Annotated in this window: 96 protein-coding genes, 3 tRNA genes, 1 other RNA gene and 3 pseudogenes (2 of these 103 cut by a window edge); 37 read left to right on the top strand and 66 right to left on the bottom strand. The window is 34.0% G+C overall.

The genetic code is table 11. The features are described from left to right. The 7 genes and pseudogenes from DKK70_RS15845 to DKK70_RS15815 form a co-directional block, all read right to left on the bottom strand. A protein-coding gene (locus DKK70_RS15845; protein ID WP_086326590.1) for a GntR family transcriptional regulator crosses the window boundary here: on the bottom strand, window positions 1-377 show its 5' portion. The gene continues 265 nt to the left of window position 1, outside the view; 377 of the gene's 642 nt are visible here — the first part of the coding sequence; the start codon lies at window positions 375-377; its stop codon lies off the left edge, out of view. Between the two features lie 5 nt (window positions 378-382). Then, the gene (locus DKK70_RS15840) at window positions 383-979 is read right to left on the bottom strand and encodes a GntR family transcriptional regulator (protein WP_110434845.1); all 597 of its coding nucleotides are present in this window, start codon (window positions 977-979) and stop codon (window positions 383-385) included. A 732-nt stretch (window positions 980-1,711) separates the two neighbouring features. Then, on the bottom strand, window positions 1,712-2,440 hold the full coding sequence (locus DKK70_RS15835; RefSeq protein WP_110434844.1) for a hypothetical protein: 729 nt from the start codon (window positions 2,438-2,440) through the stop codon (window positions 1,712-1,714). Window positions 2,441-2,801: 361 nt separating this feature from the next. Then, window positions 2,802-3,155, bottom strand: a pseudogene (locus DKK70_RS17740) (phosphorothioated DNA-binding restriction endonuclease); the annotation flags it as partial. Window positions 3,156-3,184: 29 nt separating this feature from the next. Next, window positions 3,185-3,610, bottom strand: a complete 426-nt coding sequence (locus tag DKK70_RS15825; RefSeq protein WP_110434842.1) for a (deoxy)nucleoside triphosphate pyrophosphohydrolase — start codon at window positions 3,608-3,610, stop codon at window positions 3,185-3,187. Further along, on the bottom strand, window positions 3,603-4,442 hold the full coding sequence (locus DKK70_RS15820) for an HNH endonuclease (protein ID WP_110434841.1): 840 nt from the start codon (window positions 4,440-4,442) through the stop codon (window positions 3,603-3,605). Before DKK70_RS15820 ends, DKK70_RS15825 begins: the two co-directional genes overlap by 8 nt. 14 nt (window positions 4,443-4,456) lie before the next feature. Then, window positions 4,457-5,329 carry a phosphorothioated DNA-binding restriction endonuclease gene (locus DKK70_RS15815; RefSeq protein WP_110434840.1) on the bottom strand — a complete coding sequence of 291 codons (873 nt, stop codon included), beginning with the start codon at window positions 5,327-5,329 and terminating at the stop codon, window positions 4,457-4,459. Window positions 5,330-5,597: 268 nt separating this feature from the next. Between DKK70_RS15815 and sat the strand changes: the two genes are divergently transcribed. The 5 genes from sat (at window position 5,598) to DKK70_RS15790 (ending at window position 12,514) form a co-directional block, all read left to right on the top strand. Next, window positions 5,598-6,758: a sulfate adenylyltransferase gene (sat, locus tag DKK70_RS15810; RefSeq protein ID WP_110434839.1), complete on the top strand. Its 1,161-nt coding sequence runs from the start codon at window positions 5,598-5,600 to the stop codon at window positions 6,756-6,758. Between the two features lie 49 nt (window positions 6,759-6,807). After that, complete coding sequence (locus tag DKK70_RS15805; RefSeq protein WP_025316705.1) at window positions 6,808-7,443, top strand: phosphoadenosine phosphosulfate reductase domain-containing protein; 636 nt, start codon at window positions 6,808-6,810, stop codon at window positions 7,441-7,443. Between the two features lie 139 nt (window positions 7,444-7,582). Continuing rightward, a complete protein-coding gene (locus DKK70_RS15800; protein WP_110434838.1) occupies window positions 7,583-9,382 on the top strand; it encodes an assimilatory sulfite reductase (NADPH) flavoprotein subunit in 1,800 nt (599 codons plus the stop codon). Window positions 9,383-9,429: 47 nt separating this feature from the next. Next, window positions 9,430-11,196, top strand: a complete 1,767-nt coding sequence (cysI, locus tag DKK70_RS15795; protein WP_110434837.1) for an assimilatory sulfite reductase (NADPH) hemoprotein subunit — start codon at window positions 9,430-9,432, stop codon at window positions 11,194-11,196. A 364-nt stretch (window positions 11,197-11,560) separates the two neighbouring features. Continuing rightward, on the top strand, window positions 11,561-12,514 hold the full coding sequence (locus DKK70_RS15790) for a LysR substrate-binding domain-containing protein (RefSeq protein ID WP_110434836.1): 954 nt from the start codon (window positions 11,561-11,563) through the stop codon (window positions 12,512-12,514). 24 nt (window positions 12,515-12,538) lie between these two features. On the opposite strand, the gene DKK70_RS15785 is transcribed toward DKK70_RS15790, so the two are convergent. The 16 genes from DKK70_RS15785 to DKK70_RS15710 form a co-directional block, all read right to left on the bottom strand. After that, window positions 12,539-13,618, bottom strand: coding sequence for a sulfate/molybdate ABC transporter ATP-binding protein (locus DKK70_RS15785; protein ID WP_110434835.1), 1,080 nt, complete (start codon window positions 13,616-13,618; stop codon window positions 12,539-12,541). 9 nt (window positions 13,619-13,627) lie between these two features. Next, the gene (gene cysW, locus DKK70_RS15780) at window positions 13,628-14,482 is read right to left on the bottom strand and encodes a sulfate ABC transporter permease subunit CysW (RefSeq protein ID WP_110434834.1); all 855 of its coding nucleotides are present in this window, start codon (window positions 14,480-14,482) and stop codon (window positions 13,628-13,630) included. Window positions 14,483-14,496: 14 nt separating this feature from the next. After that, window positions 14,497-15,330: a sulfate ABC transporter permease subunit CysT gene (gene cysT / locus DKK70_RS15775; RefSeq protein ID WP_110434833.1), complete on the bottom strand. Its 834-nt coding sequence runs from the start codon at window positions 15,328-15,330 to the stop codon at window positions 14,497-14,499. A 91-nt stretch (window positions 15,331-15,421) separates the two neighbouring features. Next, window positions 15,422-16,459: a sulfate ABC transporter substrate-binding protein gene (locus tag DKK70_RS15770; RefSeq protein ID WP_110434832.1), complete on the bottom strand. Its 1,038-nt coding sequence runs from the start codon at window positions 16,457-16,459 to the stop codon at window positions 15,422-15,424. 582 nt (window positions 16,460-17,041) lie between these two features. Further along, the gene (locus tag DKK70_RS15765) at window positions 17,042-17,296 is read right to left on the bottom strand and encodes a transposase domain-containing protein (protein ID WP_146210890.1); all 255 of its coding nucleotides are present in this window, start codon (window positions 17,294-17,296) and stop codon (window positions 17,042-17,044) included. Window positions 17,297-17,606: 310 nt separating this feature from the next. Then, window positions 17,607-18,662 carry a 2-hydroxyacid dehydrogenase gene (locus DKK70_RS15760; protein ID WP_110434830.1) on the bottom strand — a complete coding sequence of 352 codons (1,056 nt, stop codon included), beginning with the start codon at window positions 18,660-18,662 and terminating at the stop codon, window positions 17,607-17,609. 15 nt (window positions 18,663-18,677) lie between these two features. Further along, entirely contained in the window at window positions 18,678-20,081 is a 1,404-nt protein-coding gene (locus DKK70_RS15755; RefSeq protein WP_110434829.1) for a PTS galactitol transporter subunit IIC, read from the bottom strand. A 98-nt stretch (window positions 20,082-20,179) separates the two neighbouring features. Further along, window positions 20,180-20,479: a PTS sugar transporter subunit IIB gene (locus tag DKK70_RS15750; RefSeq protein ID WP_110434828.1), complete on the bottom strand. Its 300-nt coding sequence runs from the start codon at window positions 20,477-20,479 to the stop codon at window positions 20,180-20,182. A gap of 28 nt (window positions 20,480-20,507) precedes the next feature. Next, on the bottom strand, window positions 20,508-21,329 hold the full coding sequence (rhaD, locus tag DKK70_RS15745) for a rhamnulose-1-phosphate aldolase (RefSeq protein WP_110434827.1): 822 nt from the start codon (window positions 21,327-21,329) through the stop codon (window positions 20,508-20,510). A 14-nt stretch (window positions 21,330-21,343) separates the two neighbouring features. Further along, window positions 21,344-21,817: a PTS sugar transporter subunit IIA gene (locus tag DKK70_RS15740; RefSeq protein WP_110434826.1), complete on the bottom strand. Its 474-nt coding sequence runs from the start codon at window positions 21,815-21,817 to the stop codon at window positions 21,344-21,346. Between the two features lie 264 nt (window positions 21,818-22,081). Then, window positions 22,082-22,897: a helix-turn-helix domain-containing protein gene (locus DKK70_RS15735; RefSeq protein WP_110434825.1), complete on the bottom strand. Its 816-nt coding sequence runs from the start codon at window positions 22,895-22,897 to the stop codon at window positions 22,082-22,084. Window positions 22,898-23,805: 908 nt separating this feature from the next. Next, window positions 23,806-24,348: a D-lyxose/D-mannose family sugar isomerase gene (locus DKK70_RS15730; protein ID WP_181416035.1), complete on the bottom strand. Its 543-nt coding sequence runs from the start codon at window positions 24,346-24,348 to the stop codon at window positions 23,806-23,808. Window positions 24,349-24,439: 91 nt separating this feature from the next. Continuing rightward, a complete protein-coding gene (locus tag DKK70_RS15725) occupies window positions 24,440-25,534 on the bottom strand; it encodes a PTS fructose transporter subunit IIC (RefSeq protein WP_110434824.1) in 1,095 nt (364 codons plus the stop codon). 8 nt (window positions 25,535-25,542) lie between these two features. Further along, complete coding sequence (locus DKK70_RS15720; RefSeq protein WP_110434823.1) at window positions 25,543-25,866, bottom strand: PTS fructose transporter subunit IIB; 324 nt, start codon at window positions 25,864-25,866, stop codon at window positions 25,543-25,545. Between the two features lie 46 nt (window positions 25,867-25,912). Beyond that, the gene (locus DKK70_RS15715) at window positions 25,913-26,368 is read right to left on the bottom strand and encodes a PTS sugar transporter subunit IIA (RefSeq protein WP_034884675.1); all 456 of its coding nucleotides are present in this window, start codon (window positions 26,366-26,368) and stop codon (window positions 25,913-25,915) included. Window positions 26,369-26,494: 126 nt separating this feature from the next. Continuing rightward, window positions 26,495-27,367 carry a ketose-bisphosphate aldolase gene (locus tag DKK70_RS15710; RefSeq protein WP_110434822.1) on the bottom strand — a complete coding sequence of 291 codons (873 nt, stop codon included), beginning with the start codon at window positions 27,365-27,367 and terminating at the stop codon, window positions 26,495-26,497. A gap of 215 nt (window positions 27,368-27,582) precedes the next feature. On the opposite strand from DKK70_RS15710, the gene DKK70_RS15705 reads away from it, so the two are divergent. After that, the gene (locus DKK70_RS15705) at window positions 27,583-28,347 is read left to right on the top strand and encodes a DeoR/GlpR family DNA-binding transcription regulator (RefSeq protein WP_110434821.1); all 765 of its coding nucleotides are present in this window, start codon (window positions 27,583-27,585) and stop codon (window positions 28,345-28,347) included. Window positions 28,348-28,713: 366 nt separating this feature from the next. Beyond that, window positions 28,714-29,583 carry a fructokinase ScrK gene (scrK, locus tag DKK70_RS15700; protein WP_110434820.1) on the top strand — a complete coding sequence of 290 codons (870 nt, stop codon included), beginning with the start codon at window positions 28,714-28,716 and terminating at the stop codon, window positions 29,581-29,583. A gap of 288 nt (window positions 29,584-29,871) precedes the next feature. Here the strand turns inward: scrK (DKK70_RS15700) and DKK70_RS15695 are convergent, their stop codons facing one another. From DKK70_RS15695 to DKK70_RS15660, 8 genes are all read right to left on the bottom strand, one after another. Then, window positions 29,872-30,876 (bottom strand): LacI family DNA-binding transcriptional regulator, encoded by a 1,005-nt coding sequence (locus DKK70_RS15695; protein ID WP_110434819.1) that lies wholly within the window; start codon window positions 30,874-30,876, stop codon window positions 29,872-29,874. Window positions 30,877-31,302: 426 nt separating this feature from the next. Then, on the bottom strand, window positions 31,303-31,761 hold the full coding sequence (locus tag DKK70_RS15690) for a GlcG/HbpS family heme-binding protein (RefSeq protein WP_110434818.1): 459 nt from the start codon (window positions 31,759-31,761) through the stop codon (window positions 31,303-31,305). Further along, window positions 31,745-32,656, bottom strand: a complete 912-nt coding sequence (locus DKK70_RS15685; RefSeq protein ID WP_110434817.1) for a dihydrodipicolinate synthase family protein — start codon at window positions 32,654-32,656, stop codon at window positions 31,745-31,747. The genes DKK70_RS15690 and DKK70_RS15685 overlap by 17 nt, the downstream gene beginning before the upstream one ends. Beyond that, window positions 32,650-33,477 (bottom strand): SDR family oxidoreductase, encoded by an 828-nt coding sequence (locus DKK70_RS15680; RefSeq protein WP_034884420.1) that lies wholly within the window; start codon window positions 33,475-33,477, stop codon window positions 32,650-32,652. The genes DKK70_RS15685 and DKK70_RS15680 overlap by 7 nt, the downstream gene beginning before the upstream one ends. 16 nt (window positions 33,478-33,493) lie before the next feature. Then, window positions 33,494-34,597: a mandelate racemase/muconate lactonizing enzyme family protein gene (locus DKK70_RS15675; RefSeq protein ID WP_034884418.1), complete on the bottom strand. Its 1,104-nt coding sequence runs from the start codon at window positions 34,595-34,597 to the stop codon at window positions 33,494-33,496. Window positions 34,598-34,651: 54 nt separating this feature from the next. Then, window positions 34,652-36,034, bottom strand: coding sequence for an MFS transporter (locus DKK70_RS15670; RefSeq protein WP_110424550.1), 1,383 nt, complete (start codon window positions 36,032-36,034; stop codon window positions 34,652-34,654). 79 nt (window positions 36,035-36,113) lie between these two features. Beyond that, window positions 36,114-37,760, bottom strand: coding sequence for a signal transduction protein (locus tag DKK70_RS15665; protein WP_110434816.1), 1,647 nt, complete (start codon window positions 37,758-37,760; stop codon window positions 36,114-36,116). A gap of 16 nt (window positions 37,761-37,776) precedes the next feature. After that, entirely contained in the window at window positions 37,777-39,363 is a 1,587-nt protein-coding gene (locus tag DKK70_RS15660; RefSeq protein ID WP_110434815.1) for an FGGY-family carbohydrate kinase, read from the bottom strand. Window positions 39,364-40,158: 795 nt separating this feature from the next. On the opposite strand from DKK70_RS15660, the gene dndB reads away from it, so the two are divergent. Genes dndB through dndE form a run of 4 tightly spaced genes read left to right on the top strand, consistent with a single transcriptional unit; the run spans window position 40,159 to window position 45,209 of the window. Further along, window positions 40,159-41,241, top strand: coding sequence for a DNA sulfur modification protein DndB (gene dndB, locus DKK70_RS15655; RefSeq protein ID WP_039127239.1), 1,083 nt, complete (start codon window positions 40,159-40,161; stop codon window positions 41,239-41,241). 2 nt (window positions 41,242-41,243) lie between these two features. Further along, a complete protein-coding gene (gene dndC / locus DKK70_RS15650; RefSeq protein ID WP_110434814.1) occupies window positions 41,244-42,869 on the top strand; it encodes a DNA phosphorothioation system sulfurtransferase DndC in 1,626 nt (541 codons plus the stop codon). Window position 42,870: 1 nt separating this feature from the next. After that, window positions 42,871-44,862 (top strand): DNA sulfur modification protein DndD, encoded by a 1,992-nt coding sequence (dndD, locus tag DKK70_RS15645; protein WP_110434813.1) that lies wholly within the window; start codon window positions 42,871-42,873, stop codon window positions 44,860-44,862. Continuing rightward, window positions 44,862-45,209 (top strand): DNA sulfur modification protein DndE, encoded by a 348-nt coding sequence (dndE, locus tag DKK70_RS15640; RefSeq protein ID WP_039127248.1) that lies wholly within the window; start codon window positions 44,862-44,864, stop codon window positions 45,207-45,209. The genes dndD and dndE overlap by 1 nt, the downstream gene beginning before the upstream one ends. Before the next feature lie 560 nt (window positions 45,210-45,769). Here the strand turns inward: dndE and dptH are convergent. From dptH to DKK70_RS15595, 9 genes and pseudogenes are all read right to left on the bottom strand, one after another. After that, a complete protein-coding gene (gene dptH, locus DKK70_RS15635) occupies window positions 45,770-53,023 on the bottom strand; it encodes a DNA phosphorothioation-dependent restriction protein DptH (RefSeq protein ID WP_181416034.1) in 7,254 nt (2,417 codons plus the stop codon). Continuing rightward, window positions 53,004-54,317, bottom strand: a complete 1,314-nt coding sequence (dptG, locus tag DKK70_RS15630) for a DNA phosphorothioation-dependent restriction protein DptG (protein WP_110434811.1) — start codon at window positions 54,315-54,317, stop codon at window positions 53,004-53,006. The genes dptH and dptG overlap by 20 nt, the downstream gene beginning before the upstream one ends. Further along, window positions 54,314-55,921 (bottom strand): DNA phosphorothioation-dependent restriction protein DptF, encoded by a 1,608-nt coding sequence (gene dptF, locus DKK70_RS15625; RefSeq protein ID WP_110434810.1) that lies wholly within the window; start codon window positions 55,919-55,921, stop codon window positions 54,314-54,316. Before dptF ends, dptG begins: the two co-directional genes overlap by 4 nt. Before the next feature lie 1,035 nt (window positions 55,922-56,956). Then, a pseudogene (locus DKK70_RS17085) lies at window positions 56,957-57,111 on the bottom strand (carbohydrate porin); the annotation flags it as partial. A 222-nt stretch (window positions 57,112-57,333) separates the two neighbouring features. Next, window positions 57,334-58,194 carry a fructokinase ScrK gene (gene scrK / locus DKK70_RS15615; RefSeq protein ID WP_110434809.1) on the bottom strand — a complete coding sequence of 287 codons (861 nt, stop codon included), beginning with the start codon at window positions 58,192-58,194 and terminating at the stop codon, window positions 57,334-57,336. Between the two features lie 127 nt (window positions 58,195-58,321). After that, window positions 58,322-61,018 (bottom strand): mannosylglycerate hydrolase, encoded by a 2,697-nt coding sequence (mngB, locus tag DKK70_RS15610; RefSeq protein ID WP_110434808.1) that lies wholly within the window; start codon window positions 61,016-61,018, stop codon window positions 58,322-58,324. Between the two features lie 21 nt (window positions 61,019-61,039). Beyond that, window positions 61,040-62,137, bottom strand: coding sequence for a PTS fructose transporter subunit IIC (locus DKK70_RS15605; protein WP_110434807.1), 1,098 nt, complete (start codon window positions 62,135-62,137; stop codon window positions 61,040-61,042). Window positions 62,138-62,157: 20 nt separating this feature from the next. After that, window positions 62,158-62,475, bottom strand: a complete 318-nt coding sequence (locus DKK70_RS15600) for a PTS fructose transporter subunit IIB (RefSeq protein WP_110434806.1) — start codon at window positions 62,473-62,475, stop codon at window positions 62,158-62,160. Then, a complete protein-coding gene (locus tag DKK70_RS15595; protein ID WP_025316765.1) occupies window positions 62,472-62,933 on the bottom strand; it encodes a PTS sugar transporter subunit IIA in 462 nt (153 codons plus the stop codon). Before DKK70_RS15595 ends, DKK70_RS15600 begins: the two co-directional genes overlap by 4 nt. Window positions 62,934-63,103: 170 nt before the next feature. Between DKK70_RS15595 and DKK70_RS15590 the strand changes: the two genes are divergently transcribed. Both DKK70_RS15590 and DKK70_RS15585 read left to right on the top strand, forming a co-directional pair. Then, window positions 63,104-65,032: a BglG family transcription antiterminator gene (locus DKK70_RS15590; protein ID WP_181416033.1), complete on the top strand. Its 1,929-nt coding sequence runs from the start codon at window positions 63,104-63,106 to the stop codon at window positions 65,030-65,032. 56 nt (window positions 65,033-65,088) lie between these two features. Next, entirely contained in the window at window positions 65,089-65,271 is a 183-nt protein-coding gene (locus DKK70_RS15585) for a hypothetical protein (RefSeq protein ID WP_110434804.1), read from the top strand. Window positions 65,272-65,885: 614 nt separating this feature from the next. On the opposite strand, the pseudogene DKK70_RS15580 reads toward DKK70_RS15585, so the two are convergent. The 3 genes and pseudogenes from DKK70_RS15580 to DKK70_RS15570 all read right to left on the bottom strand — a co-directional run. Further along, window positions 65,886-66,239 (bottom strand): annotated as a pseudogene (locus tag DKK70_RS15580) (DUF4268 domain-containing protein); the annotation flags it as partial. A 175-nt stretch (window positions 66,240-66,414) separates the two neighbouring features. Then, the gene (locus DKK70_RS17735) at window positions 66,415-66,486 is read right to left on the bottom strand and encodes a JAB domain-containing protein (RefSeq protein ID WP_375335002.1); all 72 of its coding nucleotides are present in this window, start codon (window positions 66,484-66,486) and stop codon (window positions 66,415-66,417) included. Window positions 66,487-66,492: 6 nt separating this feature from the next. Then, entirely contained in the window at window positions 66,493-66,699 is a 207-nt protein-coding gene (locus DKK70_RS15570) for a hypothetical protein (RefSeq protein ID WP_110434802.1), read from the bottom strand. 414 nt (window positions 66,700-67,113) lie between these two features. Here DKK70_RS15570 and DKK70_RS15565 point away from each other — a divergent pair, with 414 nt between their 5' ends. The 3 genes from DKK70_RS15565 to DKK70_RS16885 all read left to right on the top strand — a co-directional run bounded on the left by DKK70_RS15565 (window position 67,114) and on the right by DKK70_RS16885 (window position 69,890). Then, window positions 67,114-67,764 carry a hypothetical protein gene (locus tag DKK70_RS15565; RefSeq protein ID WP_110434801.1) on the top strand — a complete coding sequence of 217 codons (651 nt, stop codon included), beginning with the start codon at window positions 67,114-67,116 and terminating at the stop codon, window positions 67,762-67,764. Between the two features lie 238 nt (window positions 67,765-68,002). Continuing rightward, the gene (locus DKK70_RS15560; protein WP_110434800.1) at window positions 68,003-69,100 is read left to right on the top strand and encodes a type VI immunity family protein; all 1,098 of its coding nucleotides are present in this window, start codon (window positions 68,003-68,005) and stop codon (window positions 69,098-69,100) included. Window positions 69,101-69,569: 469 nt separating this feature from the next. Continuing rightward, entirely contained in the window at window positions 69,570-69,890 is a 321-nt protein-coding gene (locus DKK70_RS16885; RefSeq protein ID WP_110434799.1) for a hypothetical protein, read from the top strand. A gap of 183 nt (window positions 69,891-70,073) precedes the next feature. Here the strand turns inward: DKK70_RS16885 and DKK70_RS15550 are convergent, their stop codons facing one another. The 9 genes from DKK70_RS15550 to DKK70_RS15510 all read right to left on the bottom strand — a co-directional run bounded on the left by DKK70_RS15550 (window position 70,074) and on the right by DKK70_RS15510 (window position 78,889). Continuing rightward, the gene (locus DKK70_RS15550; protein WP_110434935.1) at window positions 70,074-71,162 is read right to left on the bottom strand and encodes a fatty acid desaturase family protein; all 1,089 of its coding nucleotides are present in this window, start codon (window positions 71,160-71,162) and stop codon (window positions 70,074-70,076) included. Window positions 71,163-71,188: 26 nt separating this feature from the next. Then, on the bottom strand, window positions 71,189-72,301 hold the full coding sequence (locus DKK70_RS15545) for a fatty acid desaturase family protein (RefSeq protein WP_110434798.1): 1,113 nt from the start codon (window positions 72,299-72,301) through the stop codon (window positions 71,189-71,191). Next, window positions 72,291-73,397, bottom strand: coding sequence for a sterol desaturase family protein (locus DKK70_RS15540; RefSeq protein ID WP_110434797.1), 1,107 nt, complete (start codon window positions 73,395-73,397; stop codon window positions 72,291-72,293). Before DKK70_RS15540 ends, DKK70_RS15545 begins: the two co-directional genes overlap by 11 nt. A gap of 11 nt (window positions 73,398-73,408) precedes the next feature. Continuing rightward, window positions 73,409-74,017, bottom strand: a complete 609-nt coding sequence (locus tag DKK70_RS15535; RefSeq protein ID WP_110434796.1) for a phosphatase PAP2 family protein — start codon at window positions 74,015-74,017, stop codon at window positions 73,409-73,411. Beyond that, a complete protein-coding gene (locus tag DKK70_RS15530; RefSeq protein WP_110434795.1) occupies window positions 74,014-75,303 on the bottom strand; it encodes a F390 synthetase-related protein in 1,290 nt (429 codons plus the stop codon). The genes DKK70_RS15535 and DKK70_RS15530 overlap by 4 nt, the downstream gene beginning before the upstream one ends. Then, window positions 75,300-76,106: an MBL fold metallo-hydrolase gene (locus DKK70_RS15525; protein ID WP_110434794.1), complete on the bottom strand. Its 807-nt coding sequence runs from the start codon at window positions 76,104-76,106 to the stop codon at window positions 75,300-75,302. The genes DKK70_RS15530 and DKK70_RS15525 overlap by 4 nt, the downstream gene beginning before the upstream one ends. A 1-nt stretch (window position 76,107) precedes the next feature. Beyond that, window positions 76,108-77,115: an NAD-dependent epimerase/dehydratase family protein gene (locus DKK70_RS15520; protein WP_110434793.1), complete on the bottom strand. Its 1,008-nt coding sequence runs from the start codon at window positions 77,113-77,115 to the stop codon at window positions 76,108-76,110. Next, window positions 77,112-78,113, bottom strand: a complete 1,002-nt coding sequence (locus DKK70_RS15515; RefSeq protein WP_219999844.1) for a 3-oxoacyl-[acyl-carrier-protein] synthase III C-terminal domain-containing protein — start codon at window positions 78,111-78,113, stop codon at window positions 77,112-77,114. The genes DKK70_RS15520 and DKK70_RS15515 overlap by 4 nt, the downstream gene beginning before the upstream one ends. Window positions 78,114-78,813: 700 nt before the next feature. Continuing rightward, a tRNA-Phe gene (locus DKK70_RS15510) sits at window positions 78,814-78,889 on the bottom strand. Between the two features lie 158 nt (window positions 78,890-79,047). On the opposite strand from DKK70_RS15510, the gene DKK70_RS15505 reads away from it, so the two are divergent. The 3 genes from DKK70_RS15505 (at window position 79,048) to groL (ending at window position 81,618) form a co-directional block, all read left to right on the top strand. Further along, window positions 79,048-79,485: an FxsA family protein gene (locus DKK70_RS15505; RefSeq protein WP_110434791.1), complete on the top strand. Its 438-nt coding sequence runs from the start codon at window positions 79,048-79,050 to the stop codon at window positions 79,483-79,485. Window positions 79,486-79,630: 145 nt separating this feature from the next. After that, window positions 79,631-79,924 carry a co-chaperone GroES gene (locus DKK70_RS15500; RefSeq protein WP_034884480.1) on the top strand — a complete coding sequence of 98 codons (294 nt, stop codon included), beginning with the start codon at window positions 79,631-79,633 and terminating at the stop codon, window positions 79,922-79,924. Between the two features lie 47 nt (window positions 79,925-79,971). Then, window positions 79,972-81,618 (top strand): chaperonin GroEL, encoded by a 1,647-nt coding sequence (gene groL, locus DKK70_RS15495; RefSeq protein WP_110434790.1) that lies wholly within the window; start codon window positions 79,972-79,974, stop codon window positions 81,616-81,618. Between the two features lie 84 nt (window positions 81,619-81,702). Here the strand turns inward: groL and DKK70_RS15490 are convergent, their stop codons facing one another. The 3 genes from DKK70_RS15490 to DKK70_RS15480 are packed head-to-tail and all read right to left on the bottom strand — an operon-like array spanning window position 81,703 to window position 84,143. After that, window positions 81,703-82,275, bottom strand: a complete 573-nt coding sequence (locus DKK70_RS15490) for a manganese efflux pump MntP (protein WP_110434789.1) — start codon at window positions 82,273-82,275, stop codon at window positions 81,703-81,705. A gap of 49 nt (window positions 82,276-82,324) precedes the next feature. Further along, on the bottom strand, window positions 82,325-82,939 hold the full coding sequence (locus tag DKK70_RS15485; RefSeq protein WP_181416032.1) for a hypothetical protein: 615 nt from the start codon (window positions 82,937-82,939) through the stop codon (window positions 82,325-82,327). 19 nt (window positions 82,940-82,958) lie between these two features. Next, window positions 82,959-84,143 (bottom strand): bifunctional tRNA (adenosine(37)-C2)-methyltransferase TrmG/ribosomal RNA large subunit methyltransferase RlmN, encoded by a 1,185-nt coding sequence (locus tag DKK70_RS15480; RefSeq protein WP_110424529.1) that lies wholly within the window; start codon window positions 84,141-84,143, stop codon window positions 82,959-82,961. Window positions 84,144-84,243: 100 nt separating this feature from the next. Between DKK70_RS15480 and DKK70_RS15475 the strand changes: the two genes are divergently transcribed. Continuing rightward, the gene (locus tag DKK70_RS15475; protein WP_110434787.1) at window positions 84,244-84,996 is read left to right on the top strand and encodes a M15 family metallopeptidase; all 753 of its coding nucleotides are present in this window, start codon (window positions 84,244-84,246) and stop codon (window positions 84,994-84,996) included. On the opposite strand, the gene DKK70_RS15470 is transcribed toward DKK70_RS15475, so the two are convergent. Both DKK70_RS15470 and DKK70_RS15465 read right to left on the bottom strand, forming a co-directional pair. Beyond that, window positions 84,993-86,297 carry an ATP-binding protein gene (locus DKK70_RS15470; RefSeq protein WP_110434786.1) on the bottom strand — a complete coding sequence of 435 codons (1,305 nt, stop codon included), beginning with the start codon at window positions 86,295-86,297 and terminating at the stop codon, window positions 84,993-84,995. The genes DKK70_RS15475 and DKK70_RS15470 overlap by 4 nt on opposite strands. 23 nt (window positions 86,298-86,320) lie before the next feature. Further along, window positions 86,321-87,001 carry a response regulator transcription factor gene (locus DKK70_RS15465; protein WP_110424620.1) on the bottom strand — a complete coding sequence of 227 codons (681 nt, stop codon included), beginning with the start codon at window positions 86,999-87,001 and terminating at the stop codon, window positions 86,321-86,323. A 376-nt stretch (window positions 87,002-87,377) separates the two neighbouring features. Here DKK70_RS15465 and DKK70_RS15460 point away from each other — a divergent pair, with 376 nt between their 5' ends. The 4 genes from DKK70_RS15460 (at window position 87,378) to DKK70_RS15445 (ending at window position 89,144) form a co-directional block, all read left to right on the top strand. Then, the gene (locus DKK70_RS15460; protein ID WP_110434785.1) at window positions 87,378-88,673 is read left to right on the top strand and encodes an L-cysteine desulfidase family protein; all 1,296 of its coding nucleotides are present in this window, start codon (window positions 87,378-87,380) and stop codon (window positions 88,671-88,673) included. A gap of 123 nt (window positions 88,674-88,796) precedes the next feature. Further along, a tRNA-His gene (locus DKK70_RS15455) sits at window positions 88,797-88,872 on the top strand. Window positions 88,873-88,902: 30 nt separating this feature from the next. Next, window positions 88,903-88,979 (top strand) — tRNA-Pro (locus tag DKK70_RS15450). A gap of 39 nt (window positions 88,980-89,018) precedes the next feature. Then, window positions 89,019-89,144: non-coding RNA, RtT sRNA (locus DKK70_RS15445), on the top strand. Window positions 89,145-89,316: 172 nt separating this feature from the next. Here the strand turns inward: DKK70_RS15445 and DKK70_RS16880 are convergent. Genes DKK70_RS16880 through DKK70_RS15430 form a run of 4 tightly spaced genes read right to left on the bottom strand, consistent with a single transcriptional unit; the run spans window position 89,317 to window position 95,048 of the window. Beyond that, window positions 89,317-89,457, bottom strand: coding sequence for a hypothetical protein (locus tag DKK70_RS16880; RefSeq protein ID WP_181416031.1), 141 nt, complete (start codon window positions 89,455-89,457; stop codon window positions 89,317-89,319). Between the two features lie 42 nt (window positions 89,458-89,499). Further along, entirely contained in the window at window positions 89,500-91,275 is a 1,776-nt protein-coding gene (locus DKK70_RS15440; protein WP_110434784.1) for an ABC transporter ATP-binding protein, read from the bottom strand. Beyond that, window positions 91,276-93,018, bottom strand: a complete 1,743-nt coding sequence (locus DKK70_RS15435) for an ABC transporter ATP-binding protein (protein ID WP_110434783.1) — start codon at window positions 93,016-93,018, stop codon at window positions 91,276-91,278. It lies immediately after the preceding gene. Window positions 93,019-93,047: 29 nt separating this feature from the next. Beyond that, a complete protein-coding gene (locus tag DKK70_RS15430; RefSeq protein ID WP_110434782.1) occupies window positions 93,048-95,048 on the bottom strand; it encodes a TonB-dependent siderophore receptor in 2,001 nt (666 codons plus the stop codon). A 149-nt stretch (window positions 95,049-95,197) separates the two neighbouring features. On the opposite strand from DKK70_RS15430, the gene DKK70_RS15425 reads away from it, so the two are divergent. Continuing rightward, window positions 95,198-96,130, top strand: coding sequence for an AraC family transcriptional regulator (locus DKK70_RS15425; protein ID WP_110434781.1), 933 nt, complete (start codon window positions 95,198-95,200; stop codon window positions 96,128-96,130). Between the two features lie 8 nt (window positions 96,131-96,138). On the opposite strand, the gene DKK70_RS15420 is transcribed toward DKK70_RS15425, so the two are convergent. Together DKK70_RS15420 and DKK70_RS15415 are read right to left on the bottom strand one after the other, a co-directional pair. Beyond that, complete coding sequence (locus tag DKK70_RS15420; RefSeq protein ID WP_181416030.1) at window positions 96,139-97,326, bottom strand: MFS transporter; 1,188 nt, start codon at window positions 97,324-97,326, stop codon at window positions 96,139-96,141. A gap of 785 nt (window positions 97,327-98,111) precedes the next feature. Further along, window positions 98,112-99,479, bottom strand: coding sequence for an MFS transporter (locus DKK70_RS15415; RefSeq protein ID WP_110434779.1), 1,368 nt, complete (start codon window positions 99,477-99,479; stop codon window positions 98,112-98,114). Window positions 99,480-99,798: 319 nt separating this feature from the next. Here DKK70_RS15415 and DKK70_RS15410 point away from each other — a divergent pair, with 319 nt between their 5' ends. The 11 genes from DKK70_RS15410 (at window position 99,799) to asd (ending at window position 110,688) form a co-directional block, all read left to right on the top strand. After that, complete coding sequence (locus DKK70_RS15410) at window positions 99,799-100,608, top strand: AraC family transcriptional regulator (protein WP_110434778.1); 810 nt, start codon at window positions 99,799-99,801, stop codon at window positions 100,606-100,608. 438 nt (window positions 100,609-101,046) lie between these two features. After that, window positions 101,047-101,778, top strand: a complete 732-nt coding sequence (locus DKK70_RS15405; protein ID WP_181416029.1) for a GntR family transcriptional regulator — start codon at window positions 101,047-101,049, stop codon at window positions 101,776-101,778. After that, window positions 101,765-102,448: a GntR family transcriptional regulator gene (locus DKK70_RS15400; RefSeq protein ID WP_181416028.1), complete on the top strand. Its 684-nt coding sequence runs from the start codon at window positions 101,765-101,767 to the stop codon at window positions 102,446-102,448. Before DKK70_RS15405 ends, DKK70_RS15400 begins: the two co-directional genes overlap by 14 nt. 12 nt (window positions 102,449-102,460) lie before the next feature. Further along, entirely contained in the window at window positions 102,461-102,928 is a 468-nt protein-coding gene (locus tag DKK70_RS15395) for a PTS sugar transporter subunit IIB (protein WP_110434775.1), read from the top strand. A gap of 17 nt (window positions 102,929-102,945) precedes the next feature. Then, complete coding sequence (locus tag DKK70_RS15390; RefSeq protein ID WP_110434774.1) at window positions 102,946-103,779, top strand: PTS mannose/fructose/sorbose/N-acetylgalactosamine transporter subunit IIC; 834 nt, start codon at window positions 102,946-102,948, stop codon at window positions 103,777-103,779. Further along, on the top strand, window positions 103,760-104,584 hold the full coding sequence (locus DKK70_RS15385) for a PTS system mannose/fructose/sorbose family transporter subunit IID (RefSeq protein WP_110434773.1): 825 nt from the start codon (window positions 103,760-103,762) through the stop codon (window positions 104,582-104,584). The genes DKK70_RS15390 and DKK70_RS15385 overlap by 20 nt, the downstream gene beginning before the upstream one ends. A gap of 13 nt (window positions 104,585-104,597) precedes the next feature. Continuing rightward, the gene (locus tag DKK70_RS15380; RefSeq protein WP_110434772.1) at window positions 104,598-105,677 is read left to right on the top strand and encodes an SIS domain-containing protein; all 1,080 of its coding nucleotides are present in this window, start codon (window positions 104,598-104,600) and stop codon (window positions 105,675-105,677) included. 2 nt (window positions 105,678-105,679) lie between these two features. Beyond that, window positions 105,680-106,678 carry an SIS domain-containing protein gene (locus DKK70_RS15375; RefSeq protein ID WP_110434771.1) on the top strand — a complete coding sequence of 333 codons (999 nt, stop codon included), beginning with the start codon at window positions 105,680-105,682 and terminating at the stop codon, window positions 106,676-106,678. A gap of 17 nt (window positions 106,679-106,695) precedes the next feature. Further along, entirely contained in the window at window positions 106,696-107,127 is a 432-nt protein-coding gene (locus tag DKK70_RS15370) for a PTS sugar transporter subunit IIA (protein ID WP_110434770.1), read from the top strand. Between the two features lie 215 nt (window positions 107,128-107,342). Then, complete coding sequence (locus DKK70_RS15365; protein ID WP_110434769.1) at window positions 107,343-109,406, top strand: prolyl oligopeptidase family serine peptidase; 2,064 nt, start codon at window positions 107,343-107,345, stop codon at window positions 109,404-109,406. Between the two features lie 178 nt (window positions 109,407-109,584). Further along, window positions 109,585-110,688 (top strand): aspartate-semialdehyde dehydrogenase, encoded by a 1,104-nt coding sequence (gene asd, locus DKK70_RS15360; RefSeq protein WP_110434768.1) that lies wholly within the window; start codon window positions 109,585-109,587, stop codon window positions 110,686-110,688. Window positions 110,689-110,752: 64 nt separating this feature from the next. Here the strand turns inward: asd and DKK70_RS15355 are convergent, their stop codons facing one another. Genes DKK70_RS15355 through nagB form a run of 3 tightly spaced genes read right to left on the bottom strand, consistent with a single transcriptional unit; the run spans window position 110,753 to window position 113,973 of the window. After that, window positions 110,753-111,976, bottom strand: a complete 1,224-nt coding sequence (locus DKK70_RS15355; RefSeq protein ID WP_034882341.1) for an ROK family protein — start codon at window positions 111,974-111,976, stop codon at window positions 110,753-110,755. A 36-nt stretch (window positions 111,977-112,012) separates the two neighbouring features. Further along, window positions 112,013-113,155: an N-acetylglucosamine-6-phosphate deacetylase gene (nagA, locus tag DKK70_RS15350; protein ID WP_110434767.1), complete on the bottom strand. Its 1,143-nt coding sequence runs from the start codon at window positions 113,153-113,155 to the stop codon at window positions 112,013-112,015. A gap of 11 nt (window positions 113,156-113,166) precedes the next feature. Next, the gene (gene nagB / locus DKK70_RS15345; RefSeq protein ID WP_110434766.1) at window positions 113,167-113,973 is read right to left on the bottom strand and encodes a glucosamine-6-phosphate deaminase; all 807 of its coding nucleotides are present in this window, start codon (window positions 113,971-113,973) and stop codon (window positions 113,167-113,169) included. A gap of 249 nt (window positions 113,974-114,222) precedes the next feature. On the opposite strand from nagB, the gene nagE reads away from it, so the two are divergent. Further along, on the top strand, window positions 114,223-115,343 hold the 5' portion of the coding sequence (gene nagE, locus DKK70_RS15340; RefSeq protein ID WP_110434765.1) for an N-acetylglucosamine-specific PTS transporter subunit IIBC. 358 nt of this gene lie beyond the right edge of the window; only the first 1,121 of its 1,479 coding nucleotides appear in the window; its start codon is at window positions 114,223-114,225; the stop codon falls past the right edge of the window.

Below are 115,343 nucleotides of genomic sequence, written 5' to 3'. Positions count from 1 at the left end.
TAATTATCATTTTCAATAGCGTTTTTTCCACATTGATAAGCATCAATAATTTCAGATAGATCGGCTTTATTTTGGCAAACTTCTGCGACAGCTTCGCGTTCTAAAACTGCGCGAGTCACATAGTGATCTTTGATAAATTTCTTAGTAATTCCTAAAACTTCTGCCCCTTTATTATGGCGTAATTTAATAAAACCATCTCTAGCCAAAATCTGAAAAGCTTCTCTGACTGGGGTATTTGAAACTTCCAATTGCGATGCAACACCATCAAGCGTCACAATTGTGCCTTCTTGTATCTCTCTGGTTAAAATGGCTTTGCGTAAAACCGAAGCTATTCGTTCTCTCATTGGTAGTAACTTCAGTGGTTGCAATTGATTCATCTAGGTTAACTCCTATTTAACTTTTTTGTTAAACTATCAGCTAATGAAAAATAATATTTGTATACAAATTTGGCTATTGCTTTTAATTCATGTGTCTGAATTGATGTTATTAAACTATTATGTAAATCTTCATCACTAGATTTTTTTTCAATATTATCCCAAACATATTGTGGATAACCCACTAATAATCTTGAATAATTTTCTTTAATAAAATAATTGTCGATTTCGGTTAATAAAACTTGTCGAAATTGTTTGGCATCTGCAACAAGTATATTTCTTATATCTTTTTTTGAATTTAACAATATTTTGATAATTTGGATCTCAACCGATGCGATTAATTCAAAAATATCTTTTAACAAATCAATCTTCGGACCTACTACTAATACGTGTCGATTAGGTAATCGCGATAAAAATCCTTCTAATTCTAATATAAGAAACGCTTCTCTAACTGGAATCCTAGATGTATTAAGATATTGGGCTATCTGTTCTTGAGTGAGCTGTTCACCATTTTTGAACCTACCAGATATGATCTCCTGCCGCAATATCTTTGCTATTCGATCTTTGGTTTGAGTGTTATCTAGCTTTGGTAAAATATTATCCATTATATTATCGGTTTCAAATAAAATTAGAACAGAGATTATTCCTTAGATTATCTGTTAGTACAAGCCTTCAAATTCTAAAATAATTTTTAAAAAGTATAAATATAAGATTATTTTTACAATTAAATATAATTAAAAAATCATATTTAATTAAATTATTAAAAATACTTAATCAATCTCAAGTTACGTTAAAAATAACCAAATATGCTTTTATTATATATGTTTCATTATTTATGGCGTTATTTAATAATATAAAATAATAAGTTAAATAATTTACTTAGTAGTTATTAATATATTGAATTTTAGATAGAAATAATAAGTTATTACTAATTTAAAATTGCTAGTGTAGTTATTGGAAATGTTAAGATTTTAGCCTCAAATAATTTTTACTCGAGAAGCTAGTTAATTATTATTTAATTATCTTATTAGTTTATAAGATTCAATAATTGATGGTTTTCAACTTTTTCAATTTGTTGCTCATAAAGATTAATTTGCTGTTCAGAAAAAGAAACATTATTGGAATGAGGTGCAAATTAGTACCAACACCAAAAGTTAGGAATTCATTATTTAGTTGATAACGAGTAGTATTGATACTCCAGACGAGTGTAACTAGTTTAGAATGTTGTGGATGTTGGTTAAGTTCAATTGTCATATTTTTCAATATTCTACAAAATTATGATTTAGATTTTGTATTTCATTACAATGGATAGAACTATTATAAACAATAAAAAGTAATTATAAATTTCTATTTCTTACAAATCTTGGTGGTGAATTGTGGTATTTTTTTCTGAGTAAAAAAAACGAGTATTTTACCGTAACTAAAACGAAAATAGCTGTAAGTATAAGAGCATACACACCCATTCCCCATCCGTAAGGAATATTAATCTTAAATAGATTGTTCAATATTTCAGGTATTAAAATAAATAGTATAAATGAAAAGCCCAATCCTCTGGTGAATGCTACCCTAAGTGTTTCGTTAATTTCAGAGCCTGTAGCTGAATAAATCACCTCAGCAAAACAGCCTGTACAAATTGTTTGTCCCTTTTCAACAAAAGTATGACAATGTCCACAAAGCCATCCTTCTTTTGCTTCTTCGATGTTTGATTGTTCTATCCCTTCTAACTCATGACGACATGATGCTTCAGCATCTATTTTCCATTTTTGAAGTAATTCTATCGGGTAACTCTTTTCATCTTTATCTATAAGTGTAGCACATGTTGCACATAACCAGATTCCATTAGAAATATGTTGCCTTTCTTTACTATCTAGCAGAGGGTTATACCTCGGACCATTCTCTGACGCAGCTGTTATATGTGCTGCAATCCCGATAGTTGTTACCTTTTCCTCATGAAAATTAGGCCCGGATGTTAAGCACCGGCAATTAGGATTAGAACATCGATTACCTACTCGACCTTGTAATATTCTTTTTGTATTTTCTGTGAAATCATCTCTATTATTTGCCATAACACAATCCTTTATAAATCACTTTTTTATATTTTAATTAATCTTATTTAATTAAATTTTCACTTGATATTCAAAATATGCGTTAAAACTAAATATATATGTAAAATAGTCTATTACTATAGACACCTTTGCAATCGTGGAAGCTTCTTAACTCCATAGCTAAGAACATCAAGCAAAATCTATGAGCCATTACGTTTTTTTATTTTTATACTTTTTCGTTGATCATTTACAGAACTAATAGCTCTTGGTAGTTTATTTTTTGCCATATCCAAATTGTTGGAGTCTAACTCATCAAAACATTGTTTTAAAAGTGTTAGTGCATTTATATTTTTTCTAAAAAAATTGGCTATTTTTATAAAATTTAACCCCTAAACACTTCTCTAACATGCCATTCAATAAACCTGTCATGTAAATAATCGCTTTTCATTCGAGGTAATAAAATGTTTTTGCCGTCGAAATCCCAAAATAGTTTTTCAACTATTTGGTTTCCATTTACGCCGCTTGATACTTTGATTTTTAGATTACAATCAAGCCCGATAGCGCCCATATCGAAAGCGGAATGATGTAATGAACATAGTGCTAAACCATTATTTACAATGCATGGTCCGCCGTGTTGTTTCCATTTTACGTGAGCAGCTTCAAGGCCGATTGATACTGAGTCATGCCTTAAATCGTAACCGCAGATGGCACATTGATAGTTGTATGCACGTAATACGAATAGTTATTCAACTTTTTTGTTTACTATTAAGCTTCGAGTATTAATCGTTCATTTAAATCTTTTTCAGTTTTCTGCAAATATGAAACAATCGGTAAATCAGCCTCTGCCCAATCTAGATCGTTTAATTTACTACTATCTAACCAACAAATCATATTATGTTCTAAACATATTGGATCATTATCAATTAGCTGACCAAGAAAAGCGTTGATTTTAACTGTGCCAAAATCATAATTATGTTCTGTTGTTAGTAAATATTTTTTGATCGAGATATTACAACCTAATTCTTCTTTTATTTCACGAATGAGGGCATTTTCTAATTGTTCGCCAGGTTCAACTTTTCCGCCTGGAAATTCCCATTTATAGGCTAGATATTTCGTGTTAGCTCGTTGAGTACATAAAAATTTACCATTTTTAATAATTACAGCAGCAACAACATTAATAATTTTATTCATTCTTTGAAGCGATATCTCGCCCTCTTAAAGTTGCAATTTTTTTCAATTTATTTATATCATCTATATCTTTGACAATATGCATTTTTCGATGGCAATTAGGACATAGTGCAACAGTATTTTCAATTGCATCCTCACCGCCTTCAGACAACCAAATAATATGATGGCATTCTAAATAAGGAATTTTGTCTTTTGTTGTAAATGGTGCCGGATTTTCACAAAGATCACATTTACCGTTAGCTTTACGTTTAATAAATTCAGCTAGTTCAGGACTTCTTATATATTGAGGGGTAAGAACTTCGCGTTTACCAGGTTTTTTATTTTGCTTAATAACTTTATCTAATAATTTATCAGTTTTATATTTATGAACCTGATGTTCTTTGGCTTTTACATAATTAGATAATATTTTTATCGGTAATTTGTTTTCGATAAGTTTGAGTGGAAATATCCATACTTTACGTAAAGTTTGGTTGGCATCTAATTGTTGTGTTTGATAAGGCTCAGCAGCCTTGGTTAGACGACCTAAATAGGTATATTCTTTATCTTTAAATACTTCAAAATAATGCACACTAATACCATTTGATTCAATTTCATTTAGTGTCTTATTTTGCATAAAGTCTAAACTTTGATCTCCTTTTTGCCCCATTCCAGTATAGTAAAGTATGTCTCCATTCCAACTATCAGAGTATACCGATTCAATATGATTAGTAATAAGTACTAATGTTTTTGTTCTATTGGATTTTCGCATTCCGCTTTGAGGACTACACTTAAATATTTCACATAATTGTTTATTATTAAGGATAACTCCAGGCGTTAGATTTTTTATTTTGTCCATTAGTGTTCTTTCCCTTAATCCCTAAACACTTCTCTAACATGCCATTCAATAAATCTGTCATGTAAATAATCATTTTTCATTCGAGGTAATAAAATGTTTTTGCCGTCGAAATCCCAAAATAGTTTTTCAACTATTTGGTTTCCATTTACGCCGCTTGATACTTTGATTTTTAAATTACAATCAAGCCCGATAGCGCCCATATCGAAAGCGGAATGATGTAATGAACAAAGTGCTAAACCATTATTTACAATGCATGGTCCGCCATGTTGTTTCCATTTTACGTGAGCAGCTTCAAGGCCGATTGATACTGAGTCATGCCTTAAATCGTAACCGCAGATGGCACATTGATAGTTGTATGCACGTAATACGATTTGTCTGAATTTAGGATCTCGGTATTTATTGGATTCCATTAGATTGAAACCCAATCGGTTAATTAAGTTTTCTTGCACACTTTCAGTAAAATGCTGGCTTAAAATTTGTCCTGCTAATTGATCAATAATGGTAGGATTTGTTTTTATCAGTCGATACGTTTGTTCATCAAAGCCACCGAGTACTTGGTGAGAAGCAAGGGTTTTGCTGGTTGGTTCTTTACTTGGCAAAATCGGATTAGTGCAGTTTTCAAAATTAATCAGTTGCCAAAAACCATCATTTTTCAGACGCCAAAAAGGCATATTGGGATAATAGTGTTTACGTTGAGGGCCAAAGCGAGCAAGTAAATCGTGTAAAGGTTTTTCAATTTCTTTTTCATAATCAAACAAGCGATCATGACCTTGTTTATATTGTGCTAATACATAAAGTAATAATAAAGGTTTATGTGGAGCTCGTTGATCGCCTTTTTTCCAAATAGTGATTTTGGTAATTTGTTGTTGTAATTGTTTAATATCCATTAGCACTCAAAATAAAGGTAATAAGTTGGAAAATATTACAAATATCATATTGTTTTTGTGATCTGCCTCACAAAATTCTAACTTAGTATGAAAAAAATGAATCAATATTTGCTAGTTAGATCTAAAAATTATTTTTAACCCTCACAAACCCAAACCAATTTATGAATATGCGTAAATCGCATAATGGTATGTAAAATTGATATTTCCTTATTTGTCGTTAATCGTTTTTAATTAAGCTTAATTAAAACTAGATAGGTAAGGAAACATTATGGCTTTGATCCCTCCTCACGCCAGCGACCAGTTACAACCACTTCTTGTTAAAGACGATGATCGATTGGCATTACAGCATTATGCAAAAAATCTACCGGCAATTACGCTCTCAAGTCGTGAGACTGGTGATTTAGTGATGTTAGGAATTGGTGGTTTTACGCCACTGTATGGTTTTATGCGGGAAGAAGATTGGCGCAGTGTTTGCGATAATATGCATTTAGCAAATGGTGTTTTTTGGCCAATTCCTATCACAGTATCTGTGACCGATGCTCAAGCTGATAGCTTAAAATTGGGTGATGATATTGCGCTTAAAACACCTGATGGGCAGATAATTGGTATTTTGAATGTTGATAGTATTTATCGACCAGATAAGCAATTTGAAACGATGCAGGTGTTTACAACAACCGATCAAAATCATCCTGGTGTTGCGATGCTTATAGCTCAGCCACCGGTTAATTTAGGCGGTAAAGTGCGTGTTTTCCATGATAATGGTTTTAAAACGCAATTTGGTCAATATGCATTAACACCACAAGAGACAAGAGAACGTTTTAATCAATTAGGTTGGCATAAAATCGCCGCCTTTCAAACGCGTAACCCTATGCATCGTTCACATGAATATTTAGTCAAAACAGTATTAGAGCTTTTTGATGGGGTACTTATCCACTCTCTATTTGGCAATTTGAAAGCAGGTGATGTACCGGCAAATATTCGTCTGAAAGCTATTAATACCCTAATTTATAACTACTTTGTGCCTGATTCCGTTGTTCATTCTGGGTATCCTTTAGATATGCGTTACGCTGGACCCAAAGAGGCGTTACTACATGCTCTTTTTAGGCAAAACTATGGCTGTAGTCATCTTATTGTCGGTCGTGATCATGCTGGTGTCGGTAATTATTATTCGCCGTTTGCTGCACAAGAGATTTTTACTCAATTACGGGATGAAGATTTACTCATTAAACCCATCAAAATTGACTGGACATTTTATTGCCATAAATGTGCAGGTATGGCATCAAGCAAAACTTGCCCACATGACAGTAGTGAGCGTGTTCTTATTTCAGGTACTGAGGTAAGACGGCGTTTACAAACAAAAGAGCCCATACCTGAAACATTTAGCCGACCTGAAGTTGTTGCTGAATTATATCAATGGGCAAACCAGTAATATGCAAAATAGATAATTACTCATCGATAAGTTGATAAAGAGGAAAGCCATGTTAGATTTAACCAAAGTTAACCAGAAATTACAAAATCAGTCACCATTAACCATTATTGAGTGGGCGTTAAAGAAGCAGCAAGATATTCCTGTCAAAAGTATTATCAGTACCCATTTTGGACCATATGAAGCGGTGTTACTTCATCTTGTTACCCAAGTTGACCCAAATATTCAGGTTGTTTGGGTTGATAATGGTTATGCAACAAATGCCACCTATCGTGTTGCCAATAAAATTACAAAGCAACTCAATCTTAATCTACATATTTTTGTACCACAACGAACGACAGCTTATTTAGATGTGCGATACGGTGGATTACCTGAATTAGATACCCCAGAACATACCGAGTTTACCCAAATTGTCAAAATTGAGCCGTTTAATCGTGCTTTAGCCACACTCAAACCAACATTGTGGTTTACTGCGTTACGTCGTGAACAATCAGCCTTAAGGCAGGAGTTAAATATTGTGACAAAAGCGGGAGATAATTTATTTAAGATTGCCCCACTCCTCGACTGGACAAGTCAAGATATGCAGAACTACATTGAAAAACTTAATTTACCTAATGAGATGGATTATGTCGATCCGACGAAAGGACCGCAAGGTAGAGAGTGTGGCTTACATAAAATAACCTTCTGATTTTAGAGATAGATCCACATTGGAGTTTGCTGGTAAGTGTTGAGTAAAACAATATTGTTCGGATTTAACAGAACATTTAAAGATTGCTAGATACTTGCAATTTACCGATAGCTCCAAAGCTAGCAGATAAGGGAATCATATGAGCACACAACATTTTCCTTTTAATTGTGATGAATTAAAAAAAATTATTGAAAAGTCCAGCGATAAACAGCTCGCTTGGTTGTCTGGATATTTATGGGGAATTGCGGAAAGAAGTTCAAATGAACAAGCGTTACCGTATATCGCAACTGCCACCGACGTAACGCAAGCTGAGCAAGCGAAAAAAGTGACGATTTTATCAGCATCACAAACAGGTAATGCTCGTCGAGTAGCAAATGAGTTAACTCAAGATATTGAGCGTTTAGGTATTGAAGTGACTCATCTGCCTGCTGGCGAATACAAAGCCAAAAAACTGAGTCAGGAAGAAATTTTAATCTTAATTACTTCAACACAAGGTGAGGGCGAACCACCAGAAGAAGCATTACCACTCTATAGATACCTTTTTGCTGGCAAAGCCCCTAAATTGGCAAATCTACAATTTGCGGTAATGGGTTTAGGTGACTCTTCTTATCCAAAATTCTGTCAAGCTGCTAAAGATTTTGATCAACGATTAGCTGAATTAGATGCTCAGCGTATGTTATTACGCGTTGATGCTGATACGGATTTTCAAACTGTAACTACCAATTGGCGACAGTCAGTAATTGATAAACTGAGCAGTCTACAACAATCAGCTTCAAAATCATCAACCGAAAATAATACTTCAAGTAGCGTCGTTGTTAACAGTAGCCTTTATCACCGCGATAATCCCTTTATTGCACACGTTAATGTGAATCAAAAAATTACTTCTCGCGATTCGGATCGAGATATCCGTCATATTGAATTTGACCTTACTGGTTCTGATATTAACTATCAACCTGGCGATGCGTTAGGAGTCTGGTATCAAAATAGCGATGAGCTTGTCGATGAACTTCTTAATATTACCCAGCTTACAGGTAATGAGCCTATCGAACACAATGGTCAACAAATTACCTTAAAAATGGCTCTGATTGAGCATGTTGAATTGACTCAAAATACACCTGTCATTATTGAGAAATACGCCCAAGCAATTCAAAATCCTGAACTGCTTAACTTAATCAAAGACAGAGAAGCTTTGATTGAAATGAGTCAAACATTACCACTTGTTGATATGCTTAATCGTTATCGTGGCAATCTTACCGCACAAACATTAGTTGCATTGCTTCGACCTCTAACACCTCGTTTTTACTCCATTGCATCAGCGCAAGATGAAGTTGGAGACGAAGTTCATCTTACCGTAAATGTGGTGCGTTATCAGATCGAAGGTAAAACGCGTACTGGCGGTGCATCAAACTTTTTAGCCAATCAAATTGCCGACCAAGATCAAGTAAAAATTTTTGTTGAACATAATGATAACTTTAGATTACCTAATGATACTAATACGCCAATCATCATGATTGCTGCTGGCACTGGCATTGCACCATTTAGAGCTTTTTTACAACAACGTAGTGCTCAATGCGCTACGGGTAAAAATTGGTTATTTTTTGGCAATCCGCATTTTATTTCTGATTTTCTGTATCAAGTGGAGTGGCAAAATTATGTTAAAGAAGGTCTGTTAACGAATATCGATCTTGCGTGGTCACGCGATCAAGCCGAGAAAATATACGTACAAGATAAATTAATTGCTCAAGGCAGTGAGATTTGGCAATGGTTGCAACAAGGTGCTTATATCTATGTTTGTGGGGATGCGAAGCGCATGGCAAAAGCAGTTGATTTAGCACTACAACAAATTCTGATGACTCAAGCTCAATACAATCAAGAGCAAGCCATCAACTATCTGGATGAATTAAGAAGTCAAAAACGCTATCAACGAGATGTTTATTAACACATAACCGACATAACAACTAATTTTAATTTATTGAGTGATGTAATATGAGCAATGATAAACCTAAAACAGTTACCCTAACTCAAGTGGTAAATTTAACACCACCGCAAAATGATGTCTCAGATCTACCATTATCGGATTCTGAACGATTTAAACGAGAAAGTAATTATTTACGTGGCACCATCGTTGACGATTTGAATAATGGTTTAACAGGTGGCTTTAATAGTGATAATTCTCAGCTCATCCGCTTACATGGCATGTATCAACAAGATGACAGAGATATTCGTAAAGAACGCCTAGAACAAAAACTTGAGCCACTAATCAACATGATGCTACGTTGCCGCCTACCGGGAGGGATTATCACTCCCAAACAGTGGTTAACGATTGATAAATTTGCCACCGAGGCAACAAAGTATGGCAGTATTCGGCTGACTACTCGACAAACATTTCAGTTTCATGGTCTGTTTAAACGCAATCTTAAATCAGCTCATCAACTATTACACAATATAGGACTTGATTCGATTGCCACCGCTGGCGATGTTAATCGTAATGTCTTATGTACTTCAAATCCAGTAGAATCAAAAGTTCATCAACAAGCTTACTACTGGGCAAGCAAAATTTCAGAACATCTTTTACCAAAAACCCATGCTTATATTGAAATCTGGTTAGATGGTGAAAAACTACCCACACCCGATAGCGAACCCATTTTAAGTTCAACTTATTTACCGCGTAAATTTAAAACTACGGTGGTTATCCCACCTATTAATGATGTTGATGTTCATGCCAATGATCTTAGTTTTGTCGCTATCGCCGAAAAAGGTGAATTGATAGGTTTTAATGTGTTAGTTGGCGGTGGTTTGGCAATGACTCATGGAGATAAAACAACCTATCCTCGTAAAGCGGATGATTTTGGTTTTATCCCAGTAGAAAAAGTGCTGACTTTTGCAGAAGCCGTTGTTACCACACAGCGAGATTGGGGCAACCGTCATAATCGCAAAAATGCCAAAACCAAATATACACTTGAACGTGTCGGTGTGGAAAACTTTAAAAAAGAGGTAGAGCTACGCGCAGGTAGTGCTTTTTTGACCAGTAAACCTTATAAATTCACGCAAAGAGGTGATCAATTTGGTTGGTATAAAGGTATTGATGATAACTGGCATTTAACGCTGTTTATTGAAAATGGACGATTACTTGATTATCCAAACAAACCATTAAAAACGGGTGTTGCTGAGATCGCTAAAATTCATCAAGGTGATTTGCGTATTACCGCTAATCAAAATCTAATTATTGCTAATGTTCCGGAACAACAAAAAGAAGCTATTGAAAAAATTGCCAGAGAGTATGGGCTGCTTGACGATACGGTCACATTACAGCGTAAGTATTCCATGGCATGTGTTTCTTACCCAACTTGTCCTCTTGCTATGGCCGAAGCCGAACGATTTTTACCAACGTTTGTCACTCAAATTGAACAGATGTTAACTCAGCATCACTTATCTGAAGATTATATTATTTTACGAGTGACAGGTTGTCCTAATGGATGTGCAAGAGCGATGTTGGCCGAAGTAGGCATGGTTGGTAAGGCGCCCGGTCGTTATAATTTATATCTTGGTGGTAATCGAGAAGGTACACGAATTCCACGTTTATATAAAGAAAACGTAAGTGTTGATGAAATTTTATTAGCACTTGAACCATTAATTGAAGCTTGGTCAATTCATCGCAATAAAGACGAAGGTTTTGGCGATTTTGTTATCCGTCATGAAATTGTCAAACCAGTAGTAAACTCAGCGATTGATTTTTATCAGGTCGTTAATTAAAGATCATATACAGGTTTGTAGAACCTTATGACGTGCTTATTTGCTGATAAAAAACATATATAGCAATAAGGCATATGGTTATTACTTAATCATATTTGTCTTTTTTATATGTTCTTTTATACTTAAGTGAGTTATTAAACTATCTAATTTTATTAATAAAATTAACAATAAACATAATTTATAAATTAGATAACCTGCCTATAACCAGTTTGATAACAGTGTTTATGCTGGGTGGCGATCCGTTTTTTTAAATAATTCACTTTTTAGTACATGTTATTAATTATATACAGCAAATTATTTTAGATTAATGCAATACAATTATATCGATGGGAATAAAGTAATTTTTTCTTGGAAGATCGCTATCATGAACATACAACAATTAAGAATTATTCGAGAAGCAGCGCGTTGTAATTATAATTTAACCGAAGTAGCAAATACTTTATACACCTCCCAATCTGGAGTAAGTCGACATATTAAAGAGTTAGAAGAAGAACTCAATATTGATCTTTTTATCCGCCAAGGAAAACGCCTAATTAACATGACTGAACCAGGATTAGAATTGGTCGTGATTGCAGAACGTATTTTAAATGAAATTAATAATATACACCGTTTATCGACCATTTTTTCAAATAAAGATGAAGGTTCTTTAGTAATAGCAACAACCCACTCACAGGCTCGTTATATTCTCCCTAACATTATAAAATCATTTAGAGTACTTTTTCCGAAAGTCCATATTATTATCAATCAAGGCTCATCAAGTGAGATTATTGCCCAGCTTCTTTCTGGCGAGGCTGATATAGGTATTGATAATGAAAGAGTTGATAATAGCTCTCTTGCTACCTACCCTTTTTATCGTTGGCATTACTCGATTGTGACACCGAAAGATCATCCTTTAACCAAAGCCGACAAAGTAACATTAGATATGTTGCAACCCTTACCCATAATTACTTATCGACAAGGGATCTTTCCTCGCAAAAGCATCGATAAAGCATTTTCAGCGATAGGATTAGCACCCAATATATCATTGAACGTCCAAGAACCTGATGTGATTAAAACTTACGTTGAATTAGGTTTAGGAATTGGTATTTTAGGCAATAAAATGTATAACCCCGAATATGATATAAACTTGGTTCAACTAGATGCAAAACATCTGTTTGAGTCACATGTTACTTGGCTTGGCTTAAAACGTCATAAATTACAACGTAATTATATTTGGCGTTTTATTCAATTATGTAATCAAGAGCTTTCATTGGAAGATATTAAAAATCATGCTCTATTTGATCAGACTCATTCCAAAATGCCTGATTATCAGATTTAATTTATATTAATAAAACGATACATATTAAATCATAAACTCAAACAGCTCATCTTGAACAAAGATATTTACAAGTATCGGTTGCCAATAGATATTATCGCCCAATTCAACTTGCTGTTGTTCATATTGACGATAACTTACCGAGACATCAATATGCTTTGGTTGTCCTTCTACCGCAATTTCTAAAAAAACCGTTGGTCCAGCGGTGTGGATGCGTACTACTTGCCCTTGGATATCATTCTTTCTGGCCGTTTTAGCAATACTGATTTCATGAGGTCGAACATAAGCGATAGCAGACTGATCAGCCCAGTTACCTTGCTCTTTCATATCTTTTCGGAAATCACCAATAATTAAGGTATTATTTTCAATGTAACCATGTAATAGATTGACGTCCCCTAAAAAGTGCGCAACAAATGCTGTTTTTGGTTGTTTATAAACTTCTGCTGGCGTGCCTATTTGCTCTATTTGCCCTTGGTTCATTAAAATTATTTTATCGGCAACTTCTAGCGCCTCTTCTTGATCATGCGTAACAAAGATACTAGTAACATTCAGTTCATGATGAAAATCACGCAACCAGCGTCTTAAATCTTTACGAACTTTAGCATCTAACGCGCTAAAAGGCTCATCAAGCAACAAAACATTAGGTTTTGATGCCAAAGCTCGTGCTAAAGCAACTCGCTGTCGTTGTCCTCCAGATAGTTGGTCAGGATAACGTTTAGCAAAATTTTCCAGCTGAACTAATCCAAGTAACTGATTAACCCGCTCATTAATCTCGGTTTTGCTCAGTCGTATTGCTCTTGGTTTCATTTTTAATCCAAATGCCACATTTTCTGCTACATTCATATGGCGAAAAAGTGCATAATTTTGAAACACAAATCCAATATCTCGCTGTTTAGCGCTCAGCTGTGTTACATCAGTATCGGCAAAATATATTTTACCTGAGCTGGCTGTTTCTAAACCCGCTATAATACGTAGTAATGTAGTTTTGCCACACCCTGAAGGGCCTAAGAGCGCAACTAATTCACCTTGTTTTATACTAAAGTTAATATTTTTTAAGGCATCGAAGTTTTTAAAACTTTTATTAATATTCTGTAGTGAAATACCCATAGCTACCTCTTAGTTACCTATATAAAGTTCATTAACTAATCGTCGTTCAATCCATTGACGAATCAATAGTAATGTAAGCGACATAATTAATAGCAAAATCGCAACACTAAATGCGGCAACAATATTGTACTCATTGTATAAAATCTCTACATGTAAGGGTAACGTATTGGTGTAACCACGAATATGTCCAGAAACAACGGATACCGCGCCAAACTCACCGAGTGAGCGAGCAGTGCAAAGAACAACACCATGCATCAATGCCCATTTGATATTTGGTAATGTGATATAGAAAAAAATTTGCCAACCATTTGCGCCAAGAACACTGGCGGCCTCTTCTTCATGGGTTCCTTGAGCCATCATTATTGGAATCAATTCCCTTGCAACAAAAGGAACAGAAACAAAAATGGTTGCTAAGATAATACCGGGAATGGCATAGATTATTTGGATATTCCATGCCTGTAAAAAGGGATAAAATGCACTTTGTGCACCAAATAGCAATACATAGATTAAACCCGCAACAATGGGTGAAATAGAGAACGGTAAATCAATTAAGGTCATTAATATCTGTTTACCTTTAAATTGATATTTAGTGATAACCCAAGCAGCACATACACCGAATATGACATTTAAAGGCACCGCCACACCAACAGCAATAAGTGTCAATTTAAAAGCCGCTAAGGTATCTGATTCTGTGATCACCTGCCAAAAAGCCGTTATTCCATTGGCAATCCCCTGTGCCAATACTACCAAGAGCGGTAAAAATAACAAAATTAAAAACAATAATATCGCTAATAGTATTAATAATAACTGTACACTAGTTAATGCTTGTTTTTTATCGGCTGGATTTGTTGGCAGTTTCGGCATAAATTTACCTATAATCAGTTATTTTTATTAATATTACGGTTAAGTCTTCGCTGTAATGTGTTCATTAAAAATAATAGTATAAAAGCGATCAATAACATGGTTATACCTATGGCTGCAGCAGCATCATAAGCATATTGATCAAGCTTTGAGACAATTAATAATGGCAAGATTTCTGTTTTAAATGGAATATTTCCAGCAATAAAAACGACTGAACCATACTCACCAATAGCCCGAGCAAAAGCGAGCGTAAATCCAGTTAACCAAGCAGGTAAAATAGCGGGTAAAATAATATGCATAAAAATTTGCCTCGGTGATGCGCCAAGCAGACTGGCTGCCTCTTCCTGTTCGCGTGGCAAGTCAGCCATTACAGGTTGTAAAGTGCGGACAACAAACGGCAGCGTGACAAATAAGAGTGCTAAGGTAATACCAATTGGCGTATAAGCGATCTTAAAACTAAACCAATAGCCAATAGGACCGTTTTGAGCATAAATTGCGGTTAAAGCAATACCCGCTACTGCAGTTGGCAAAGCAAATGGGATATCGATACAGATATCCATTATTTTGCGTCCTGGAAAACGATAACGCACCAGCACCCAAGCTAACAATAAACCAATAAAACTGTTTAAACCCGCACTTATCAATGCGGTACTTAATGAAAGCATTAGCGCTAATAAAAATTGTTTACTGATTAATAATTTTTCCCATTCATGAAAAGATAATTTAGTTGAATAAACAAACAAGCCTAATAGTGGAATGAGAACAATCAAACTAAGAAAAGTTAAAGTATAACCTAACGTTAAGTTAAATCCGGGTATATTCCGTTGTTGTTTAAAGCTTGCCACTTTCATAACTTATACCTTTAGAACTCATACCTTTAGAATTTGTATCTTTATAAAGTAGGGTTAAGTGATAGCAACACATAACCATAATAAGCAATGTTTAGTTTATCTCAGCATAAATTGCATCAAAGATTGCACCATCACTAAAAAAGGCTTTTTGTACTTTCTGCCAACCACCAAAGAAATCATTAACGGTGACTAATTTAATTTCAGGAAACTGCTTAGCATATTGTTTAAGGATTTCAGGATTTACTGGTCGATAAAAATGCTGAGCAATAATATGTTGTGCTGGTTCACTATATAAGTACTCTAAATAGGCTTGCGCTTGCTTACGTGTGCCTTTGCTGTCTACTACTTTATCCACTAAGGCGACGGTTGGCTCAGCTAAAATCGATAATGACGGCATGACGATTTCTAACTGATCGCCACCTTGCTCTTTTAACGCTAAATAAGCTTCATTTTCCCAAGCAATCAATACATCACCTAAACCTCGTTGCACAAAACTAATGGTTGCCCCTCTAGCGCCAGTGTCTAATACAGGTACATGTTGATATAATTTGGTTACAAATGTTCGTGCTTGTTCATCATTACCGTAAGTACTTCGAGCATAAGCCCAAGCAGCTAAAAAATTCCAACGCGCCCCGCCTGATGTTTTGGGATTGGGTGTTATTACTTCAATATCATCTTTAATTAAATCACTCCAATCATGAATCTGTTTTGGATTACCTTTACGGACTAGAAATACAATCGTTGAATTATAGGGCGCACTATTATTTGGTAATCTACTTTGCCATTCAGGTGATATATTAGTCTGATAACGATTTAACGCATCAATATCACTTGCTAAAGCAAGCGTCACAACATCCGCTTGTAAACCATCAATCACTGAACGCGCTTGCTTACCAGAGCCTCCGTGCGAATTTTTTATAGTCAGCGTTTCACCTGTCTGCTGTTGCCAATACTTAATAAAGGTCTGATTATAGATTTTATAAAACTCACGAGTTGGATCATAAGAGACATTAAGCAATTCAACACTATAGGCTTGCCCCATAAAAGTACATATTGCAAATAAAATTAAGCTAATACTTAACCAATATTGTTTGCGAACGATAGGTGATTTTTTCACTTGATACCTCATATTATTAAAGGACATTAGCTTTTTTTGATACGAATACCAAGATTAGACCAAATTATCGAAAGATGCGAAAACGATTATTTTGCATTAAGTTATAACAAAAATAGATATACTAAGGAGAGGATTTAAATTTAGAGTTAATTTTATTCAGTATTATATAAATGTTAATAATTATGTGCTGAGTATATGGATTTTATGGATGAGTGGTTTTATCTTTGTATTACATCAATAATTTATCTTAATAAAAGAAACCACGGATAGAATTTACTGACAGCTAAAAATTAGTTATGTTTGTTTTATTTACATTTTAAGTGCGAATGGTAGTTTTAATACAGAAAGCCCATTAAAATATAATCCCCCACAACGATGGCATAACCTCTTTTATCCTCAGTTATTTTAATAGTTTTATTTATATGTTTTTTTAATATACAAAATCATAGCTATCAATTTTATCTTAAAAAATTATATTAAAATGTGATCTATATCGCTTAAGATCAGGCTTAATACCACCATATTTTGTTTTTGCTGAGAAAGTATTATTACCATCTAAATCGCAAAATAGTCTGACAACTATAATGAATAATATTAAAACATTCCAATGAGATAATGGTAATTTTTCGAACCAAAGTGGTTTTGTTGCGTGAAGATTAATTTAACCACACCATAGCCTAACTGTTGACGAAGTTGCACAACCATACTCAGTGCAATAAAAGAAGGTTTTGAGGAAAAGATATTAAGGCGTGATGTGATTTGATCCATTAATTTTTGTCGATTTAAAATTATTTCTTCCTTAGCATAAGCCATCATTTCCATTGATAATCGACATTTGTAAATGGTCACAAAATCACTATCGACCCAAAAACAATTAATTTATGAACAGCTAAGTTAGCAGAATCCATAAATTATCTGTAAGTAAATTGTTGTGTCGTTTCGAGAGGCTGACTGAGTAGTTATATAATAAAATCCATAATGTTTTTATTTCATTATGGATTTTTAATAATGTAAGGATATAGCAATCGATCATTTTGATGTTAACTGATCGACATTATTTTTAAAGTCACGTGTTTAACTTCATCAACAATATTATTAATTGACCCCGTATAAGAGTAAAAGGTTTCATTTAGTATTATACGGTAAGTCATATTCACCTCTATTTGAATTTGATTAACATGTCACTAAAGCCAGTTTTAAAATAATCATTTAAAACATTTTTGAGTAAATAAGGCGCTCTAGGAATAGCATCAACCGTATCTCCAGCAATATGGGTGGTTAAAGTGATGTTATCTAAATCCAATAAAGGATCATTTTCTTCAATAGGTTCAACCCAGCTCACATCAAGCGCGGCACCAGCTATTCTTTTATTTTTTAATGCATCAATTAAGTCATTTTTATTTAAAACCCCTGCTCTAGCTGTATTAATAATATAGCTATTAGGTTTCATATTATTTATGACATCTTTATTTATCATATTTTCGGTTTCAGGTGTTAATCGCATATGAAGAGAAAGAATATCAGATTGTTTTATGACTTCATCAAAATCTAGAAAATCGATAACTAATCCTTCTGCGGTTATTTTTGATTTATCAATAAATGGATCATAGGCGATAACTTTAACGCCTAGGGCATTTAGTCGTTTAGCAACGAGCTTACCTATATAACCAAGACCAATTAACCCAACAGTGTGATTGGCTAATACCGTTTTATATTCATCATTAGAAAAACTTTTACGCCAATTGCCTTTTTTTATTTCATAATGTGCGCGTGCTATATTGCGCGTCTCGGTAAACATCAAACCTAATGTAAAATCAGCAACCGGTTCAGCGTTACGAATTACATGTATTAATTTGATATTTTTTTCTTTCATGGTATCAAGTGCAATATGCTCTAGACCACCTCGACAAGTACCAATTAACTTTAATTTAGTCGCTACTTCTAGCATTTTTTTGGAAATTGGGGCTATATGAACAAGTACATAATCAGCATCCTTCATTTCCTCAATAATGCCATCAGGAATAGCTACTTTTTCTGGGCCATTTTTTTCTATTTCTAATATTTTTTCTTGAAATTGTTCTTTTTTCAGATCAGAAAACCATTCAAAGGTTTTAATTTCAAGGTCACCTGTTTTTTCAGGAAAATTAATATCTTTAGCTGCATCAATTAGTGTTTTACTACTTACTAAAGTATCGCCTATTACAATTAATTTCATTTTTCTATCCTTAACTTATTGTTCTTTAACATAATTATCGCCTAACGCTTGTCTTTCTAAATAATCATGAATTGCATCTCTTTTAAAGCGCACAAACAGATAGAAAACAATATAAACAATAACGCTCAAAGCTATGTATAACGGGTTTTGTGTTAAAAAGATTAAGAAAAGTCCACCCATTATGTGATTAGTCATTACTGCAAAACTACAAATTAACATTGCTCCAGCAGGTAATATAAAGCCTATATCTTGTGCAACATTGGTAAAAATAGGCGCTACGGCTGTAATTACATATAACCCTCCTACACACCAGATGGTTCCTGTAATCAATGACTTAAATATGTTGCCGCCAGAAATAGCGATGATTAATTCAATCATATATGGAATGGCGATAAGATCGACCATAGGTAATGTTTCATTGCCTGGCAAAATGATTGCCAAAATAAAAACAATTGGGATAAGTAACATGCCAGTTAATAATGTTGCTGACTCTCCATAACCAGCAGCATCATTGATAGCTAAATACCACACGCGATTTTTGGCACTATTTTTTGCCGTCTTTCTTGATGCATCGGTGATGGTTGTGAATGCAGAGGCAAAAACACCGGCTATTTTAGGAAAAACACACATCACTGTTGCTGTTGCCACACCGACTTTTGTAATTTCGCCCCACGCTTCAAGTTCATTTAAACGGGAATAATTGCCAGCAAAACCGATTAAACAACCTAAGATTAATCCTAATGAAATAGGTTCACCCATAAATCCTAGTTTTTCTTGTAGTGTTTGTGGATTCCATTTTACTTTATTCGCCCCTAGTTTATTTAAAATCCAATCTACAACAATGGCTAGCGGTACTGAACATATGTGGTGTGGAGCGGTCATGGTGCAGCCAGGATAACCATAATAATTTGACCATCTTTTGGCTACAACTTCAGAACAAACAAGAGAATAAAGATTAGATAAAATCATTAATCCAAGAGATAATATTAAATTATTTGTCGCTATATAAAGCATTGATCCCCAAAGCATAAATGAAAAATTGTTCCACATATCAGAAGGCATAAAAATGTTTGTAAAACGACTAACAAATAGTAGTACTTGAAAGACTAAACCTAATCCTAAAAAAATCATTCCTACTTCAGTTGAGTAGGCTACAACACTCGTTGCCTGCCACCCAGTGTCTAAAATTCGCAAAGATATTCCAGATGTTTCAACCATTCTATTTATAACGGGAGTAACAATAGGAGTATATGCACCTATTAACATGCCAAAACCAGTTAAACCAATGCCAGCATTAAGACCAGCTTGAAATGCTTTTTGAGGTTTAACTTTCATTATCAAAGCAATTATATAGATAATGAATGGGACAACAATTGCAGCTCCAAATGAGCTCATAATATTTGAAAGTAACTCTAGCATTAGTTGATTCCTTTCTTAAGTAACGCCATAAAGCGGAAAAATGTTAATTAAGTAACAGAAAAACCTTTCCAACCAATTGAAAAGGCTTATCTAGCTAGTTAAATTTTCAATTCTTCTACTTTACGTAATAATTCTTCTATAAATCCTTCTTCATCCATTCCTGTTAGTAAACCAACAGCATTGATCGTCGGAATATCATATTTGGCTTTTAATGGGCTGGTGTGTACGATTACATCCCATTTCCCAGTACTTAGTTGTCCGTCAACGCCACCGGGATTAACTTCGACTGTTTTGGCTTTATAGCCATTAACCTCTAAAATATCTCTTACTTTTTCAGCGACCATAGAACTTGTTACTGTCCCAGAACCACAAACAGAAATAACATTAATATTTTTCATAACATACCTCACATGCCTCTTAGATTGTCTATAAAATCCCGTCTCTTAATGTCAAATTAAATACTTTGGCGAGATCTTTTAATTCTTCGGTGGTTATCGATTGTTTTATTCCGGTTGTTACCGATGCTGCTTTTAAATATATTTCCGCGGCTTTATCAACGGTTTCAACTAATCCAAAAGCATCATCTATATTTGATCCTGCACCCATGATTCCATGGTGAGCCCAAATTACGATTCGGCAATATTCCATTTTTTTGGCTGATTCTAAACCGAGATCAATCGTTCCTGCCGGCATCCAAGGAACAATTCCTACTCCATCAGGGAAGACTATGGCGCACTCAGTTATCTGTTGCCACAGAGTTTTTGTGAATGATTTCTCATCTAAATCATGAATGAATGTCATGGCAATCGTTGATGTCGCATGAGTATGAAATATAACTCGATGTTCAGGATCTTGAGATAAACGGACAGCATGGCACTTTAAATGTGATGCTAATTCACTTGTAGGGTTTCCACCATTAACTAATCCCCAAAGTTTTTGATATTTTTTACCATCACTAGATATTCGAATAATAACTAAGTTGTCAGCCGGATTTTTAATTACATTACGGAAATATTTGCCAGAACCTGAGACTAAAAATATTTTATTTTTTAATTCAGGAAGAGGAATAGGCATTTCCGTTTCAGATTTAATATCATTAACATTAAGATAAGGCGCTACTTCTTCTTCTTTAAGTAGATAGCTAATATTTCCTCCATTTCTTTCCGCCCAACCTTTTGCCCAAAGTTTATCTGTAATATCACACATCTCTTGAATGAATGGCGCATTTTCAATATTGTATATAATCATCGTTGTTTACCCTGTTATTTAAAATTAATAAAAAAATCATAAATATCTTTTTCATTATTTAGAGAAATTAAAGTTTTTACTTTATTTTCATTACTAAATAACGAAATTAGTTGTTGTAAAATAGTGAGTTGTGTTTCGGCATGAGTTACACCAAGAGAAAATATCCAGTTAACATCAATTTTCTCGTCCTCCGTTCCCATGGCACCAAAAGATAATGGTTTTTCCATTTTGGTAATAAAAATGAAAGGCTTTTTTATATGAATGGGATCGGTATGAGGAATTGCTATATTTAATAAAGGAGTAGCTAGCCCGGTTGGATATATTTTTTCTCTTTCAATTACATTATTTAAGTAACTTTTTTCAACATAACCATGCTTTAACATAATTGAACTTATATTGCTAAATAACTCTCTTTGATTAAGATAAGAATCACTTAACTGAATAAATGCTGGTGATAAAAAAGATTCAAAAGATATGAGATTTTCCATAAAATAACCGTTTTTATTTAAAGTAATTGCAATTTTTAACTAGGTATTTAAGTTAAAAATAACCGTTAAATTAGATATTAACGGGTTAAATTATTATTACCATGAGCCTATGGACATGAAGATAAAAAACGTGGCAATCTAACAAAAATCGATGTGATAAACTTCACATATAATTTAAAAAAGTTTTTTCATCTATCTTTAGCTCAATGGCCAAATACTTTTTGGAAGGAATCTTTTTTGAATCAAAGTTGGCTTAAATTTTGTTTATCTGGCAATACCAAGTTGAGTTTCTCTTGGGGTGAAATTAAATTCTTTTTTAAAACAAGTGGTAAAATATGATTGATCATCAAAACCATTATTTTGTGCAATTAAGGAGATACTTTTATTCGTATATTTAAGTTGATAAAAAGCATTAAATAAACGTAATTTGACCAAATAACGTTGTGGAGATAAATTTATGTCTCTATTGAAATATCTATGCACCGTTCTAATTGAAACAGAAAATTGATCTGCTAAATTATTCCAATCAATATCTTGTTCAAAATTCCAATGTAACCAACGAATTAACTGTAAAATACGCCGTTCGTTATTATTGTCCTTATTATAAAAATAACTACAGTATCTTAGTAAAATTAACAGCCGTAAAAATAGACTTTCTTGTTCTATATATGTCTTATTTTGACTATCAATTAATTTTTTTAGTAAATCTTGAATTTTGGAAGCGCTTTCTAAATCTAAAAAACGGTGAATATGAAATGAAGCAAATTGCTTTGGTATGAGGGCCTCAAAACCTTTAATTAACCAAAATTTATCTGATGGTTGATAAAATATACTTATCGCATTTAAATTTTGTGTAGTTTCATAAATATGTAAATCAGTTGATTGGGTAAAAAATAACATTCTAGGATAAATAGGATAAGACTTACCATTAATAACATGTAACCCAATGCCATCAATAATGAAGGTTATTTTATTATAATTAAAATTAGGCTTTGGCGAGTAATTCTTCGGAATACGGGAGGTGATGATAATATTTTGGTGTTCTGAGATAAAATAATCTTTAAAATTTTGAGAGTCCATTCTAGTTTCCTTTCGTCACAAAAATTACTTAATTTATTGATAAGTAATTTTTGAGATTATCATTTATCAATTTTAAGTATAATCATTCAGATGAAAATAAGTAAAATTTATTAACGTTATTGTTGGTTATTTTCGAACATTGATCACATATAAAATGTCGACACTTTTTCATATAACAAAATTAAGGGGTAACAGTCTATTAAATACCATCGGTGTCAAATAACCTGATGATGAATGTCGCCGATTGTTGTTGTACCTATATGCATAAGCAGAAAAACCTTATCGTAGTTCATTGATATTAGTGAATTTCTCATTTTTGACAGATTTAGTTTTCATCGTCTTAAAAGCCACCGCAGAACGTCGATTATCTTTGGTTTTCAATGAATCAGTTGTGGAGTAGTGTGTTATCCATCTCTCGAATATTAATGATTGTAAACAATAGGTAGTAGCCACTACCAACAAGGTAAAATACGGACTCAATGAGTTTAAGAATATGCCTAGACACCTTATTTTACCGTCGGTGTAAAAGCAATTGTGATTGTTGCTGATCTAATTTATATAAATGTGGGGGGAAGCGATTATCATTGGGTTATTTAACCTCGATAACATTGAAGAAATAGTTATCCGTTGATTTGGTTGTTTGCAAAAGTATCGAGATCCGAACATCTCATTTTATTGGATTATGAAGTAGCTTCTTTTTATCTGTAAATCGATAGTTTACTGTAGTTATAAATAATCAGATTAAGGTAGTAAATAATGTTATTAATCTATTGGTTAACTGATATTTATTGGGGGGCTATTAATCTTATTTTCAACGGTTACTATGATAAATAACCCCATTATTATGACTATTTTCTGTTGCTTTATAAAACTGAAAATAGACGATGATTAGGGCTAGAAAATTTCACTTATCTGATTCGGTCTTGGCAAACTCTATTGATATTTGGGTTAGTAAAAATATCAAATTCATCATAACTGGTTGATGAGAATTCGCTTACTACCGCACCGTCAGGCCCGGCTTTAAACCAATGTTTAATATTTGGGTCGATGGTATATTGCTCACCGGGAACTAACACAATCTCTTGGCAGGCAGTATAGTATTGTTGATTACCACCAAGTGGTAAAGTACAAGATATATTGGCCTTATTTTCACCTTCAACATATAAATATACTTTACCCCATCGACAACGAAATGTTTCTTGTTTTCCTCTGCTGTTGTTGATGTCAGGATGTCGATGTTCAGGGCAGGTTTGATTAGGTAGTAATACCATTTCTTTGGCACAATATCGGTCAGTATTAATATAAATAATTAAATTTAATCCTTCATTGTCAATATTATTTAAACCAAAATCAGCAAACTCAATATTATTTAACTCTTGTTCGGTCAAAATAAGTTGAGCTTTTTTATATAACTCTTTGACATTATTCTTATAATCTTCACTTACTAACATAATACACCTCATATAACTAAAACTAAGTCTATATATAGATGGCTATGGTTTAATCGATAATGACTTGCATAACCATCTAATTTTTATAAAGTTAGCTGATTTTTATTGCATCTAAATCAATATCTTTCTCGTCATCAATAGTGAGTTGATTGTTATCATCGAGATTAACTCGCTTTTTCAGCACAAATAATATAATTGCGGTAGCCAGTGAGCCAGCCATTAAGGCAATAAACCATTGGATAGGATTCGCCATTGTCACCATGGCAAATAGTCCACCTGCTGGTGCCGGTGTAGCACTTCCACACGCCATACTAATTGCACCGCCAACAGCGCCACCGACCCCGGTTGCTATTAAACATCTGAGTAAGTCATTAAAGATAATCGGATAGCAACCTTCAGTGATTTGGCACACTCCCATAGGAAATGCGGCTTTTAATGTTTCAACTTCATTGTGGGTATAAATATTTTTAGAAAATATTTTTTGCATAAAGTAAGCGATTGTCATTCCAAAAGGCGTTACCATTGAGGCTAAAATCATAACTGCCATTGGTTCATAGCCATTTGGACCTAATGAAAGTAAAAACATGACCACGGTTTTATTGATTGGACCACCATAATCAATTCCGGAAAGAACACCTATAATTAATCCATATACAATTTTTTCACTGGTATTAAGATTTTTTAAGTAGTTCATCAGTAATTCAGTGAATGCAGCAATCGGGGTGCCGACAACGTAATACATTATAAGGCCCATGGCAAACGCCGATAATAATGGAATAATCAAAACTGGTCTTAGCCCTTCAGCCCAATGTGGTACTTTAATTTTCTCTCTGAGAAGTAAAGCAATATAACCGGCAATATAGCCACCGATAAAACCACCGATAAAGCCTGCGCCGATATTAATCGCAATTAATCCGGTCAAAAAACCGGGAGCAATGCCTGGTTTATCGGCGATAGAATAAGAAATACCGGTAGATATCACTACAGGTAGCATTCCAAGAACTAATACCCCCATAGTCGAAAGCGCATCAACTAATCGGAAATCATCATGGAAACTATTCATGACTTGTCCACCAAATAGACTACCTATAGCGAGACAAAAACCGGCACTGACAACAATTGGTATTAAATATGATATAGCCGTTAGAGCATGGCGCTTTAACGCTATTAATTTGAACATCTTCATGTGCAACCTCACCTGTAAGATTGTTGAGAAATAGCTTCTTCGATTTTCTTAATTAATTTATTGGGGGACTTTATGGCGATTTCCGTGGGGACCTCAATGATTTTTTTGTCGGCAAATCGTTCTCTACCAGATACTTTTACATCAATAGCTAATATAACAATATCAGCACTTTTGATTAATTCATCTGGAATTTCATCTTGTACGCCTATCGTACCTTGGGTTTCAATATGTATGTTATGCCCAGCATTTTTGGCCGCAGTGATTAATTTTTCTTTTGCAATATAAGTATGTGCAATTCCTGCAGTACAGGCAGCGATTCCAATAATATTCATAGCCTTTGTCCTTTTTAATTACAATTACTTGCTGATAAATTTGCTATCAGCAACTAGTGAAAATTTGTTTAATTTCCTGACTATCATTTGCTTTTAACAATCTATCAATAACATCATCATTACCAAGCTTACCGGCTAATTGTGCCAACAACATCAGATGTTCATTAGCACCATCATGATTAGCGCTGACTGAGAATAAAAATATTAATTTAACTCCTTTACCATCAAGAGTTTCCCATTGAATTTCTTGGTTGAATTTCCCAATAGCAATACCATTTCGTAGTACGCTATCGCTTTGACCATGAGGAATAGCAATATAATTACCTATACCTGTTGCTCCCAATGATTCTCTATAATAGATATCTTCCAGAAATGAACTAATATCATTAATATAGCCAGCACTAAGTAGTTTTTCTGATAAAATCAGTAATGCTTCATTTTTATCTTTTGCATTAATATTGGTGGTAATGACTTGTTCATCTAAAATTTTATTTAATGACATAAACTCTTCCTCTTATTAAATGTAATAATCCATTGTTGGTTGCCGGTCGACAATTAACCGGCGTTTAACTTACATTTATTAATATGAACAAGCTGTTAGCTATTTGTTCTTATCTAGCCTTAAAATTTATCGATAATATAAAGATGCTTTATTATCAGCTTTAAATAATTTAATTTTTTGCTCCGCGACTCTTTGTGTCTCTCGCATGCAAGGTGGGAATAAAACATTAGGCTCTCTAATCTCGTTATTACCGCCATTTAACATCTCGCGTAATTTGTTAGCAAAACAGATTTTTATATCACTAGAAATGTTTATTTTGGCAATGCCTAAATCAAGCGAAGCGGCAAGTTCATCATCAGCATTACTCGAACCGCCATGAAGTACTAATGGGATTGCGACCAGCTTATAAATTTCTTTCAGAATATCTAAACGTAATTTAGGAACTAAATGTTTAGGATAAATACCGTGTGATGTACCAATAGCAACCGCAAGAGAATCAATTTGGGTTTCTTCAACAAATTCTTTGGCTTTTAGGGGATCGGTGTAGATAATTTCACTGGCTCCCCCTTCAACGCTAGAACCTGTGTCGCCAATGGTGCCTAACTCTGCTTCCACTGACACGCCAACACTATGTGCTAATTTTACGACTTCTTTAGTAATCCTAATATTTTCCTCAAATGGTTGATGTGAACTGTCTATCATTACTGAGGTGAAACCCAATTGAATGGCATGGGCGACTTGTTGCATGTTGGCGCCATGATCTAAGTGAATACAAATAGGGATTTTACTGTGATTAGCTTCATAAATAACTTGACTGATAAAACTATCTTTTAAGAAAGCAAGTTCATCAGGATGAATGGCCATTATAAATGGTGCGTTAAGACGTTCAGCCGTTTCCATGACTGAGGTAAGTAATTGCCCACTACCCGCATTAAAAGCCGGTACAGAAAATTTATTTTTTCTTGCTATATCTAGCATTTGTTTACCAGTGATTAACATAAGCTACTCCTTAAATTGCTATTATTAACATTTTTCTTTTTTTTATTTTTCTTTTCTTTCTTTTATTATTTTATTCTTCCTTATCGATGTCAATTGTTTTTTTTGTTTTCTTTTTATGGCTATTTTCTTTTCTCATATTTATTGGTTTTTTTTGTTTTATTTTATTTTGTTTTTTGTGTATTATTTAGATAAATCAAAATTTAAGGTGACTAATTATGTTTGCTGAAGAGAGACAACAGATTATTTTGAAAACAGTAATTGAAAATAAATCGATTACTGTTAAAGAGTTAGCCGCTTTATTAGACGTATCAATGCCGACTATACGTAGTGATATTGATATAATTTGTGCAAATTTTCCTGATATAGAGCGAACACATGGCGGGATTGTGTTATCGAATAAATTTATACATCAAACACCTTATGAAGAAAGAAAAGCACTCAATTTGAAGGAAAAACAGAGCATTGCTAATTTAGCGATATCTTTAATTAAACACAAAGATACAATTCTTATTGATTCTAGTTCAACGAGTAATGAAATCGCCAATAAATTAATAAATATTAATATCAAAGTTACGATTATTACTACCGGTATCAATATCGCAATTAAGTTAAAAGAAAATCCAAATTTGACCGTTATTATTATAGGTGGCGTGTTGAAACCCAAATCAAATACCATACAAAACTCTTTTGATGATAGCGTTATAAACGCTTTTAATATTGATAAATATTTTTTTTCAGCCTCAGGGGTCTCACTGAAAAACGGTTTTTCTGATTATAATTACAATGAAGTTGTCGACAAAAAAAGGTTTTTAGCAAAATGCCAACAATCTATTGCGTTAATTGATTCAAGTAAATTTAATATTGATTCAAAATCTAGCTTTGCTCAATTAAAAGAGGTCGATTATTTAATAACAACTCAAGCTGTCGATAAAATGGTTATTGACCAATATAAGAAGTATGTAAAAGTTCTAACAGCTTGAAGATAATGAGAGCTTAAGATGGTTTGGTTTAACAATATGAGGGCTAAAGATCTGCTCTGTTATGTAGGTGATATTAAAAAAATTGTTGGCGTAATGAGATCCATTTTAGTCGAATCAATTTGCTAAAAATAAATATGTTCTCGGTATTTAACCTGATTTAGGTTGACCAATGAATAAGTAACAAGGTGATTGATTTAAGAACCATTAGAGAGCCTTACCTCGTGGCTATATTTTGAGGTAGCTAATATATAATAAACAAAAATAGTGTAAGGTATTTTAATGATGACTAGGATGAAAAATTTACATTTTAATTTAGTTAGCTGCTAGTCCTAATTGAATGTAATGAATAATATTTAATGGAGATAAATAATGAAGCGATATGGTAGTGTTGAGGCGGGAGGCACCAAATTTATTTGTGCTGTTGGTAATGAAAACAATGAAATCATTATTAGCGAGGCTATACCAACCACAACTTATGAAGAAACAATAAAAAAGGTCATTGTGTTTTTTGAAAAAAATCGCGTTGATGCTTTAGCGATAGGTAGTTTTGGGCCAGTAGATCTTGATATTTCTAGTGAGCAGTATGGATGTATATTAAATACCCCAAAACAGGGTTGGACTAATGTAAATATTGTTTTACCAATACAGAAAGCACTCAATATACCGATCTTTTTTACCACAGATGTTAACTCAAGCGCTTATGGTGAAATGCATCTAAATGGATGTAATAACTTAGTTTATTATACAATTGGTACCGGAATTGGTGGCAGTGCCATTCAAAATGGTGTATTTATTGGTGGCATTGGTCATCCAGAAATGGGACATCAATTGATAAAAAAACATCCACTAGATGTCAATTTTAACGGTGTTTGTCCATTACATGGTGATTGTTTAGAAGGACTAGCGTCAGGACCGAGTATTGAAGCGAGAACTGGTAAAAAAGGTCAAGAACTAGAGATCAATTCAACGGTTTGGGATATTCAAGCATACTATATTGCTCAAGCTATTTTGAATACGACCTTAGTGATTAGACCTGAGTTAGTCATTGTTGGTGGCGGAGTGATGAGCCAACATCACATGTTAGATCGAATAAAAATGCATTTTAAAAAATTGTTAAATAATTATGTTACCATTGAAGATATTGATAAATATATAAAAACCCCATCAGTTGAAAATAATGGCAGTGCAACAATAGGTAACTTTTTACTCGCCAAAAACTTATTAATTAAAAATTAATTTATTGTCATTGTATATGATGAGGTTGTTATATCTACCGAAATTGATATAGGAACCTCTGAATTTAAAACCGAACTAACCCTGTTTTTTAAATTATAGATAGGCTAATCGCAAATGGATCATCATATAGCTTTTATTTAATATCCATTCAAATGCCAATTAGAGGTCATATATGGAAAAAATCTTACCAATATTGCCTTGTTTTGGGAGTTATATCACAAAATTTTTAGCTGGTTTGAAAAAATAGCCCAATTAAATTATAAGCAATAAAACCTAAAAAGTTCTACTCTACTTCTTTTTAAGGCGGCTTATAATTTCTGTTTTAATCTTGATCTGGTCAGAACTTTTTTCTCCTAATATTTTATTATTCATAATGGCGATAGCATTTTCGGCAATATCTTTATCGTTTTGCTTCATTGACCAGATATTGTTAGCTAAGAAATTGAGCATAATATGTTCATCAAAAGCACCAATATTTAGACTATCCGGAATATATCCCAAATGCTGACGTAGAAAACTAATAATTCCTTCTAAAATAGGTAGTGATGAAGCGATAAAATTTTGCGGTATGTCGTTATGTGTTTCAATGTACTCTTTCATTAAAAGCTCGCCGTCATTAACTAAATCAGTTTGTGAATAAAAGACTTCACAATCTTTTTTGTCAATGCCGTTCTCAACCATGGCAGAGATAAAACCTGCTATACGTTCTTTTACTGGGGGTAAAATCGGCGCTCCCGCAAAAAAAACAATGGGTTTTTGGATGAGTTTAAACATTGATGATGTTAAGGCATAACCACTCTCAAAGTTATCAGACACAACCCATGAAGAGTCATTTTGAGCAAAATCACGATCTAAGAAAACGATGGGTTTATTAGATGTTTTGATATGATACATTTGTGTTTCTTCAGTAACCGGGACAACAAAAATACCATCAACATTTCTCTCTTCTAGTGAAGCAAGTAATTTTTTTTCATGTTCAGGATCATTATGAGTACAACAGATCATCAATCGATAACCTTTACTTCGACAAGATAATTCCATCGACTCAGCCAAGGATGAGAAAAAAGGGTTTGATAAATTAGGCACAATTAGGCCTAATGTTTCTGTTTTATTTAATTTTAAACTACGTGCAATATGGTTAATGGTGTAACCATACTTATTGACATAATCTTGGATCTTTTTCTGGGTTTTCTGACTGATACGATAACGTTCTGCTTGTCCATTTAATACTAATCTCACTGTTGTTATTGACAGATTTAATGCAGAAGAGATTTGCTCTACTGTTTTAGCCATTTTAGATCCTATAATTTATATATTAAGAGAGTATTATAAAAATTTCACAACGAAATAAAAACCTTTCCTTAGATCAGTAATAAATATTTAAGGTTATTTATATAGAGTAAACTTTAGAATAAATTAAGATATAATTTATTGGATTGGTAGCATAATGTTATTAAAAAACTTTAATTTCGTCTTTGGCTTTGTTTATTTGCATCTTCTGATTATTTGTTGATCTGTAATTATTCAATGAAAAATCTTTTTGCCAGAAATTGTCTTGCCAAGGTTTTGGCTGCTGTTAATTACAATTTCGATTGGTCATTTATATTAGTTAAAATGGATAGAAACTCATCTAAGTGATGACCACCTCTTATGGAGGTGGTTTTCGATTAGTAGTAAAAATGAAAATAGAATAAAAACCATTTCTAATTATTATTTCATTTATACTTTTGAAAATAGTCCTGAATCATTAAAAAGAGTAAGTAGTTGTTTAGCGATGGTTAAGTCTTCTTGTGCACTTAAACCGCTAACCCCAATACCACCTATAACTTTATGATCAAATTCAATTGGAATCCCACCAGTTGATGCAATAAGATTATGATCGTTGAGTGCAATTAAATTTAAATTGCCCATTTTAACCTCTTGTTCAACTAAATCGGTTCCTCGCCGTAAAATAGCTGCGGTATAAGCTTTACGAATAGCAATTTTTCGGGGTAATGGATAGCAATAAGGATGAGCTACAAAAACCAATAACTCACCATAACTATCAACAATAGCAACGGCAATACCACGATTATTATCTTGTCGAGTAATGTCATCTAACAAATTTGTCACACACTCAACCATTTTCGAAATATTGATAGGAACTATTTGCGAATAATTGTTATCCATTTGTTTCATTAGCTATATTCTCTTTTATAATCAGATTCAAATTATCAAGTTGCTTTTTGTATTCTTCTGATAATAATTCAAATGGTGCTCGAGTATTACCCAAATCCATAAAGTCTATTCCTGACATATATTTAGCCGATTGAAAAATCCCCCTATCAACCATATACTCTATGGCATAATTGATCATACCTTGTACTTTTTGAGCCTTATCAACCTGCCCACTATGGTAATATTGGCGAATTTTCAAAAATAGCTCTGGTTGAATGTTGACGGTAGTGCCAATTGTTCCTTTAACCCCGGCGGCAAGACTAGAAAAATAAATTTCATCAAATCCATTATAAAAGATTTTATCAGGATACTCGCAGACCATACGTTGTAATGAATACATATTATGAGAGGTATGTTTCACTCCTAATACTTGTTGTTCTGAGAGCAACTCTCCAGCAAATTTTCTATCGAATTCAACTTTAGTAAATTGTGGAATATTGTAAAGAATCACTGGAATAGAAACAGCCGATAATACTGTTTTATAGTAATTAATGATCTCTTTTTGACTAAAATTATAATAATAGGGGGGAACTAAGGAAACAGCTTTAACACCTGATTTTTCAGCATTTTTTGCAATTTTAACTGCATCAAGAGTCCTAACTGTACCCACATGAGCAATAACCGGTACTTGATCACCGACCGCTTTAACGATGGTTTCAGCTATTTGTGAACGTTCTTCAATATTCAATAATGGTCCTTCTCCCGAAGAACCACAACAATAAAACCCTTCAACTCCACGTGATAGTTGTTTTTTTGCCAATAAAGCTAATGCCTCATAATTTACCGATTCATCATGATGCATTGGTGTAACGATTGCCGAGAAAACACCGGCAAACTGCTGTTTATTGTCTACCATGCCGTCCATCCTCCATCCATAACGACATTTGCTCCTGTCATATAAATAGATGCATCTGACATTAAGAAAACAATTGCGCCATTAAATTCATTTGCTTGAGCCATTCTGCCAATAGGAATTCGAGCTGTATAATTTTTTTGGAATCTCGGATCTTGATCTGCGCGTTGTACTCCCGATAAGGTTAACGTATTAACCCGAATATTATCTCGTCCCCAATAGGTTGCACAGTAACGAGTGAAATTATAAACACCTGATTTTGCAGCAGAATAAGCAACTGGTTTAATAAATGGAACACCGGTATCTTCTTTTTTATAAGAATAGATATCTTGTACAGGAGAGACAACACCATAAATGGATCCAATATTCACTATTGAACCAGATTTTCCAGCTTGTTTCATTCTTGCACCAACTTGTTGTGTCATTAAAAATGTTCCCACCAAATTTACTTCAACAACTTCTCGGAATACTTCCTCAGGAAAATTTTCAAATGGTCCTGATACTTCTGGTGGAGCACTTGGTTGGGTATCAATACCAGCATTATTAATTAAGCCGTCTGGTGTTCCCCATACATTTTCAATATCATCTAAGGCGTTAGTAATTTCATCTACTTTTGTAATATTGACACCATAAAATCTAACGTTTTTGGAATCTCGAATATCATTAAATACTTTGTTAATTTTATCTTCACCACATGTTGAACCGAGCACTGCTACCAGTGCTCCACGTGAATGAAGTTCTCTAACATATTGAGCCCCTAATTGCCCAAAGCCGCCTGTGACAATGATAATTTTGTCTTTAACAGAAAATAGAGAATCTTGCATCATTAAACTCCTTCAATTAAATTTTGTATTTCTCTAAATATTCTCTATCAAGAATGATGCCATGCCCTGGTAACTCACTAGGGATATAATAGCCATTTTCTTCACGACCAGCAGACTTGAAGATACGTAAATCACTCCAAGTTCCACCATCAGTCATTTCTGAATAAGAGATATTTGGTACAGTTGTTAATAGTGATGCGCTAAGTTCCATAACAAAGTGCGGTGTCATTGGTAAATTATGTGCTCTTGCTACCGCAGCAATATCTAAATATCCGGTAATTCCCCCTACTCGACCTAGATCCGCTTGAATAAAGTCAGCGGCATTACCTTCAATATATTGAGCAAATTGATTAACATTATAAACATTCTCACCTAGCGCTATTGGTGTATTTACACGCTCACGCAAATGAATATGTCCGGTAATATCATCTGATGGTAATGGTTCTTCAATCCATAATAAATTTAAATGATCAAATGCTTTAAATGCTTGTAAAGCTTGAGGGAAATTCCATCCTTGGTTAGCATCGACCGCTAAAGGAAAATAGGGTACTGCTTCTTGGATTTTTGTTAATCGCTCAACATCTTCCTCTAATGTTGGTTTACCTACTTTCACTTTTGCTGCGAAGTAACCTTTAGCTTTCCACTCTTTAACCTGTTCAATAACTTCTTCGACCGATAAATGTAAATTTATACCACTACCATAGAGAGGTACTTTATCCCTTACTCGTCCTAAAATATCAATTATTGGTGTATTTAAGGTTTTACCTAGTAAATCCCAATACGCGATATCAAGAGCGGATAAAGCATGAGTCGTAACCCCGGCACCGCCAACATCATGAACGTGTTTATAACTACGATGCCATAAACCTCGTGGTGATAGTCGTTGGCCGATAACGTCAGGAATAATTTCCTTAATTAAAGCTGAAATTGTTGTCCCGCACCAACCTGAAGTATGACTAAAACCAGTACCGACAAGACCATTTGAGCCATAAACATCAACAATCGATACCTCTATATCTGTTACATGGTGAATTTGATCTCCCCAAGGACCTTTCGGTAAAGGAACTCTTGAGGTCATTAATTCGATTCGTTCAATTACAGGCATTTGTAAATTTTTCATAACTATATCCTTTTATCTATATATAATTCTCTGTTACTAATTTAATATTCTTGTTTATTTCTGTTTGTTACTTTCTTCATGTCCAAATACTTCTGGCAAAATAAATGTTGCCGCTAAAAATGCTAGGAAAGGTCCAATTGAAACGATGGCAGCTGCAACCGGTACGCCAAGGGTTTTGAATAATGGGGGGAAAACTAATGTAGTAACAAAAGCAGTCACTTTAACAATAGTGTAACCAATACCGGATGCAATTCCTCTATACTCAGGTTTTGCTACTAGGGAAATAACTGTCATTCCACTTTCAGAATCCCAATAATGCCCCCATAACATTAAAGCAGCGCCAAATGTAATAAAGATAAAGTTTTGATCATAAAATCCGTAGGCTGCAATTAAAATACCAATGGTTACCATTAAGAAGCCCCACTGACTAATCCCTTTATGACCTAATTTAGGTAACAATAATGGGCCAACAAAAGCGGAGGTTGCAGCTATGCAATTTATAAAAATTAATGCTAGGTTATTTTGTATTTGTCCTGAGATTCCAATTGTTACTAGAATAAACGGTAAATAGAATGAAAATGCATAATTTTCAAATGATTGCACAGCACATGAGATCCAACCAAAAATTGTGGTTTTCTTTGAAAATTTATTTTTAAATACATCTTTTAATACTTGGTTAACTTTTGGTTGTTCGATATGTACATTTTCGTCAGGTAGTAATGCGTCTAAAAAATCATCTTTATAGAATGTTTTTGATGCGACTTTTGCTTCAATAAAACGACCTCTTTCAACTAACCAAGTTGGTGTTTCTGGTAGTTCTTTACGCATCATCAATAGTCCAAATGCTGGAATTGCCGGAACAGCTAAAACAATGCGCCAAATTAAAGAATTATCAACATTAGCTAATTGCAAAATGGTCACTAATAAAATTGCAGCAATGATTCCTAATGCAAACATAAATTGCCAACGGTTTGCCATAACTTCACGTTTCTTTTTAGGCATCACTTCCATAATATAAGTGAAGCCATTAGCAACATCAGCTCCAACTGGAATACCGGCAAAAAATCTTATTGCAGCTAGCCAATACATATCAGGTGCCATACCTTGTAAAATTGCGCAAATAGCAAAAAGGATCATTGAACCAAGGAAAATTGTTCTTCTGCCGATTTTGTCTGTTAGCCAGCCGCCCATTAACGCACCTATAACTGCGCCTAATTGTGTTCCTGCGGCGGTTAAACCTAATAACCAACTACTTGGGTGGTAAATATCATTTAAAGCATAAATAATGAATGCCATGGAATAGATATCCCATGATTCAATTAATAAAGCGGTTATCATTAACCAACCAGCTTTTGTTGCCGATGGTGACTCTTTATTATCAAATATATTTTTTACCGATGAGATAAGCTCATCTATATTTCTTGTGGATGTACTCATATTATTACCTGTTACCTTTAACCAAATTTATGTAAAAAGCCCACACGTTATCAACACTAAGCAAAACATTTAGATATAACTAAAAAAATCTAAATGCATCGCCAGCGACTTTAACTTTTATTTTTTGGGTTAAACATTGAGCAACAAAAGCTTGTAATACTTCTGCAATTTTATCTTCATCAACGTAAGCAATAGTGATATGGTTACTTTGATGCCCAGCCATAAAATCATTACGTGATACACCATCTAAAACGGCATTCATAAGTGGCCACTCATAATTGGTTGCTTTACGGCGACGCTCAAATTCAGCTTCTGGTAATTCCACCGCATGACCTGTACCAATATGCATAATGACGTCAAGTCCTTCATAATGAGCTCTCGACCAAATAAAACGTCCTGCTTTACCTTGTCCGGCAATGGTTGAACCGCCATAAGGAAAGAACATTGCTGGTTGTCGATATCCTGTTGCGCCGGCAATGCCACCTTTAATATGTTCAAAAGGAACTGCGCCTGAGATTTCAAAATCCCAGTAAAAAACGCCGTTGTATTCACTACCCCATCTAACATCGTGTAAAGTTGTCTCGGCAGGTAAATTTAAGGAGGTAAGAAGATACCAAAGCATGGTTTGTGGAATTGCGGTACCCATATCAACTTCATTTATACAAGCGATGGGTTTTCCTGGGGCAATAATATCGCCATTATCATCTGGGATCGGGAAACGCTGAGTTGAACCTATGGCACCCTCTGCAAAATCAGACGCCGCACAACTATCTTTCAAGCCCTGTTGATATTGAACTCCAATCGCGGATAAACCATAGCGTTTATAAAAGCGAGCCATGGCAATCATCATGGCACATTGCTCTTCAACTTGTTCACGTGTTAATTCTGTTTGAGGATCTGTACCAAATTGGAATTTCATGCCTTGATCTTCATACCATTTGAGACAAGCTTGACGTAACGATTTTGGTACTTTGTTCATTTCAACTAATAATGCCGATTGTGATAATGATTCAAGTGGCATACCAATATCGATCAATGATTTTTGTGGAAAAACGCCATTGATCATCCCCATACAAAAGGTATCAAACAGCCCTAAGATAGCTTTATGTTGTAAAATATAGTTACCAACTTGCCGCCCAATTTCTCCGGCTGATGTTGCCATGACCGGATGTACTGGTGAAATATCATGTAAATATTGAGTATTGTGTTGTACAGAACCATACTTTAACCAGGTATCTAAAGAGCTATTAAAAAAGTCATCGTCAAAATTCTCAGACCATAATCTTGAATAATTTTTCCCTAAGCTTGTTAATGTTCCCGCTAAACAAAGCATACCAACCAACCCTGGCCAAGTTCCTTCAAAATTAGCTAATAGCAAAATAGGTCCTCGATGATGAACTAAGCAAGGCGCAACATAATGTGAATACTGCCAAGCAGTTAAAAGAACAATTAAAGGGGCATCAGGGTCAATATTGGCAAAATGATCACAACCTTCACGTTGTGTTCTAAGAAAACCATGTCCTACTTCTGAATTAACGGGAAAGGCACGGGTTAGTTTATATCCACGTTTCTGTAAACACTCTTGTAGTTTGTGTTCAAATTTAAGCTGTGTAGGCCAGCAGGTGGTATTTGCAGCTTCTCGTAAATCACCACTTGTGATCATGATGATTTCTTTATCATCACTTTTTTGTGGATTTAATTGTTTGGGTAATACAACTTGTAGCATTTTCTACTCCTTTTTTTCAATCGGATAAACTCATGAATTGGTTATACTTTTGTTGATCTTGATACATTTGCAAATAAACACGGTATTTGTGTTTATGAAAATTTTGGCTGTTAAAATTAGGTTTGATTGTGATACCGCTAGCTACCATAGATTGGGCGGCACTTTGAATATTTGGGAAAGCTTTAGCTGCCACTGCCGCTAAAATCGCAGCGCCAAGATTGACCGCGTCTTCCTCTTTGACTAAAACAATTTCACGACCAGTTACATCACTATATTCGCGTAACCACAGTGGATTTTTTGTTGCACCTCCACACATAATGATCTTATCAATCTGGTAACCAGATTCAGTTAGTGTGTCGATGATATGTAGTGTTCCATAGGCGATGGCTTGCAATGTTGCTAAGTAAATTCTGGCTAAGCCCATAACCCCCGTTTCAAGTGTTAATCCTGAAATCATCCCTTTAGCATCTGCATTAGCTCTAGGAGAACGATTACCATGATGATCGGCTAAGATGTGTAGATTTTGTGTTGGACGTTGTTCTTTTTGTTCTAACTGATTAACATAATGATTTAATAATTGATAATAATGACACTGTTTTTCTTCTGATTCTTTAACAATTTCCGGCCAAGCTGAATGTTGTCTAATTGTCCATTCTAAAAGCGCGCCAGCAGCACTTTGCCCGCCTTCGTTTAACCAAAAATTAGGTAACATTGCCCCATAATATGGTCCCCAGACACCCGGAACATAAATAGATTTTGGGTTGACTATCATATGGCAATTAGATGTACCACTAATAATAGCTAAACTATTTTTAGGATCACTACCGACTAATGCAACACCGCCAGCATGGGCATCAATAATTCCACTAGCAACAATTACCTTTTCAGTTAAACCGAGTTCAATAGCTGCTTTTGGTGTAAGTGTACCAACCGCCTCAGCCAATTCAGTTACCGACTTAGGTATTTTAGCGAGCACATCATTTAGTCCAATTTTGGCTAAGAATTTTTCATCAAATCGTTTTTTATGAGAGAGATAGTTCCATTTGCAAGTCAATGTACAAACACTGGCGACATCTGCTGAGGTTGACTTCCAAACTAGATAATCCGCTAAATCAAAAAATCGCCATGTTGCTTGATATCTTTCGGGGTGATTGTTTTTCAGCCATAAAATTTTAGGCAGTTCCATCTCAACATTAACTTCACCGCCAACATACTTCAAAACCGGATCATTAGTTAAGTTAATATCAGTGGTCTCTTTTTTAGCTCTATGATCCATCCACATAATGATATCTTCATGCAATGATCCATTTTCCGAAACAGAAATTGGTGAGCCATCATGGCCGATAGCAACTAAAGAACATGTCGCATCAAAGCCAATAGAAACGATCTTACTTTTATCTATTTTTGCTTGAAGAACCGTTTCTTTTACAGCAGAACAAACTTGATCCCAAATATCAGAAGATGATTGCGCGACCCAATCAACATTCGAATGAAATTGTTGGATTGGTCTTACTGCAAATGCAATTCGATTACCTTGTTGATCGAAAATTGCACTTCGTACACTAGCCGAACCTACATCAACACCAATAAAATAAATTTCCATCTTTAAAATATCCTTTGCTAACTCGTGTTAGCAATATATTTAAATAATTTGGAACCAACAACAATAATTATGTGATTATGTGATGCAGATCATGAATATTAATGTAATTTATTGTTTTTTCAGGTATAAACTTCTAGTTGAAAATACCAGTAAAACCAACACCGCTTTACTGGATAGATAATATTTATAGAATTAATAATATGATTTTTAAAATAAATAATAAAACCTAAGCAGTTTATGGTAACTATTGCCAATAAAGCTTTTAAAGCTATTTTTAGGACGAGCACCATTATCCAACTGAATGCATCTATTTTTTTACTTAATTTGGGGGGGACGTTGATTGGTAGAGAAAAGTTGTTGGGAGGTGGAGTTGAATTGATTTAGATTTAAAAAAGCTGTTAGGGTTAAGTTTTGGAGTTTGGTGGTTGGATATGGGATTGAAAAGTTAGTTTAAAGTTTATGGATGCTCCGGCTTAGACTGATAAGATTAAGTAATTTATCCTTGGTTATATCAATAATTGGGTTAAGTAACATTATTAAATGTAATCTTAGTTATTATATTTGCTATTTCACTTTTAAAAAAGATTATTAAAAATCTTTCTCAGAAATAAGGTTAAAATATTTTAATCCAAATATTTTTAAAAAAATAACTGTATATTTATACATATAGTGTGTTATATTTATTTTTACTTTAGTCTAATAAGATACGTAAAGCTTTTTACGTAATAATTTATTTACGTATTAAAATCACGTATTATACAGAATTTAATTTTCTTAAAAATATGTAGAATTATTATGAATAATAATTTTGATTCTAATTATTGCTATTCATTTCCTGCTGTAAGAGGAGTTCAGGCTGGTAGACCCTTTTATATAGCTACGTGTCCTTTACGCATTATTCCTAAAATATTCAGTTTTGATGAGAATGATGTTCCTCCCGAATTAAGGGCCCAAAGAACATTAAATAAATCACGAATTCCTGAAATGGTTAAATATTTATTAGATAATCCTAAAGACTATGTATTTTCAGCTTTAACAGCTTCAATTGCTGTTAATGTCGAATTCAAAGAGTATTCTGGATCACAAAATTTAGGTATATTGCTTGTACCGATGGATTCTCAAATTTTGATCAATGATGGACAACATAGAAGAAAGGCGATTGAAGAAGCAATTAAAGAAAAGCCAGAATTAGGTCTAGATAATATACCTGTTTTATTTTTTGTTGATGAAGGATTAGTAAAAAGCCAACAAATGTTTGCTGATTTGAATAAGTATGCTGTAAAACCAAGCCCGTCATTAGCAACACTGTATGACCACAGAGATCAAGCATCAGAATTAGCCCGTAAATTAGCATCTGAAATAAAGCCATTTATTGGTTTGACAGAAATGGAAAGGTCAAGTATATCAACATTATCTAATAAATTATTTACTTTAAGTAGTATAAAACAAGCTACGCGAGCTCTTTTAGGTAAGGGGCCAAAAGATAGTTATTCTGATGAAGAAAAAAAAACAGCGACTGAATATTGGTATCAGGTATATCTTAATATGCCTGATTGGAAAATGGCATTAGATAAAGAAGTATCAGCTTCACAGCTTCGCCAAGAATTTATTCATTCACACGGAGTTGGCCTTCAAGCCTTAGGAATGCTTGGTTATTTTTTATTAGAAAATAAAACGTTAAATTGGAAGAAAGAGTTAACAAAGTTAAAGTTAATTAATTGGCGTAAAACAAATCCTGAATGGATCCGAAGAACCATGTCGCATGGAAAATTGAGTAAATCTACATCAGCTATACAATTAACAACAAACTTTTTAAAAATTACTTTTGAATTGCCTCTCTCTGAAGAGGAACAAATACTAGAGCAACAAGTGAATTGACAATGACAAATTTAAAGCAATGTTATGATTTAGATGACTATAAAAATTTTATTAACCAAGAAATTTTTTCTGGTCGAGTTCTGGCTGAATATATATCAGAAGTTCAGAGAATTTATTGCTCAGATAAACGACCTTGGGTTATAGGTTATAGTGGGGGAAAAGATTCTTCCGCGGTTGTGACCCTTGTTTATTTAGCTTTATTAGGTTTAGAACCTCAATACAGAACTAAATCAGTTTTTGTTGTTTCCTCTGATACATTAGTAGAAACACCTGTTGTAGTTGATTTAATTAGTCGAACACTTGAACAAATTGAAAAAGGAGCTAAAAGAGATGAATTACCTTTAACCTGTCATGCTGTTGTTCCTAAAATATATGAAACCTTTTGGGTGAATCTCTTAGGAAAAGGTTATCCAGCTCCGACAAGAAGTTTTCGTTGGTGTACTGAAAGAATGAAAATCAATCCAGTTAGTGATTTTATTAAAGATAAAATTAGCCAGTTTGATGAAGTTATTGTTGTTCTTGGATCTCGTAGTAGTGAAAGTGCTTCTCGAGCACAGGTTATAGCCAAACATAAGATCGATGGTTCTCGTTTAGCAAGGCATACGACTTTAGCTAATGCTTTTATTTATACACCTATTGATACATGGGATGTAGAGGATGTCTGGAAATTACTAAGAGGTGCATTTAGATATTCTCCTGATGATATTGAAGAGTGGGAATCTCCATGGGGGGGTAATAATAGACCTCTTTGGACTCTATATATGGATTCATCAGATCAGGGGGAATGTCCACTAGTTATTGATGAAAGTACACCTTCTTGTGGTAATTCTCGTTTTGGTTGTTGGACATGTACAGTTGTGAAAAAAGATAGAGCTATGGAAAGTTTAATTAAAAATGGTGAGGAATGGATGTCACCATTGCTAGAGTTTCGTGATCTTTTATCATTAACGACAGAACCAGAAAAGAAACAAATTTATCGCAATTATAAACGACGAACAGGAAAAATAAGTTATCAATATGCTAAAGAAGGTGAAGATATAGCTGCGGAACGAAAAATTGTTCCTGGGCCTTACTGGATTGATTATAGAAAAAAATGGTTAAAACAGCTTTTAGAAATAGAAGTCAAATTAAATAAAGAAGGTCATAAAATTCAATTAATAACAGAACCTGAATTACACGCAATTCGGCAAGAGTGGTTAAGGGATCCTAATGAACCTGATTGGAGTGATTCTTTACCTAAAATTTATAAAGAAGTGTTTGGAAAAGATTTGAATTGGATCATTGATGATCAATCACATTTTGATGAATCGGATGCTCAAATTTTAAAACAACTAGCTACAGAATATGATGTTGAAGCCGAAATGATAATGAAATTAATAGAACTAGAAGTAAGTTTAGAAGGTATTAGTCGTCGACAAGGTATTTTCAATAAAATTGAAAGTATTTTGAAACAAGACTGGGGTAAAAATTTAGAAGAAATTGAAAAAAAACAATCAGAATTACAAAAACGCCATGAAAAGGATCTGCATCAAGAAGAAATTACTAAAATTGAAAATGAGCTAAATATTCTTCAGAGCGAATTTATAAAAATAGATAGTTCAGTTTCATTATTAGGAAAGAGCCTTTAATATGATTATTAAAAAATTAGTTTTACGAAACTTTCGGGTTTTTCAAGGTACACATGAAATAGAATTATTACCCAAAAATAATAAACCAATTATTTTATTTGGTGGATTAAATGGTTCAGGAAAAACATCTATTCTTACAGCAATACAATTAGCACTTTATGGAAAAATGGCCTTTGATAGAGTATTAACTAATCAGAATTATATTGACCAACTTTCAGCTCTTATTTATAGAAATTCAGAGACCAAAGAATCAGAAAAATCAGCCTCTATTGAATTAACTTTTACTTATAATCAAGCAGGGGAAACATCTGACTTCACGGTTACTCGAAGTTGGTCATTAGGGCATAAAGATGAATTATTCCTATCACAAAATGGTAAGCCATTACTTGAATTAAATTATGAGCAATGTCAAGGATTTCTCAATGAGTTAATTCCTAATGGCGTGGCTGACCTTTTCTTTTTTGATGGTGAAAAAATTGCAGACTTAGCAGAAGATGAGTCTGGTAAAGTTTTACAAACAGCTGTGCGGCGCTTATTTGGATTGGATATCATTGAAAAATTAAGAAATGATTTAATGATTTATCTAAAAAGAAATGCAATCAATACACTAGATATAAAATATCAAGAAATATTAAATCAATTAGAACAAGAAAAAAACACCTATCTAAAAGAAGCAGAGCGATTAAGAACGTCAGCTCATGCAATTTATATACAAATATCTGGGATTACAGACAATATTCAGAAAAAAGAACGACTATTTTCAGCTGAAGGTGGTGCTTTTGCGCTAACTAAATCACAAGAAAAAGAAAAGGTTAACCAACTTTTTAAAGAGAAAGAGATTCTAGAAAGAGCAATTCGTCAAGAATTTGATAATACTTTCCCTCTATCATTAGCACCTAAAACATTAAACCGCTTATTTGAACAATTACAACAAGAAGCAGAGTTAAAACAGACGCAGAGCTTTGTTACTGAACTAAACCAATTTCTCAAAAAACTACAAACAGATATGGCTTTTCGTTCAACCTCTACCGCCAAAATCGCTAGTGAAGCAATTAAAGATCAATTAGAAGTTTATTTAGCAGATAAACCTTCTGGTAAAATATTACTTGATGTATCCGAACGTGAATTGGGTTATTACCAAAAAAAGGTAAAAATTGATGCTAATAAATCAAAAGAACATTTTCATGAATTAAAAGATAGATTAACTGTTGTAGAAAATGAACTTGAACAAGCTTCACTAAATATTCAAAGAGCACCAGAAGATGAACAGTGGTTGGAACTTTTCTCACACATTAGACAGCTTGATCATGAGAGAATTAATAAAATTAATGAAAACAATGCTCTTCTGGAAGAGGCAAAGAAAATGTTAGTTTTAGCATTGGATAAAACAAGGCAAATTCAGAAAATTCATGATCAAATGCGTTCACAATATAATGACAATAATTCTATAGCCTATGCTAAAAATAGTTTAGCTCTTTTAGAGGAATATATGGCTTCACTCACTGAGTCTAGAATCCAAGCGTTGGAGTTTAATTTTTTAAATTCATATAAACGTTTGAATCGTAAAGAAAATGAGCAATTGACTGCAAAAGTAAACCCAATGACTTTTAATGTTGAACTTATTGACAGTGAAGGGCAATTTATTAATCGTAAATCTTTATCTGCGGGCGAAAAGCAGATTTATGCTATTGCTATACTTGAAGCGTTAGGAAAAACATCAGGCCGTCAATTACCGGTTATTATTGATACTCCACTAGGACGGTTAGACTCAAAACACCGGGATAAGTTAATAAAACATTACTTTCCATTAGCAGGTAAACAAGTCATTATTTTGTCAACAGATACTGAGATTGATGAGAATTATTTTTTTAATTATTTGAAAAATGATATCTCACATAGTTATCAGATACAATTCAATAATAAAACCTATTCTTCAGAAATAAAAAATGGTTATTTTTGGGAAAACTCACATAAAAATAAAGAGGTAAGTTAATGTTACCGAATAGAATGCAACTTACACGTAAAACAGAAGACCAATTAAAACGTTTAAAGACTATGACTGGAGTAACTCCGAATATTTCGGCTCGTTTAGCATTTTATCGCTCTATCGAGTCTGGATTTCGTTATCAAATTAATGAAAGAAAACTAGATGGTTCGTTAGTACTTGAAAAATCTGTTTGGCTTGGAGAATTAGAAGGTATTACAGAATTATTACTCAAATTCACTTATCCGGAACTAAATAGTAAAGAAATGATGAATGCGTGGGCTGCACACGTTGAAGATGGGATTGCCAGCTTGAGGAATCATAAGAGTTTACTTAATTTTATTGATTCCATCTAATCTAGAATTAAAAATAAAATTTTATTAAAACATAGCTAATTATAGTGAGAAAATATATAAGTTAAAATAAGAGATATAGTTAAATGATACATAACTAAAATACATTTTATATATAGGAATTATAATGAATCCAGAACAAATGGAAGATATGCTTACTAGAGCAAACGGTAACTAGAATGCTTACTTATCAAATGATATTAATTATATGATTAAAATAGATTTTAATTAAATTTTCGTTATACCAAACCCTTTCAAAATATATCAAGTCTATTGAACTTATGATCGAAAATACAACTCATATTTATCAAATAGAAATATCAACTATATTAAAAATGTTGAATGAGGTTTGGTTTTTATTTTTATTCAATACTTTTATCTATTTTCTGTACAACAATGTATGAGAATAAAAAGGGAATAAATACTACAATAGAAAGAATTATTTAATACATCAGGTAGAAGTATACAAATGCTTAATATATATGTTAATAGAGTAATAAAATAGTAAACCATCACCGACTAATTAAGATAATCTTAGTTGATGATAGTTAGTGATATTAAAATTACACAAGCCGCGATTCTAAATTAGCTATCTTAATGGTTCTTGCACTTGTTGTGATTTTACCATAATGGTCTTTATGTAAGCCAACCGAAATACATTCACCTTTCTGTAAATTTGCCAATTCTTTTGACCAGACTTTTTTATCGGTACCTGGAATCGCTTGTTCTAGTAGTTTAGCATAATTCAAGATCTCAGTTTCTGCTGGTGCGAAGAATAATTTATGGGCAGCTTGGAATAAACGATCTTGTTCTTCTCCTTTCAGTACACTTAGTGTCTGTGTTGCAAGAATCAATGATATACCATATTTTCTTCCCTCTGTAAGCATCTTTCCTAGAGGGCTATCAAGTTTATGATCTAGATTTTGTACTTCATCCAAAATAATAGGAAGTGGTTTATTTTTATTACCGTAACTACAGGCATAGGCATAAAGATCCCATAAGCTAAACTCAGTAGCTATCCGCATAATATCTCGAGATAGCGAGGCTAACTGAATGATAGTCGTTCTAGATTGTTTATTCGAAAATATATTTTCCCAACCTTGATTTTTAGATGCATCAAATAAATTTGATTTCATCATTGGAGCTAATTTATTAGCTAATGCTTCCCCTCGTTTTTCTTCATTGATTAAATCATTATATAAATGCTCAAAATCATAATTCTGACCATATGATTTTAAACCAGCTTCAATTGTGCTAGTTAATGTAGCAAATTGTTGTTCTCCAATAGAAGAATAAACTTGATTAAATACCGAGGTAATCCGAGCTGCGACGATATGATTCTGTTCTTCTAAAACCACTCCACCGTAGTCTTGTTTTTGCTTTCTGAATGGAGAGATACCTAATGGTTTTTGGGCTAAATAATGTGAAGTAGGTTGTATAAATTTATTAAATTCAGTTTCAAGTTGATTAGGTAAAAAACCATTTGTATAATCGATTATTAAAGAATTATGATTACTCTTGGCTAATTCCATTAAAATACCTTGTATACAATAAGTTTTACCTTGACCTGAACGACCAAAAACAATCAAATGTCTATTTGCTAAATTTTTATTACCATATTCCCAATAAATATCCTCAAAATTATCAATAGATTTACCCAACAATACCCGTGTATTTTCTACAGAATCTGACACTATTAGCTCTCTATCAGTTTCTGGTATTACAGGGATGACTATTTCATCTTTAAACTCAGTATGTGTCTCTATAATTGACGATTCTATTTCATTCTCATTTTCAATTTTGTTAACTTGTGGGAAAGAGCATTGTAGCAACGCTCTTTTAATAATATGCGTGTTCGCTAATACTGATTGTTGAATTAATTTTATTGCTTCAGAATTAGAGTTTGTTTTTGATAATGCATCACGACAGAAGTCCACCAATCCACTTTGCTTGATTGGAAATTTAGCAACAAGATTTTGAACAAAATAAAGTGTTAGCCTATACTTTTCTGCATATATTTTTAGTAGTGATAGATAAAAATATTTATTAGATTGTAAACTTAATTTTCTATTTAAATAGGTTTGCAAAACTTCACCTTCAATAATACGGTCTTCGTTGTTAAATAATTTGCAAACCAATTCCATAATATTATCAATATTAACATCTTTAAAAGCTTTATCTTTATGAGCAAATTCTGACTCACTTACACGAACGACTTCACCCTCATTAAGTAATATATCCAAATAAAATGCCGCATGTCCTAAAGATTGACTTCTGATTTTATCGGCAATATCTCTTTTAGTTAGAGGATGTATTGTGCGTTTAAATAATTCTAGTAATACTTTACGTTGAGAGACTAAATCGAATTCTGCATTTAAACTAACGGTATCGGTTCCTGATTTTCCATTAAAATAGATACCTATATTTGAACCATAGGCTCGAATAATATGCCGAGTAATAAAATAATCTTGAGAGAAGTTTGAGTTTTGATAAATATCCACTGACAAATTAACCGCATTTCTTCCTTCAAATTGATACTCTTTTATTTTTTCTTTAACACGAGTTAAAACAAGTTCAATCTCATCATGACTTAATTGCAAATAGTTTAAGTGTCGATATGTTCCTCTATCGCTTTGATATATATATTCTTTATCTACCGCAGTGGTTAGGGCTGGATCTAATCGTTCAGATGTTATTTCTGCTAAAGTAATTTTCTTCTCAATAACTCGTTGTTGAATAGATTTCCAGCTACCGCCATTAGGAAACTCAAGTAGTGCATTTGTTAACGCTTCAACTTTTGGGAGCTTTTTGGGTGAAATTTGTTGTCTATCATCTAATGTTAATAAATCACTCTCTAACCAGCGTAGAATCTGATTTTCAGCAACGGCTTGTTCTATGTTGAGTGTTTCATGTAAATACCAGGTCAGATCATCTAATTGAGCCGGAGAAATGTGATTAATCCAAAATTCATTAAAATAATTCTGACTTATTTTAGGGTTTATAATTTGTTTAATTTCGTTTTCAAGTAAACCACAGCAAAGCTCGATAAATGAATAGAAATTTTTATCATGTACAAAATATGCACGTAAAGATTGGAATAAAGGCTCTCTAAGCTCACTTAAATTAGATTTAATAATAGCTTGTATAACTTTTTGAGAAACTGTTAAATAAGATAAAAAATTTTTCTTTGCTTTAGATTCTATTTGTCGGATCCGCTCCCGAGTCACCCCATAATCAGAACCAATTTCTTCTAATGTTAAACAGTCACAGTAAATACCAAACCTTTTTTTAAAAATATCTATCTCGCGGCCTTGTGCTGAATCAAGGAAGTTTTCTAAACTCAAAATAAGTTTTTGTTCCAATTCGTCAATTGCAATATCGAAATCTTCAATTAATGGGGCTTTTTTTCTTAGGGCTGAGCTTTTTAAAGAAAATTTATGTTGTTTTAAATATTCCTTTAATTCAGCAAATTTTCCTAATTTAGCCTTACCAAATCCATTTAATTGCAAAAGACTATTATCTTCGAGGGCAAGCACTTCATTGATCGATATTGTGTCACCAAATCTTTGAATAAGTAAATTAATTAATGCGGAAAAATTCTGGTCAATATTTAAGTCTGTAAGTTTAGGACTTAAATCATTGGATGATAAACTGTTTTCATTCTGTTGTATTACGTACTCTTTTAAACGAAAAAAAGTTAAAAGATCGGCTTTATCTCCTAATAAATTAATAAAATCACTTTCTGTTAAATTTAATAGATCATTTTTAGTTAAATCATCATCCAATTTTTCTAATAACAAATCGATGATTTCTTGATAATTATCAGGATAATCAAATGAAACCGTTGGGCTGCTAATATCCTCAGAATATGTTTCATCCATTATAGTTAGTTCTTCACTGTTTATTTCGTCAATAACAGAGGAAGTCGTTTCTAAATTAAAGTCGTTATTAACCATAAACGGAGTACTTTCATAATCAGTTAAAATATAGTGCTTCAATTCTGGATAATGCAATATATCAGTCACTTTATTAGCTAAATCAACAATAGGCTGATTTTGCAGATATTCACTCAATCCTAATGGTAGTTGTATTTGTAAAATATTAGATGGTCCGTCTAATTTAACCTCTAATTTAGCCGTTTCTCGATTATTATTTAAAGCTAATGCAATACCTACAGGATAGTTTTTGATTTCTGAAATCTGATATTCACCTTGTTGATAGCTCTCTCTGCGCAGTATTATCGAGGTAAAATAATCAGCAGGAAAAACATTATATAACTGAAAACGTTCAATTTGAGATATAACATGTTGAACAAATAATGAGCGATAAATTTGTCCTTTGAAGGATGATGCAGCAAGTAATTCTTTCATATACTTACCTAACTCTTTCGCTTGTGCAACTGCTTTAGTAAAATCTGTTCCTTTTTCTCGGTTTTTAACTTCTAAGGGTAATAAATATACTTCATTGTTCGCGAAACCAACGAAAAGTATGTCATCACACATAGCCCCCAAACGTTTGTTATGTAATCGAGCTGAAAAGTCATTATCTTTAAAACCAAGACCTAAACTTCCTGTTACTCTAATTAATTCAGCAACAGGAAGTGGTACCCAGGTAATTTTACTTTTCAATAAAAAACTAGCTAAAAATTTATAAGCTGCAATAATGCCCTGTTTCTCTTTTATTTGTTTTGCTGTTGCATCAGATGTTTTCTTGCCACTGGCTTTAACAATTTCTAACAGCCATTGACCACTAATTGCATTAAAAGAATTTAATAATTCATCAGATTCTTTATTTAATAAAGATTTGTAAAGTGACACTCTGGAAGAAACTGTAATAGCATCATATGAACTCGAATTAGTATAATGGTCAGAATAGTGAATTAAGATCGTATTGGCATCATCAAAAAAATCTAATGTAACTTTAGGATCAATGATACATGTCCAAATACTACTATCATATGAGTGGGTCAATTTTTCTTTAAATTGATCGTGAACGACAAGGGCAGGCACAACACCTTTAATATAAGAGGCGCTTTTATTTTTATAAGGAATAAGTAATTCGTTATATCTTTCTGCTAATTTTATTAAATTATTTTTTTCTTGTAATCCTCGTAGTCCGAAACCAGAGTAATAATTATTATTTTCTAAATAAGATGCCTCACCAGAAATGAACCCTTGGCAAGTAACTCCTGTTTTAGCATTAAGGGTTGATCTATTCGTCACTTTTACTTTTTCATTATTTTTAAAAAAGCTCAAGTGAGCGTAAGAATAATCAGTTTTATTAACAAATTTACTATAACTTACTTTTTCTCTGATTAATGCAATGAGTTCATCTGTGATATCTTGTTTTTGAGGACTTAATTTAATAATATTTCTTAATTGATTAATCTCTTTAATTTCAGAAAACTGATCAAAAAATGTATTATATAAATTATCATCAAAAATATTGACATGAATATATTTAGCATTGTTTTTATTTTTTTCTAAATAATCAACAATCCCTTTAAAAATAAATTCATTATCTTGATTATAAATAGAATTGATTAAGAGTGGTGCATATTCATTTTGTTTAAAAAGCATCTCAAAACATGACATAAAATCTTTTATTTTCTCACTCACTAATTCTTTCACAAATGAAGGATTATTTTGTTTTTGCGGGATAATTTTTAACCATAATTTGTTGTGCGAATGTGCTTCTGTGAATGAATATTCTTGTTTATCATCTACAAGTATAGGTAATAAACCGGCAGGGGTGAGTTTGTTCAAAGTGGTAGATGGAATTTGGGATATTGACTGATCGTTTGTTATTGACAGTTTATTTGCTAGTTCAAGCGCATAGGATAAACAGAGTGGATGATATGGTGTTAGCCATTCATAGGCACCCTCTTGTTTATTTATTGTACCTTTATAAATCCCTACTTCAAGAAGTTCTCTTTGTTCGCTGGTTAAAGAACCATCAGGAATTTGTTCTAAAGCATCAATCACAGCCTGAACAACGTTATGTACACATTTTCTTAAATCAGCAGGCCAATTAGTAATAGATAAAATAGTTTCATTTGTTTGTAACCAGGTAAACAACTTCTGGTAAGCTGATGCAACAGTTGGATAACAAGTGGCAAGCTTTTGCATCAATTTAGGTCCTTGGTTTTCATCCCAGGTTAATAGTCCTTGATGCACTATTTCATATTCAATATTACAGAGTATTTGCGCATCCACATTGAGTGCTTTTTCTTTCCCAGCAACAATAGCCCTTTTGGTTTTCGCATTATATTTAGGAATTCGGTCAGATTCAAAAATAGTTATGCCCCTTTGCGCATCGAGAATACTAGGCAATTTTATTGGGTCTAACGTAACACTTCCAGTGACACTTACTGGAAGTTGGATATTATTATGTTGGAATATCAGTGTGGTACTAACTTCATTTTCAAGTAATTGCTGTAAGTTTATGGTTCCTACTTCCTCAAAATTAATGATTTCATCAACATGTTCCACGACTTTTTCAATGGTATTCTCAGTTGAAATACAGATAGGTTCCACAATATTTTCTAATAACACTTTTCCTTTATTTCGTTCAATATCAATAGTAACTTTTTCAAAATATTTATAAAAATTAAATGTTTTTTGCGGAACGATTAAGATATTAAATTGAAAGTTTTCTTTAACGGAGGGTCTTCCGAACTTAATTTTCAAAAATTTAGGGGTACCATCAAAAATAAATGAGGCTGTTAGGGTTGTTTGCTTTTCATGATTTGCGGGACGAAGGGTAATTTGGCTATCGTTATAATCACCAGATATTTTTATCTGCTCTGAGCTTAGTAAAGGCTCACCTTTAGTCATACGAATTTTTAATTCAACATTTTCTGAGTCAGCCTCGATAATAATAGAGATTCTCTTATATCTAGCACCGGTATCTCCACCATGTTTATACGTGGTTAATTTTTTGCTGTTATACTCAATATTTTCAATATCAAGTAAACAATGTTTATTTTTATCGATTTCATCAAGCAGATATCTATATTCTAATCCTTTCCATTTTAAGGGCTGTGTGCTATCAAAAAAGTTATCTTTAATAAATTTCTCACCAAGTCCAATTTCTTCTAGTTTTTCTTTAAGTTCAACTTCACTATTGGAGAAATCAGAAACATATTTATCAATAACACTATAAAGCCGAGCATTACCTTTTATATCGCCTTCAATCTCGTTTTTATTCGTCAAATCGAATAAGCGTGAATCGCGGAATAAGCCTTCATTGTAAAAATCGACAGTATTATTGATAATTGAATTATAAAGATATTCGTAGGCAAATATACTTAAGTTCTCCTCAATAATTTTTCTTTCTCGATGAGACAGTAAAATTTGCATAAGTCGTGGATGATCATGAGTCTTAATTAAATGTTCTAAGGCATCCTTAATTGATTCGGGTGTAAATATTTGACCTTTGGCATTTAAATTTTGAAAAGAGGTTAAAATGCTATCTAACGAACTATTATGGATAACGACTAGGCTAGCATTATCTAACTTGTTTAATTCATCTCGTACATTGGCGATAAAATCCTCATTATAAGTATCGTCGTTTTGTTCTCCATCTCTGTGTAACATGACCAATATTTGATGGCTTTTATCTGTTGTAATTACATAAATAGGCGCTCCATCGATAGGTATCTTTTTATCGGCATAATAGCGAAAAGAATTATATAACATTGTCGCTCTTTGTGGATCCGCACTTTCAAAATGAAATTTTGAACTTTGTTTATTATTATCATCAATAAACTGACAAAGGAGTTTTACTAAAAATCGTTCAAATGGTACTTTTAACATAGACTGCATCTCCACTGTCGCTTAATTTTTCAATATTACCAATATTTTCATAAAGTTTTAATAAAGCACCCTTTGACTTTATATCAAACCAGATTCCTCTTTGTTGAAATCCTTCGATCACTTCATCAATTAGCATTTTTTGGTGTGTGCCAATAATTAGGTTAGTGACTAACAAAACCATATTAGTTTTTAAAACAAAATGCATTCCAGCTTTTTTTCGGTCGGTTTTGAAATTCCGACAAAAAACATCTTTAAAAACATTGACGACTTTTTCATTAGCAGAACTTCGTTCACTTTTTTTAAAAATTTCAATTTGAGTTGTTAATCCATGATTAATAGCTGCTTTAATGTCGTTAAAGTGAATTGTTGGTATTTCAAATAGTTGAGCGATTAATTTATTTAGTTCATTGATCTTTCCTATAAACGCCTCATCTTGCTGTGGTTCTATTCTCCAAATAGGAACATCGGTTATCAAATCTAAATAACCTAAATAAGGAAATAATTTCCAAGCTAATCCCGTATTTTTTGAAAAGAGATAATTAAAACCATATGTCCGGCAATCATGCCTTTCTTGACTGGCTTTTTCATTCTCTAAAATAAAATAGAGTTTTCTCGACTCAGGCTCTTTATAACGGCTGTCGGGAGTTACTAAATTAACGGTTAATTGTGTTAAATAAAGGAAACTATATAGCTCAACAAAATTATGCAATTCATCCAAAAAATAATCAGAGTTTTTCAGTAAAGTATTTATATCGTTGTGAAATAACTTCGCTAAAAAAGGTAAATAAGGATATTGGGATTTATCTTTTATTATTTCATCACACAGCGATATAAAATTTTCATTCACTAATGTTTCTAAAAAATTATTACCTTTTGTTATTGGTGTATTTTTTTCGGAGAAGTAGAATAAACGGTCAAAAATAGCTACCATTGTTTTTGTTCTAGCTTGAGCTTTGCCATTACACACTAGGTAATAGAATGGTGTCGACTTCTTGAATCCCTCTTTTTCTAAATAAGTCTGTTGCAAAATATCAATGAGATCTTTTGTTTCACGATTATTTCGTATTTTATCCACTAACTGTGCTCTAAGCTCATCCCAGTCTCTATTTTTACATGTCAGATGGAAGATATTTTCAACAATAGATTTATAAACAATGTCCCAATTTAAATTCTGCTCTTTTTCGGTTTGTGGGCCAATAGGTAAATATTGATCAGCAACATTTCTATAAGCCCCTTTTTTACCTTGTAATTCATTTATCTTTTTAATAGAGCCTTCAATTTTTAACTCGATCATATTACATTTTCCTTAATTGAATACCCCGATCTTTTTTTTACTATTTTTGTTATGGCCTTATCTTGTTTATTAACTAATTGAATATCTTCTACATCTTTAATTTTTTTTATTATTTCACTAATAAATTCTTCAAATTGTGATAATTCGTCTTGTTTCTGGCGGTTAGGTAAAAAACCATTGTGTATTTTTAATGCAAGTGCTAATTGGGTTATATCAAGATTAAATATGATGGGGTCTTGATCATTAATGATTAATGGAATAGGGATTGAGTTTGTACGTACCAGTTTATATTGCTTTATCCAATTAAAATCATAATAAATATCTGCTTTGCTGCTTATAAAATAATGAGGAAGTTCACGTGTTATAATATAGTTATCACTAGATTTAGGTAAATGTCTGTTTACGTATTTATAAATCGCATCAATGAATATTTTCGTGATTATTTCATCTAAAATAGCTTCATCATCAGAACTAATTTCATCAGCGTTGTAAATTTGAATTAGTTTTAGATAATATTCTTTCTCTTTATTATTAAATGCATTGCTGAGTTGAGATGAATATTTATTGTCATCATCTTTCATTAAATAAGCTAATTGAATCAATCCTTTTAATGAAAGCGTAATTCCAGAAAGTTGGTTTAAATAGCCTATATAAGCTTTATCTTCATCACTTAATGTTCTGGTCGAATAAGCGAGATTAAAATCATCAATCTCTTTGTTTCTTATTTTATTTGGATCAAGATTGACGATTTTTTCAGATATATCATTATCTAAGGATGAAAATAAATTACCAATTAGTCCATCTTGATGCTCTGTTACAATAAGTTTATACATAAAATCGACAAAAACTCTAGGAGTTAAGAACTGTTTGTTATATAACCTGATTAATCCAAATATTTTAATTAAATTACGTTGTACTGTCTTATTTAACAGAAGTTTGTAGTTATGTGCAGAGATATTATGTTCTTCTAAATCATTTAAATAAGCTTTCCAAAAAGGATTGCTATCAGATTGTTCTGTGAGTTTATGAATAAATTCAGAAACGAAGGGTGAGGTGATAGTATTGTTATGAAAATCTAGACGAGGGTAATCTTCGAAATCAAAAAACTGGACATGTTCTATACTAAATGGACTAACTTTTTCTTTTTCAAAGAATTTATTTAAATAATCTTTGATATCATTATGTCGTTGGTCACCAAATTTAATAAATTTTTGCATCATACCAATATTTATACCAATGGCTAATATGCACTGCGTTTGTTTATATTGATCGAAGAGCTCATTTAAGCAATCTACGGCGGTACTATGTTGCTTTTTACTGTGAGTTGCATCTAAATGAAACCTGATTTTATTTTCAAATTGTTTATGTAATCGAGTAAGTATTTCTGACTTACCATCTCCAGAGCTACCACATAAAAAAAATAAATCCCCTGATTTGGCATTAATTAAAGCATTCTGAAAATCAAATTCTATTTGTGAAGATACATATAAATAGTTTTTAATTTTTAACCACTCATTAGGTTCACCTAAGCGAAGAGTTGATACCGAGTAAGGAGACGATTTATCTAAAACACTAAGAGCTTGCCGTAATGTAATTTTTCCCATATTTTTATCTATTTTTATTTAGTAGTCCGTTTCCTTTTTTATATTATCTCTGTTAACAAAAAAAATACAGTTTGAATGCAAAATCTTAACAAAAAATTAAAAAATAAATCCTTATTTTTTGTAATAAAAAGTAAAATCACTAATAAATTCTCCTAATAAAGTTTAATTAAGACATTATTAGGATATTAACTAATCATATAGAATATTTGAGTTTGGCAAAACACAAAATTACTCTAGTACATATTTTGATCATAATCCAAATGGTTATTCAAATTACCTAGCTCTTTTAAACTATAGCCGCTACTTTCTGCAATTCAATAAAAACCTAAAACATATTCATTAGAAATATTGGATAAGGATTGAAAGCAATCTTAGTTATCAGATAAATTAATCAAGTCAGTAATAGAATTAACATAGTCTCAGACGTCAGTAACTGCTTCATAAATTTCTAATTTAGCATAATTTAACTCTTCTGGTTTTTATGTTAAATAATTTATTAAAATAATGATAAATTATGATTACTTTCTTATAAGTTCGATAATACTTGGAATTAGATATTAATTTATCGGATGAATAAAACATATCTCTAAAAAGTCCAAATGTTTAAATCTATTGTTAATTTAATAGGAGGGAAGTTGACGCCAATTGACAAAGAAAATTCCTTGAAAGGTAGTTTGGAAAAAGCTTTAGACATAAAAAATCTGCTAGAAGCAGGTCTTAACATTTGGTGATTGGCGCCCTGACTTGGAATCTAAATAAAACAATAACCTACCTATATTAAATAACTTTAATTCAAATAAAAACTATCTGTATCCACTTTTATATCCATAGTCAACTTGCTTGAATTTAAATATTTTTAACGGCTAAACATACAAATGAATCACCATCTTTTCAAAGTGTTATTATATAAATAAAAGTATTAAATCAATTAATGTCTAAAATAATATAATAAATAAAAACGCTAATTTTGAAATGATTTAATATTTCTATCCTGCTCTAGCGAGCTAGGATAAAAATATTAATTAGATTAGATAGTTAGAAGAAATATTTAAATCTTACCCGCGCACCATAACGATTATCAGAGCCACTCCTTGATTCTCATCACGAGATAAATGTGACCAGTAAGAACCTAAATAGATATTAAAGTTAGCCATATCCATTACATTGGGAATTAAATATGCTGCATCGATATTGAATTCGACATCACCATATAATTTCAAATCACTTTGGCTAGTTTGTCACTCAATTTGTGCAAACGCTGGAAAACTGGATAAACAACATCAAGCGACAAACAGTTTAGAATATTCCGTTACTCGATCTACGATTAACGTATTGTGTAATTTCATAAATAAACTGCAATTTTTTTAAATTACGATTAAATATAGTGTGTACATATAAAAAATAATCTTGATTTAAGAAAGTAATTTTTGGGCTAGTAAAAAATTACCAATTGTTGCACTACAATTATTTTCTATAGATGGTGTTTTTATATATTCATCCAAATTTTCAATTGTAATGTAATTATTCATGAGCAGTTTAAAGTGTGCTTTAACTCTACCTAACATATGATCTTGATACATTACACCACCACCAAGAATAATCATTTTAGGTCGTATTATTAATGTTGCATTGAAAATGGCTTGAGCTATATAAAAGGCTTGCACATCCCATACATATGAATCACTGGTTATATTTTCACCCTTAATACCTGTTCTTGCTTCAATACTTGGTCCTGATGCCAATCCCTCTAAGCAATCATGGTGAAATGGGCAAACTCCATTAAAGTCCTGATCTAATGGATGTTTTTTCACCATTTGATGTCCCATTTCTAGGTGCCCTACGCCACCTACAAATTGGCCATTTTGAATAACACTACCGCCAATTCCCGTCCCTATTGTGTAATAAATCAAATTATCACATGAATTTAAATGCATTTCTCCGTAAGCACTTGAATTAACATCTGTTGTAAAAAATACAGGAATATCTAATTCTTTTTGAATAGGAAAAACTAAATCAACATTAGACCATCCTTGTTTAGGTGTGTTTAAAATATATCCGTATTTATCACTATTCTTGTTATTATCAATAGGACCGAAACTGCCGATGGCAATTGATGAAACTTTATTCACACTGAAAAAGTGATTAACTTGTTTAATTGTTTGTTCATATGTTGTGGTTGGGATAACTTCACTCGTAATTATCTGATTTTTCTCATTTCCTACCGCGCAGAGGAATTTCGTTCCACCAGCCTCAATACTTCCAAATAAATTCATTTTTGAACCTCTTCAAAATAAATTCAATATCATAAATAAACTTATTATGATTTATATTATTTTAGATAATATATCTATAAATAATTTAGCCAACATCATCCGTGTTGGCTAAATTTTATTCGCTTTATTAATGAGTTAATTGATTTTCAAATTCGATATAAATCGTAACAAACTTAGCGTGATCAATACCTTTAATCTCAATACTATTATTAAATATATCTAGATTATCTAAGCAATGTTCTTGAAGATTAACTTTTTCAGCTAGTTTAATTTTATGCTTAAATTTAATTGTTGAATGACTAATCTGTTTATATTTACCATTATAAAATCTTAAAATATAACCAGGTCTCTCTTCAGCTTTCTTTATAACACTTAAAATTAAATCTCCGCTAGTTTCTAGCATACTAAAAGTAACAGGAAGTGTTTTATCTACATCTGATAATGTAAATATTAATCTTGAGTTTAAAAAATCTGCTATTTGGTAAACTTGAACTGGTGATAATATTTGTTTTGCTAACTCCGCAACATTTGAAGAGTTAAATGATTCAGAATAATAAAAAACCGAAAACGAATATGTCATATGTTTATGACACTGGGCATCAGGAGTTTTAATCGTTGTTTCACCAGAAGCTCGTCCTGGTCTGTACATTAAATTCTCTTTTCCCATAAAACCATATGTTCTAAATATAGTTAATCGGATAATACTGTAATCATCGCCAATGATTTCATATTCTCGAACACCTTTTGGTACGACTGCAACCCCTTTATTTTCATCAGATAAAGTTACAAAAGTTTGGCAAGTTTCGATTGCTATAGGTTGCTCACTCCAAGAGTTTTTATTTTGCTCCCATAAGTTCATTTCTTTTTCAAATAGCACCGGTCTTTTTATTACACCAAATTGATGATCTGCCGTTGAAAATTTAGATGCAATACTTGTATCAAAAGATACACATACTCGATGGCTATCAACTAATGTATTATCTACTTGTAATGAAAAATCAATTACAGGAGAATCTTTTTTAATGGTTAAATTTAATGTGATTGGTAATAAAGTTGTACATTTTCTTTGTGATCTTTCTTGTAGATTTTTAGGTACTAACATTTCAAAATCTATACAAACCATACTAACGATATCTGATTCTTTTATCGTTATCGTAGGTGAAAAATCTGTAGAATAAACAACTAAATCGTTAACCGGAGGTGAATAATTAAAGGAATCCCCATCATCACCATTATCTTCTATAATAACTTGATTTTTATAGGTTACATTTGATTTTTTATCTAAAATGTCTAAAGAACCATTGTTATTCACAGTAATTTTATAGTAAGTATTTTCAATTACATTAGTAGATTTTTGTTTGATTTTTTTATGTGTACTGCCATTCAAATCTAGCGTTAGTTGGTTATAACCTAAGCCAGGTAGATTAGATGATTCTAACGCAATTTTTGCTTTATATACTTTCTCTGGAATATATATTTTTTTACTTGGGTTAAGAATATTTCCTTGATTAAGAACATATTTTGTCTGATCTACTAATTCTAAAATTGTATAGGGAATCTCCATACCTTGCTGATCTAAAATTCTAAAATCTTCTTGTGGTAAATAAACATCTGCTTCAATAATTCCACTTCTAGATTTATTAAAAGTATTAAATACAGTTAGAGTGATCTCTTTACCAGAAAAATTATCAATTCTCATCGATATATTTCTCATTGTAAGCTCTATCAAGTTCTCCGAAATATCCCTAATTTGTTTGTAGCGCATATAGATATCTTCATTAGCAGAGTCAGATACACACGAACCTATTGAATCATGCGCAGCGTTTTCAAACATCAATTTCCATATTTCACGAACTGTTTCTACTGGATATTCGAAACCTAATGACATAGAAATACTTAAAATAGGTTCCATTATATTAACAAGATAGTTTTGAGTTTGTGTATTTAACTGTTTTAAATCTGATCTCGAAGAAAAAATAGTTTTATGAATTCTCATTAATTTTCCATTAATTAACTCACCACTAATCTCTTCTAAGTCCGGGTTTTCATTTTTTATAGCATTTATATAGTTTTCTATAGTAGATATTTCTAATTCAAACTCATCTTTATATAATTCATTCATTCTAGCTATTAATTCTAATAGATTTTCTCTTGGTGGAGCTTGATCAAATCCATTAGGGAAAAAAACATGATTAGTTGAACTTCTTGCCCATGTTTTTCTAAAAGGATCTTGTTTCAAATAAGTTGCTAGTTCTTGCGAATCCTCAGGAATAGCTCCGCCAATGTAATAACCACTAGGAATTTGGAATACATTTACAGTTGAACCATCTTCTCCTTTCCATCTATACTCTGTTTTTTTGACTTCATCATCACTAACTCCGCGCCAAAACATGGTATCTTTAATGCCGAACTCTAAGTAAATTTGAGGCATGCTTGACGATTGACCAAATGAATCTGGAACATAACCAACTGGCATATATCCACCAAATTCACTACAAATTCTCATACCATATTGCATATTTCTGATAATACTTTCACCAGATATCACTAACTGATCTGTTTGAGTATACCAAGGACCTATAATTAACTTACCTTTTTTTACTAGTGATTCTATTCTATGTTTATCTTGCGGTCTCCATTTGAGATAATCATCTAAAAGAGATGCTTGACCATCTAATAAAAATGAATCATATCCATTTTCATCTTCTAATAATTCAATGACTCTTTTAAAATCATGCATCAAATATACTTTAGAGCGACTAGTTGTGAAATACCACTCTCTATCCCAATGAGTATGCGGAACTACATGTACTTTTTTCATTATCTTGGCCTATTTAAATTAAGTTTAATTTTCAATGCTGATCTCAATATCATCAATATCTATTAATTCTTGCTCATCATCTCTTTTAAAGTTAACAAACAATGGCGCAAAAAAACCGATGAAAGCAGCACCAACAAATAGACCTACTAAATATGCCCAGCCATTTCCGACAGTAAAGAAACCATAAACACCGCCAACAGGTGGCATCTTGTCAAACATCCCTAATAAAACACCTAAACCTGATGCTATAGCTCCACCAATAATATTAATTGGTACTAACTTTAATGGGTTTACTAAAGTAAATGGTATTGCACCTTCGGTAATACCAATAAATCCCATCACAAAATTATTCCGGCCTGCATCTAATAATTCAGCATTAAATTTTTTCTTATGGAATAATGTTGCAAAAGCATATCCCATAGGAACAGCACAAATAGCAATATTAACCATGATTGCTGGCATATAAATCTGTTCAATTAATAACACATTTCCTGCCATCCATGCAGCTTTATTAATTGGGCCACCTAAATCTGAAGCAATCATTCCCCCAAGAATAATAGCTAATAATAATTGGCTGACATCATTCGCTATCATACTTCTGATCCAATTAACTAATCCTGTATTAATCAAAGATAATGGTTCAGATAAAACAGCTCCCATAATGATAGCTACAGATAAAGTAGCAATTAAAGGTAGAATAACCAGTGGCATTACGCCTGAAAATGAGGCTGGTAGATGAATTTTATTTTTTGCCAATTTAACTAAATAGCCAGCTAAAAATCCAGCAATCACCGCACCTAAAAATCCAGCATTAGTTGAACTAGCAACAGCTCCACCAATAAATCCAGCACCAATTGCAGCCTTATCACCAATAGAATATGCAATAAAACCAGCTAATACTGTATTTATTAATGCTATACCTACCCAACCGACTTGTTCTATCAAATAAAGAGAGTGCTCAAAACCAGAACTATCTTTAAAAATATCTAGACTAGTAATACCCATAGATAATGCTATCATTTTGGGAATAGCAATTACTAAAGAAGCTCCGATAATTAATGGTAGAACAAAACTAATGCCACTCATCAAATGCCCTTTCAACTCAAACATTATTTTTTTCATATTAATTTTCTCTTATTTAGTTATTTTCTACTTTCTATGATATTCACACATTTTTTTAAAACTGCTTCAGGAGCTTTAATACAAGTGGCAATACTAACTTTTAATTGAGGCTTATCTTTAAATCTATCCATATCTATTACTTTTTGATCGGTTGCTATTAAAACAAAATCAGCTTCATCAACTTCAGCTTGTGAAATTTTATTAACTTGCCCTAAAGATCCTTGTTGCTCGATTTTTACATCATAACCTAATTTTTTACCTGCATTCTCTAATGCTTTAGCTGCCATAGGAGTGTGCGCTAGTCCTGCTGGGCAGGCTGAAATACCAACAATTTTCATACTAATACCTCTCTTGTCATTTCCTTACTGATTAGTGATATAATTTTATTTATATCTGTTGATGCTTTTATTTCATTTTTAAAATCATCTTCCATTAAAGCAGTAGCTAGTTTACTTATCATCATAATATGAGTAGTGCCAGCCTCATTTTTAGGTACGAATAAAGCAAAAACATATTGAACATTACTCTCATCAAATGTTTCCCATTCTATCGGTTTAGCTAATTTTGCAAAAAATACAGTTGGGGTAATAACCGCGTCATCTTTTGCATGAGGAATTGCAAACCCATCAATCAATCCTGTCGATGATTCTTTTTCTCTATCGATAAATGCTTCCATAGTTTTTTTAATATCATTGACGTAATTATGTTTAAAAGCATTACTTGATAAAAAATCAAATAACTCATCTCTACTTTCTACGTTTAAATTCAAAAAAATATTATTTTCTGAAAGATTCATTACTTTAGTACCTTTAATTAAATAAAATGTATTAATTAATATAATAAGAGATGTTATAAAAAAGCATATCCATACATTTTCATTTTATTTTGGAAAATTAATGTACTATCTTTTTTTCTAGAAGTAATATCATATTGATAGTGATTTTTTAAATGAGGCCTCTTATTACTATGAGTAAATTTTCGTACCAACGGTTAGATGATTTATTTGATTTTTTTTTACTTAAAAAAGAGCCCATCTTAATTAAAGATATTGCGTCGACAATTAATGTGTCTGAACGAACTATTCGCACGGACATTTCTAACCTAAATGATTATTTAATTGATAAAAATGCCAAAATAAAATTAATAAGACAAAAAGGTTATATCTTAGATTGTGAAGATGAAAAAAAAATCATCGACTGGTGGGGTAATTTTAATAAAACAGAAGGCTATAGTTTATTAGGATCTTTAGAAGAACGTCAGAATTATTTATTCGCTTTATTATTGAATGAGCTAAAATATTATTCTGTTTATGAATTAATGGAACATTTATGTATAAGCAAAAATACATTATATATGTACTTGAAAAATATACGTAAAACATTATCAAACTATAATTTAAAACTAATTAATAATACAAATACTGGGTTTAAAGTTATTGGCACAGAATACGATAAACGAAAAGCTATATTAGATTTATTTTTGATTAACGATTTACAATCTTATTTGGTTGGATTCACTGACTTAGAAAAGTTATTTTTGTCAAATATTGATTTAGATTTATTAAATACATTAGAATCAAAACACTTATATTCTCTACAATTATTGAACTCTGATTTTTATCATAAAAATATAATATCGACTATTGCATTGGCGATAGCTAGAGTAAAAGAAGGGTTAACAATTAATGAAATATCCATTGAAGTTCCAAAGTTAATGGATCATGCATTAGATGCAATATATTCATTTCTTAAGGAAGTAGAAAACGCATTCTCAATCACATTACCCATTAATGAAATCAACTATTTTATTCTAACTTTATCCATTAATGTACCTAGATTAATCAAAAACCCTAAAAATCACCCATCTGAATCGTCGATCATCGTTGATGAATTATTAACATCAATATATGAGACATCTAATCTTGATTGGACTAAAGATAAGATCTTATTTGAAGATTTAGTTAACCATATTGAGAATTTTATTAAAATTAGTTCAATAGATAAAGAAAGAAAAAATCCAATACTCAGTACAATAATAAATTCTTTCCCATTTGCTTATAGTTTAAGTTTAACCCATCTAGGCGTAATTGGTAAAAAATACAACATCTTTTTTTCTGAAGATGAAGTCGGATATATAGCACTACACATAGCTGGTGCTATTGAAAGACATAAAGCAAAAACTCAACAGCTTAATGTGATTATCGTCTGTGGTGGTGGCTTTGCGATGAGTAAAATTATAGAATCAAAAATAAATAAAAAATTCCCTAATAAATTTAATATAAAAAAAACATACTCCTATGCCGAATTTCAATTAGCAAATATAAGTGACATAGATCTAACAATTACCACACTTCCATTTACTCAAGAAAATACTCCCACTGCTTACATTGATATGTCAAATATAGATAAAGCAATTGATGATTTAAAATATTATCTAACCGATGATCAAATTAATAATAATGTTATGCAACTTTTTAATCCCGAAAATTTTTATTACTTTGACACTGATAAATTATCTAAAAAAGACTTATTAGTAAAAATGACAGGTGATCTAGAAAAACAAAATATTGTCTCAGCGGATTTTGTGTCTAGTGTGTTAGAAAGAGAGAGCTTACAGACAACATTGATTAATGATGTCATTGCTATCCCTCACTCTATGACAATGAGTGCAAACAGATCAAGAGTATCAGTTGCTATATTTCCGAATGGGATACAATGGGAGAAAGATAAAAAATGTAATTTTATATTTTTACTTGCAATATCGAAAACTGATAATGAAATTACAGATAATTTATATGATCTAATATTAAATTTAATTGATGATAAAGCCATGACAAAACAATTATTAAAAGCTTATACATTCCATGAATTTAAAAATTTACTAAGTATTTTATAGGTTAATTATATTTCATTGTGAATGGACTTTATTGTAACCTTCAACATTTTATTACGATGGGTAAACACGTTGGACTAGATGAAAATTTGGCTAAAGGAATGTTTATTAATTTTAAATCGCTCATGCCTATTGTTATTTCACAGATCAAACCTCAATTACCATACCATCACCCTTTCCCTATCAGTAATGCAACTTTTAATGGCCTTGCAAAACAAGCTGAAAAGATCCCTGATTTTTAAAAGAAGTTTTCTATATTAAGAGATGCTTTATTTTATCTATTCCCGTATACGGTATAGATAATAAACTTTAATTGGGTTGGGGGATTTGAGGTGAGAGGATATATCCTTAAGCATAATAACTTGATATTTAAATATTTATGTTCAGCTAAAACTTTACTCATTTTAGTTTAACATTGATTTAAAGAATGGGATTATATTATCTAAACTATGTCTGAAATTCAGAATTATAGATTAATTGCCAAATTAAAATTCATTACTGAAAATTAATTTGACAGTCGCTTTAGGAATTAAGGATTGTGATATCAATCAATTCAATATATTAATAATAGGGATTACTTATTCTCATAAACAAAAATATCATGGATTTACGACCTCTGCATAATCCTCTAATACCTAATCAACCATGCGATCTAAATGTTTTTGCTTATTGAGTTTCAATTTACTATAAAAGATATAACTACAGCTTTCAGATATAGACAGTTTTTTCTAAAATAGAAAACTGAATATAATCCGTTCTTGATTATTACTACTAATAACCTCTAACCAAGCTTGATAAAAAGCTGTGCGGTGCTCATGTTAAAATCCTTTTATAAGATGCCAATACCATCATATAACTAAACTATATTTTTGCTATCTTGTTTAAGTGCATTACCTGCTTTTTTTAATGGTGCTTTAAAAGCACGTTCAAACCTACTCATATACTCCAAATGCCATTGTGAATATTGATGCCATTCTTCCATATTATAACCATCGACTGTATGTGAAAATTGAATTCGGCAAGCCTTTTTATCATCCAAACGCATCCATTCAAGTGGAGCTCCAAATGTATTTTCTATTTCATTTTTCATCTTAAATAAAGAATCAAAAAGAAATTTATTTTCGTCTGTGGAGCTTTTACTTAACCATAGTTCAACATGTAGCGCTTTTGGGCTAAAAATTAGATTGTAAGGGCAACCACTTAGCCCTGACCTCTAAAGTCATATCGTTAAAAACGATCAATAAATCTTAAATAAATTTTCAAAAATTACCCTTTTACTTGTTCAGAAAAAGAAAAATACGATCACGATCTGATCTAATATTCGGATATCAACGATATTTAATATTTGTTAACTTTTGATTGATATTACGATCTGCATTACTAGATTACGATTTGCCTGATGGATGATTATGGACAAAAATAACAGCTACTGCATTATACTTAAGTTCTTGCTTAATTATTTCTCAGTGATGGATTTCCACAGAGTTAATTGTCCCCATAAAAAGGGTTCCTATTTTAATTAATTGATGTTGATTATTTAGATTATCTGAATGTAGGGGAAAATTGGCTTTATGTTGCTCAGCTAAGGTATAAGCAGATGAAAAACCATAACCACCGGTCAAACAAAGCTGAAAGAGTTTATCAAATAGTAAAGGTAATTCATCTGACATATCATACTTCCTTATTTATCTAACGTTTTGTTTAATTAAAAATAATAAACAAGAAATAACCGATATTGAAAAACAACTCGCTCACTAGTCAGAAAGTTGGTTTTGGCAGAATAAATATAATAAAAAAGTTAGGTGATTACAGAGAAAAAGTTGTGATTTTTACACGCAACTTATTAAAAAATAAAGAGAGGATTAGCGGTTAACAGTCGAAGCGAGATTTTTTCTAGTTTGCATCATATAAATGATATATTTATGGATACAATATATAAATGTGAGATAATAGAGGATAAAAAATAATACTAATCAATAATATGCACTTTATAATACTCATTTACACTCAGGTGATTTTGATAATACTAAAGTAAAAGAGATTAAATTATCCTAATGATTAATCATGTTTAAGAATTATAATTTATGAAAGAAAAATTATTTATAATGTTGCTTTGTTTTTTCTTCTTTAATCTTAATGCAGAGATAAAAGATACCAGTATAAAATCAAAATTAATTCTCGATTCCAAGAACTACATAGGTGATGAACTTATAAGTAAAAAAGAGTTTGCTAAAAAAATAGATTTATCTTGTACCGTGGCTCAACCATATGAAGGAATTGATAAAGAAATCAATGAAGAGAGAAAAAAATGTATTTTTTCTAAGATGACTTTTGATTATGAAAATATAGTTGATAACATGAAATTAAATGAGAAAATATATTTAACACCTATAAACGGTATCAATTTATTTTTAAAAAAGACAAAAGAACCAAATTATCCGGATAACTTATTAGATGATGAGGTTAAAATATATACAGAAATGAATGATAAAGTAATTGATCAGCTAATCATTTACTCTAATGAGTATGATATGGATAGTTATAGTGCAAAATCACAATATTATTTTATTGATAATCATATCTATGTATTAAGTTCTAATATATTAGAAGAAGGGCAAACACTAAATTTTTGGGGTAAATATTCAATAGAAAATAATGGCAAATTTAAATTACTAGAATCTATTAAATGTCATTATCTTTTTAAAGATGGGAAAGAGATGAATGTGTGTAAATAAGTTTGATTTTCAAATGTATACAATGATCCCACCAAAATATTAGATAGTGTTCACCTGAATAAAATAAACAATATTTTGGGATATGAAGTTGTTTCTGCCGTAACTAAATAAAATAAAAATAGAGCTTGAACTGATAAAAATAATTGTAAAACTTATTACTATCTTTATCGACAACAATTTTATTCTAGGCAAGTAGCCGACCGACAAATACCATGCATCATAAATTATAGGATATACCATGCAAAATAAATTACAGCAATTGTTAGATGAATATCAGAAAAACTATAACAGATTTACATATGGACATTATTTGGATCCCGATAATATTGAAGATGCAATAAAAACAGGCTTGGTGGGGTGTTATTACTTAGATCAAGGTTATCTACCTGAAAAGCGTCAAGCCATAGGTGAGGTTTTGGCACTATATGATAAATATTGGGGTGATAAGCTAAAGTTTGGATATATTGACGGTGAACCCAATAATCTAAATTCTTATACACAAACAACATTACATGAAAAAATTAATCAAATTAATCTAGCTGGAACAGATAATATATGCTTTTATTGGGGTAATGTTGCTAATTTAGAATTTGTTCCAGAATATTTATGCCACGTCTATTCAAGAGCAGAATGGTATGAAAAATTACATCAGGACATAAGTTATGTTCAGCTCTATTTACCTATATCGGAACTTAAAGAGTTTGGTGTGGAGCAATTAATAGAGTTAAATCAACAAATCAGTGAAATATTACAGCCAATGCATGGATTTTTTGGTTTAGGCATACAACATAGTCACGAATATTACGATTATCAATATTTAGAGTATGAATTGGCACATCAGTTTCTGGGTTTAGATATCTCTAACGATGAAGATGATGAGCACCTTAGAGAAGGTTTTAAATGTATCAACTGGTTAACTATACTAAATGACCAACTTATAACAGATAAATTAGGCAATCTTGAGACGTTGAAAGAGCGTAATGATGATAACGAGATCCGTTTTTATCCTTACTCTGGTGGTGTGGTTGTTCGGGCTGGTGAAGTGCCTGAGCTGGGTGATGTAGCATCTAACCCCTATCCTAAGCACTATGTCAATGTTAATGCCTTATTAAAACCGGCACGGGCGCCAGAAATTGCCTCATTAGGTTTTGGTTCAATAAACGGTGAAATTTGTTTTAACAATCGAACATCACAGGAGTGGCAAAGTCGGTTTGATAATGTAGAAGCAATCGATATTACAGTAAATCATGAAAAACAATCGGCGCAGATTATTAATATTGATTCAAAGGTTTGGATTAGCAAAAACTCTTCAACAAGGGTTAAAGAACATCAATGAAACATCAACATTATTAATTACTCCACCTACAGAAGATGAAAAAAACATTGTTATAGCATTCAACCATAATGAGACATAGGTTTCATTTTATGATGTATACATATAATATATTTGAATAAATTTAATATTTTACAAAATTTTAGATCTAATTTGTTTAATGTTATAAAAGCCCTTGTAGGAAAAAATTTGATCGTAAATTAATTATGCAAAAAATAGATAAAATTATGGTTTTATAAATGATAATAAATAATTCTGAAAAAGAATTTATATTAGATAATTATCAAATAGATGATTTTTTCAAACCAATAAGATCTAAGTAGGATGTAATTATACTTTTAATGAACAGTATCAAATTAATGCTTATTAATGATATAAACTCCAATAAGGGAACCATTGAGTCACATGCATTTAATTTTATCAAAAATATCACGTTTTTTAGGTAAAAAAAGATAAATATTTTACTATCGGTTTGCCGTTTAAAGTCATTGCTAATGGAAATACGTTAGAACTCTATTCTAGCTTTGATGAAGTAAAAATTGATAATAAAATTACTTCTGATGTATTAGCGCTATTTTCAAATAAAACATTTGTTTCAGAAATCTTTTTTGAGGAATTATATTATCAATCATATTTGTTAAAAATTTTAATAATTAATTTATTTACTTATGAAGACGATTATATTCGTTATGATTATGATCCTGTAAGAACGAATGGAAAGTTACATCCTTTAAATCACTATGATTTATTTTATTGTTCTATTGTTCTAATACAACCTTTAAATTGGGATTAAATAAATCATTAAATATAGAAAAAATGATAGATTGTTTATCTATAGAAACTGAATATCATTTTATTGAGTAAATAATTAATTATAATGTTTATATAAAAATTTAATTAATAACTAGATAAAAAGCATATTAAAAAAAGCTTTAATTTTAAATTACCTTCTTGGTAATCAAATAAATTAAACCTATCAATCACCACGTTTCCCCATCTGTTTTAAAAAAAGCTGTTGTTGTTTGAATAGTTCTAAGAGGGTAATTTCGTGATAATCAATTTGATATTGTTCGGTGATCTGTTGAATTATTTTGGTTAAATGTTGGTAATGGCGATGGCTAAAACCAGGAAAGATATGATGTGTTAAGTGTAAATTCAGTCCGCCTAACCAGTATTCCATCGTCGGCGATTTAAGACGCCAATTTAGAGTGGTATTAAATACATGTTGGATTGGTCCATGTGGCATCATTCCATTGTCAGGTGCTTGATAAAAGGTTGCTTTTGCCCAGTGAGTTCCTAAGATGAGGATAACAAAAATCAGTGAGGCAAAAAACTGACTTAAGCAGTAGGTGAGTAAAATAAACCAGATACTAAATTCTGAACAAATAACATAAGGTAGAACGATAGCTAAAATTATGTGTAGGAATTTGATAATTAAAAAGGCTGTCCAACCAATGATGCCGTTATAAGTAAATTTGTTTTTATCAAATTTCAGACCCAATCGATCCTGCCAATCGAAACACCAAATAATAGTAGGGAAGGTCATTCCAGCCACTAATGGCCAGTAGTATTGCTGATAACGCATAAACCAATGATGAACTTGAAAAGGTGTTTGCCTAAGTACACCATTATATTCAATATCAAGATCGTAATATTCTATATTGGTAAACGGGTGGTGTTGAATAACATGACGAATACGCCAGCATTCAGGATCAATGCCTAAAGGTATGGTTATAATGCGATTAAGCCAAACATTGGCTTTACTTGATTTAAAAAAAACATTATGTGATGCATCATGAACAACATTTATCGCTAATAATAAAGCAAGTGTAATAAATAGAAAATAACATAAAAAGAATACACATGCCGATTGCTGACAAAGTGCCATAAAGTAAAAGAGTAAGCATAAAGCAGAAAGTAAGCCTAATTTTATAAACATTCCCGTATCTGCATAACGATGTTCATTGGTGGAACATAAATAATTTTTAGCAGCGGCGTTTAATGCACTGCGTAATGATGCATCTTGTTCAGCGGTAAAATGTAGTATTGGTTGAGGCTGTCGCATTTTTTGCTTCTCTTTTATATGAAAAATCATAATTCCGGTTTTTGATCCATTTTACTAATAAATTTCAGTTGTGAAGTGAGCAGTTCAGGATAGCTTAATCGCCGATAAGGCAATTGATATCCTTTTGCAAACCGTTCAACAATCAACATTAAAGCCGAGTAATGATGGTGACTCCAAGCCGAAAACAAGTGATGAGTCAAATATAAATTAAGTCTACCTAATGATTCGTTCAATATCTTGGGGGAGGGATACCAATCACAACATGGAGTAAATTGTTGATGATACCCTCCACGTTCGATTTGATTATTCTTAGGCGCCGTATAGAAGGCCGGGTCAACCCAATGTGTGCCTAATAATAAACAGACAACAAATAAAGAGGAGAGCATTGGTGTTAGTAGATAAACTAATAGCACCAAATACCAACTTATTCCCACGCTCGCGAGGATATGCATGGGTACGATTAAAGCGATTGTGAAATGCAAAATTTTGCTTGCTAAAAATAATCCCCAACCTTTGATACCCGTTAACGTTTTGTTATCTGCTGCTAGTGATGTTTTTCCTAACTGATCATCAAATACCCAAGCAATATAAGGCAATGATAAGCCCGCAATGAACGGCCAGTAATAAGTTTGGTAACGCATATGAGGATACCATTTTTGGAAAGGGGTTTGGCGAAAGACGCCATTTTCTTCCATATCTAGATCATAGTTTTCCATATTAGGATAGATGTGATGATAATCGACATGCCTGACTCGCCAATAATGAGGATCAACGCCTAAAGGCAAAGTAACTAAACGCAAAGTAACTAAACGCCCAAAAATGCGGTTAGCTAATGGCATTCGAAAAAGCATGTTATGACAGGCATTATGTTGGGCATTAATATTAACTAGCATTGCTAGCATAACAAAACCAAAATAATAAAGCGCAAATAGCCATACGTTTACTTGTTGTAAACTTAACAAGTAGCACAAACCACAAAGCACTAACAGTAATAAATTTCTGCAAATTAACGTGCTATTGGCGTAACGGTGATCGCCTTTTGGGGTTAAATAAGCCTCGGCTTCACTCATCAGCCTTTGATGAAGGGCTGTCTCGGCATAATTAGAATAGTCTAGCTTGGGTAGTGGCTTAGTTGACATGATATTTCCCTTTCAGCCATATAATGAGTGTAATAGAACCATGTAAAGCTATCATTCCCATAAATAGTAACCAATATAAAGCTGACCATTGTAGGAAAATAATAAAAAATAGGGGAATAAACCAGCACAATATAAACCAACTGATGATTGCCCAATGTTTTCCTTCTGCAATACCCCCTAATGCGATACTGGCTAAAACTAAGCAACTAAATAATGAGTATTGGATGACATTGGGATCTTGATAACCGTAGCCATAATCATATACATAACAGATCGCTAGGCTGAATAGAAATAAACAACCACTGACCAATAAAATCGTTGGCAAACGATAAAAGCCTTGAGTAGGCGTAAATGGAATTTTCAATAAGCGCATAAAAGGTAACATACTGGCCCAAAAAGGGTTTTGCGAGATCAGACCTTGACTACCGTAGTTAATTGATTTGTCTTTGGGAGTGGTTTCAAAGGTACCAAAGAGCTTATCCCACATGATAAATGAACCAGAAAAGTTACTGTTAGCATAATACTGGTCTTTAAGATGATGAACTTTATGATGCGTTGGTGTTACTAAAATCCGTTCTAATATCCCTAATTTAGGCGTGATTGCATTATGATTAAAGAATTGGATAGAGTAATGGAAAATGGATACCGTAATAAAAATCGAGGTTGGAACGCCGGCGATAGCCAGTAATGCAAAAAATGGGATTGAGGTTAGTGATGAATACCAAGAGTTACGGATAGCTAACGATAAATTAAAGTGTTCACCTTGATGATGGACCATATGAATTGCCCATAACATGGGGATTTTATGGTGTAATCGATGTTCCCAATAAAAGCCAAAATCCCACGCGAGTATGGTAAATAGCCACGTTATTATAATTGGAACATGCACAAATAAATTGAAACTAAAATGTGTATACATGAAATGATAACAAACTAACTCAAGCCCGCGGAATAACCAGAGCATTAAAAGTCCAGAGTTGAGATTGAAAACAACATCAGACCAGTTAATTGTTACTTTTTTAATGAATTGTAAAATAAAAGCTTCAGCCATGATCATGATTAACATGATTATTAGGGGTAAAATTAATTCCATCATAATTATTATCACTATTCTAAAGATTGATTGACCAAACGACTAAATACAAAACGCACACACCACCCAACAGTGAGAGCTAGAACTACACCTCCGACAAAATCAATAAAGAGATGTCGCCGAAGTTGAATAATGGATAAGGCAATCATGATTCCCCATAATACTAATACAGTATTACGTACGGGATGATGCTTATCTAAAGTCCCCCAAATAGCCAGTAATGTTAGATCGATATGCAGTGAGGGAAAACAATTAACGGGTACATCAATATCAATCAGTTTGCTCAGCAACCAAGAACTGGCCGAAGTACCCTGATCGATCGGGAAAACCATAGTGGTAGGAAAAATAAGATAACACAATGCAGCTAAAAAACTACTGACCATAAAACAGATCGACATCCAACGTACATGCTTATAAGGTGCGACGTAAAAACAGATAGGTACGATCAGGAAAAACGAAAGATAAAACCAAACAGCATGAGGAGTAAATGTTATCCATTGGTCAATGAAAGAAACCTGCAGTAAATATGGTTCGCGCTGTAGTGTAGCGGCACTGTGGTAGCAGATTCCCACCATGCCCCAGCCAATGATTAAATAGGCTAAACGCTTGAAGAAGGGTTTCATTGGCTACCTCGTTGACGAATGATCCGCCGTCTTTTCTGGGCAAATTGTTTCGGTAACGTATCGACTGCCGTCAATGTCCATACTAATTCATCAACATTAGCACCTTGTTGTATAAAATGTGCCGTTAATGCCTGTTGGCATTGACTTAAATGTGCTGGTGAGCAGCAGCCGATTAACTCAACATGATGTTTTGTATGTTGAATTAAACGATAGTCACAAGTTAACGGTAAATGATTGGCTATTATTCGACTACAATAATCGGCAAAAATGGTTAATGGCTTTGCTTGTTGATCGGTCAAAAGTAACTGATCATCACACCGACCTTCAATATGTGTGATCGGCATTCCTTGCAGGCCACAAGGGCAAGGTGTTGACCGTCGTACCAAAATGTCATCTAACTGATAACGCACGATAGGCTGCGTTTCGCGAGTAAAATCAGTAATAATTGGTATAAAGCGATCTTCATCTATCCATTGTGGTTCAATATAGAGAAATTCTTCATTCAAATGAAGTGTACCCAATGGACAAGTGGCAGCCAGAAATCCTTCTGTCGCTTGATAGACTTCACCTACTTGCTGAAAGGCTTGTTTGATTAACGCTTTATCTTGTTCTTCTAGTACTTCAGCTGCGGATATAACTAAAATTGGATTCACTTTTAATTTGTTATCAAGTTTTTCTAAGGCAAGGGCTCGTAGTACTTGTGCTGGCGCTACAATAATCGTTGGATGATAGTCATTTAGCGATTCGAGTTGCTGTTGAAAATTATCATAAAGACCATAAAAGCGAAATGTTAGTCGATGGCTGTTTGTACTATGGTAAAGGTGATTATCCGCTCTTAAAAATAAGGCTACACGTTCCTTGGTTAGTAATCCGCGTGGCAACATTTTTGCTAATATGACACCTGCCCACATTTGTTGCTCTTTCGGACTCACAACAAAAAGACCTCGTTGCCCAGATGTGCCTGATGATAAGCCGACACTAAATTTCCCCATTTTGGCACTAAAGTCACGTTGTTGTTCACTTTGTTGAGCCAATGCTAATAAGGAATGGCAGGTAAGATGTTCGGTATTCATTTGATCGAAATTTTCCATCATTATTTTTTTATTCATTAATGGCCAGGTTTCGAATGGTTGTTGGATAAATTGGCTGAAATAGGGACTTCGAGTTAAAACGCGTTGTTTAAATTTTTGTAATTGTTTTAGTTGATAGGTTTGAAGTGTAGCGCGATTTTTAAATGTTAGATGTTTGGTGCGCCAATAATACCACAGTATTTTTAGTAACCTCATTCTTCCCCCTCATGGCTTAAATAAATGGTAACATCAGGATGATAAGAGAGTTGATGAAGCTGATTAAGGGTTAAATAATAAGCTTGAGAATCTGACATAATTAAATTAGCTAGTCGTGATGGTTTTTTTAGTTCTTTATAATTTGCTTTCACCCATGCTGCGTCACTTGCTAGTAACGTCCAACCATTATCGGTCAGAATGAATGCGCCAATATGACCGGCAGCATGTCCCGGTAAGGGGACTAAAATTACCTGTTTTTTGCTATTAGGTAAAATATAACCATATGTAAACGGTGATAATTCCGGTGCGAGCGTACAACTTTCAAACTGTTCAATGTAACTTACCCGTTGTTCAAAATCAGTAGGAATCAGGCTGGGCACAAAACCTTGTTTAAGAGCAAAAAAACCACGTAATGGTTTAACTGTTTGCCAGCCGAGTTGAGAACAAATAAATCGACTATGCGGAAAATCTCTTAATCCCGCAATATGATCACCATGGAAATGTGAGATAATAACGTGCTGTATACTAACCAGATCGATTCCCAATACATTAAATTGTTCTTTAAGCGATTCTCCCTGATTAAGGTAAACTGGGGTTGTTTTTTGATACAACTTAAATATGCCTTTTTGGGTATATTGTTTAAAATAATCTGCATAGCCGGTGTCCCAAAGCCAACGATAGCCATCTACCTCAATCAGCCAAGCTCGTGCAGGAAATTGACAGACATTAAACCCTGCTCCCCGCATTGCCATGCAGGCGATATGGGTACAATATCCAGCTTTAAAAGGTATAATTTTTGCCATCTTATACTAACCTTTGCTGCTTTAACCAATTTGCGGTCAGTTCAACACTTTCACTTAAGCTATACAGCGGTTGATAACCCAAACAGGCTATGGCTTTCTCCTGACTTAGGGTCATATCATAATATAACGTACCAACGCTATAACGTGTTAGAGTAGGCTCTTTATGTGTTAATGATGCGATACCTTCTAGTAAGGTCGCGACCCCATATAGAAGTTGATACGGCAGTGATCGAACTTTATAATCAAGCGCTAAATGTTCCCTTAATAATAAATTAAGTAAGTCAATAAGTTGGCTTGGTTGTTGGTTAGTAACATTAAAGACATCGCCTGAGCGAAGATGAGGATTATTCGATGCCGTAAATATGGCATAAACAACATTAAGCACAAATGTAAGATCAAGAAAAGCATGTCCGCCTTTCGGCAGATATAATGTACCGCCAGTACGTTTCAATAATGCTAGCATCCGAGGAATAATCACGCGATCATGAGGACCAAAAATTCCTCTAGGTCTTAATATTAAATAAATTGTATTAGGGTAATGCGCGACACATTCTTGTATACATTTTTCTGCTTGATATTTGGTGTTCGCGTAATGGTTAGCAAACTTTTTCGCAAGGTAGTCTTCCGTGATATTAAGGTGCGATTGAAAATCAAAATATATCGATGGTGTTGATATATGGATAAAACGCTTAATACCAAGTTTACCGGCAAACTGTGCTAAACGTGATGTGACTACGACATTCGCTTGATAAAACCAATCATATTTTCCCCAAGGGGAAGACAATGCGGCACAATGCCAAACCGTATCACAATCAACAAGCATTTGCTGGTAATCCGCATCTGTTGCGGTAATTAAATCTAATGCAGTAAATTTTGCACCAAGCGCGCTAAGTTGCTTTCCAACAGTTTGATTACGACCCGTGGCATGAACTTGATGACCTTGTGTAAGTAACCACTCTACAGCATTGCGACCTAAACCACTTGTTGCACCCGTCACTAAAATTCTCATGGTAATAGAATCATTCCCCCTAACGTTAACCCTGCTGCCGTACCGATTAACATAGCCGGTTTACCCGGATTAAAGCGCTGAGTTATTACGGCCTCATGTAATGCACTAGGAATTGAAGCCGATACTTGATTGCCTCGAAAACGGTAAATATCAATTAGACTTTCGTTAGAAATATTAAGTCGCTTACGCATGTGTTCTAATGATAAATGGCTAGCTTGATGAGGGATTACAGTCGCTATATCAGAAAGTGTTAAACCGGCTTGGTTTAATAATCGGGTTAAATAGGGCTCAATTAGCGATGATGCTAATTTAAACAGCGGTTTTCCTTGCATGTGGAATAAGAAATCATGCTCTTCGATACCGGTTTTTATATTTCGACGAGAACCGCCTCCGCGAATTTCACACAAATCAATACCATTAGTATGGGTTTCTAATAAGCATGAAAGGATGCCACTCTTTCCATCACCTTGTTCAACAATTGCACAAGCTGCACCATCACCAAAAATTAAAGAAGATTCCTCATCTTGCCAATCTAAACCACGTGATGCTAAATCGGCAGAGACAATCGCTATACGTTTATAAATACCGGTATTTAATAAACCTGCTGCTACTTGTAACGCACTGATAAAGCTCACACAGCTAGCATTAACATCAAAGCAAGTAATCGTTTGGGGTAATGAGCTTGCTTTTAGAATATGCGCAGCAGTGTAAGGAAGCGCTTGAACAGGAAGAGCACATGCAGATATTAATAAATCAATAGATTCTCCGTCAATATTACAACGGGTAAGAGCATCACTAATAGCGTTTGCAGCTAAATCGGCTTGTTGTAATTGCGTATCGGCATGATAACGGTAAAGTATGCCTGAACGTTTAAGTGAATAACCATTTGGTTTATTTGTTTTTTTATCTAAATCTACCGCCTCTATTTTATCTGGCGGTAAAGCAATGCCAGTCGAAATAATTTTTATAGGTACTGGCAATTTATTTCCTTTCAACACAATAGATACCCCGTAATCTATTTTGTAATAATAATTATAACTTAATGTTGAGTACTAATATATCTTTGGTTGTTTAACTATTATAATAATTTTAAAATTAGCTTAATGTGATAAAGATAGATATGTTAATAACTTCTTAAGTTGGAAGGCATAAAGTTTTCTGTTGTTTTGTAATCAATAAATACTATTCAATCATTTCTAACTCTTCTGTGCTGCAAACAAGCTTTTCGTGTTATGGACTTGTAGCCATTGTGGCAGTTTTGATGCCACATAATAGTTTCCCAATGGCAATCAGAGTAAAACCATTATTTTCCAAATATTGATCTTAATGACTTTTTGTTGTAATTGTTTAACATCCATTAATATTCAAATTAAAGGTAATAAAGGAGAAAAATATTACCAATATCATATTATTTTTGTGAGCTATCTTACGAAATTTTGAGTTGTTGTGAAAAAAATATTAATCCTAAATGATAGCGATTAAATAATTGGCTATAGCCATTGAAAATACTGGCTTTAAAACCATTTTATGGATACACGCCATTATCGAACCAAATGTATTCGTGGTATCCGATTTTGCACTTGATATGGGGTAATCTCAGTTGACATCGGTTGACAAAGAAAATCCTTTGAAAGGTAACTTTGAAAAAGCTTTAGAAATAAAAAAACCTGCTAGAAGCAGGTCTTAAAATTTGGTGATTGGTGCCCGGACGCGGAATCGAACCACGGACACGGGGATTTTCAATCCCCTGCTCTACCGACTGAGCTATCCGGGCAACAATGGAGCTGTATTAAACACGATTAGCGATCATCCGTCAATCCCTTTTGTAAAAAAATTTGAAAAAAATATGCTGATTGGTTGAAATTTAACTAATTGTCACTATATTAGTGGCTAATTAGACTAATATCACTCTATTTTTAGAGGAATTTTTATATGCGAGTTTTTGGTTTTATTATACTTTTTATTTATGCTTATTTGGAACTGAGTCTGTTCATAAAAGTTGCAGATTCAATAGGTGTTTTTCTTGCTTTAATCGCCATTATTGCTAGTTCGGTTATTGGGCTGTATTTAATTACAAAGCAAGGTTTAAAAAACTTAAGTATTATGCAACAAAAAATTGCTAATCATCAAAGCCCTAAAGATGAAATCATTAAGAGTGTATCTTTACTCTTCTCAGGCTTTTTATTGCTGATTCCTGGGTTTTTAACGGATATTTTGGGAGCGATTTTATTAATTCCAGTTGTTCAAGAGTATATTGTTCGCTTTATTGTTGGCAAATTGCCTTTTAAAGTTCGTTCATTTTCTTCTAGCCGCAATGTACAAGTTAATGATGTTATTGAGGGGGAATTTGAGCGTAAAGATGACCAATAAATAATCAATTAAACTTTTTTTAATTTTATACGCTTGAAGAATCTAAAATAATCCCCATTTAATGTGGACTATATTATATAAATCATAATGGTATGATTTGTTCTTAATCATCATTTAAGTAAAAATTAGTGCTAGGAGATAACTAATGAAAATTCGTCCATTGCATGATCGTGTGATCATCAAACGCAAAGAAGTAGAATCAAAATCAGCTGGTGGTATTGTTTTAACTGGTTCAGCTGCTGGTAAATCAACACGTGGTGAAGTTTTAGCTGTTGGTAATGGTCGCATTTTAGAAAATGGTCAAGTTCAGCCACTAGATGTTAAAGTTGGTGATATTGTGATTTTTAATGAAGGATATGGCGTTAAGACAGAAAAAATCGATAACGAAGAAGTGCTTATCCTATCAGAAACCGATATTTTAGCCATTGTTGAAGCATAACTGGCAGATAATTTAACTTATATACAGAATTTAGGAGAAATACGAAGATGGCAGCTAAAGATGTAAAATTTGGAAATGACGCTCGCGTTAAAATGCTTAAAGGCGTTAATGTATTAGCTGATGCAGTTAAAGTAACTTTAGGTCCAAAAGGACGTAATGTAGTTTTAGATAAATCATTTGGTGCGCCAACTATCACTAAAGATGGTGTGTCAGTTGCTCGTGAAATCGAATTAGAAGATAAATTCGAAAATATGGGTGCGCAAATGGTTAAAGAAGTAGCTTCAAAAGCAAACGATGCAGCTGGTGACGGTACCACTACTGCAACTGTACTTGCTCAAGCTATCGTTAACGAAGGTTTAAAAGCAGTTGCTGCGGGCATGAATCCTATGGATTTAAAACGTGGTATTGATAAAGCAGTTGTTGCAGCAGTTGAAGAGCTTAAAAAATTATCTTCACCATGTGCTGATTTTAAAGCGATTGCCCAAGTTGGTACTATTTCAGCAAACTCTGATGAAACTGTTGGTACTTTAATTGCTGAAGCAATGGAAAAAGTTGGTAAAGAAGGTGTTATCACTGTTGAAGATGGTACTGGTTTACAAGACGAATTAGATGTTGTTGAAGGTATGCAGTTTGACCGTGGTTATTTATCACCATATTTCATCAACAAACCAGAAACAGCAACGGTTGAATTAGATAGCCCATATATTTTATTAGCAGACAAAAAAATCTCTAATATCCGTGAGTTATTACCAGTATTAGAAGCAGTAGCTAAAGCAGGTAAATCTTTATTAATTATCGCTGAAGATGTTGAAGGCGAAGCATTAGCAACTTTAGTTGTGAATACTATGCGTGGTATTGTTAAAGTTGCTGCGGTTAAAGCACCTGGTTTTGGTGATCGTCGTAAAGCAATGTTACAAGATATTGCAATCTTAACTGCTGGTACTGTAATTTCTGAAGAAATTGGTTTAGAGCTTGAAAAAGCAACACTTGAAGATTTAGGTCAAGCTAAACGTGTGGTTATCAATAAAGATAACACAACTATCATCGACGGTGTTGGTGAAGAATCATTAATTAATGCACGTGTTGAACAAATTCGTAAACAAATCGAAGAATCAACTTCTGATTATGATAAAGAAAAACTTCAAGAACGTGTAGCTAAATTAGCTGGCGGTGTTGCAGTAATTAAAGTTGGTGCAGCAACTGAAGTTGAAATGAAAGAGAAAAAAGCACGTGTTGAAGATGCATTACATGCGACTCGCGCAGCAGTTGAAGAAGGTGTTGTTGCTGGTGGTGGTGTTGCGTTAGTTCGTGCTGCTTCTGCAATTTTAGACCTTAAAGGTGCAAACGAAGATCAAAACGTTGGTATTAAAGTTGCGCTTCGTGCGATGGAAGCGCCATTACGTCAAATCGTGACTAACTGCGGTGAAGAAGCTTCTGTTGTGGTTAATGCGGTTAAAGGCGGTAAAGATAACTATGGTTACAATGCCTCAACTGAAGAGTATGGTGATATGATTGCCATGGGTATTTTAGATCCAACTAAAGTAACTCGTAGTGCATTACAATATGCTGCATCAGTAGCAGGTCTTATGATCACCACTGAATGTATGGTTACTGATTTACCTAAAGATGATAAAGCTGATTTAGGTGCTGCTGGTGGTATGGGCGGCATGGGTGGAATGGGCGGAATGATGTAATTCCCCTATTTAGCTAATAAAAATAAAAAACCACTCCAATGTGAGTGGTTTTTTTATATCTAAAGCGATTATTAAAATATTAGTTTACAAATGTTGATAGAGCGTTATTGAACCAATAATAATCAGCACGATACCGCCAATAAATGAGGCTTGTTTGCCAATTAAACAGCCGAGTTTTTTCCCTAACAATAGTCCAAGTGTAACCATAATACAGGTTGCTAAGCCGATCATTGTCGATGCAAGATAAATATTGACACTGGCTAGGGCTAATCCGACACCAACTGCAAATGCATCGATACTGGTCGAAATTGCCGTAAGAATCAATAGTAAAAATGATTTTTTGGTTGAGGGAATAGTTTTTTGATCGTCATTTTCACTGTTTTCTTCTTTAAAACTGTGATAAATCATGTTAATACCTAACAATAACATCACAGCAAAAACAATCCAGTGATCCCATTTTTCAATATATTGAAGTGCAATATAACCAATTAACCAGCCTAATATGGGGGTAATGGCTTCAACAAAACCAAATAAGATCCCCACTTTTAATGCACCTAGAAATGGTGTCGATTTGAGTGAAACACCTCGACAAATCGCTACCGCAAATGCATCAGTAGACATGGCTAATGCTAATAATAAAATAGCCAAAAAACTCATGATATTTACTCTTGCTTCTAATGAATGATATTTCTTTTAATTTTATGATTTATTTTTTTGATATTAAAAATAGATAGTTAGCTATCTTTTTATCGCCTTTATTTTTATAAAGTTCTGCTGCTTTTATCACATTGCTTCGGCGGCTTGAATCATATGCAAAAAGTTGTTTGAACATAAGATCTGCGGTTTTCTTATCGCCATTTTGGATAGCACAATAACCATATTGCTCATAGGCATCAGCTTTCCAGCGATGGCGATCGAGCTCAAGGCTTTTATTAAATTGTTCTTTGGCCTCTTGATAGCGATTTCTGCCACATAAAAAGGAGCCGTAGTGAATATGAAATAGGCCATTACCTGGTTGCATTAAGGTGATACGTTGGTAAATCATTTCCGCTTCATTGTATTCACCAACATGTTGATCAAACATCGCCATTGCTAGCATCACCTGTGGATTTTTAGGTGAATATTGCGCGGCTAATTTTAGATTATAATGCGCAGCTTTAACGTTCTCTTCAGATTCGTTGGCCTTAGCTAAATAGCCTAACCCCAATCGCATTCTGGCTAATGCAGCAGCTTCCGGATCAAACTCTTCACGGGCGCTCGTCTGGCAACCTGCTAGCATGAGTATAACCAAACTACTTAATACTATTAATGCACCTTTCATCCACAACTCCTTTTCTCTTTTATGCTGTTTGTTGAATAAGGTTTTGCTTTTTATAAAGTGTTCGTTTAGTACGATCGACAACTTCACCCGCCAGTTGGCCACAAGCTGCATCAATATCATCACCACGTGTTTTACGAACAATTACCGTAAATCCATAGCCCATTAATGTTTTCATAAACCGATCAATTCGGGTATTTGAACATCGTGAATAAGGAGCACCAGGGAATGGATTCCATGGAATTAAATTGATTTTACTCGGCACATTTTTTAGAAACTTCGCCAGCTCATGGGCATGTTCAACACCATCATTGATTTGATTGAGTAACACATATTCGATAGTCACTTTGCCGTGATTAGCATTTGAAGTTGAAAGATAACGTAAAATTGAATCACGTAGCATCGCCATATTATATTTTTGGTTGATTGGCATGATTTCGCTGCGTATTTCATCATTTGGTGCATGAAGAGAAATAGCTAAAGCAACGTCAATCATTCCCGCCAGTTTGTCCAAAGCCGGGACAACGCCTGAGGTAGAGAGGGTAACGCGTCTTTTGGATAAACCATAACCAAAATCATCCAACATAATTTCCATTGCAGGGGCGACATTAGATAAGTTAAGTAAGGGCTCACCCATCCCCATCATAACCACATTAGTGATAGGTCTGTCGGCTAATTTGCCGGTGACACCAATGGCATTTGATGCACGCCAAACTTGGCCAATAATTTCCGAAACGGTTAAATTGCGATTAAAACCTTGTTGAGCAGTTGAACAGAATTTACATTCCAGTGCACAACCAACCTGTGATGAAACACACAATGTAGCACGGTCTCGCTCAGGAATATACACAGATTCAATCATCTGGTTATTACCAACATCTAATGCCCATTTAATCGTACCATCAGATGAACGCTGCTCGATGGCAATTTTAGGGGCTTTAATTTCCGCTAAGGTTTTTAGTTGTTCACGAAGTTTTTTGTTGATGTCGGTCATTAGATCAAAATCATCTATCCCAAAATGATAGATCCATTTCATCACCTGATCCGCTCTAAATGGTTTTTCTCCTAATGAAATAAAAAACTCTCTTAACTGTTGTCTAGTAAAGTTAAGCAAATTAATTTTTTCATTGGTTGGCGTTGTGGTATTTTGATTAGTTGTCACATCTGAACAATTGCCAGACGATTTTTGTGTAGCTGGTGTTAACATATGGCCTCGTTTTTACACATTATGGCTATTTCAATTTTTAGGGAAAGGATTATACTGTTTTTCAGCTTGTCTGGCTAATATAATCTTAATTACAGTGTCAATGATGAAAAAAATAATAAAATTAAAAACAATTATCAATTTTACCCAAACTTTAACTCTACTTTTATGTTCAACATTTACTATGGCACAATCTATTCCGCTAAATAAACTTACTGGGCAATTTAATGAAAAAAATGATAGCGATTTTATTGCTCTTGATTCAACAATATTACCGGTAAATAAAAAGGGCATGTATCTTCAAAAGGAGCCTGCCCAGCAGTTAATTAAAGCTTATAATGATTTTAAAAAATCTTATCCCGATATTCCGTTTATTGTGGTAAGTGCTACGCGTAATTACACTTATCAAAATGGTATCTGGCAACGTAAATGGGATGCCCTGGTACCTAAATTGGTAGAGCCACAAAAAATTGCCAAGGAAATTTTAAAATTATCTTCAATGCCCGGTACATCAAGACATCATTGGGGAACCGATATTGATATAACTAGTCTGTCATCGGAATATTTTCAAAAAGATAAACAGGGTATTATTTTGTATCAATGGCTACGTGAAAACTTACCAAAATATGGTTTTTGCCAACCATTTAATGACGGGCGAAATGGCGGGTATTTGCCCGAAGAATGGCACTGGTCATATAAACCAATTGCCAAACAATATTTAGTCCAATACAAGACGATACTCGAAACCAATCCACAAACGATTCTGCAAAATTTGAATTTTACTGGTTCTGATAAAATTACCCTAGAAAGCTTAGTAAAAGAGTATGTATTAACCGTTAATTCCGAGTGTTATTAGTGTTTTCGCCAATAAGGTAGTTTTATTGTCACCACTAAACCACCACCATCACGATTATTAGCTTGAATAGTACCGTTATGCATAATAACGGTCTTTCTGGCAATGGCTAAACCAAGGCCATAGCCTTTACCTAATTGTGCTGATTGAATACGGACAAAAGGCTCAAAAATACTCGATAATTTACTCGCATCGACACCCGGCCCACGGTCTTTAACTTCGATTTGCAAATATTTTCCTGCTTCTTTTAATGATACTTCAACCGTTTGGCCTGCTTTAGAGAAGCGGATAGCATTACGAATGATATTTTCAATCGCCCGGCGTATCTGTTCGGAATTACCTTTAACAATAGAGTGGCTGATAGATGATAAGTTAAATTCTACCTCTATCGATTGGTGATTGGCTTCATAGTTAGCATCATTAACCACCACACCAATTAACTCTTTTAAGTCAAAATATTCATCGGTTCGATTATTCATTTCAGCCCGTGAATAATTCAATATTTCCCCAATTAGTTGGTCTAACCGTTGCGATTCTAACTCGATTCTAGCTAATGAAGTATCGATATTTTGTTTATTTTGTTGCGCAAGGCCGATTGCCAGTTGTAAGCGTGCTAGAGGGGTTCTCAGTTCATGGGAAACATCATGAAGTAGCGCTTGACGATCAGATATTAAGATGTTGAGTTGCTCAACCATCATATCAAAATCTTTACCTAATTCACTCAGTTCATCACGACGAGGTTTTAACTTTTTAAATAACCGAACCGACAGATCGCCTTGCGAGACGCGGAAAAATCCTTCTCTTAGTAACTTCATCGGTCTGGTTAAGTTCCAAGCTAAAAATAGACTGAACACTAAGCCAACACAGATCCCCATTAGTACAATGGGTGTTGGCATGGTAAACAGGGTTTTTTTAGTGTTGTTGCTGTGATCGGTTTTATCATCTTTAAATGATACCGAGTAAAGCGTACCATCTGGTGCAACTGCCATTCTTTGGTAGATATAAGTGGTCGGTTCAAGTTCATCGGTAATGATATTGACTTGATCATTTTGCGGAGAGACCAATTTTATCGACAATAAAACCCGCTCACGTTCGGGTAAATGGGCGATAAAATTGAGCGTCTCATCTTCACCGGCAACATGTAATAATTGCGCAATCATATCCACTTTAGTTGGCATATGATTTAAGAATCGTTGATTTTTATTCTCAATATAATAAGAGAACGCAATCCAAGTTAATTGGAAGGTAAGATAAAAGATTATCCAAAATATAATCAGTATTTTCCAAAATAATCGACGATTCATATTAAATCAAACCTACAGGATGGTTAACGAATGCGGTAACCAACAGCTCTTATCGTTTCAATGGTTACATCATTTTGTGCCACTTGATGTAATTTTTGGCGGATATTGCTGATATGGACGTCGACGCTGCGATCATAAAGTTCACGTGCCCGACCAAGACCTATTTCAGATAATTCTTCTTTAGTCACCACTCGTTCACTATGTTTAACCAATAGAACTAACAAGTTAAATTCGGTAGAAGTTAAATCAATAGGTTGACCATTCCAAGTACATAGCCGTTGAGGGATATCTAAAGTTAAACCATTAAAATGATATTTTTTATCATCGACTAATTCGACTGAACGTTCATCAAAACGACGTAAAACGGCACGCAATCTCGCTAATAATTCACGAGGATAACAAGGTTTAGGAATGTAATCATCAGCGCCTAATTCTAACCCCAACACGCGATCAATATTATCACCTTTGGCAGTTAGCATAATAACTGGCATATTACATTGTTGACGAATGCTTTTAAGGACATCAATTCCATTAATATCAGGTAACATTACATCTAAAATTGCCGCACGATATTTACCTGATAGAGCTTCATCAATACCATCTTTACCTAAGTAAACACTTTTAATATTAAAACCTTCATTGGTTAAATATTCGCTAAGCATTTGTGATAATTCTACATCATCATCAATTAATAAAATATTTATCATATGTCGCCATTATTATTTAATTTTAGATAGTTTTATTATTGCAATAATAAAAAAAAAGTCAGGTGGATTTACTAAAATATTACATATTTTGCTCTATTCCTGATTAATTTATTTACTATGCAACCAAGTATAGAAATTTTAGATTTACGCTATTTTTACAGTGTGCATTTCAATCAAAAAACGATCAAATAAGGCGCTGTTAGTCGTAGTGTAATTTATTAATAAAATCAATGTTTGATTAATATTATTTATCTAACGTTTAATCTAATATGTGAACGGTACATTCAGTTTTCAAGTTAAATAGAATAAAATAGCTGTTCTATTAATTAACTGAAAGTTTCACTATTTATTGTTAGCTATATGGAGATAAAAAATGGAACAACAAGTAATGTGGCAACAATTAATTAAATTGGTGAAACATGAGGTTTTACCAGCTCTTGGTTGTACCGAACCTATCTCGCTTGCTTTAGCGGCGGCTATTGCCAGTAAATATCTTAATAAAAATAAGATTAATCGTATTGAGGCTTACGTTTCACCCAATCTTATGAAAAACGGCATGGGTGTTACTGTTCCTGGTACAGGTATGGTGGGATTACCTATTGCAGCGGCAATTGGCGCAATTGGTGGTGATGCTCAGGCTGGTCTTGAAGTCTTAAAAAACATCACGCCAAAACAAATTAACCAAGCTAAAACGCTTCTTAGTGAACACAAAGTTAATGTACAAATTGCGGATAACGATAAGGCGATTTATTCTGAAGCCAATGTTTATACCAGTAGCGATCATATCAGGGTCTGCATTGAAAATTCACACACTAATGTAATTTTGATCGAAAAAAATGGCGAAAATATTTTTAAAGCCGATAGCAAAATACAAGATGAGTCTAACAATGAATCGATCATAAACCATATGTCAGTCAAACAGATATATGATTTTGCAACTCAAGCTAATTTTGAAGATATCGAATTTATATTACACTCTGCAGAATTAAATGACGCATTATCTCAAGAGGGATTACGACGAGAGTATGGATTAAGTATAGCCGCTACATTACATCAACAAACAAAAACAGGATTGTTGGCTGACGATCTATTATCCAAAGTGATTATTCGCACCACTGCGGCATCAGATGCTCGAATGGGCGGTGCGACATTACCGGCAATGAGTAATTCAGGTTCAGGCAATCAGGGGATAACTGCGACTATGCCAGTGGTGGTGGTTGCTGATTATTTAGAGGCTACGCCTGAACAATTAGCAAGAGCACTGATTTTATCTCATACTATTGCCATTTATATACATAGTAAATTTCCTCCGTTATCGGCACTTTGTGCCGCAACCACCGCCGCAATGGGATCGGCAGCAGGTATGGCATGGTTGCTTGGTAAAGGTCAATATGAACCGGTGGATATGGCAATATGTAATATGATTGGTGATTTATCGGGAATAATCTGTGATGGAGCGTCGAATAGCTGTGCAATGAAAGTTTCAACATCAGTTTCATCAGGATTTAAAGCGGTATTGATGGCGGTAAATCGAATTCGAGTCACGGGTAATGAAGGTATTGTCTGTGATAGTGTTGAAACCACCATTAATAATCTAGGGGCGATTGTCAGTAATAGCATGAAAGCCACCGACACTCAGATAATAGATATCATGTCGCATAAAGCTTAATTTTACCCAAAGTGGTAAAATATTAAGCTTTTAACGCTGTTAATATAACCAATCAGTATTTTTTTTAAAAAATATGCTGGACAATATTATTTTTTATGCGTAATATTCCGTCCTGCTTCTATGGTGGCTATAGCTCAGTTGGTAGAGCCCTGGATTGTGATTCCAGTTGTCGTGGGTTCGAATCCCATTAGCCACCCCATTTTATATCGTATAGATGAAGCAACTCTAACGGCGAGTAGCGCAGCTTGGTAGCGCAACTGGTTTGGGACCAGTGGGTCGGAGGTTCGAATCCTCTCTCGCCGACCAATTTTAGATAAAAAAGCTTACTCATTGAGTAGGCTTTTTTATTATCTGCTTTTTGAGAGGATGAGAACCGACCAGAGGTTCGAGCCGAGCGCAGCGAGACAACGTTGCTTTAGCAACGACCCGCAGGGCGAGCATGAAATGCGAGTAATCCTCTCTCGCCGACCAATTTAATAGAAAAGCCTACTCATTTGAGTGGGCTTTTTTATTATTACTACTCTATATTTAATTCGATGCGATAAGAGGTCCGAGCCGAGTACCACGAGACAAACACCAATACCGCACAACCATCAACAGAAAGCGTCCCTAATATATCCAGAGAAACTAATATAAAATTGTGTCAATACGGTAATACGGCAAGATACACACTGTCTTCATACCAGTATACTGTTGCAGCGGTCATCGAAAAATGAGCATAATCAGAATGTGTTGGCTGAATTAATCTTGGGGCGCCTGTTGTGCCGGCTGATATAATAATCACATTGTGTAAAATTGTTTAATTTTGCCTGTGTTGAAGTAGCCATCACGTTGTCATTCCTTGTTTGTTGGGGGTAAGCTGCCATGAAAGCGATTGCTGTTGACGTTGCCACAATTGAGCGTAAAGACCATTTTGGCGAAGCAGGGTGTCATGATCCCCTTGTTCCAGCAAACATCCAGCGTGCATAACAAGTATTTTCTGCGCTTTTTGTATTGTGTTTAAACGATGAGCAACAACTACAACGGTACAATGTTGAGATAAGTTTTCTAATACTCGGTGTATTGCCACTTCGGTAGACGCATCAACACTGGCAGTCGCTTCATCCAATAAAATGATAGGAGCTTTTTTTAATAATGCTCTGGCAATTGACAGTCGTTGCCGTTCTCCGCCTGATAATGAGTAACCATTATCACCAAGAATTGTTTGATAACCATCCGGTAACTTTTGAATAAATTCATCAGCTTGAGCTAATTTAGCTGCCTGAATAACTTCCTCAGCAGTTGCGTTTTGATTACCTATCAAAATATTGTCAAATACTGATGCCGAAAACAAAACCACATCTTGAAATACCATGGCAATATTGCGATCTAAGATCTCACTAGCGATTATTTTAGTATCATATTCACCCCAAAGAATTTGACCAGAGTCTGGTGTCCACATTTGCGCAATCAGTTGCAACAGAGTGCTTTTTCCTGAACCGCTTGGGCCAACAATAGCCGTTATCGCATTAGCGTGAATGTGGCAGTCAATATTTTGTAAGGCCGGGCAGGATTGCTCTGGATAGGTAAAACTGAGCTGCTTTATAGTAATTTCATTGGAGCTAGGGATTATAGAGGCGTTCCCATCATTATATGTGGCCACCGATGTTTCACTCAGTAGTTTTTTGATACGTTCCATGGCGCGTGAGCTAAATCGAAGTTTTATTAACCCATCTCCAAGTGTTTGTAATTGCCGATAGACAATCAGTGAAAAAAAATTGAGTAGGATAAAGTGTTGAATATCTAAACGTTCCTGAAACAACAAATATCCGCCTGATACAAGTAATAGCAGAAAGCTAAACTCACTGACAAAACCAAATAGTGCGACTAACGCAGAGGGTTTAGTTTCTAATACTAGCTGCGCTTGATATTGTTGAAACAACGCATTAGAAAGACGCTTCCAAGCTGTACCAAACTGACCAAAACAGCGAATAACGTTGATGCCTTGTATATAATCATATAACTCTGCTTGTGCATTACTGGCAGTGTCCAACATTTTTTCATCATAACGACTGATGACACGCTGCGTTAATGACATAACCCAAAAGGAAAAAGGAATGGTTATAATGACTAGCAAAGCTAAAAAGAGATCAATCCAGCATAGCAGTGCCAATATTAATAACATCGTGAAAATGGTGCTGGTAAAGACAGCTAAAAAATGCGACCACAGCCATTCGATTAGCTCAAGATCGGATGTTAAACGAACGCTTAAATCCCCCGTTCTTTTTGCTGAAAACCAGCCTAATGGTAAAGCGTGTAAATGGTTAATAATTCGAATTCTAGCTTCAGCCATCATGGCATAAGTCCCACCAAAAACGTGGCTTAATGCCAAATTACTTAAATATATTCGCCCCAACAGGCAGGACAATAAACCGACCGCGCTTAATAGGATTATTGGTAACGAAATAGTTGTATTGAAAACGGACAAGATAAGTTGTGCAACAATGAAATAACTTACTGTCAATAAGCAACCATCAAGTGCTGCTAGAGATAATCCTTTGGTTAGCCGACGATCTTGATAACCAGCCAACTGATAACCGGCACGAATAAATTTAATCAGCATTTATTTTTCTCCATTCAACTCGATATCTTGCCAGAGTTGACAATAACAGGGACACTTCAGAAGAAGTTCATCATGGCGTCCCTGACCAACCACTTTTCCTTGATCGACAACGATTATTTGATCTGCATGGATAATCGTTTTAAGGCGATGGGCAATCATTAGCACACTTCGCCCATTGCAAAGATTGGCGATAGCCTGTTGAATAAGCCACTCGTTCTCACTATCTGCATAGGCTGTTGCTTCATCCAGAATTAAAAGAGGGGCATCTCTTAATAGTGCTCTGGCAATGGAAAGGCGTTGGCGTTCACCTCCCGATAAGCGGGTGCCATTTTCACCAATTGGGGTGTCATATCCTTGTGGTAGAGAGAGAATAAATTCATGAGCACAGGCTGCCTTTGTTGCAGCAATTACCTGATCAATATTGGCATCCGGTCGACCGAGTAATAAATTTTCCATAACCGTGCCATTAAAAAGATATACATTCTGAGATACCATGGATATCTGTTTAAACAACTCTTCTAAGGGCCAATGCTGGATATTGAGCCCACCCAAGGTGATTTCACCGCGATCACAGTCAAGTAATCGTGTTGCTAAACGGGCAATCGTTGTTTTCCCCGCGCCACTAGGCCCAACAATCGCGGTTAATCCATGTGGCAATGTATTAAAGGTTACCTCTTGAAGAGCTGGTTTTTGCTGATCGTAACGGTAAGAAACGCTAGAGAACGACAACACAAGGTTTCCCGTTGGTAAACTCGCTTTATCAATCTTTTGAGATACTGTCATCTGTGATACATTAACTATCTGGTTAAGACGATCTAACGACCCTTGCCGTTGGGCTTGTTCCGATAACGCAAATACAAGGCGTGAAAATGGTTGAACTATTACCGGAGCAACCAATAAACACAGTAACCAATCAACTGACGCTAAATCCCCATGAAAACAGCGCCAGGCTCCAATAGGCGCCACCAAGACTAAATTGCTTGAAAGTAAACAATTAAAACAATTCCAACCAAACATATTCTTTTTACAGTAGTTTTCTATCCAAGGTGCGACATTACGGATTGTCTGACTGAGTTGACGAAAAGAATCAGCTCTCAGTCCAAAACTTTTAATTACTGCAATGCCTCGGATATATTCACTTACTTTTTGGGCTATATTGAGCTGTAACTCTCCCCACTGACGCGCTTGTTCGGCACTGTGTCGCATAGATAACCATTGGCAGCAAAACGCGATTGGCAATAATAGAATAGCAACAAACGCCATCTGTACATCTATATAAAGTAACAATGATAATCCAACAATTGGCAGAGTAAGTGCTGAAGCAACATCGGGCAAAAAATGCGCCAGAAAAGCTTCTAATGCGGCGATATCATCATTAATTACTTTACGTAAATCACTTGCTGTATGAGAGCTAAAAAACGATAAGGGAGCTAATCCCAGTTTGTTGGTTAAATGCAACTTTAAATGATAAGCTAGCTTTAATGCGCCATGATGAGCACTAACATGGCTAATCACAATTAATCCCCAGCGAAGCAACATTGCGATGAATGCTGCTACTAGGCATGAATAGATAAGTTCAAGCGACACGGTGGCAATAGTCAGTTCTCTCACCATGATGTAAAGTATCCAAATGGGTACCAGCGTCATAATGGTTGAGATGATTGCTGTCAGTGTTGATATCCAAAAAGTCTTACCCATTAACTTTATTAATAGAATAAAACGCAATGGTTCAGAAATGTTCATAACTGTCCTCGAACTTATATGATCCTAACTTAAAAGAAATCAACTTTTATGTTAACGCCGGCAGTTAGGCCTTCGTTAAATTGCGCAAAAGCATTATTACCACGAGCGTAAGCGTATGTGCGGTAGCGTTTATCAAAAATATTGTTGATATAACCAGTCACAGTAATCCGTTCATTGGTTTGCCAGCCAAGACTTATATCAGTTGTACTGTAACTACCTTGACGTAGTTGATTACTACCATCAAAGTAAAGCGGACCAGTCATATTCACCGCTATTCTAGGCATTAGAGCGCCCATTGACGTTGCAACCAAGCCATCTACGCTAAACCCAGCTCCATACTTAGGAATAAACGGAACTCGATTATTAGCATAATCATCAGCCGTCACATTACTGGCAAACTTAGAGTGAGTTAAATTGCCATTTAGGGTTGCAGCCCATCCGGGGGTAAATAACCATTTTGCATCAGATTCAATACCTACAGCATTTGCACTACCCGCATTTTTCAATGTTTGAAAACCCATCGGACCTGAGTAAAGCTGCATATTCTTAGTATGGGTATAGTAGACAGCACTTTGAAGCTGAAAATCGTCAATTTCATAACGTGAACCAATTTCATAGTTAATCGATTTTTCAGCAGAAAAAGGCTCCGCTCGAGTACCGGCTTGTGGTGTAATAGTAAAGCCAGCAGCCTTATATCCCTGTGCGACGCGCGTATAGATACGCCAGTCTGGTGTTAAACGATAACCAACTGAAAACTGACCTAACACCTGATTATCACTATTATCCCCAGCTGACCAGGCGCTATTATTACCATAATGCGTCTTCGCTTTATCATGAGAAGCACGTAAACCTGCTCCCAGATCAAATTGGGAAACATGCAAGGTTCCATCCATATAAGTGGCTAATGATTGCGAGGTGACTGAGGAATCGGTTGTACTCGTTTTGCGACTTTCATCAATATCCAGTCGGTATAAGCCAAATACGCCATCCCATAAACGGTCATCGCCTTGTGTTGCTGCGCGAATTTCTTGGGTATTTTGATCCCAATGCTCCGAGGATTGAGCTGAGTAAGGACCATAAGGAAAACGACGTTCATATTTAAGTTGTTGCCAAGCACTACTAGCAGTCAGTAACCAATCGCCGAAATCATAACTTCCATTTAGAGTTTGACTATGTGTACGACGATGCATGCGTGGATCTAAACTACCGGCAGACGTTAATAGTTTGCGGCTGTGGGTCTTTTTATAGTCTAAATAGGTATCCTGAGTTGAGTGAGTTCTATCTTCTGTTGCACTAAAATTGACTTCCCAAGGAGCGGTTATTGGCGCTAATCTGAATTTAATATTACCGGTATTTTCATCTGATCCTCCCAATCTGTGCGAACCAGTGGATGGGTTATTGAATGCCCCAGGTTGTGACTGACGCAGCAATGTGATGCTACCATAGAATACATCCTCTACTAGTGGACCACTGAGATTCACACGGCTATGGTAACCTTTTCGGCTAGCACCACCACCATCAATATAACCACGAAATAGGTTATTAGGCTTGGCAGTACTAATATTCACTATACCGCCCTGCGCACTGCGACCATAAAGAGTGGCTTGCGGCCCCTTCATCATGGAAACATGATCAACGTCGATCAAAGACTGGACTAAATTAGTCGACAGTTGTGGTACTCCATCAACATAAAATGTGATTGCCGGCGAATAAAGATCCTGAGCAGAAGAGATCCCCCTTAGTGATATCGCAGGAAATAGCAAATTACCACTGTTTTGTATATTCAAACCGGGCAATACCAGAGAGAGTTTTTTCGTATTATCTACCCCCGCGGCTTCGAGTTTAGCCTGGGAAATGGTATTAGAAGATACATTCAGTGAAGAGGCAGCTTTATTAGATTGCTTACTTGCAGTTACAATAATAGTATCAAAGTCAGTTTTCTGATCGCTTTGTTTAGTTATTGGATCTGCCAGCAATTCTTCATTATATAACAAGCCTAATATACACAAAAATATAAGTTTTTTTTTCATCGATTATTATCCACTGTTACTTTTATTTTGAGCTAAAAACTCATTCTAAAATAGAAATTGGATAACGCTGGTGTACAAAATCTTCAAAAAAAGTATAATTAAGTATAATGATAATTATTATCATCTTGTTATGGATAGAGAGGTGACGGATGAAAACCATTCGCTATAGTAAAGATACTCGCAAACTGGCAACCAAAGACAAAAAACTATTTGAAAGTACTGAATGGTTTAACATACAAGGGTTGCTTAATGCTGGTTTCGTAGAAATGGCGCCGTTACAAGATATTCGAAAGAATACAAAGGTTGGTAAGCATTTATCGCTCGTATTTATGCTCAATGGCGCTGTGCATCATCATATACATGGCTCCAAATCAGTCGTGTCTTATCAACCCAATAAGGTTTATCTCTCTTACTCACACGATACGATATATGGCACCGATTTTTTCCCTGCTAATTACAGTTATAACATCATATTGTTACAATTCCGTCCGGACGAGCTATTAAAGATATTCAATGAGTGCCCACTAAATAGCTATCGGGCGAATATGCAATTTTCTTCACCAAATTTCTGTATTTGGCGGTTAACACTTACACCGGTGCTCAAAGATATAGCACAACGATTGCAAGCCGCCAGAAGATCTTCTGATGCTTTATCGCAACTCAATATACAGCGATTAAGCCTTAACGCGCTGTGGTTAACATTAGAGCAATTAAAGTACTCCTCATCGACAGATGGCGAACCAATAAAGAGCAGCTTAACTGGTCGAGATCGCAAAAATGTAATCAATGCACAATTATTTATACACGAGCACTTCCAAACTCATTTAATCATAAAAGATATTGCTAAAGTTATTGGTGTGAGTGAGTCTAAATTGAATAGAGACTTTAAAAAGGTGTTCGATGTTGGTATACACCGCTATATTATCAACTATCGCTTGCAACAGGTGACAAAATTACTTAATGAAAGCACATTAACCGTTAGTGACATTGCAATTCGATGTGGCTTTACCTGTGCTGGTCATCTCTCCAGACGATTTGTTGAGGTGTTTGGTGTCACACCTCATGCTTATCGTTGCAATTAATCCAAAATCTATACTGCTTTTAAAATTGAGCTTCGATACAAAAAAATAAGTACGAATAAAGCACAGCCTAAAGTAAGATTGAAGAGTGTAACGTAACCCATATAATAAGCAACGATACCACCGATATAACCAGAACATCCGGCAGCAAGCGCTGCTCCGCATTGAAATAGTGTAAAATCTAATCCAGCTTGCTTCAACGATGCTTGTGTGGTTAGGAACGAGTAAAGACAAACTAAGCCCACAGAAAAAGTGTAGTTAAAAAACAGATAGCTAACAATAAGCCATAGTGGATTTATATCAGGCTGAAGACTTAATATGATAAAGCAGCTGATTGACAAGCATTTAAATAGGGTTGCCAATAAGAGTGCCCAGCGATAGCCTATAATTCGGATAAAGAGCATACCTGATAAAGTGCCTAGCATCCCACAAGCAGCACCGCCAAAACTGGTTACTTTGCCTAAATTCTCTAGAGAAAGCCCAGCGTCAATCGCAAAAGGAGATAGCATAGATGAAATTAAACGACCACTAATCTCAAAGAAAAAGACTAAAACGATCGCCTTTAGCATCATTGGTTGCTTTAGTGTTTTAATGAGAGATGGTCTCTGATCGCTTTTTTCTGTAACAGGAAGCTGATTGATACTCGGCGCTAATAACAAAGGTAGCAATAAAAAGAGTAGTAATCCACTATAAACAAGTAAGGAGGATTGCCATCCCCATTTATCATATAGATAAATTAACCCGCCACCGCCTACAGCCATTCCTAAATAACCACATCCAATCCGTAATCCATTGCCGATACCGTATGATTTTGAATTTAAATTCTCAATCATATAAGCATCACAAGCAATCTCACTCGTGCAACAAACTAATGATAATAAAATTAATAGTGAGATTAGTGTGATGAACATATTTTCATGTATGAATGATAGGCCAATTAATATCACCGCCAGAGCCACTTGTCCGGCAATGACAATTTGTTTGCTGCGAATTTTCCCGGATGCAGTGACTCTATAACGCTCAACGCCACCCGCCCAGAGTACTCGAAGTGTCCAAGGAATCATAGCAAGTGACACTAAACCAATAGTGTACAAATCCACATTATGACTCCGTAGCCAAGCCGGTATAGCTTGAAAGACAATACCACCGATTAATGTTTGAACAAAATAAAATGAGCCAATTGCAAATATAAGTTTCAAAAGAACGCCACCATTAAATATAAAAATACCCACAAAAGTACAAAGTTTTTTTCATCAATTATTAGCCACTGTTACTTTTTGGGAGCCAAAAACTCATTCTAAAATAGAAATTGGATAATGCTGGTGTACAAAATCTTCAAAAAAAGCACAATCAAGTATAATGATAACTATTATCATTTGTCTATGGTAAGCATTTCTTTGTTTTTATTAGATATTTTTATATGATTTATATGAATAGTAATGATTAAGATGATAAGGTCTTCCTGTGATGTGGGTAGCAATTATCAGATTGATCTGGCTTAGCAATATATTTCTTAAGCAGCACATTAACTGTACTATATTAGAAAATTTTTTTAGCTTATTGATAGATTGTGAAAAAATTACAGCCGATATGTTTCGACGCTCGTCCACGGTCATGTTTTAACGAACCCTTTGGTATATTCGATTGGCATAAGGATTGCTGCCGTTTTCTAAATTTTATGGAGGATTACCCTGAGACTTGAGCAAAGGTAGAAAAATCTTAGGGGCATTTTTACATTCATCTGGTTTGGTAAAGACTAAAACTTTGATTGGTTTGATGCCGTGTTCTCTCTTGATTCAAAGCAAGGTAAATTTATAGCTGATAGATTGCTAAGCCCATTTTGCCACAATGTGATTTAGCAATAACATTAACAGACGATTAGTTGGTAAAATGGCGGCGTTTTTAGTTAGTCTGTGCACTTGTTGCACGGCAACAGGCTCGTTAACTGGCTCGCAAAATTCATATAAATCAATCAACTCTTACATTAGGAGGCAATTTTATTCTCTCGACCAAAGAAAATATAGGCAATAACGGCAATAACACCGAAAACAAGAGAGAGCAAAAACATGATATAGTAACCATTGTTAATTGAAATTAGTTGAGCTTGCGTCAGATAGATAAGCATTCCTGATAATACTCCCCCAAATGCACCGCCAATCTGCTGTACAACACGCGTGATAGCACTCGTGTCCTTGATTTGATTTTTATCGCAAAATTCGAATGGAGAAGAGAGAACCGCAATCGTCGCAATACCCAACCCTGAACCTCGGATAATAAAACCAATAATTTCTGATAAGTTTCCGCCGATTTGAATTATTAATATACTTATGGCAGAGAATATTAATCCAATGCCAATAATTAAAAATGAATTTATCTCACTTAAACTTTGATAAATAAATTTTCTAGCTAACCAGGCACCTACACCCTGTAAAGCAAGTAGCAAACCAATATACGTGATAGCAACATTATCATTTATAGCTTGGATTAAAGGAAAAAAAATCATGAAACCAAAAAAGATAAGCGACGTCAGAAATCCCATAATTATTGCCAGTGAATATTGAGCGCAACTAAAGGGACTTAAGTCGACCAGTTTAATAGCCGACCTACTATTAACAAGAAGCGAAACTATCATCAAGCCAATCCCTAAAACCAGCATAATAATATTAGACATATCAAAAAAATGGCCAGAAGCGATATTTTTAATCGAGATAAAAAATAATATTAAAGCGATTAGGAATGTCATAAATACATAAATATTCATATTGTATTTAGACGTTTTATTATCAGGTACTGTCGTCCTACCAAAGAAAATAGCCAGAAGCACTAAGGGTACGTTAATAAAAAAGGCCATTCTCCAATTTAACTGTTCAGAAATAATCGCGCCAAAAATTGGTCCTAGTGCAGGAGCAAAGACTGACGGAATAGCCACTAATGCCATAATTGATTTTAGTCTCTGTTTACCAAAATAAGTCGCTATTATTGATTGAGTAATTGGAATTAAAATCCCCGCACCAAGACCTTGGATACCTCTAAATAAGAGCAAAGACACTAGATTATATGAGAAACCAACCAATACAGAGCCAACAAGAAAAATGATAATTGAGTATAGCCATGCTTTTTTGAGTCCAAAATTTTCATGTATATAAGGAGATAGTAATATACCCATAGCACAGGCCAGCATATATACAGTCATCGCCCATTGTATGAAAGTATAAGAGGTATTAATGTCATTGGAAATTGCGGATAAAATAACATTAACAATGCTATTATCTAATAATGGCAATACGCTAGATAGCGTCATAGCAAACACTAACTTTCTTTCGGCGGCTGTCAGCTCAAGGGTTTGTTTCATGACAAACTCTCTCTAAACGATATTTAGTTGCGCCGCGTATATATATGCCATTAAAGGTTGTTGGTATCACTTCTTTATAATTTTTATGTTTTCCTTTCATGCATCTGTTACCTTCTCAAAACCAGACTATTAAACAATGAATAAATTTGCAAATTACTCATTAATGCGTATAAAAAACGATTATTTGGCTCATTTACAACTTATCTATTTATTGCTAACTTGTTATCTTGAATTTAATTAAGAGGACTTTAGGATAGCCAGTAGAATAGCCTTTTACTAGCCAATTTAAGCCACAAAATATCCCATCGGGGCCACATAAATGAATACGCCACTCATCTCTCCACAGCTCGCTTCCTCTGATAGTGAACCGATGATCATATCGACAGTCAGCCACTCTTCCCAAAGAGTGACTCAGCGTCATGGTCATTCGAGAGGGCAATTACTCGGCACATTACAGGGTTTAATTTCAATTGCAGCTGAAAGTTGTCAATGGGTAGTGCCGGCAACTCATGCGGTCTGGATACCGCCAAATGTACAACATAGTCTTCTTGGATCACATGGGGGTTTCGAGGGATGGAGCATCTATATACAAAAAAACGCATGCATTGAACTACCTGTCAAACCATGCATTTTAGCGTTATCTGGCTTATTGCGCGAAGCAATTACCCGAACCATGTCATGGCATAATTCAGAACTTGAACCGGAACAGCAGCGATTAATTGCCGTAATCCTTGATGAGATTAGAACCATGCCCCAAATCGAGCTAGCACTTCCAATGCCAAAAGATATGCGTCTGTTAAAAATCGCTTTAGCTTTGTCTGATAATCCTGGCGATAATAGAAATCTTAATGACTGGGGCGTTTGGGCTGGCATTTCCCGGCGCTCACTAACCCGTCGATTTACCAATGAAACTGGGTTTAATTTCACACAGTGGCGTCAAAAACTGCGTATGTTAAAAGCGTTAGAATTACTTACTGCCGGAAAACCAATCACCGAAATATCTTTGTATTTAGGTTATGACAATATTAGTGGATTTATTGCTATTTTTCGACGAAATTTCGGGGTAACACCGGGAAACTACCAAAAAGCCATGAGAAATCGTCTCTCATGGCGAAACTTTACTAACTAAGACGATGAAAACCTTTCTGCGGTTTGCGATAAGTACAGCGAGACGGCTTTATTTTAACAACGATCAGCAAGATGAATATAAGATGTCAGTTAGTCGTCTCCCGCCGACTATGTTTATAAAAAGTCTGCTTATTGAGTAGACTTTTTTATTAATGCCATCAGGTATTTGCTACAAATCTCGCACCGCGAGACAAAGCAACTTTCTGACTATATTTACCTATCTGTCTATTCTGATGTTGATTGCTTCACCCTCTAAAATCCCTACATTAGTGTTTATTCTATTGATTTAATTAAGTTAATAATAAAAATTGTGATCTACACAACAGTTTTGGTACTTAAAATTGACAACATGTATCTTTTTGACTATTTTTTAACAATAGTTACGTTAATTTAACGTATATCTGTTTTATAAAAAAGTCCAACCATGGAGTATGATTTTTTGGAATATCGTGAAATTGCTTCAAAAACTTATGTTGAAGAACAAATTAAAGCTAATCCGACTATTGTTAGTCAAAAATTGACAGAACGGGCACTAGCAGAACATTTTGGTGTAAGTCGTACAACAATAAGAAATGCTTTGAATGATTTAGCTATGGAAGGTTATGTATTCCAAGCTGAGACTGATGTCGAACAGCATAAAATTTTTGAGATTAACATGTTAAAAATGTCTTCTTTTAGTGAAGAAGTTAAAAAAGAAGATGATATCGACATTAATATAAAAGTTATTAGCAATCAAATTATTAACATGCCGGCTGAACTAAGAGCCTTTTTTGGTTCAAACGAAAAATTGATTAGAATTATTCGACAAAGGATATTAAACAAAACCCCGCTTTCTTACGAAATAACCTATTTATCATCTAATAAGTTCAAAGGTTTAGAGCAAGTCGATTTAAATAATGTCTCTCTTTATCAATTTTTAAAAGATCATTATCCAGTTAAACCTAGTCATGGCCGTGAAGAAATAACCTATGAGTTAGCAGCTGAAGATAAGGCTAAATATTTACAAGTTATTGATGGCACACCCATTTACAAAGTTTCTAGTAATAATTTTGATGATAATTTTCAACCATTTGAACATACCGAACAATATCTAGTAGGCAATCGATTTAAATATCATCTATCGGCTAAAAATATCTTCAATTACGGAGAAAAAAATAGTGAAATTGTTTGAAAAAATAGCTGATCATTTAATCGAGAAAATTAACACCGGCCAATATGGTGTGGGTTCGGAATTACCTCCAGAAGTCCAATTACAGAAAGATTATGATGTTAGCCGAACAACTGTGCGTAAAGCCATTGATCTATTGGTAGAAAAAAATATGGTTGTTCGAAAGAAAGGTGTTGGTTTATTTGTTGCGCCAATGCTTTCTACGCAAAATATTTTAGAGATGACCGGTATTATTAAACCGGGTATTTATCAACATCACAAAAAAATTATCAAAGAAGCTTATTTAAGACAAGCGGGTCTTTATTACAGCCAATTACTGAAAATAAAACCATCAGAATTGATTTATTACATTAGTTTTTTAGAAATAGCAAAAAATAGTGTCGTGAAAGAAATTTTTATTTTACCACTTAACCATTTTCCTGATTTTCAAGTTTCAATAATAAAAGTGCTGTCTGCACTTGAAATCACCAATTCAGGTAAGAAAAAAGTCGATAAATTAGAACAAGATTTACAGCTTATTGTCGCCAATGCTGAATTAGCCAAGCAACTACGCTGCCAAATCAATGAACCGTTATTTAAAGTGTCTAATCACTATTTTGATATAAATAGCGAACCGATTGCCATTGAATACAAATTCGCTAGTAATACTAAATATGTGGTGGATTTCACCTAGGAGGAAAAACCAATGATTAAATTATTACGTGTCGATCACCGCTTATTGCATGGTCAGGTTGTTGTTTCATGGTTCGATAATGTTGGGGCGAATACTATTTTAGTTGCCAATGATGCGGTCGCTAATGATGAGTTTCGAAAATCAGCGATTCGGTTAGCTAAACCAGAAAATGCCAAACTGGTTATGAAGTCAATTGATGACAGTATTGACGCTATTAATTCTGGTGTAACCGATAAATATCAGATGTTAGTTGTGGTGGAATCAGTTGGAGATGCAGAAAAACTTATTCGGGGGACTCAAGAACAGATAACTAGCCTTAATTTAGGAGGAACTAAACCACGTGAAGGGACCAAAAATTACTCTAAAACAATTAATTTGACCGATTTAGAAGCGGATCTTTTAGCTGGATTACAACAAGATGGTGTTGATGTGTATATACAACAGATCCCAAGTGAATCTAGGCAAAAATTTGAAAAATAGACCAAAAGGAATACAAAATGAGTATTGTTATTACAGCAATTATTTTGGCCTTGATAGCTATGTTAGCCAATGGTGAATACTTTTTAGGTTCATCAATGTTATCAAGACCTTTGGTTACTTGTACCTTAGCGGGGCTAGTAATGGGCGATGTTACACAAGGGATTATCATCGGTGCAACATTAGAGTTAGCGTTTGTTGGTTCTTTTTCTATTGGGGCATCTATACCACCAGAAATTATTTCAGGTAGTGTATTAGGAACCGCTTTTGCTATTGGTGCCGGTAAAAGTACCGCAGTTGCTCTAACTTTAGGTATTCCAATTGCCTCTTTGGTTTTAATCGTTAAAAACTTATGTTTCTTATTTATTTTACCCTACTTTGTTCATAAAGCCGATAAGTATGCTAGTGAAGGTAATGGTAAAGGTGTTGATCGCATGAATATTTTTGGCGGTTTCTTTTCCATCAATTTACCAATTGGCTTAGTAGTCGGTTTTTCATACTTATTTGGTAGTGAAGCGATAAAAAGCTTACTTGAGGTTATTCCTGAGTTTGTTATTAACGGTTTAGGAATTGCCACTGGTTTATTACCGGCATTTGGTTTTGCCATGTTAATGAAGATTATGATCAAAAAAACCAATGCAACATTCTTTATTCTTGGTTTCGCTGTAGCAGTATATATGAAAGTACCTGTCACTGGTGTTGCCGTTTTTGGCGCTTGTATGGCGTTAATTCTTACCGGTTACTCTTCATTTACCGGCAAAAAATTTACCACCTCAGACAATCAAGAAGTTAATAATCAATCAGGCAAGGCTTTAGTAGGACAGGAGATCAATTATGAAGATGAAGAATTCTAATTTAATTACTAAAAAGGATTTAATGCGAACATTTTGGCGCTCTTTCACTGCTGAGTGGTCATGGAACTATGAACGGCAAATGAATCTAGGTTATTCTTTTGCGATTCGTCCTGCTTTAGAAAAAATTTATAGCCAAAAACCAGAACAATTAACCACTGCCTATCAAAGACACTTAGAGTTTTATAATGTTACGCCATGGTTAATTACTTTCCCATTAGGTATTTCCATTGCCATGGAAGAGCAGAATGCCGTAAATAAAGATTTTGATGAAAGTTCAATAAATGACGTCAAAATTGCCTTAATGGGACCACTAAGTGGTTTGGGGGATTCATTCTTCTGGGGAACATTACGGGTTATTGCCACAGGTATTGGGACCTCACTGGCGATGCAAGGGAATATCCTAGGCCCACTGCTATTTTTATTAATTTTCAATATTCCAGCCATTATCGCTCGTTATTTTGGTCTATTTATTGGTTATAACATTGGTGCATCTTTTATTGAAAAAGTGCAAAAAACCGGCTTGATGGATAAATTATCTTATGGAGCATCTATCTTGGGGCTCTCGGTGGTTGGCGCTATGGTAGCGACGATGGTGACACTAAATATGCCATTAACAATAGGATCTGGCGATGATGCAACATCATTACAAGCCATTTTTGATGGCATTGTTCCACAAATACTACCGTTGCTATTTACTCTATTTATCTTTTTATTAGATAGAAAAGGTCTGAAAGCACCTTGGATCTTATTACTGATTGCCGGTATCGGTATCTTTGGTGCTTGGAGTGGATTACTCGGTTTATAAAAAGGAATATGTAATGAAAAGTATTGCTGATTATGTAGCATTAGAACCTGAATACTATCAGAGTATTTTAGACAATTATCAAACATTATTTGTTGATACTATTGATTTAAGCCAAGTTAAACAATTTAACTCAATAGTTATTTTTGCTACTGGTTCAAGTTCTAACGCAGCTTATGGGGCAAGACCTTTAATGTGTAAAATCTTAAAGGTTCCCGTTTATATTGAAGATCCTTCAATCGCTGCTAATTATTTACATTACAGCGATCCTAATACCTTGTATTTTGCTATTTCACAAGGAGGCGAAAGCTACTCAACGATTCATTTAGTTGAAGAATTTATTAGGAACAACCAAACTATCTATACGCTTACCAGTAACCCTGATAGCCCATTATATAAAATTAGTAATAATGTGTTATCTATGGGTATTCCGATTGAGGAAATGCCTTATGTCAGTGCGGGTTATAGCGTTACGATTCTTGATTTGATCTTAATTGCTTTAGTCATTGCACAAAAAAATGGCAGCATGGATGATCAACAATTTGCTAGTTATTTCGATCAACTTAGAAAAGTTGCAGGTTTGCTACCTAAAGTTATTGAACAATCGCAAGCTTGGGTAAATCAATATCAACACAAATTTTATCATTCTCAACGAGTCATATTTATTGGCTACGGTGCAACCTATGGTACCGCCAGAGAAGGTGAAACCAAGTTCACGGAAACTGTACGAAATAGTGCTTTTGGTAAAGAGCTCGAAGAGTATATGCATGGCCCATATTTAGGATTAGATGAGGATGATAATATCGTTTTCCTTGAGCCGCATGGCGTATTATCTGACCGTGCTGAATTGTTAAAATTATTTTTGACTAAACATGTTAAAAATATTTCGACTATTTATGCCAATAACAGTAGCAATCTTAAACCAGACGATTTGTGTCTTAATATTGATATAGATGAACTGTACGCATCACTATTTATGACAATACCCGTTCATCTATTAAGTTACCAAGTTTCAAAATTAAAAGGTCATAACCTTGAAAAATCAACCTATCCAGAATTTGATGAAATAACTAGCTCGAAAATTAAGAGGATTTAAAAATGAGAAAATATGACGAAAAGAAAGAATTAGATAGCATGAATGGTGCGTTAGCATTAAGACCAAAAATTAATGAATTTATTGATAAAATCCACGAGCGTGGTTATAGCAATGTATGTTGGTTAGGTATTGGTGGTACCTATGCATCATCAATGCAAGCAGTTGTACATATGAAAGAAAAAACAGCGATTGAAACTTTTGTGCAACATGCGGCAGAATATTTAGTCACTGGCAATAAACGTATTACTAAAGATACGCTTATCATTATTTCATCAGTGACAGGTACGACACAGGAAGTGGTTGCTGCTATTGATAAAATTAAAAAAGAAGTGGGTTCAACGGTATTTGCTTTTATAGATAAAGCCGATACCACATTAGGCAACATGGCCGATTATGAGGTTGTTTACCCGATGAATGAACAATTAAAATTCTTTATGACAGCCGACCGTTTAATGTTTTTAGCCGGAGAATTCCCAGATTATGATGAATTTTACCAACAAATGGATCAACATTTTGCCCAAAATATCGTAGCTGTTGCCAAAAAAGCCGATAAATTTGGTCAAGAAGTTGCTGAAAAACATCATAATGACTCAATGCACTATTTTGTTGGCGCGGGTAATCAATGGGGAGCAACTTATTCTCATGCTATGTGTTATTGGGAAGAGCAACACTGGTTACGATCAAAATCAATTGAATCAGCAGAGTTTTTCCATGGTACGTTAGAAGTTATCGACCGTGACACAGCAGTCACTGTTTATGTTGGTGAAGATACCCAACGGCCATTAAGTGAAAGAGTAGCTAAGTTCTTACCGCAAATCTGTGGCAATTACACTATTATTGATACTAAAGATTATGAATTACCAGGTATATCGGAAAAATATCGTGGAAATCTTTCACCATTTGTCTTCCGAGCTATTAATAATCGTATCGATGCTTATGTTGAACATCTCAATCGTCATCCAATGACAATCCGTCGTTATTATCGTTGTTTAGATTATTAAAATAGGAACTTAACTCGATGATTTCTGTATTAGTCAGTACTCATGGTTCAACAGCGAAAGGTTTAATTGAAACGGCGGAAATGATTTGTGGTAAACAATCTCAGTGTGAAGCTGTTTCGTTTGCTATGGGACAATCAACCGATGATTTTCAACAGCAACTGCAACAAAAGCTAAAAGCGTTACAAGATTTTGGCTCAGAAATTGTCTGTTTTGTTGATTTAAAAGGTGGCACACCATTTAACACTTTAGTTAGATTGATGGCTGATTTTCCTAATATAGAAATAGTCACTGGGGTAAATGTGCCTATGCTGTTAGAAACTTTTATGCAACGCAGTGAGGTAAATCTAGCAACATTGTTACCAGATATTATACAAGCAGGCACTCAAGGGATTGAACGGTATAATATGGCGGCAATGGCTGTAGACCAACCAAGTGATGAAGATTTCTAGAATCGACCGATCGCCAAACTAAAATAAGCCCGATAATTCGGGCTTTGTCTTATCAAAAAACAATTATCTAAATTGCCATAATAATCTCTATTTTAGATGAAGCGTAAGCCAATACCAATGAATAATCATCATTTGATATATTAAGATATAAATGATAGAACTAGATAATTATTCTGGTTTTATTTTTTATAGAGCATGATAAAAGGAGATCAATAATGTTCTGGTTAAAAAAATCTTTTTTTATCATTATCGTCTTTTTATCATTAGTGAACTGCATAAGTTGTGTATCTAACAACTCTTATTCATCAGTTGACAATTATGGTTGGATGGAAACCGATCAAGTACGCACCAATGAATGGTTATTAGCAAACTCACAGGAAAGCGAAAAAATACTTGATGCTCTGCCATGGAAAGCTTCTATTGAAAAACGATACAGAGAGTTAACAGCTTATGGAACTGAACCAATAATTTGCTGTATTAAATTAAATGGCAATAATACTTTTTACTTGAAACGGACAAGCGAGCATCCTTATAACCGGTTGTTTGTTAAAGATCGATTCGGCAAAGAAAGATTATTAGTCGACCCACCAGTTGGCTATATATATAATTTGTACCCTTCAAATGATGGTAAGTATGTTGCTTATGCTATTTCTGAAAATGACTCTGAAATTTCATCAATCAAAGTGATTAATGTAAAAACTAGAGCACATCTAGCCGATAGCTTATCCGGCATAACCGTCTCAAATTTAGTATGGGCGAATGATAATTTATCTTTTTTCTATCATCGTAATAATTTTGCTGATTCCGGTCATCGAAAGTCAGGAACGGAGGAACTTTATCTTCATCGTTTAGGTTCCAATAGTGACAAGGATTTGGCTATTTTTGGTAAAGCTAATATTGAGAATTATCAAGCTAATATTGACCAATATACCTACTTATCGCTATCTGCCAATTGGGCAGTTGCTTCAGTAGAATCTTCAATATCCGGTGATACCATAGATTTGTATTTAACCGACTCTACTTCTCTTAATCTGGAAAACAAACATTGGAAAAAAATCATCGATAGAAAACAAAAAGTAACCAATTTTTTGCTGCGAGATAATTGGCTTTATTTGGCTAAATATAACAACTTTTCAGGTTATACTCTTTCGCGATTAGATCTTAATCATATCGATTCTCCAGAAGAAAAAATAATTGAATGGAAAAAAGGCGAATTGACTTGCTTTGCAGCCAGTAAAGATGCTATTTATCTTGCTTATTATGAATCTGGAAAGTATAAATTCGTGGCTATTCCTTTTGCTGATCTGCATAACAGCAAATCGATTCCTGTTAGTGATGGTAACGAGGTAACGGCTATTTTTTCTAGTTCAGATCATAAAGAGATTTTATTTACCCAACAAAATTGGAATATACCACCAAAAATATGGCAATATGACCCTGATAGTCAGTTAATTGAAGATTCTAAAATAATAAAGACTGACGCATCACTATTTGCAGATTATGAATCAGAGCAAAAATGGGTTAAATCCAATGATGGCGAACTGATTCCACTTACACTTATTCATCGAAAAGGAATTAAACTTGTTGGCAATAATCCAACTTGGTTAACGGCTTATGGCGCTTATGGCGAAAATAGTTATCCTAATTATTATGATACAGCTCGTTTAATTTGGCTTGAGAAAGGTGGAATTATTGCCATTGCCCATATTCGAGGTGGTGGAGAACTAGGACCTAAATGGCATCATGATGGAAAAGGAAAAAACAAGATAAATTCAGTCAATGATTTTATTAAATGTGCAAAATACCTGATTGATCATCGTTACACCAATTCATCCAAGCTAGTTATAAGTGGCGCGAGTGCTGGTGGTATTGTAATTGGCTCTGCATTAGCCAGACATCCAGAACTTTTTGCCGCCGCATCAATTACCTCAGGTATGTTGAATATGAGCCGTTTAGATCAAATACCAATTGGTAGTGTGAATTTTGCGGAATTTGGTTCGCCTTTTAATAAACAGGAGTTTAAAAATCTGCAAACTATCGATGCTTATCTTAATCTACGTGAAGGTGTTAACTACCCACCAGTGATGCTTTCAGTTGGCTTACAAGATGCACGAGTATCTCCTTGGCAGAGTGCCAAATTTGCGGCCCGACTCGGTGAGATAAATCGTTCTCAAAATGAAAACGTCTTTATTATAGCTAACCAAGAAGATGGCCATTTTATTAATTATTTTGTCGATATGATGGTGTTTTTTATGTGGAAAACAAATATTAGTGACTAGTTTATGATGAGCTAGTTTTTGTGCCATCTTCAGTTTTGTCTATAAAATTATATATAACATCACGTTATCATATCCACGACTACAAAAATAATTCTTATCTGACTTGTTTTATGATGATATTTTGTTTTAATAGTCAGTAAATATTTCTTTATATAACATCTACCTTTGGAAATAAACTATGAAAAATGTTGGTTTTGTTGGTTGGCGAGGAATGGTTGGTTCTGTTCTTATGCAACGAATGGTTGAAGAACATGATTTTGATTATATCAATCCTGTTTTCTTTTCTACATCACAAGCAGGTCAAGCTGCGCCTACTTTTGGCGGTAAAACAGGAACATTGCAAAGCGCAGATAATATTGATGCTTTGAGCGCATTAGATATTATTGTGACCTGTCAAGGTGGTGATTATACTTCTGATATTTATAAAAAATTGCGGGCAACTGGCTGGCAAGGTTATTGGATTGATGCGGCTTCAACCTTGAGAATGGAAGATGAAGCAATCATCGTTCTTGATCCAGTCAATAAAGCGAATATCCAGACCGCGTTAGACAAAGGAATAAAGACCTTTGTTGGTGGTAACTGTACGGTAAGTTTAATGTTGATGTCACTTGGTGGATTGTTTGCTGAAAACTTAGTTGATTGGATTTCGGTTTCCACTTATCAAGCGGCTTCCGGTGGTGGTGCACGTCATATGCGTGAGTTACTTACTCAAATGGGAATGTTAAACGCCGAAGTGGCTAAAGAACTTCAAGATCCTAACTCTTCTATTTTAGATATTGAACGCAAAGTGACGCAAAAAATGCGTGATGGTAGTTTACCAACTGATAATTTTGGTGTGCCATTAGCGGGTAGCTTAATTCCTTGGATTGATAAGGCTCTTGATAATGGCCAAAGTCGTGAAGAGTGGAAAGGTCAAGCGGAAACCAATAAAATTCTAGGAACGAGTCAGATTATTCCAGTCGATGGACTTTGTGTACGAGTAGGGGCATTACGTTGTCATAGTCAATCGTTCACGATTAAGTTGAAAAAAGATATCAGTGTTGCGGAAGTTGAAAAGTTACTGGCGGCACATAATGATTGGGTTAAAGTTATTCCTAATGATCGTGAGCTTTCAATGCGAGAACTCACTCCAGCAGCGGTTACAGGTACATTAACTACTCCTGTAGGACGCTTACGTAAACTGAATATGGGTAAAGACTATTTATCTGCCTTTACGGTTGGCGATCAGCTATTATGGGGTGCTGCTGAACCATTACGAAGAATGCTTCGTATCTTAGCTTAATGATGAATAATAAAAGCCCAGTTGATGGGCTTTTATTTTTTATTATCAAACGATACTCGTGTTATTAGATTGTTTCTAACAAGGTCATTAACAGTGAACCGTTAAATAACGCTTGTTGTACTAAGGCAAATGCCCCAATTGCTGAACGGTCATTAAGTGATGAACAATTAATGGTAAGATTATTTCTTAACTCTTCTAAGCTTTGAGCATTTAACGCGCTGTTTACCGCATTTAACAATACGTCTGGTGATTTAGTTAATTCGCCAGCCAACACAATTCGTTGTGGATTAAAAATATTGACCATCATGGCAACTGCTCTACCCAAATTTTCACCAGCATCTTTGACTAACTTAATTGCCAGTTCATCACCTTGATTAGCATATTTACAAATATTGGCAATATTACAGTCATCCAAACATAATTTAGTTGGATAACCCTGCTCAATCATCTGTTTAGCTCGAAGCTCAATCGCTTTATTAACCACTCGATTTTCCAAACAGCCAAAATTGCCACAATGGCAACGTTCACCTAACGCATCAATTTGAATGTGACCAACTTCGCAAGCACTTTGATTATGGTTAGTTAGCAATTGTTGGTTAACAATTACACCGGAACCCACACCTCGATGCACACGAATCAAAATGGAATCATCAACATCTTGAGTTGAACCAAAATAGCTTTCCGCTAAAGCTAAACTTTGAATATCATTGCCAATAAAAATCGAAACCTTGAACTTTTCTCGCAAGACATCAGCTAAAGGCCATGCTTTAACCTGAATATGGGGGGTATAACGAATAATTCCGCGTACAGAGTCAATCAAACCGGGTAATACTACCGATATCGCCACAAGGTGTTTTACTTTTTTGTTGTTTTGCTCTATGAATTGATCAATTAACGCAATTAAATACTCTTCAGCTGATTGCTGAGTAAACAAAGTTAATGGATAAACCTCGGAAACTAAACTGTTAGCGCCAAAATCATAAAGTTCAATGGTGACATGCGACCGACTTAATTGGATAGCAATAGTTTGATAGTAACCAAATTTTGCTTGTATTGAAACGGCAGGTCGTCCGCCTGTTGATTGCTGTGCATCAACTTCTTTGATTAAGTTTTTTTTAAGAAGTTGGCGAGTAATTTTGGTGATACTGGCTGGTGCTAATTGACTAATTTCGGCGAGTTGAATGCGTGAAACAGGGGCTTGCTGAACAACCAAACGGTAAATCATTGCATAATTTAATTGTTTGATTAGTTCAGCATTACCAACTAGGTGTAGATAATTAAAGGTCATATTTTATCTCAATACTTTCATTAACTATCTCACATTCTAGCGGGTCATCTCTCCATTAACAACCGTTTTAACGTTTGAAAAATCACGATCAAAAATAACCAAGTTGGCAATTTTATTTTCGGTGATGGTGCCAAGTTGTTTATCAACGCCAATTGCTTTTGCTGGATAAAGCGTTGCCATTCTTAATGCTTCATCTAACGCAATTCCAACATATTCAACCGCATTTTTTACTGCTTCAATCATGGTTAATGCTGAACCACCTAATGTGCCATTTTCATCAACACAACGGCCATCTTTGTAATAGATAGTTTTATCAGCAAATACCCCAGAAGTTAAATTAGAGCCGGCTAATAACATCGCATCAGTAATTAAAATTAAATGGTCTTGTTTAATTTTATGGCTATTACGAATATTCGCCCAACTTACATGTTGTCCATCAGCAATAATACCAACATAAACTTCTGGCTCATCATAAATTGCACCAACAACACCCGGCTCACGACCAGTAATATAAGGCATTGCATTAAATAGATGCGTACCTAAACGAATACCGGCATTAAAACCACGACGGCAATCTTCATAATGGCCGTTAGAATGGCCAACAGAAACATGAATGCCAGCTTCAGTTAATTGTTTAATATAATGAGATTCAACTTTTTCAGGAGCTAACGTAATAATTTTTATTACATCGGCATTGTCACAAAGAAAGTCGATCATTTTTTGTGAAGGTTGGCGGATGTAATTGACGTTATGTATACCTTTCTTTTCAGGGTTAATATATGGCCCTTCAAGATGTAAACCTAATGCTTGGTTTGGATGTTTAGCCAAATAATCACGCATTACATTTACTGCTTTAATCATAAATTCATCAGTTGAAGTGATTAACGTCGGTAAATAGCTGGTACAGCCATAAACAAGATTGGTTGCTTGCATTTTTTCTAATGTTTCAACACTTAACGCATCAAGTGTTTCATTAAATTGTACACCACCACAACCATTGACTTGAATGTCAATAAGACCCGGTGCGACGATGGCACCTTGTAAATCTTTAATGGTGATACCTGCTGGTAATTCTTCTTGTTTACAAACTTTGGCAATCTTATCGCCGTCGATTACAACGGCGTGATTTTCAAGAATTTCATAACCAGTATAAATACGGCAATTTGTTAATGCGTACATTGAGTTATCCTTTATAAAACGGTCACTTTAAGGTTATCAGCTTCCATTTGTTGGAAATATTTTAGAGTTTTCACTTTTAGATCATCAGTACTCGGCTCATCACAAACAATAATTGATGCTGGATGCATTTGTAATGCGGTAACTGTCCATAAATGATTAACTGATCCTTCAACACCTGCTTGTAAAGCTAAACTTTTGTTGTGGCCACAAACTAATAAGATCACTTCCTGTGCATCCATTAATGTTGCAACACCGATAGTTAACGCGTGTTTTGGAACTTGTTTGATATCATTATCAAAGAAGCGTGAATTAGCGATAATGGTATCTTCAGTTAAGGTTTTAATCCGCGTTCTTGAACAAAGTGAAGAACCAGGTTCATTAAAGGCAATATGCCCATCTTGACCAACACCACCAACAAAAATATTGATTTTACCATAGGATTTAATCTTTTCTTCGTATGCTCGGCACTCTTGATCGATATCAGGCGCATTACCATTTAATATATGGATATTGTTTTTATCAATATCAACATGGTTGAAGAAATTTTCATACATAAAAGTGTGATAACTTTGTGGATGATCTTCAGGAAGGCCAACATACTCATCCATATTGAAAGTAACTACATGTTTAAAACTGACGTTACCAGCTTGGTACTGTTTAATCAGTTGTTGATACATAACTAGTGGTGAACTTCCTGTTGGTAAACCTAGTAAAAACGGACGATCCGCTGTCGGTTTAAATTGGTTAATTTTGTTAACAATGCGCTGCGCTACCCAAGCGCCGACTTCTTGCGCATTTTCTAAAGGAATAAGTCTCATAAGATATAGCCTCTTCTGATATAATTAAATAAAATCTTTTTTTTTAAAGTAAAATATGTTGCGGGTATTCTACTATATTAAAGTAATTAATCAAAAAAAAATCGTGATGTAAATCACAAAAAGCAAACATTTAATTTGCGAAGTAAAATAATATAATGTCAAATATAGTTGACTTACACACTTTTACTTAACGATGTGATATTTCACTATTTTTAAGTAACTCCCAAATAATAATATGAGGTAAAACTTATGGGAATTTTAGCTTATTTACAACGAATTGGGCGCTCGTTGATGGTGCCTGTGGCAGTATTACCAGCTGCTGCAATACTTTTAGGTGTTGGCTATTGGATTGATCCAGAGGGTTGGGGAACAAACAATATTGCTGCGGCATTTTTGATTAAATCCGGCGGTGCTATTATCGATAATATGCCAATCCTTTTCGCAATCGGTGTTGCATATGGTATGTCTAAAGATAAAGATGGTGCAGCTGCATTATCTGGATTGGTAGGCTTTTTAATCATTACTACACTATTATCACCTAATACTATCGCTCTATTTGAAGGGGTCGATACTAGTGTGGAAGGTTGGAATGCACAAATATCTCCAGCTTTTAGCAAGATAAATAACCAATTTATTGGTATTCTAGTAGGGATTATTTCTGCTGAACTATATAATCGCTTTAGCTCTGTTGAACTACATAAAACATTAGCTTTTTTCAGTGGTAAGCGCTTAGTTCCAATCATTGTTTCTATTGTGATGCTACTTGTTTCAGCGGTACTATATTTTATTTGGCCAATGGTATTTAGTGCATTAGTTTCTTTTGGTGAATGGATTAAGAATTTAGGTTCAGTAGGTGCAGGTATTTATGGCTTCTTTAACCGTTTATTAATTCCTGTTGGTTTACACCATGCGTTAAACTCAGTATTTTGGTTTGATGTGGCAGGTGTTAATGATATTCCTAACTTCTTAGGCGGACAAGGTTCTATTGATTCTGGTAAAGCGATTGCAGGTATAACTGGTCGTTATCAAGCAGGTTTCTTCCCTATTATGATGTTTGGTTTACCTGGTGCTGCACTGGCAATTTATCATTCTGCTAAAAAAGGTAATAAAGATAAAACAGCTTCAATTATGTTAGCGGCATCTTTTGCGGCCTTCTTTACTGGTATTACTGAACCTTTAGAATTTGCCTTCATGTTTGTTGCGCCAGTATTATATGTAATTCATGCTGCTTTAACCGGTATCTCTCTATTTATTGCCGCAACCATGCAATGGATATCAGGATTTGCATTCAGTGCAGGGTTAATCGATATGTTGTTACAATCACGTAACCCATTAGCTGTACACTGGTATATGTTAATTCTACAAGGTAT

It is taken from the genome of Gilliamella apicola (genome assembly GCF_003202655.1).
Taxonomy (GTDB): domain Bacteria; phylum Pseudomonadota; class Gammaproteobacteria; order Enterobacterales; family Orbaceae; genus Gilliamella; species Gilliamella apicola_R.
This window is presented reverse-complemented; position numbering and strand designations above follow the sequence as displayed.

Coding starts and splice junctions, on each gene's coding strand:
- DKK70_RS15840 (WP_110434845.1), bottom strand. CDS start 979: ATGGATAATATTTTACCAAAGCTAGATAACACTCAAACCAAAGATCGA.
- DKK70_RS15835 (WP_110434844.1), bottom strand. CDS start 2,440: ATGGCAAATAATAGAGATGATTTCACAGAAAATACAAAAAGAATATTA.
- DKK70_RS15825 (WP_110434842.1), bottom strand. CDS start 3,610: ATGAATAAAATTATTAATGTTGTTGCTGCTGTAATTATTAAAAATGGT.
- DKK70_RS15820 (WP_110434841.1), bottom strand. CDS start 4,442: ATGGACAAAATAAAAAATCTAACGCCTGGAGTTATCCTTAATAATAAA.
- DKK70_RS15815 (WP_110434840.1), bottom strand. CDS start 5,329: ATGGATATTAAACAATTACAACAACAAATTACCAAAATCACTATTTGG.
- sat (WP_110434839.1), top strand. CDS start 5,598: ATGGCTTTGATCCCTCCTCACGCCAGCGACCAGTTACAACCACTTCTT.
- DKK70_RS15805 (WP_025316705.1), top strand. CDS start 6,808: ATGTTAGATTTAACCAAAGTTAACCAGAAATTACAAAATCAGTCACCA.
- DKK70_RS15800 (WP_110434838.1), top strand. CDS start 7,583: ATGAGCACACAACATTTTCCTTTTAATTGTGATGAATTAAAAAAAATT.
- cysI (WP_110434837.1), top strand. CDS start 9,430: ATGAGCAATGATAAACCTAAAACAGTTACCCTAACTCAAGTGGTAAAT.
- DKK70_RS15790 (WP_110434836.1), top strand. CDS start 11,561: ATGAACATACAACAATTAAGAATTATTCGAGAAGCAGCGCGTTGTAAT.
- DKK70_RS15785 (WP_110434835.1), bottom strand. CDS start 13,618: ATGGGTATTTCACTACAGAATATTAATAAAAGTTTTAAAAACTTCGAT.
- cysW (WP_110434834.1), bottom strand. CDS start 14,482: ATGCCGAAACTGCCAACAAATCCAGCCGATAAAAAACAAGCATTAACT.
- cysT (WP_110434833.1), bottom strand. CDS start 15,330: ATGAAAGTGGCAAGCTTTAAACAACAACGGAATATACCCGGATTTAAC.
- DKK70_RS15770 (WP_110434832.1), bottom strand. CDS start 16,459: ATGAGGTATCAAGTGAAAAAATCACCTATCGTTCGCAAACAATATTGG.
- DKK70_RS15760 (WP_110434830.1), bottom strand. CDS start 18,662: ATGAAATTAATTGTAATAGGCGATACTTTAGTAAGTAGTAAAACACTA.
- DKK70_RS15755 (WP_110434829.1), bottom strand. CDS start 20,081: ATGCTAGAGTTACTTTCAAATATTATGAGCTCATTTGGAGCTGCAATT.
- DKK70_RS15750 (WP_110434828.1), bottom strand. CDS start 20,479: ATGAAAAATATTAATGTTATTTCTGTTTGTGGTTCTGGGACAGTAACA.
- rhaD (WP_110434827.1), bottom strand. CDS start 21,329: ATGATTATATACAATATTGAAAATGCGCCATTCATTCAAGAGATGTGT.
- DKK70_RS15740 (WP_110434826.1), bottom strand. CDS start 21,817: ATGGAAAATCTCATATCTTTTGAATCTTTTTTATCACCAGCATTTATT.
- DKK70_RS15735 (WP_110434825.1), bottom strand. CDS start 22,897: ATGGACTCTCAAAATTTTAAAGATTATTTTATCTCAGAACACCAAAAT.
- DKK70_RS15730 (WP_181416035.1), bottom strand. CDS start 24,348: ATGTTAGTAAGTGAAGATTATAAGAATAATGTCAAAGAGTTATATAAA.
- DKK70_RS15725 (WP_110434824.1), bottom strand. CDS start 25,534: ATGAAGATGTTCAAATTAATAGCGTTAAAGCGCCATGCTCTAACGGCT.
- DKK70_RS15720 (WP_110434823.1), bottom strand. CDS start 25,866: ATGAATATTATTGGAATCGCTGCCTGTACTGCAGGAATTGCACATACT.
- DKK70_RS15715 (WP_034884675.1), bottom strand. CDS start 26,368: ATGTCATTAAATAAAATTTTAGATGAACAAGTCATTACCACCAATATT.
- DKK70_RS15710 (WP_110434822.1), bottom strand. CDS start 27,367: ATGTTAATCACTGGTAAACAAATGCTAGATATAGCAAGAAAAAATAAA.
- DKK70_RS15705 (WP_110434821.1), top strand. CDS start 27,583: ATGTTTGCTGAAGAGAGACAACAGATTATTTTGAAAACAGTAATTGAA.
- DKK70_RS15695 (WP_110434819.1), bottom strand. CDS start 30,876: ATGGCTAAAACAGTAGAGCAAATCTCTTCTGCATTAAATCTGTCAATA.
- DKK70_RS15690 (WP_110434818.1), bottom strand. CDS start 31,761: ATGAAACAAATGGATAACAATTATTCGCAAATAGTTCCTATCAATATT.
- DKK70_RS15685 (WP_110434817.1), bottom strand. CDS start 32,656: ATGGTAGACAATAAACAGCAGTTTGCCGGTGTTTTCTCGGCAATCGTT.
- DKK70_RS15680 (WP_034884420.1), bottom strand. CDS start 33,477: ATGCAAGATTCTCTATTTTCTGTTAAAGACAAAATTATCATTGTCACA.
- DKK70_RS15675 (WP_034884418.1), bottom strand. CDS start 34,597: ATGAAAAATTTACAAATGCCTGTAATTGAACGAATCGAATTAATGACC.
- DKK70_RS15670 (WP_110424550.1), bottom strand. CDS start 36,034: ATGAGTACATCCACAAGAAATATAGATGAGCTTATCTCATCGGTAAAA.
- DKK70_RS15665 (WP_110434816.1), bottom strand. CDS start 37,760: ATGCTACAAGTTGTATTACCCAAACAATTAAATCCACAAAAAAGTGAT.
- DKK70_RS15660 (WP_110434815.1), bottom strand. CDS start 39,363: ATGGAAATTTATTTTATTGGTGTTGATGTAGGTTCGGCTAGTGTACGA.
- dndB (WP_039127239.1), top strand. CDS start 40,159: ATGAATAATAATTTTGATTCTAATTATTGCTATTCATTTCCTGCTGTA.
- dndC (WP_110434814.1), top strand. CDS start 41,244: ATGACAAATTTAAAGCAATGTTATGATTTAGATGACTATAAAAATTTT.
- dndD (WP_110434813.1), top strand. CDS start 42,871: ATGATTATTAAAAAATTAGTTTTACGAAACTTTCGGGTTTTTCAAGGT.
- dndE (WP_039127248.1), top strand. CDS start 44,862: ATGTTACCGAATAGAATGCAACTTACACGTAAAACAGAAGACCAATTA.
- dptH (WP_181416034.1), bottom strand. CDS start 53,023: ATGTTAAAAGTACCATTTGAACGATTTTTAGTAAAACTCCTTTGTCAG.
- dptG (WP_110434811.1), bottom strand. CDS start 54,317: ATGATCGAGTTAAAAATTGAAGGCTCTATTAAAAAGATAAATGAATTA.
- dptF (WP_110434810.1), bottom strand. CDS start 55,921: ATGGGAAAAATTACATTACGGCAAGCTCTTAGTGTTTTAGATAAATCG.
- scrK (WP_110434809.1), bottom strand. CDS start 58,194: ATGAATTTATTTGGAAGTATTGAGGCTGGTGGAACGAAATTCCTCTGC.
- DKK70_RS15605 (WP_110434807.1), bottom strand. CDS start 62,137: ATGAAAAAAATAATGTTTGAGTTGAAAGGGCATTTGATGAGTGGCATT.
- DKK70_RS15600 (WP_110434806.1), bottom strand. CDS start 62,475: ATGAAAATTGTTGGTATTTCAGCCTGCCCAGCAGGACTAGCGCACACT.
- DKK70_RS15595 (WP_025316765.1), bottom strand. CDS start 62,933: ATGAATCTTTCAGAAAATAATATTTTTTTGAATTTAAACGTAGAAAGT.
- DKK70_RS15590 (WP_181416033.1), top strand. CDS start 63,104: ATGAGTAAATTTTCGTACCAACGGTTAGATGATTTATTTGATTTTTTT.
- DKK70_RS15585 (WP_110434804.1), top strand. CDS start 65,089: ATGGGTAAACACGTTGGACTAGATGAAAATTTGGCTAAAGGAATGTTT.
- DKK70_RS15570 (WP_110434802.1), bottom strand. CDS start 66,699: ATGTCAGATGAATTACCTTTACTATTTGATAAACTCTTTCAGCTTTGT.
- DKK70_RS15565 (WP_110434801.1), top strand. CDS start 67,114: ATGAAAGAAAAATTATTTATAATGTTGCTTTGTTTTTTCTTCTTTAAT.
- DKK70_RS15560 (WP_110434800.1), top strand. CDS start 68,003: ATGCAAAATAAATTACAGCAATTGTTAGATGAATATCAGAAAAACTAT.
- DKK70_RS15550 (WP_110434935.1), bottom strand. CDS start 71,162: ATGCGACAGCCTCAACCAATACTACATTTTACCGCTGAACAAGATGCA.
- DKK70_RS15545 (WP_110434798.1), bottom strand. CDS start 72,301: ATGTCAACTAAGCCACTACCCAAGCTAGACTATTCTAATTATGCCGAG.
- DKK70_RS15540 (WP_110434797.1), bottom strand. CDS start 73,397: ATGATGGAATTAATTTTACCCCTAATAATCATGTTAATCATGATCATG.
- DKK70_RS15535 (WP_110434796.1), bottom strand. CDS start 74,017: ATGAAACCCTTCTTCAAGCGTTTAGCCTATTTAATCATTGGCTGGGGC.
- DKK70_RS15530 (WP_110434795.1), bottom strand. CDS start 75,303: ATGAGGTTACTAAAAATACTGTGGTATTATTGGCGCACCAAACATCTA.
- DKK70_RS15525 (WP_110434794.1), bottom strand. CDS start 76,106: ATGGCAAAAATTATACCTTTTAAAGCTGGATATTGTACCCATATCGCC.
- DKK70_RS15520 (WP_110434793.1), bottom strand. CDS start 77,115: ATGAGAATTTTAGTGACGGGTGCAACAAGTGGTTTAGGTCGCAATGCT.
- DKK70_RS15505 (WP_110434791.1), top strand. CDS start 79,048: ATGCGAGTTTTTGGTTTTATTATACTTTTTATTTATGCTTATTTGGAA.
- DKK70_RS15500 (WP_034884480.1), top strand. CDS start 79,631: ATGAAAATTCGTCCATTGCATGATCGTGTGATCATCAAACGCAAAGAA.
- groL (WP_110434790.1), top strand. CDS start 79,972: ATGGCAGCTAAAGATGTAAAATTTGGAAATGACGCTCGCGTTAAAATG.
- DKK70_RS15490 (WP_110434789.1), bottom strand. CDS start 82,275: ATGAGTTTTTTGGCTATTTTATTATTAGCATTAGCCATGTCTACTGAT.
- DKK70_RS15485 (WP_181416032.1), bottom strand. CDS start 82,939: ATGAAAGGTGCATTAATAGTATTAAGTAGTTTGGTTATACTCATGCTA.
- DKK70_RS15480 (WP_110424529.1), bottom strand. CDS start 84,143: ATGTTAACACCAGCTACACAAAAATCGTCTGGCAATTGTTCAGATGTG.
- DKK70_RS15475 (WP_110434787.1), top strand. CDS start 84,244: ATGATGAAAAAAATAATAAAATTAAAAACAATTATCAATTTTACCCAA.
- DKK70_RS15470 (WP_110434786.1), bottom strand. CDS start 86,297: ATGAATCGTCGATTATTTTGGAAAATACTGATTATATTTTGGATAATC.
- DKK70_RS15460 (WP_110434785.1), top strand. CDS start 87,378: ATGGAACAACAAGTAATGTGGCAACAATTAATTAAATTGGTGAAACAT.
- DKK70_RS15440 (WP_110434784.1), bottom strand. CDS start 91,275: ATGCTGATTAAATTTATTCGTGCCGGTTATCAGTTGGCTGGTTATCAA.
- DKK70_RS15435 (WP_110434783.1), bottom strand. CDS start 93,018: ATGAACATTTCTGAACCATTGCGTTTTATTCTATTAATAAAGTTAATG.
- DKK70_RS15430 (WP_110434782.1), bottom strand. CDS start 95,048: ATGAAAAAAAAACTTATATTTTTGTGTATATTAGGCTTGTTATATAAT.
- DKK70_RS15425 (WP_110434781.1), top strand. CDS start 95,198: ATGAAAACCATTCGCTATAGTAAAGATACTCGCAAACTGGCAACCAAA.
- DKK70_RS15415 (WP_110434779.1), bottom strand. CDS start 99,479: ATGAAACAAACCCTTGAGCTGACAGCCGCCGAAAGAAAGTTAGTGTTT.
- DKK70_RS15410 (WP_110434778.1), top strand. CDS start 99,799: ATGAATACGCCACTCATCTCTCCACAGCTCGCTTCCTCTGATAGTGAA.
- DKK70_RS15395 (WP_110434775.1), top strand. CDS start 102,461: ATGATTAAATTATTACGTGTCGATCACCGCTTATTGCATGGTCAGGTT.
- DKK70_RS15390 (WP_110434774.1), top strand. CDS start 102,946: ATGAGTATTGTTATTACAGCAATTATTTTGGCCTTGATAGCTATGTTA.
- DKK70_RS15385 (WP_110434773.1), top strand. CDS start 103,760: ATGAAGATGAAGAATTCTAATTTAATTACTAAAAAGGATTTAATGCGA.
- DKK70_RS15380 (WP_110434772.1), top strand. CDS start 104,598: ATGAAAAGTATTGCTGATTATGTAGCATTAGAACCTGAATACTATCAG.
- DKK70_RS15375 (WP_110434771.1), top strand. CDS start 105,680: ATGAGAAAATATGACGAAAAGAAAGAATTAGATAGCATGAATGGTGCG.
- DKK70_RS15370 (WP_110434770.1), top strand. CDS start 106,696: ATGATTTCTGTATTAGTCAGTACTCATGGTTCAACAGCGAAAGGTTTA.
- DKK70_RS15365 (WP_110434769.1), top strand. CDS start 107,343: ATGTTCTGGTTAAAAAAATCTTTTTTTATCATTATCGTCTTTTTATCA.
- asd (WP_110434768.1), top strand. CDS start 109,585: ATGAAAAATGTTGGTTTTGTTGGTTGGCGAGGAATGGTTGGTTCTGTT.
- DKK70_RS15355 (WP_034882341.1), bottom strand. CDS start 111,976: ATGACCTTTAATTATCTACACCTAGTTGGTAATGCTGAACTAATCAAA.
- nagA (WP_110434767.1), bottom strand. CDS start 113,155: ATGTACGCATTAACAAATTGCCGTATTTATACTGGTTATGAAATTCTT.
- nagB (WP_110434766.1), bottom strand. CDS start 113,973: ATGAGACTTATTCCTTTAGAAAATGCGCAAGAAGTCGGCGCTTGGGTA.